The 115,343-nt window shown below is 38.4% G+C and carries 129 protein-coding genes, 1 riboswitch and 2 other annotated features; of the genes, 13 read left to right on the top strand and 116 right to left on the bottom strand.

Annotation, left to right across the window (positions count from 1 at the left end):
• Nucleotides 1-77 precede the first annotated feature (77 nt).
• The 85 genes from rpsI to BLR36_RS14360 form a co-directional block, all read right to left on the bottom strand.
• Nucleotides 78-470 (bottom strand): 30S ribosomal protein S9, encoded by a 393-nt coding sequence (rpsI, locus tag BLR36_RS14780; RefSeq protein ID WP_093062506.1) that lies wholly within the window; start codon nucleotides 468-470, stop codon nucleotides 78-80.
• A 22-nt stretch (nucleotides 471-492) separates the two neighbouring features.
• Nucleotides 493-930, bottom strand: coding sequence for a 50S ribosomal protein L13 (rplM, locus tag BLR36_RS14775; protein WP_090567905.1), 438 nt, complete (start codon nucleotides 928-930; stop codon nucleotides 493-495).
• A gap of 166 nt (nucleotides 931-1,096) precedes the next feature.
• On the bottom strand, nucleotides 1,097-1,846 hold the full coding sequence (truA, locus tag BLR36_RS14770; RefSeq protein WP_371326732.1) for a tRNA pseudouridine(38-40) synthase TruA: 750 nt from the start codon (nucleotides 1,844-1,846) through the stop codon (nucleotides 1,097-1,099).
• Nucleotides 1,847-1,862: 16 nt separating this feature from the next.
• Nucleotides 1,863-2,660 carry an energy-coupling factor transporter transmembrane component T family protein gene (locus BLR36_RS14765; protein WP_093062505.1) on the bottom strand — a complete coding sequence of 266 codons (798 nt, stop codon included), beginning with the start codon at nucleotides 2,658-2,660 and terminating at the stop codon, nucleotides 1,863-1,865.
• Nucleotides 2,660-3,529, bottom strand: a complete 870-nt coding sequence (locus BLR36_RS14760) for an energy-coupling factor ABC transporter ATP-binding protein (RefSeq protein ID WP_093062504.1) — start codon at nucleotides 3,527-3,529, stop codon at nucleotides 2,660-2,662. Before BLR36_RS14760 ends, BLR36_RS14765 begins: the two co-directional genes overlap by 1 nt.
• Entirely contained in the window at nucleotides 3,505-4,353 is an 849-nt protein-coding gene (locus tag BLR36_RS14755; RefSeq protein ID WP_093062503.1) for an energy-coupling factor ABC transporter ATP-binding protein, read from the bottom strand. Before BLR36_RS14755 ends, BLR36_RS14760 begins: the two co-directional genes overlap by 25 nt.
• A 409-nt stretch (nucleotides 4,354-4,762) precedes the next feature.
• The gene (rplQ, locus tag BLR36_RS14750; protein WP_090567888.1) at nucleotides 4,763-5,143 is read right to left on the bottom strand and encodes a 50S ribosomal protein L17; all 381 of its coding nucleotides are present in this window, start codon (nucleotides 5,141-5,143) and stop codon (nucleotides 4,763-4,765) included.
• A gap of 53 nt (nucleotides 5,144-5,196) precedes the next feature.
• Nucleotides 5,197-6,141, bottom strand: coding sequence for a DNA-directed RNA polymerase subunit alpha (locus BLR36_RS14745; protein ID WP_090567885.1), 945 nt, complete (start codon nucleotides 6,139-6,141; stop codon nucleotides 5,197-5,199).
• A 134-nt stretch (nucleotides 6,142-6,275) separates the two neighbouring features.
• Complete coding sequence (gene rpsK, locus BLR36_RS14740; RefSeq protein WP_090567882.1) at nucleotides 6,276-6,665, bottom strand: 30S ribosomal protein S11; 390 nt, start codon at nucleotides 6,663-6,665, stop codon at nucleotides 6,276-6,278.
• Between the two features lie 25 nt (nucleotides 6,666-6,690).
• On the bottom strand, nucleotides 6,691-7,056 hold the full coding sequence (gene rpsM / locus BLR36_RS14735) for a 30S ribosomal protein S13 (protein WP_090567879.1): 366 nt from the start codon (nucleotides 7,054-7,056) through the stop codon (nucleotides 6,691-6,693).
• 23 nt (nucleotides 7,057-7,079) lie between these two features.
• The gene (rpmJ, locus tag BLR36_RS14730) at nucleotides 7,080-7,193 is read right to left on the bottom strand and encodes a 50S ribosomal protein L36 (RefSeq protein ID WP_003247619.1); all 114 of its coding nucleotides are present in this window, start codon (nucleotides 7,191-7,193) and stop codon (nucleotides 7,080-7,082) included.
• Between the two features lie 40 nt (nucleotides 7,194-7,233).
• Nucleotides 7,234-7,452 carry a translation initiation factor IF-1 gene (gene infA, locus BLR36_RS14725; protein ID WP_016429904.1) on the bottom strand — a complete coding sequence of 73 codons (219 nt, stop codon included), beginning with the start codon at nucleotides 7,450-7,452 and terminating at the stop codon, nucleotides 7,234-7,236.
• Nucleotides 7,453-7,889: 437 nt separating this feature from the next.
• Nucleotides 7,890-8,543 carry an adenylate kinase gene (locus BLR36_RS14720; RefSeq protein WP_093062502.1) on the bottom strand — a complete coding sequence of 218 codons (654 nt, stop codon included), beginning with the start codon at nucleotides 8,541-8,543 and terminating at the stop codon, nucleotides 7,890-7,892.
• 64 nt (nucleotides 8,544-8,607) lie between these two features.
• The gene (gene secY / locus BLR36_RS14715; protein ID WP_093062501.1) at nucleotides 8,608-9,900 is read right to left on the bottom strand and encodes a preprotein translocase subunit SecY; all 1,293 of its coding nucleotides are present in this window, start codon (nucleotides 9,898-9,900) and stop codon (nucleotides 8,608-8,610) included.
• Nucleotides 9,900-10,340, bottom strand: coding sequence for a 50S ribosomal protein L15 (rplO, locus tag BLR36_RS14710; protein WP_093062500.1), 441 nt, complete (start codon nucleotides 10,338-10,340; stop codon nucleotides 9,900-9,902). The genes secY and rplO overlap by 1 nt, the downstream gene beginning before the upstream one ends.
• Nucleotides 10,341-10,372: 32 nt before the next feature.
• On the bottom strand, nucleotides 10,373-10,555 hold the full coding sequence (gene rpmD, locus BLR36_RS14705) for a 50S ribosomal protein L30 (protein ID WP_090567866.1): 183 nt from the start codon (nucleotides 10,553-10,555) through the stop codon (nucleotides 10,373-10,375).
• 14 nt (nucleotides 10,556-10,569) lie between these two features.
• Entirely contained in the window at nucleotides 10,570-11,070 is a 501-nt protein-coding gene (gene rpsE / locus BLR36_RS14700; protein WP_093062499.1) for a 30S ribosomal protein S5, read from the bottom strand.
• Nucleotides 11,071-11,091: 21 nt separating this feature from the next.
• Complete coding sequence (gene rplR, locus BLR36_RS14695; protein WP_090567859.1) at nucleotides 11,092-11,451, bottom strand: 50S ribosomal protein L18; 360 nt, start codon at nucleotides 11,449-11,451, stop codon at nucleotides 11,092-11,094.
• A 30-nt stretch (nucleotides 11,452-11,481) separates the two neighbouring features.
• Nucleotides 11,482-12,021, bottom strand: coding sequence for a 50S ribosomal protein L6 (gene rplF / locus BLR36_RS14690; RefSeq protein ID WP_093062498.1), 540 nt, complete (start codon nucleotides 12,019-12,021; stop codon nucleotides 11,482-11,484).
• Between the two features lie 30 nt (nucleotides 12,022-12,051).
• Nucleotides 12,052-12,450 (bottom strand): 30S ribosomal protein S8, encoded by a 399-nt coding sequence (gene rpsH / locus BLR36_RS14685; protein ID WP_090567854.1) that lies wholly within the window; start codon nucleotides 12,448-12,450, stop codon nucleotides 12,052-12,054.
• Nucleotides 12,451-12,480: 30 nt separating this feature from the next.
• On the bottom strand, nucleotides 12,481-12,666 hold the full coding sequence (locus BLR36_RS14680; protein ID WP_093062497.1) for a type Z 30S ribosomal protein S14: 186 nt from the start codon (nucleotides 12,664-12,666) through the stop codon (nucleotides 12,481-12,483).
• An 18-nt stretch (nucleotides 12,667-12,684) separates the two neighbouring features.
• Nucleotides 12,685-13,224 carry a 50S ribosomal protein L5 gene (gene rplE / locus BLR36_RS14675; protein ID WP_090567848.1) on the bottom strand — a complete coding sequence of 180 codons (540 nt, stop codon included), beginning with the start codon at nucleotides 13,222-13,224 and terminating at the stop codon, nucleotides 12,685-12,687.
• Nucleotides 13,225-13,247: 23 nt separating this feature from the next.
• On the bottom strand, nucleotides 13,248-13,556 hold the full coding sequence (gene rplX, locus BLR36_RS14670; RefSeq protein WP_093062496.1) for a 50S ribosomal protein L24: 309 nt from the start codon (nucleotides 13,554-13,556) through the stop codon (nucleotides 13,248-13,250).
• A 36-nt stretch (nucleotides 13,557-13,592) separates the two neighbouring features.
• Nucleotides 13,593-13,961 (bottom strand): 50S ribosomal protein L14, encoded by a 369-nt coding sequence (gene rplN / locus BLR36_RS14665; protein ID WP_053591327.1) that lies wholly within the window; start codon nucleotides 13,959-13,961, stop codon nucleotides 13,593-13,595.
• A gap of 43 nt (nucleotides 13,962-14,004) precedes the next feature.
• On the bottom strand, nucleotides 14,005-14,268 hold the full coding sequence (gene rpsQ, locus BLR36_RS14660) for a 30S ribosomal protein S17 (RefSeq protein ID WP_093062495.1): 264 nt from the start codon (nucleotides 14,266-14,268) through the stop codon (nucleotides 14,005-14,007).
• An 18-nt stretch (nucleotides 14,269-14,286) separates the two neighbouring features.
• Nucleotides 14,287-14,487 (bottom strand): 50S ribosomal protein L29, encoded by a 201-nt coding sequence (gene rpmC, locus BLR36_RS14655; protein WP_090567840.1) that lies wholly within the window; start codon nucleotides 14,485-14,487, stop codon nucleotides 14,287-14,289.
• A complete protein-coding gene (rplP, locus tag BLR36_RS14650) occupies nucleotides 14,477-14,911 on the bottom strand; it encodes a 50S ribosomal protein L16 (RefSeq protein WP_093062494.1) in 435 nt (144 codons plus the stop codon). The genes rpmC and rplP overlap by 11 nt, the downstream gene beginning before the upstream one ends.
• A gap of 1 nt (nucleotide 14,912) precedes the next feature.
• Complete coding sequence (gene rpsC / locus BLR36_RS14645; protein WP_093062493.1) at nucleotides 14,913-15,569, bottom strand: 30S ribosomal protein S3; 657 nt, start codon at nucleotides 15,567-15,569, stop codon at nucleotides 14,913-14,915.
• Nucleotides 15,570-15,572: 3 nt separating this feature from the next.
• Nucleotides 15,573-15,917, bottom strand: coding sequence for a 50S ribosomal protein L22 (gene rplV / locus BLR36_RS14640; RefSeq protein WP_093062492.1), 345 nt, complete (start codon nucleotides 15,915-15,917; stop codon nucleotides 15,573-15,575).
• Nucleotides 15,918-15,937: 20 nt separating this feature from the next.
• Nucleotides 15,938-16,216 carry a 30S ribosomal protein S19 gene (gene rpsS, locus BLR36_RS14635; RefSeq protein WP_090567829.1) on the bottom strand — a complete coding sequence of 93 codons (279 nt, stop codon included), beginning with the start codon at nucleotides 16,214-16,216 and terminating at the stop codon, nucleotides 15,938-15,940.
• Between the two features lie 60 nt (nucleotides 16,217-16,276).
• Nucleotides 16,277-17,107, bottom strand: a complete 831-nt coding sequence (rplB, locus tag BLR36_RS14630; protein WP_093062491.1) for a 50S ribosomal protein L2 — start codon at nucleotides 17,105-17,107, stop codon at nucleotides 16,277-16,279.
• A 41-nt stretch (nucleotides 17,108-17,148) separates the two neighbouring features.
• Nucleotides 17,149-17,433 carry a 50S ribosomal protein L23 gene (rplW, locus tag BLR36_RS14625; RefSeq protein WP_093062490.1) on the bottom strand — a complete coding sequence of 95 codons (285 nt, stop codon included), beginning with the start codon at nucleotides 17,431-17,433 and terminating at the stop codon, nucleotides 17,149-17,151.
• Nucleotides 17,433-18,056 carry a 50S ribosomal protein L4 gene (rplD, locus tag BLR36_RS14620; RefSeq protein WP_093062489.1) on the bottom strand — a complete coding sequence of 208 codons (624 nt, stop codon included), beginning with the start codon at nucleotides 18,054-18,056 and terminating at the stop codon, nucleotides 17,433-17,435. Before rplD ends, rplW begins: the two co-directional genes overlap by 1 nt.
• Before the next feature lie 26 nt (nucleotides 18,057-18,082).
• On the bottom strand, nucleotides 18,083-18,712 hold the full coding sequence (gene rplC / locus BLR36_RS14615) for a 50S ribosomal protein L3 (protein ID WP_093062488.1): 630 nt from the start codon (nucleotides 18,710-18,712) through the stop codon (nucleotides 18,083-18,085).
• A 44-nt stretch (nucleotides 18,713-18,756) separates the two neighbouring features.
• The gene (gene rpsJ / locus BLR36_RS14610; RefSeq protein WP_042478628.1) at nucleotides 18,757-19,065 is read right to left on the bottom strand and encodes a 30S ribosomal protein S10; all 309 of its coding nucleotides are present in this window, start codon (nucleotides 19,063-19,065) and stop codon (nucleotides 18,757-18,759) included.
• Nucleotides 19,066-19,431: 366 nt separating this feature from the next.
• Entirely contained in the window at nucleotides 19,432-20,748 is a 1,317-nt protein-coding gene (locus tag BLR36_RS14605) for a Na+/H+ antiporter family protein (protein ID WP_093062487.1), read from the bottom strand.
• A gap of 114 nt (nucleotides 20,749-20,862) precedes the next feature.
• Nucleotides 20,863-22,851 carry an ABC transporter permease gene (locus tag BLR36_RS14600; RefSeq protein ID WP_093062486.1) on the bottom strand — a complete coding sequence of 663 codons (1,989 nt, stop codon included), beginning with the start codon at nucleotides 22,849-22,851 and terminating at the stop codon, nucleotides 20,863-20,865.
• Nucleotides 22,841-23,602 (bottom strand): ABC transporter ATP-binding protein, encoded by a 762-nt coding sequence (locus BLR36_RS14595; protein ID WP_093062485.1) that lies wholly within the window; start codon nucleotides 23,600-23,602, stop codon nucleotides 22,841-22,843. The genes BLR36_RS14600 and BLR36_RS14595 overlap by 11 nt, the downstream gene beginning before the upstream one ends.
• 99 nt (nucleotides 23,603-23,701) lie before the next feature.
• A complete protein-coding gene (locus BLR36_RS14590; RefSeq protein WP_093062484.1) occupies nucleotides 23,702-24,727 on the bottom strand; it encodes a sensor histidine kinase in 1,026 nt (341 codons plus the stop codon).
• Between the two features lie 5 nt (nucleotides 24,728-24,732).
• Nucleotides 24,733-25,422, bottom strand: coding sequence for a response regulator transcription factor (locus tag BLR36_RS14585; protein WP_175454089.1), 690 nt, complete (start codon nucleotides 25,420-25,422; stop codon nucleotides 24,733-24,735).
• A gap of 97 nt (nucleotides 25,423-25,519) precedes the next feature.
• Nucleotides 25,520-26,707, bottom strand: a complete 1,188-nt coding sequence (tuf, locus tag BLR36_RS14580) for an elongation factor Tu (RefSeq protein ID WP_093062483.1) — start codon at nucleotides 26,705-26,707, stop codon at nucleotides 25,520-25,522.
• A gap of 116 nt (nucleotides 26,708-26,823) precedes the next feature.
• Complete coding sequence (fusA, locus tag BLR36_RS14575) at nucleotides 26,824-28,902, bottom strand: elongation factor G (RefSeq protein WP_093062482.1); 2,079 nt, start codon at nucleotides 28,900-28,902, stop codon at nucleotides 26,824-26,826.
• Between the two features lie 62 nt (nucleotides 28,903-28,964).
• On the bottom strand, nucleotides 28,965-29,435 hold the full coding sequence (gene rpsG, locus BLR36_RS14570; protein ID WP_093062481.1) for a 30S ribosomal protein S7: 471 nt from the start codon (nucleotides 29,433-29,435) through the stop codon (nucleotides 28,965-28,967).
• A 41-nt stretch (nucleotides 29,436-29,476) separates the two neighbouring features.
• A complete protein-coding gene (gene rpsL, locus BLR36_RS14565; RefSeq protein WP_090567780.1) occupies nucleotides 29,477-29,896 on the bottom strand; it encodes a 30S ribosomal protein S12 in 420 nt (139 codons plus the stop codon).
• 98 nt (nucleotides 29,897-29,994) lie between these two features.
• A complete protein-coding gene (locus BLR36_RS14560) occupies nucleotides 29,995-30,243 on the bottom strand; it encodes a ribosomal L7Ae/L30e/S12e/Gadd45 family protein (protein ID WP_093062480.1) in 249 nt (82 codons plus the stop codon).
• Between the two features lie 135 nt (nucleotides 30,244-30,378).
• The gene (rpoC, locus tag BLR36_RS14555; RefSeq protein WP_093062479.1) at nucleotides 30,379-33,981 is read right to left on the bottom strand and encodes a DNA-directed RNA polymerase subunit beta'; all 3,603 of its coding nucleotides are present in this window, start codon (nucleotides 33,979-33,981) and stop codon (nucleotides 30,379-30,381) included.
• Nucleotides 33,982-34,124: 143 nt separating this feature from the next.
• Nucleotides 34,125-37,679, bottom strand: a complete 3,555-nt coding sequence (gene rpoB / locus BLR36_RS14550; protein WP_093062478.1) for a DNA-directed RNA polymerase subunit beta — start codon at nucleotides 37,677-37,679, stop codon at nucleotides 34,125-34,127.
• A gap of 209 nt (nucleotides 37,680-37,888) precedes the next feature.
• A complete protein-coding gene (locus BLR36_RS14545) occupies nucleotides 37,889-38,509 on the bottom strand; it encodes a class I SAM-dependent methyltransferase (protein WP_093062477.1) in 621 nt (206 codons plus the stop codon).
• A gap of 77 nt (nucleotides 38,510-38,586) precedes the next feature.
• Nucleotides 38,587-38,949 carry a 50S ribosomal protein L7/L12 gene (gene rplL, locus BLR36_RS14540; protein ID WP_093062476.1) on the bottom strand — a complete coding sequence of 121 codons (363 nt, stop codon included), beginning with the start codon at nucleotides 38,947-38,949 and terminating at the stop codon, nucleotides 38,587-38,589.
• 70 nt (nucleotides 38,950-39,019) lie between these two features.
• Nucleotides 39,020-39,520, bottom strand: a complete 501-nt coding sequence (gene rplJ / locus BLR36_RS14535) for a 50S ribosomal protein L10 (RefSeq protein ID WP_093062475.1) — start codon at nucleotides 39,518-39,520, stop codon at nucleotides 39,020-39,022.
• Between the two features lie 32 nt (nucleotides 39,521-39,552).
• Nucleotides 39,553-39,696: a sequence feature (ribosomal protein L10 leader region), on the bottom strand.
• A 42-nt stretch (nucleotides 39,697-39,738) separates the two neighbouring features.
• Nucleotides 39,739-40,431 carry a 50S ribosomal protein L1 gene (gene rplA, locus BLR36_RS14530; RefSeq protein ID WP_093062474.1) on the bottom strand — a complete coding sequence of 231 codons (693 nt, stop codon included), beginning with the start codon at nucleotides 40,429-40,431 and terminating at the stop codon, nucleotides 39,739-39,741.
• 128 nt (nucleotides 40,432-40,559) lie between these two features.
• Nucleotides 40,560-40,985 carry a 50S ribosomal protein L11 gene (rplK, locus tag BLR36_RS14525; protein ID WP_139176005.1) on the bottom strand — a complete coding sequence of 142 codons (426 nt, stop codon included), beginning with the start codon at nucleotides 40,983-40,985 and terminating at the stop codon, nucleotides 40,560-40,562.
• A gap of 171 nt (nucleotides 40,986-41,156) precedes the next feature.
• Nucleotides 41,157-41,690, bottom strand: a complete 534-nt coding sequence (gene nusG, locus BLR36_RS14520; protein WP_093062473.1) for a transcription termination/antitermination protein NusG — start codon at nucleotides 41,688-41,690, stop codon at nucleotides 41,157-41,159.
• 102 nt (nucleotides 41,691-41,792) lie between these two features.
• Complete coding sequence (gene secE, locus BLR36_RS14515; protein ID WP_093062472.1) at nucleotides 41,793-41,978, bottom strand: preprotein translocase subunit SecE; 186 nt, start codon at nucleotides 41,976-41,978, stop codon at nucleotides 41,793-41,795.
• A gap of 42 nt (nucleotides 41,979-42,020) precedes the next feature.
• The gene (gene rpmG, locus BLR36_RS14510; RefSeq protein ID WP_371326731.1) at nucleotides 42,021-42,206 is read right to left on the bottom strand and encodes a 50S ribosomal protein L33; all 186 of its coding nucleotides are present in this window, start codon (nucleotides 42,204-42,206) and stop codon (nucleotides 42,021-42,023) included.
• 39 nt (nucleotides 42,207-42,245) lie between these two features.
• Nucleotides 42,246-42,887 carry an RNA polymerase sporulation sigma factor SigH gene (gene sigH, locus BLR36_RS14505; protein ID WP_371326730.1) on the bottom strand — a complete coding sequence of 214 codons (642 nt, stop codon included), beginning with the start codon at nucleotides 42,885-42,887 and terminating at the stop codon, nucleotides 42,246-42,248.
• Nucleotides 42,888-42,956: 69 nt separating this feature from the next.
• Nucleotides 42,957-43,466, bottom strand: a complete 510-nt coding sequence (locus BLR36_RS14500) for an NYN domain-containing protein (protein WP_093062470.1) — start codon at nucleotides 43,464-43,466, stop codon at nucleotides 42,957-42,959.
• Nucleotides 43,467-43,470: 4 nt separating this feature from the next.
• Nucleotides 43,471-44,241 carry a 23S rRNA (guanosine(2251)-2'-O)-methyltransferase RlmB gene (rlmB, locus tag BLR36_RS14495; protein ID WP_093062469.1) on the bottom strand — a complete coding sequence of 257 codons (771 nt, stop codon included), beginning with the start codon at nucleotides 44,239-44,241 and terminating at the stop codon, nucleotides 43,471-43,473.
• Nucleotides 44,242-44,661 (bottom strand): Mini-ribonuclease 3, encoded by a 420-nt coding sequence (locus BLR36_RS14490; protein WP_093062468.1) that lies wholly within the window; start codon nucleotides 44,659-44,661, stop codon nucleotides 44,242-44,244.
• A gap of 4 nt (nucleotides 44,662-44,665) precedes the next feature.
• Nucleotides 44,666-46,066, bottom strand: coding sequence for a cysteine--tRNA ligase (cysS, locus tag BLR36_RS14485; protein ID WP_093062467.1), 1,401 nt, complete (start codon nucleotides 46,064-46,066; stop codon nucleotides 44,666-44,668).
• Entirely contained in the window at nucleotides 46,063-46,719 is a 657-nt protein-coding gene (gene cysE, locus BLR36_RS14480; protein WP_093062466.1) for a serine O-acetyltransferase, read from the bottom strand. The genes cysS and cysE overlap by 4 nt, the downstream gene beginning before the upstream one ends.
• Nucleotides 46,720-46,775: 56 nt before the next feature.
• Nucleotides 46,776-46,994 (bottom strand) — a binding site (T-box leader).
• A 60-nt stretch (nucleotides 46,995-47,054) separates the two neighbouring features.
• A complete protein-coding gene (gene gltX, locus BLR36_RS14475; RefSeq protein WP_093062465.1) occupies nucleotides 47,055-48,518 on the bottom strand; it encodes a glutamate--tRNA ligase in 1,464 nt (487 codons plus the stop codon).
• Between the two features lie 203 nt (nucleotides 48,519-48,721).
• Nucleotides 48,722-49,201 (bottom strand): 2-C-methyl-D-erythritol 2,4-cyclodiphosphate synthase, encoded by a 480-nt coding sequence (ispF, locus tag BLR36_RS14470; protein ID WP_093062464.1) that lies wholly within the window; start codon nucleotides 49,199-49,201, stop codon nucleotides 48,722-48,724.
• On the bottom strand, nucleotides 49,202-49,894 hold the full coding sequence (gene ispD / locus BLR36_RS14465; protein ID WP_093062463.1) for a 2-C-methyl-D-erythritol 4-phosphate cytidylyltransferase: 693 nt from the start codon (nucleotides 49,892-49,894) through the stop codon (nucleotides 49,202-49,204).
• Nucleotides 49,895-49,960: 66 nt separating this feature from the next.
• A complete protein-coding gene (locus BLR36_RS14460) occupies nucleotides 49,961-51,043 on the bottom strand; it encodes a PIN/TRAM domain-containing protein (protein WP_093062462.1) in 1,083 nt (360 codons plus the stop codon).
• A 258-nt stretch (nucleotides 51,044-51,301) separates the two neighbouring features.
• Nucleotides 51,302-52,672 carry a DNA repair protein RadA gene (gene radA, locus BLR36_RS14455; protein ID WP_093062461.1) on the bottom strand — a complete coding sequence of 457 codons (1,371 nt, stop codon included), beginning with the start codon at nucleotides 52,670-52,672 and terminating at the stop codon, nucleotides 51,302-51,304.
• A 186-nt stretch (nucleotides 52,673-52,858) separates the two neighbouring features.
• Nucleotides 52,859-55,306, bottom strand: a complete 2,448-nt coding sequence (locus tag BLR36_RS14450) for an ATP-dependent Clp protease ATP-binding subunit (protein ID WP_093062460.1) — start codon at nucleotides 55,304-55,306, stop codon at nucleotides 52,859-52,861.
• Nucleotides 55,303-56,397: a protein arginine kinase gene (locus BLR36_RS14445; protein WP_093062459.1), complete on the bottom strand. Its 1,095-nt coding sequence runs from the start codon at nucleotides 56,395-56,397 to the stop codon at nucleotides 55,303-55,305. The genes BLR36_RS14450 and BLR36_RS14445 overlap by 4 nt, the downstream gene beginning before the upstream one ends.
• On the bottom strand, nucleotides 56,387-56,932 hold the full coding sequence (locus BLR36_RS14440; RefSeq protein ID WP_093062458.1) for a UvrB/UvrC motif-containing protein: 546 nt from the start codon (nucleotides 56,930-56,932) through the stop codon (nucleotides 56,387-56,389). Before BLR36_RS14440 ends, BLR36_RS14445 begins: the two co-directional genes overlap by 11 nt.
• 17 nt (nucleotides 56,933-56,949) lie before the next feature.
• Nucleotides 56,950-57,423, bottom strand: a complete 474-nt coding sequence (locus tag BLR36_RS14435; RefSeq protein WP_090567701.1) for a CtsR family transcriptional regulator — start codon at nucleotides 57,421-57,423, stop codon at nucleotides 56,950-56,952.
• 128 nt (nucleotides 57,424-57,551) lie between these two features.
• On the bottom strand, nucleotides 57,552-58,061 hold the full coding sequence (locus tag BLR36_RS14430) for a GNAT family N-acetyltransferase (protein WP_093062457.1): 510 nt from the start codon (nucleotides 58,059-58,061) through the stop codon (nucleotides 57,552-57,554).
• Nucleotides 58,062-58,081: 20 nt separating this feature from the next.
• Complete coding sequence (gene rsgA / locus BLR36_RS14425; protein ID WP_139185103.1) at nucleotides 58,082-59,089, bottom strand: ribosome small subunit-dependent GTPase A; 1,008 nt, start codon at nucleotides 59,087-59,089, stop codon at nucleotides 58,082-58,084.
• A gap of 309 nt (nucleotides 59,090-59,398) precedes the next feature.
• Nucleotides 59,399-60,358, bottom strand: a complete 960-nt coding sequence (locus tag BLR36_RS14420; RefSeq protein WP_093062455.1) for an ABC transporter ATP-binding protein — start codon at nucleotides 60,356-60,358, stop codon at nucleotides 59,399-59,401.
• Between the two features lie 12 nt (nucleotides 60,359-60,370).
• Complete coding sequence (locus tag BLR36_RS14415) at nucleotides 60,371-61,297, bottom strand: C40 family peptidase (protein WP_093062454.1); 927 nt, start codon at nucleotides 61,295-61,297, stop codon at nucleotides 60,371-60,373.
• 11 nt (nucleotides 61,298-61,308) lie between these two features.
• Nucleotides 61,309-62,391 (bottom strand): dipeptide epimerase, encoded by a 1,083-nt coding sequence (locus BLR36_RS14410; RefSeq protein WP_093062453.1) that lies wholly within the window; start codon nucleotides 62,389-62,391, stop codon nucleotides 61,309-61,311.
• 12 nt (nucleotides 62,392-62,403) lie between these two features.
• Complete coding sequence (locus BLR36_RS14405) at nucleotides 62,404-63,327, bottom strand: S66 peptidase family protein (protein WP_093062452.1); 924 nt, start codon at nucleotides 63,325-63,327, stop codon at nucleotides 62,404-62,406.
• Nucleotides 63,328-63,545: 218 nt separating this feature from the next.
• On the bottom strand, nucleotides 63,546-65,198 hold the full coding sequence (locus BLR36_RS14400) for a peptide ABC transporter substrate-binding protein (protein ID WP_093062451.1): 1,653 nt from the start codon (nucleotides 65,196-65,198) through the stop codon (nucleotides 63,546-63,548).
• Between the two features lie 55 nt (nucleotides 65,199-65,253).
• The gene (locus tag BLR36_RS14395; protein WP_093062450.1) at nucleotides 65,254-66,282 is read right to left on the bottom strand and encodes an ABC transporter ATP-binding protein; all 1,029 of its coding nucleotides are present in this window, start codon (nucleotides 66,280-66,282) and stop codon (nucleotides 65,254-65,256) included.
• A 5-nt stretch (nucleotides 66,283-66,287) separates the two neighbouring features.
• Entirely contained in the window at nucleotides 66,288-67,235 is a 948-nt protein-coding gene (locus tag BLR36_RS14390) for an ABC transporter permease (RefSeq protein WP_093062449.1), read from the bottom strand.
• The gene (locus BLR36_RS14385) at nucleotides 67,235-68,170 is read right to left on the bottom strand and encodes an ABC transporter permease (RefSeq protein WP_093062448.1); all 936 of its coding nucleotides are present in this window, start codon (nucleotides 68,168-68,170) and stop codon (nucleotides 67,235-67,237) included. Before BLR36_RS14385 ends, BLR36_RS14390 begins: the two co-directional genes overlap by 1 nt.
• 12 nt (nucleotides 68,171-68,182) lie before the next feature.
• Nucleotides 68,183-69,007, bottom strand: coding sequence for a M55 family metallopeptidase (locus BLR36_RS14380; protein ID WP_093062447.1), 825 nt, complete (start codon nucleotides 69,005-69,007; stop codon nucleotides 68,183-68,185).
• Between the two features lie 209 nt (nucleotides 69,008-69,216).
• A complete protein-coding gene (locus BLR36_RS14375) occupies nucleotides 69,217-69,570 on the bottom strand; it encodes a hypothetical protein (protein ID WP_217631740.1) in 354 nt (117 codons plus the stop codon).
• 324 nt (nucleotides 69,571-69,894) lie between these two features.
• Nucleotides 69,895-70,923: a 4-hydroxy-2-oxovalerate aldolase gene (gene dmpG, locus BLR36_RS14370; RefSeq protein WP_093062446.1), complete on the bottom strand. Its 1,029-nt coding sequence runs from the start codon at nucleotides 70,921-70,923 to the stop codon at nucleotides 69,895-69,897.
• Entirely contained in the window at nucleotides 70,916-71,821 is a 906-nt protein-coding gene (locus BLR36_RS14365) for an acetaldehyde dehydrogenase (acetylating) (protein ID WP_093062445.1), read from the bottom strand. The genes dmpG and BLR36_RS14365 overlap by 8 nt, the downstream gene beginning before the upstream one ends.
• 2 nt (nucleotides 71,822-71,823) lie before the next feature.
• Nucleotides 71,824-72,486 carry a GntR family transcriptional regulator gene (locus BLR36_RS14360; protein ID WP_093062444.1) on the bottom strand — a complete coding sequence of 221 codons (663 nt, stop codon included), beginning with the start codon at nucleotides 72,484-72,486 and terminating at the stop codon, nucleotides 71,824-71,826.
• Nucleotides 72,487-72,880: 394 nt separating this feature from the next.
• On the opposite strand from BLR36_RS14360, the gene BLR36_RS14355 reads away from it, so the two are divergent.
• Together BLR36_RS14355 and corA are read left to right on the top strand one after the other, a co-directional pair.
• Nucleotides 72,881-74,374 (top strand): glycine betaine uptake BCCT transporter, encoded by a 1,494-nt coding sequence (locus BLR36_RS14355; protein ID WP_093062443.1) that lies wholly within the window; start codon nucleotides 72,881-72,883, stop codon nucleotides 74,372-74,374.
• 245 nt (nucleotides 74,375-74,619) lie between these two features.
• Nucleotides 74,620-74,718, bottom strand: a riboswitch (SAM riboswitch).
• A 177-nt stretch (nucleotides 74,719-74,895) separates the two neighbouring features.
• On the top strand, nucleotides 74,896-75,858 hold the full coding sequence (gene corA, locus BLR36_RS14350; protein ID WP_093062442.1) for a magnesium/cobalt transporter CorA: 963 nt from the start codon (nucleotides 74,896-74,898) through the stop codon (nucleotides 75,856-75,858).
• 38 nt (nucleotides 75,859-75,896) lie between these two features.
• Here the strand turns inward: corA and BLR36_RS14345 are convergent, their stop codons facing one another.
• The 19 genes from BLR36_RS14345 to BLR36_RS14255 all read right to left on the bottom strand — a co-directional run bounded on the left by BLR36_RS14345 (nucleotide 75,897) and on the right by BLR36_RS14255 (nucleotide 92,135).
• Nucleotides 75,897-76,703: a hypothetical protein gene (locus tag BLR36_RS14345; RefSeq protein ID WP_093062441.1), complete on the bottom strand. Its 807-nt coding sequence runs from the start codon at nucleotides 76,701-76,703 to the stop codon at nucleotides 75,897-75,899.
• Between the two features lie 83 nt (nucleotides 76,704-76,786).
• The gene (gene mdh, locus BLR36_RS14340) at nucleotides 76,787-77,728 is read right to left on the bottom strand and encodes a malate dehydrogenase (protein WP_093062440.1); all 942 of its coding nucleotides are present in this window, start codon (nucleotides 77,726-77,728) and stop codon (nucleotides 76,787-76,789) included.
• A gap of 22 nt (nucleotides 77,729-77,750) precedes the next feature.
• Nucleotides 77,751-78,113 carry a BMC domain-containing protein gene (locus BLR36_RS14335; protein ID WP_093062439.1) on the bottom strand — a complete coding sequence of 121 codons (363 nt, stop codon included), beginning with the start codon at nucleotides 78,111-78,113 and terminating at the stop codon, nucleotides 77,751-77,753.
• The gene (locus BLR36_RS14330) at nucleotides 78,088-78,390 is read right to left on the bottom strand and encodes a EutN/CcmL family microcompartment protein (protein WP_093062438.1); all 303 of its coding nucleotides are present in this window, start codon (nucleotides 78,388-78,390) and stop codon (nucleotides 78,088-78,090) included. The genes BLR36_RS14335 and BLR36_RS14330 overlap by 26 nt, the downstream gene beginning before the upstream one ends.
• Nucleotides 78,391-78,406: 16 nt before the next feature.
• Nucleotides 78,407-79,264: a phosphate propanoyltransferase gene (gene pduL, locus BLR36_RS14325; RefSeq protein ID WP_093062437.1), complete on the bottom strand. Its 858-nt coding sequence runs from the start codon at nucleotides 79,262-79,264 to the stop codon at nucleotides 78,407-78,409.
• Between the two features lie 30 nt (nucleotides 79,265-79,294).
• Nucleotides 79,295-79,582 carry a BMC domain-containing protein gene (locus tag BLR36_RS14320; protein ID WP_093062436.1) on the bottom strand — a complete coding sequence of 96 codons (288 nt, stop codon included), beginning with the start codon at nucleotides 79,580-79,582 and terminating at the stop codon, nucleotides 79,295-79,297.
• 20 nt (nucleotides 79,583-79,602) lie between these two features.
• Nucleotides 79,603-81,129, bottom strand: coding sequence for an aldehyde dehydrogenase family protein (locus BLR36_RS14315; protein ID WP_093062435.1), 1,527 nt, complete (start codon nucleotides 81,127-81,129; stop codon nucleotides 79,603-79,605).
• Nucleotides 81,130-81,145: 16 nt separating this feature from the next.
• On the bottom strand, nucleotides 81,146-81,793 hold the full coding sequence (eutL, locus tag BLR36_RS14310; RefSeq protein WP_256371036.1) for an ethanolamine utilization microcompartment protein EutL: 648 nt from the start codon (nucleotides 81,791-81,793) through the stop codon (nucleotides 81,146-81,148).
• A gap of 16 nt (nucleotides 81,794-81,809) precedes the next feature.
• Nucleotides 81,810-82,760 carry an ethanolamine ammonia-lyase subunit EutC gene (gene eutC / locus BLR36_RS14305; RefSeq protein ID WP_093062434.1) on the bottom strand — a complete coding sequence of 317 codons (951 nt, stop codon included), beginning with the start codon at nucleotides 82,758-82,760 and terminating at the stop codon, nucleotides 81,810-81,812.
• Between the two features lie 12 nt (nucleotides 82,761-82,772).
• Nucleotides 82,773-84,137, bottom strand: a complete 1,365-nt coding sequence (locus BLR36_RS14300; protein ID WP_093062433.1) for an ethanolamine ammonia-lyase subunit EutB — start codon at nucleotides 84,135-84,137, stop codon at nucleotides 82,773-82,775.
• A gap of 16 nt (nucleotides 84,138-84,153) precedes the next feature.
• Nucleotides 84,154-85,602, bottom strand: a complete 1,449-nt coding sequence (locus BLR36_RS14295) for an ethanolamine ammonia-lyase reactivating factor EutA (protein WP_093062432.1) — start codon at nucleotides 85,600-85,602, stop codon at nucleotides 84,154-84,156.
• Between the two features lie 168 nt (nucleotides 85,603-85,770).
• Nucleotides 85,771-86,280 (bottom strand): EutP/PduV family microcompartment system protein, encoded by a 510-nt coding sequence (locus BLR36_RS14290; protein ID WP_093062431.1) that lies wholly within the window; start codon nucleotides 86,278-86,280, stop codon nucleotides 85,771-85,773.
• A 15-nt stretch (nucleotides 86,281-86,295) separates the two neighbouring features.
• The gene (gene eutS, locus BLR36_RS14285) at nucleotides 86,296-86,637 is read right to left on the bottom strand and encodes an ethanolamine utilization microcompartment protein EutS (protein ID WP_093062430.1); all 342 of its coding nucleotides are present in this window, start codon (nucleotides 86,635-86,637) and stop codon (nucleotides 86,296-86,298) included.
• A gap of 36 nt (nucleotides 86,638-86,673) precedes the next feature.
• Complete coding sequence (gene eutH, locus BLR36_RS14280) at nucleotides 86,674-87,945, bottom strand: ethanolamine utilization protein EutH (protein WP_093062429.1); 1,272 nt, start codon at nucleotides 87,943-87,945, stop codon at nucleotides 86,674-86,676.
• 141 nt (nucleotides 87,946-88,086) lie between these two features.
• Nucleotides 88,087-88,656 (bottom strand): ANTAR domain-containing response regulator, encoded by a 570-nt coding sequence (locus tag BLR36_RS14275; protein ID WP_093062428.1) that lies wholly within the window; start codon nucleotides 88,654-88,656, stop codon nucleotides 88,087-88,089.
• Nucleotides 88,631-90,088: a sensor histidine kinase gene (locus BLR36_RS14270; protein ID WP_093062427.1), complete on the bottom strand. Its 1,458-nt coding sequence runs from the start codon at nucleotides 90,086-90,088 to the stop codon at nucleotides 88,631-88,633. The genes BLR36_RS14275 and BLR36_RS14270 overlap by 26 nt, the downstream gene beginning before the upstream one ends.
• A 157-nt stretch (nucleotides 90,089-90,245) precedes the next feature.
• Nucleotides 90,246-90,623 (bottom strand): hypothetical protein, encoded by a 378-nt coding sequence (locus BLR36_RS14265; RefSeq protein WP_093062426.1) that lies wholly within the window; start codon nucleotides 90,621-90,623, stop codon nucleotides 90,246-90,248.
• Nucleotides 90,624-90,642: 19 nt separating this feature from the next.
• Complete coding sequence (locus tag BLR36_RS14260; protein WP_093062425.1) at nucleotides 90,643-91,116, bottom strand: acyl-CoA thioesterase; 474 nt, start codon at nucleotides 91,114-91,116, stop codon at nucleotides 90,643-90,645.
• A 50-nt stretch (nucleotides 91,117-91,166) separates the two neighbouring features.
• A complete protein-coding gene (locus BLR36_RS14255) occupies nucleotides 91,167-92,135 on the bottom strand; it encodes a DUF4003 family protein (protein WP_093062424.1) in 969 nt (322 codons plus the stop codon).
• A gap of 91 nt (nucleotides 92,136-92,226) precedes the next feature.
• Here BLR36_RS14255 and rluF point away from each other — a divergent pair, with 91 nt between their 5' ends.
• Nucleotides 92,227-92,931: a 23S rRNA pseudouridine(2604) synthase RluF gene (gene rluF, locus BLR36_RS14250; protein WP_093062423.1), complete on the top strand. Its 705-nt coding sequence runs from the start codon at nucleotides 92,227-92,229 to the stop codon at nucleotides 92,929-92,931.
• Nucleotides 92,932-92,953: 22 nt separating this feature from the next.
• Complete coding sequence (locus BLR36_RS14245; RefSeq protein ID WP_093062422.1) at nucleotides 92,954-93,673, top strand: DUF6904 family protein; 720 nt, start codon at nucleotides 92,954-92,956, stop codon at nucleotides 93,671-93,673.
• Nucleotides 93,674-94,018: 345 nt separating this feature from the next.
• On the opposite strand, the gene BLR36_RS14240 is transcribed toward BLR36_RS14245, so the two are convergent.
• From BLR36_RS14240 to BLR36_RS14220, 5 genes are all read right to left on the bottom strand, one after another.
• Nucleotides 94,019-95,560 (bottom strand): Mur ligase family protein, encoded by a 1,542-nt coding sequence (locus BLR36_RS14240; RefSeq protein ID WP_093062421.1) that lies wholly within the window; start codon nucleotides 95,558-95,560, stop codon nucleotides 94,019-94,021.
• Nucleotides 95,561-95,668: 108 nt separating this feature from the next.
• Entirely contained in the window at nucleotides 95,669-95,971 is a 303-nt protein-coding gene (locus BLR36_RS14235) for a DUF6509 family protein (RefSeq protein WP_371326729.1), read from the bottom strand.
• Between the two features lie 229 nt (nucleotides 95,972-96,200).
• Nucleotides 96,201-97,145 (bottom strand): serine hydrolase domain-containing protein, encoded by a 945-nt coding sequence (locus BLR36_RS14230; protein WP_371326735.1) that lies wholly within the window; start codon nucleotides 97,143-97,145, stop codon nucleotides 96,201-96,203.
• Between the two features lie 71 nt (nucleotides 97,146-97,216).
• Nucleotides 97,217-97,735 (bottom strand): DUF4825 domain-containing protein, encoded by a 519-nt coding sequence (locus BLR36_RS14225; RefSeq protein WP_093062418.1) that lies wholly within the window; start codon nucleotides 97,733-97,735, stop codon nucleotides 97,217-97,219.
• The gene (locus BLR36_RS14220) at nucleotides 97,736-100,369 is read right to left on the bottom strand and encodes a cation-translocating P-type ATPase (RefSeq protein ID WP_093062417.1); all 2,634 of its coding nucleotides are present in this window, start codon (nucleotides 100,367-100,369) and stop codon (nucleotides 97,736-97,738) included.
• A 139-nt stretch (nucleotides 100,370-100,508) separates the two neighbouring features.
• Between BLR36_RS14220 and BLR36_RS14215 the strand changes: the two genes are divergently transcribed.
• A complete protein-coding gene (locus BLR36_RS14215; RefSeq protein ID WP_093062416.1) occupies nucleotides 100,509-101,333 on the top strand; it encodes an STAS domain-containing protein in 825 nt (274 codons plus the stop codon).
• 128 nt (nucleotides 101,334-101,461) lie between these two features.
• On the opposite strand, the gene BLR36_RS14210 is transcribed toward BLR36_RS14215, so the two are convergent.
• A complete protein-coding gene (locus BLR36_RS14210) occupies nucleotides 101,462-102,115 on the bottom strand; it encodes a hypothetical protein (protein ID WP_093062415.1) in 654 nt (217 codons plus the stop codon).
• 13 nt (nucleotides 102,116-102,128) lie between these two features.
• On the bottom strand, nucleotides 102,129-102,572 hold the full coding sequence (locus tag BLR36_RS14205) for an ASCH domain-containing protein (RefSeq protein ID WP_093062414.1): 444 nt from the start codon (nucleotides 102,570-102,572) through the stop codon (nucleotides 102,129-102,131).
• 150 nt (nucleotides 102,573-102,722) lie between these two features.
• Here BLR36_RS14205 and BLR36_RS14200 point away from each other — a divergent pair, with 150 nt between their 5' ends.
• From BLR36_RS14200 to BLR36_RS14165, 8 genes are all read left to right on the top strand, one after another.
• A complete protein-coding gene (locus BLR36_RS14200; protein WP_093062413.1) occupies nucleotides 102,723-103,052 on the top strand; it encodes an ArsR/SmtB family transcription factor in 330 nt (109 codons plus the stop codon).
• Between the two features lie 19 nt (nucleotides 103,053-103,071).
• Entirely contained in the window at nucleotides 103,072-104,823 is a 1,752-nt protein-coding gene (locus BLR36_RS14195; RefSeq protein WP_093062412.1) for a SulP family inorganic anion transporter, read from the top strand.
• Entirely contained in the window at nucleotides 104,801-105,973 is a 1,173-nt protein-coding gene (locus BLR36_RS14190) for an alanyl-tRNA editing protein (RefSeq protein WP_093062411.1), read from the top strand. Before BLR36_RS14195 ends, BLR36_RS14190 begins: the two co-directional genes overlap by 23 nt.
• A gap of 67 nt (nucleotides 105,974-106,040) precedes the next feature.
• Entirely contained in the window at nucleotides 106,041-106,538 is a 498-nt protein-coding gene (locus BLR36_RS14185) for a hypothetical protein (RefSeq protein WP_093062410.1), read from the top strand.
• Between the two features lie 147 nt (nucleotides 106,539-106,685).
• Nucleotides 106,686-107,081 (top strand): MarR family winged helix-turn-helix transcriptional regulator, encoded by a 396-nt coding sequence (locus BLR36_RS14180; RefSeq protein ID WP_093062409.1) that lies wholly within the window; start codon nucleotides 106,686-106,688, stop codon nucleotides 107,079-107,081.
• A 17-nt stretch (nucleotides 107,082-107,098) separates the two neighbouring features.
• Nucleotides 107,099-108,268 (top strand): MFS transporter, encoded by a 1,170-nt coding sequence (locus BLR36_RS14175; protein WP_371326728.1) that lies wholly within the window; start codon nucleotides 107,099-107,101, stop codon nucleotides 108,266-108,268.
• Between the two features lie 106 nt (nucleotides 108,269-108,374).
• On the top strand, nucleotides 108,375-108,911 hold the full coding sequence (locus BLR36_RS14170; RefSeq protein WP_093062407.1) for a superoxide dismutase family protein: 537 nt from the start codon (nucleotides 108,375-108,377) through the stop codon (nucleotides 108,909-108,911).
• A 14-nt stretch (nucleotides 108,912-108,925) separates the two neighbouring features.
• Nucleotides 108,926-110,008 (top strand): CAP domain-containing protein, encoded by a 1,083-nt coding sequence (locus BLR36_RS14165; protein ID WP_093062406.1) that lies wholly within the window; start codon nucleotides 108,926-108,928, stop codon nucleotides 110,006-110,008.
• A 523-nt stretch (nucleotides 110,009-110,531) separates the two neighbouring features.
• Here the strand turns inward: BLR36_RS14165 and BLR36_RS14160 are convergent.
• The 5 genes from BLR36_RS14160 to BLR36_RS14140 all read right to left on the bottom strand — a co-directional run bounded on the left by BLR36_RS14160 (nucleotide 110,532) and on the right by BLR36_RS14140 (nucleotide 115,315).
• Nucleotides 110,532-111,206, bottom strand: a complete 675-nt coding sequence (locus BLR36_RS14160) for a DNA alkylation repair protein (RefSeq protein ID WP_093062405.1) — start codon at nucleotides 111,204-111,206, stop codon at nucleotides 110,532-110,534.
• Nucleotides 111,203-111,934: an oxygen-insensitive NADPH nitroreductase gene (gene nfsA, locus BLR36_RS14155; protein ID WP_093062404.1), complete on the bottom strand. Its 732-nt coding sequence runs from the start codon at nucleotides 111,932-111,934 to the stop codon at nucleotides 111,203-111,205. Before nfsA ends, BLR36_RS14160 begins: the two co-directional genes overlap by 4 nt.
• 88 nt (nucleotides 111,935-112,022) lie before the next feature.
• Complete coding sequence (locus BLR36_RS14150; protein WP_093062403.1) at nucleotides 112,023-112,379, bottom strand: DUF779 domain-containing protein; 357 nt, start codon at nucleotides 112,377-112,379, stop codon at nucleotides 112,023-112,025.
• Between the two features lie 169 nt (nucleotides 112,380-112,548).
• Nucleotides 112,549-114,069, bottom strand: coding sequence for an aldehyde dehydrogenase (gene adh / locus BLR36_RS14145; RefSeq protein WP_093062402.1), 1,521 nt, complete (start codon nucleotides 114,067-114,069; stop codon nucleotides 112,549-112,551).
• A 208-nt stretch (nucleotides 114,070-114,277) separates the two neighbouring features.
• Nucleotides 114,278-115,315, bottom strand: coding sequence for an LLM class flavin-dependent oxidoreductase (locus BLR36_RS14140; RefSeq protein ID WP_254771421.1), 1,038 nt, complete (start codon nucleotides 115,313-115,315; stop codon nucleotides 114,278-114,280).
• Nucleotides 115,316-115,343 lie beyond the last annotated feature (28 nt).

The raw sequence follows: 115,343 nt of genomic DNA, 5'->3' as shown, positions 1-115,343 counted from the left end.
TCTAGCTTTTTCAGAAAAAAATAAAAAAAGCACTCCCCGAGTAATCTCGGGAAATGCTTTGAACTGATAATATAATATTAACGTTTTGAGAACTGAGGTGCACGACGAGCGCCTTTAAGTCCTGGTTTTTTACGTTCTTTCATACGTGGGTCACGTGTTAAGAATCCTGCTGATTTCAATGCTGGACGGAAATCAGGATCTACTGTAAGTAGCGCACGTGCAATACCGTGACGGATTGCTCCTGCTTGTCCTGTGAATCCACCACCATTAACGTTTACGTGTACATCGTAGCTACCTAAAGTTTGAGTAGTTACTAATGGTTGTTTAATGATTTCACGTAAAGTTTCGTATGGTACGTAATCTTCTACGTCACGTTTGTTGATAATGATTTTACCTTCGCCCGGTACTAAACGTACACGTGCTACTGAACTTTTACGGCGACCAGTGCCGATATATTGAACTTGTGCCAAGTGAATGTCCTCCTCTTAATTATTATCCGCGAAGCTCGTATGCTTCTGGTTTCTGTGCTGCATGTGGGTGTTCTGCTCCAGTGTATACATGAAGCTTGCTGAACATTTGACGACCTAAAGAGTTTTTAGGAAGCATTCCTTTAATAGCTAACTCAAGCATTTTCGTAGGGTACTTAGTACGCATTTCTAAAGCTGTGCGTTGTTTAAGTCCACCAGAGAATTGAGTGTGACGGTAGTAAATTTTATCATTTAGCTTGTTCCCAGTTAAATGAATTTTTTCTGCATTAAGAATGATCACATGATCACCTGTGTCAACGTTCGGTGTGAATGTTGGTTTGTTTTTACCACGTAAAATAGCTGCAACTTCTGAAGCTAGACGACCAAGAGTTTGGCCTTCAGCGTCTACTACTAACCATTTACGTTCTACTTCGTGACCTTTAGCCATGAATGTTGTACGCATGTATTTTGTCCTCCTAATTCAATCATAATCGATCTAAAATTTTCTATATCCTCATACCAATAAGTTTCGGGGCTTATATTGTGGGGTTAAGAAATACCATACATCATCATACCTCGAAAGGAACAATTAGTCAAGTATTTTTCGAAAAACACCTGGTGAGGTTGTTTCATACCTCATAAACCACTTTTTCGAGGTATAAACCGTGCGCTGGAGCGGTTTTCCCCGCTTCCTTCCGAGCACAGGCTAAGAGGATATCTGGAATACTCTCCACAGTTTTTTTTCGAATACCAACTTCCCATAATGTACCCGCAATAATACGAACCATATTATATAAAAAGCCACTTCCACTAATAATCATATGAAGCTGTTGCGTTTCTTTCTTCACTTCAAAGTTAATAGAATAAATAGTTCTCACAAAATCATTTACATTTGTATTAGCTGCACAAAAACTTGAGAAATCATGTGTCCCTTGTAAATGCTGAGCTGCTTTTTGCATAGATGCGATATCTGGTTTATATCGTTCTGCATGTACAGAAAAATCACGTTCAAATGGACTATGTATTTCACTAAGTGACCAAATATAACGATATGTTTTTCCAACTGCATGGTATCTAGCATGAAAGTCATCAGATACCTGCTCTACCGATAGTATACGAATATCTCTAGGCAGTTGAACATTTAAGGCGGTGATCCAACGATCTATTGGAAATGTTAGCGGACTATCAAAATGAATAACCTGTCCTGTTGCATGAACACCTGCATCCGTTCTTCCACTTGCGACTATTTTCACAACTTCGCCTTTATGAATTATTTCTAAGACACGCTCAATTTCTAATTGAACAGTTCGTTTTCCCGGTTGTACCTGATAACCGGAAAACTGACTGCCATCATAGCTAATAATTGCTCGAAGTCTCACGCCAATCAACTCCTAATCATTGTCTAAAGTAAACGAGTATTGCGGCTAATACTACAAGACATAGGATAATGAGCGTGTCTCTCGTAGCCCACTCTAGCTTTCGATATCTAGTACGACCTTCTCCGCCTTTATAGCCTCTTACTTCCATTGCAGTTGCTAAATCCTCTGCACGTTTAAATGCGCTAACAAACAAAGGTATTAGAAGTGGAACTATCGCATTCATCCTCTCCTTCATACTACCTGTTGTCATATCAGAGCCTCTCGCCATCTGTGCTTTCATAATCTTATCTGTCTCATCCATCAAAGTCGGAATAAATCTCAATGATATAGACATCATAAGCGCCAACTCATGCACAGGAAGCCTCCATTTTTTTAATGGATTCAGCAAAATTTCTAAAGCATCTGTAATCGAAATAGGAGTCGTAGTTAACGTAAGAATTGATGTCAAAACAACGAGTACAGTAAAGCGAATAGATATAAAAATACCTTGCTTCAAACCTTCCTCGTATATCGTGATGAACTTCCAGTCAAATATAATTGGACCCTCTCGAGTAAAGAACAGATGTAATAAAAAAGTAAATATGATTAAAAAAACAACCGGTTTTAATCCATTAATCAAAAAGTATAGCCTAATTTTGGATAAACGGATAATTAATAAAGTAAAAAGAAGTAATATTCCATACGTAATCCAGTTATTCGCAATGAAAACAACCATGATAAATAAGAATACAAATATCAGTTTTGCACGAGCATCCAAACGATGTATAAAAGAATCTCCGGGAATATAACGCCCAAATATCATTTTTTCAAGCATTAGATTTCACGCTCCTTTTTCATCAGGCGTGCTAGTTCTTCTGCTAAAACCTCTTCTGTTAAACAAAGTGTCGGGAGCTTTTCGCCTATCATCTCTTCTATTTTCTTTTGAAACTTAATAGATTGAGGTAACTCTAATCGATAATCCATTAAACGGTCTTCATCAGAGAATATATCCTGCGGAATACCTTGCAGTACACATTTCCCATTATGCATAAGAGCAATTCGATCAGCATACCTTGCTGCATCTTCCATGCTATGTGTTACAAGTACGGTCGTTAAGCCTTTTTCTTCATGAAGCCGCTTAAACAGCTCCATTATTTCTTTGCGACCTCTCGGATCAAGCCCAGCAGTTGGTTCATCCAATACCAGTACCTCTGGATTCATCGCTAGCACACCGGCTATGGCAACTCTTCTCATTTGGCCTCCAGATAAATCGAAGGGCGACTTTTCCATAACCTCATCTGGTAAACCAAGTAACTTTACTAATTCTATGGCACGTTGCCTTGCTTCTTCTTCGGGCACACCAAAATTCATAGGTCCAAACATAATATCCTTCAGCACTGTTTCATCGAACAATTGATGTTCAGGAAATTGAAAAACAATCCCTACTTTTTGTCTAATCTCTCGTAATTTTTTATTCTTTTTATCTGCTACAACTTCCGTACTACCTATTCGTATGACACCCTCTGTAGGCTTTAGCAACGCATTTAAATGCTGAAGCACCGTAGACTTCCCAGAACCCGTATGACCAATAATCGCTTGATAAGAACCGGAGGGAATAAGTAAATCTACATCATATAAAGCCCTTTTTTCAAATGGAGTATCCTTTGCATATGCGTAGCTTACTTGTTGAAGTGAGATGTCCATAAATCATTCACCAACTCTTCTTCTGACATGTGATCTGCTACAATTGGCACACCCTGTGCTCGTAGCAATCTAGACATATTCATCGCAAAAGGAAGGTCTAATCCTAAATCGATTAACTCTTGTCCTCGCTCAAATATTTCTTTTGGTGTTCCTTCTGCATATTTCTCTCCCCGGTTCATAACAACCACGCGATCTGCAAGAAGAGCTTCTTCTAAATCATGAGTAATAGAGATAACTGTTAAGTCTGTTTCAACTCTCAGCTGGCGCACTGTTTGTAATACCTCATCCCTACCCTGTGGATCTAACATGGAAGTTGCTTCATCTAATAATAAAATTCTTGGCTGAAGTGCTATGGCCCCCGCTATGGCAACTCTTTGTTTCTGTCCACCAGATAGATGATGGGGCTCACTATTCATAAAGTCGCTCATTTTCACTTTTACTAAAGAGGCTTGTACTCGTTCTACCATTTCCTCAAAAGGGATTCCGTTATTTTCTAATGCAAATGCTACATCATCCTGTACGGTTGCTCCGACAAATTGGTTATCTGGATTTTGAAAAACCATCCCCATTTTAGAGCGAGTGTCCCATAAATTATGTTCATTGAGTGGTTCTCCAAAAATTTGTACCGTTCCCGTCTGAGGAAATAGAAGACCATTCATTAATCGTGCTAATGTAGATTTACCAGAACCATTATGGCCAACAATCGCCACCCATTCACCTTCATTAATCGTGTAGGACACATTTTGTATCGCTGGTCGTATACTTGGATCTTCCTCAGTATATGTAAATGTAACTTCCTGTAAAGAAATAATTTCGCGTTTCATCCTTTACCTCCTCTGCTCAACTCAGCTGTGCTAATATTCTACATCATTTTACGACAAAGTAAAACTTCCTGTTGCCCGGAACCATTCGGACTTTACGGAAAAATTAAAAAAGCGCGCACCTCATTTTGAGAAATGCGCTCTTCTATAACTTATTTCCAGATTGGTTGCTCAAGACCAATCAGAAAAATGAGGTGCGTAGAGCTAGACGAGTCGCCACTTCTCGGGATTTGAAACCCTGAGGAGTCCGCTCATCGTAACACTCTGCTTTTATAATGTCGTATAAATCTGTTTGAAAAAAAGAGGGCGGTAGTATCCCACCAAATACCCTCTTCAATTTGGCAGACGAATAAACGCCTGTTAAATTGTTAAATCAAATTTATTTGCAGACGCAAAACGTCATAAAAATAAATTAAACTAATTCGATTACTACTACTGGTGCTCCGTCTCCGCGACGAGGTCCAGCTTTCATAATACGAGTGTAACCGCCTTGACGATCAGCATAGCGTGGTGCTACATCATCAAACAATTTTTGTAAAGCATAGATTGTAGATTCGTTACCTTCTTCATCAGTAGAAGCAACTACCTCACGACGAATGTAAGCCGCAGCTTGACGACGAGCGTGTAAATCTCCGCGTTTACCTAAAGTGATCATTTTTTCAACAACAGAACGTAATTCTTTTGCACGTGCTTCAGTAGTTTGAATACGTTCATTAATAATTAGGTCCGTTGTTAAGTCACGTAACATCGCTTTACGTTGAGAACTTGTACGTCCAAGTTTTCTGTAACCCATGGATGTTTCCCTCCTTTGGTGAATAATTCAAGTCTTGCTATATCAAAACCCGTTTAGTCTTCTTTACGTAATCCTAAACCAAGCTCATCTAACTTCGCTCTTACTTCTTCTAAAGATTTACGTCCAAGGTTTCTTACTTTCATCATATCGTCTTCTGATTTGCTTGCAAGCTCAAGTACTGTATTAATACCAGCGCGTTTTAAGCAATTATAAGAACGAACAGAAAGATCAAGTTCTTCAATAGTCATCTCTAAAACTTTTTCTTTTTGATCTTCTTCTTTTTCGACCATGATTTCAGCAGTTTGTGCCTCATCCGTCATCCCTACAAAAATATTCAAGTGCTCTGTTAAGATTTTTGCTCCAAGAGAAATCGCCTCTTTAGGACCTGTGCTGCCATCTGTCCACACATCAAGTGTTAGTTTATCGAAGTTAGACAATTGTCCAACACGAGTATTTTCCACTTGGAAATTCACGCGTGAAACTGGAGTATAAATAGAGTCGATCGGGATTACGCCGATAGGAAGATCCTCACGTTTGTTTTGAACAGCAGGAGTGTAGCCACGGCCTCGACCTGCGTACATACGCATACGGAAATGACCATTTTTGCCGATTGTAGCAATATAGAGTTCCGGGTTTAAAATTTCTACGTCACTGTCATGTGTAATGTCAGCAGCAGTAATCGTTCCCTCACCTTTAACATCAATCTCAATGACCTTTTCCTCGTCAGAGTAGATTTTCAAAGCTAGTTTTTTCACATTCATAATAATAGATGCTACATCTTCCACTACGCCTTCAATAGTTGAAAACTCGTGTAAAACGCCATCAATTTGAATAGAAGTAACTGCAGCTCCTGGTAAAGATGACAGAAGGATGCGTCGTAAAGAATTACCCAAAGTATTTCCATAGCCACGTTCTAGCGGTTCTACAACAAATTTACCAAACTTGGTATTTTCGCTGATTTCTACACTTTCAATCTTTGGTTTTTCGATTTCGATCATTCCAATTTACCCTCCCTCAAAACATCGAATGTATAGGTTCTTTCCATCATGAATTCGATCGTTAACTGATTGCTGTTAATACATCCTCAGTCTGTACAATAAATGATGTTCTCAAACAAGTCGAGTATCACCTATTAAACGCGACGACGTTTTGGTGGACGGCAACCATTATGTGGTACTGGTGTTACGTCTTTAATTGCTGTAACTTCTAGACCTGCAGCTTGAAGTGCGCGGATTGCCGCTTCACGACCAGCACCTGGTCCTTTAACAGTTACTTCTAAAGTTTTAATACCATGTTCCATTGAAGTTTTTGCAGCTGTTTCTGCAGCCATTTGTGCAGCAAATGGAGTAGATTTACGAGAACCTCTAAATCCAAGAGCTCCAGCACTTGACCAAGAAAGTGCATTTCCTTGCATGTCTGTGATAGTCACAATTGTGTTGTTAAATGTTGAGCGAATGTGAGCAATACCGGATTCGATATTCTTTTTCACACGACGCTTACGTGTTTGTTGTTTACGTGCCATGTTAAGAAGAAACCTCCTTTACCGATTATTTTTTCTTGTTAGCTACTGTCTTACGTGGACCTTTACGAGTACGTGCATTGTTCTTCGTATTTTGTCCGCGTACTGGTAAGCCTCTACGGTGACGGATACCACGGAATGAACCGATTTCCATCAAACGTTTAATGTTTAGTGATACTTCACGACGAAGGTCACCTTCTACTTTATATACACCGATTTGTTCACGGATTTTGTTTAGTTCGTCTTCCGTAAGATCACGTACACGTGTTTCTTCTGAAATACCAGCTTCTGCTAGTACTTTTTGAGAAGTCGTTTTACCAATTCCGAAAATGTATGTTAATGCAATAACAACGCGTTTATCGCGTGGAATGTCAACACCAGCAATACGTGCCATATGTGTCGTGCACCTCCTTCTTATTATCCTTGTCTTTGTTTGTGTTTAGGATTTTCACAGATTACCATTACTTTACCGCGTCGGCGAATTACCTTACATTTTTCGCAGATCGGTTTCACAGATGGTCTCACTTTCATCTAACCTAACCTCCTTAGTAGTCCGGAGTGCAAAAGATTATTATTTAAAACGGTACGTAATACGACCGCGAGTTAAATCGTAAGGAGAAAGTTCAATTGTGACTTTATCTCCAGGTAAAATACGAATGAAATGCATACGAATTTTACCCGATACATGCGCAAGTATCGTATGACCGTTTTCTAATTCTACCTTAAACATCGCGTTTGGCAAAGTCTCAACAACTGTTCCTTCGACTTCAATTACATCATCTTTCGCCATCAACCCTGTCTCCCTTCTATATACAAATCAGGTTCTCATCAAACTCAAACGTAATTTGCTGTTAGTATAGCCTCGAGTAGAACGAAACTATTCGTTCAAGCATATGTTTGGAAATCATGAGAGATGTTCGAAAGACACTCGTAAGGTTTCGCTTATAGCAATCCACGGAGTATACGTCTCCCTCATGTCAACATGTTCGTACGAATGTGTTGGTTGAGTTCCATAGTACCCGTTCGTTACACAGATGCTTCCACGAAACCCATTATACCTCGTAAGTATCATAAATGCACGTGGACAAGGGAGTCCCCGCTTTTGATGCATTCTTTTTCCTCCGAACGTATACCGGGCGCAATATGCTTTTGCAGCTCTCGAAAAAAACATTTTCGTTCTTTGCACACTACCCGGGTATTCAGTCGTCTGCGACGGGCACCGGGCAATTATATGCGGTTGCCCTGTAACAGAGCATCAAGATCAGCGAATACTAATTTAATATCCTGCTGTCCATTTATATTAGATAAAACACCTTTGTCTTCATAAAAATCAAGCAAAGGCTGTGTTTGCTTCATATTTACTTCCAGACGGTTAGTTACCGTTTCCGGATTATCATCAGCACGTTGATAAAGCTCGCCACCATCTTTGTCACATACTCCATCTTTAGCAGGTGGATTAAAGACTAAATGATAAGCAGTTCCACATTCTTTACAAATGCGGCGACCTGTTAGACGCTTGATCAATTCTTCTTGTTCTACTTGAATATTAAGCACATGCTCAATAGATTTATCAAGTTCCGAAAGTAAAGCATCAAGTGCTTCTGCTTGTGGAACTGTACGAGGGAAACCATCAAGTAGGAATCCTTTTTCACAGTCTGGTTTGCTTAATCTTTCGCGGACAATACCAATCGTAACTTCATCAGGTACCAAAGCACCTTGATCCATAAACGATTTTGCTTTCAAACCTAGTTCCGTACCATCTTTAATTGCTGCACGAAACATATCGCCTGTAGAAATATGAGGGATTGCGTACTTCTCAACAATTTTATCTGCCTGAGTACCTTTACCAGCACCAGGTAAACCCATTAAAACGATATTCATACGAAAATGCCCCCCAGGACTATATAGTTGATTTTTAGGAACTCAAAGTCCCTAAAAACCTACCTTATTTCATAAAGCCTTTATAATGACGTTTAACTAATTGGGATTCTAACTGCTTCATCGTTTCGAGTGCAACCCCAACCACGATTAACAAACTTGTTCCGCCAATTTGTGCAGACTGCGGAAGATCCGCATATTTCACAAACAGCATCGGCATGATTGAAATAACAGCTAAGAATATAGCTCCTACAAAAGTTAAACGATACAATACGCTAGTTAAATAATTTTGTGTATTGATTCCTGGACGAATCCCTGGAATATACGCACCTTGCTTTTTCAAATTGTCCGCTACGTTCTCTGGGTTCACTTGAATGAACGCATAGAAGTAAGTAAACGCAATGATTAAAGCAATATAAATCGTCATACCAATAGGTTGTGTATAATCTAATGCTCTCGTAATACTATCGGTAACATTGTTTTGTCCGAAGAATAATACGATTGATTGAGGCGCCATAAGAAACGCCGATGCAAAGATTACCGGAATTACTCCTGCAGCATTAACTTTTAAAGGCAAGTGAGTTTGTTGACCACCCGTTTGGGCAGTACCAGAAACACGCTTCGCATATTGAATTGGAATTTTACGCAACGCTTGTTGAACGTAAATTACTCCAACTGTTACTGCGATAATCGCCAATAAAAGTAAAAGTACTATTACAATATTGATAAACAGTGCATCGCCTGCACCTTCAATTTGTTGCGCATACACTTGGTTAACTGCGTTTGGAATGGCAGCAACAATACCAGCGAAGATAATAATAGAAATACCATTACCAACACCTTTAGCGGTAATTTGTTCTCCTAACCACATTAAAAATGCAGTCCCGGCTGTCAAAACAACTGCAATAACTAAGTATGTCAATATACCGTCTTCCTTTATCAAAGAACCACTATACATGCGGTTAAAACCGTATGACATAGCAATTGCTTGGATAAAAGCTAACACAATTGTGAAGTAACGAGTGAATTGTGCAAGTTTCCGTCTTCCGACTTCTCCTTGTTTAGCCCACTCCGTAAACTTCGGAACAACATCCATTTGTAGTAATTGTACAATGATGGATGCGGTGATGTAAGGCATGATACCCATCGCTAAAATAGAGAAGTTAGCAAGGGCCCCACCACCAAATGTATTTAGGAAACCGATCAAACCTAATTGATCTGTTTGCTTTAGTACATCGGCATCGACATAAGGCACTGGAACGAATGTCCCAATACGGAAGACGATTAACATCAACAATGTAAAAATGATTTTATTTCGAATATCTCTCACACGCATAAAGTTGGAGATTGTTTGAAACATTAAACCACCTCTGTTGATCCGCCAGCGTTCTCAATTGCTTCTTTTGCTGATGCAGAGAATTTATGAGCTCTTACAGTTAACTTCTTGTCAAGTGTTCCGTTACCCAGAATCTTAATACCTGATTTTTCACTGCTCACAACACCTGTTTCGATTAATAAAGCAGGTGTAACTTCTGTGCCTTCTTCGAAACGATTTAATGTGTCAAGGTTCACAATTGCGAATTCTTTACGATTAATATTCGTAAATCCACGTTTTGGTAAACGACGGAATAACGGGTTTTGACCGCCCTCAAATCCTGGACGAACGCCTCCGCCTGAACGAGCGTTTTGACCTTTATGACCTTTACCTGATGTTTTACCAGTTCCAGAACCGATACCACGTCCAATACGCTTACGCGATGAACGAGAACCTTCTGATGGTTTTAACTCATGAAGTTTCATATGGTGGCACCTCCTTATTCTTTAAATAAAGCTTAAATTTCTTTTGTTGTTACTAAGTGAGCTACTTTGCCAACCATCCCGCGGATAGCTGCATTGTCTTGATGCTCAACAGTTTGATGCATTTTACGTAATCCAAGAGCTTCTACTGTTTTGCGTTGAGCTGGTTTAGTACCGATCAAGCTTCTAGTAAGGGTAATTTCTAATTTAGTTGCCATTGTAATTTCCCCCCTTATCCTAACAGTTCTTCTACTGATTTACCACGTAATTTAGCAACGTCCTCAGCACGTTTTAATTGAGTTAAACCTTGTACTGTAGCACGTACCATATTGATAGGTGTGTTAGATCCAAGTGATTTAGAAAGAATATCTGTAATTCCAGCTAATTCAAGTACCGCACGAACCGGTCCACCAGCAATAACTCCTGTACCAGGTGCAGCAGGTTTAACTAGAATAGAACCAGCACCAAATTGTCCAACTACAAGGTGAGGAGTTGTTCCTTTAACTCTTGGTACTTCTATTAAGTTTTTCTTCGCGTCTTCAACTGCCTTACGGATAGCATCTGGAACTTCTTGTGCTTTACCAGTACCAAATCCTACATGACCGTTTTTATCACCAACAACTACTAATGCTGTAAAACGGAAACGACGTCCACCTTTTACAACTTTAGCAACACGGTTGATCGTTACTACGCGTTCTTCAAGTTCAAGTTTGTTTGGGTCAATACCACGCATGAAATATGTCCCTCCTTCTTCTTAAAATTCTAAGCCGTTTTCACGTGCAGCTTCAGCTAACGCTTTAACACGTCCATGATATAAGTAACCGCCACGGTCAAATACAACAGATTTGATGTTTTTTTCTGTAGCGCGTTTTGCGATTGTTTCACCGATCAATTTAGCAGCTTCTACATTTCCAGCTGTTCCATTGAAATCTTTATCCATAGTGGATGCACTTGCGATTGTAACACCTTGAGTATCATCAATCAGTTGTGCGTATAAATGTTTGTTTGAACGGAATACATTTAAACGTGGACGTTCAGTAGTACCCGTGATTTTTGTACGAACACGTGCATGACGTTTCTTACGAACTTGATTTTTGTCTTGTTTCGTAATCACAGTGGTCACTCCTTTCTAATGCGAGATGCATTATTTACCTGTTTTACCTTCTTTGCGGCGTACAACTTCGCCTTCATAACGAATACCTTTACCTTTATACGGCTCTGGTGGACGAACTTGGCGAATGTTAGATGCTAAAGCACCAACGCGTTCTTTATCAATACCGCGAACGATAATTTTTGTATTAGAAGGAACTTCAACTAAAACTCCATCTTCAGGTGTGAACTCAACTGGATGTGAGTACCCTACATTAAGTACAAGTTTAGAACCTTGTAATTGTGCACGGTAACCTACCCCAACTAATTCTAGTCCACGTTCGAATCCAGCAGATACTCCCGTGATCATGTTAGCTAGCAAAGCGCGAGTTGTTCCATGAATCGTACGGTGTTCTTTTGAATCTGAAGGACGCACTAAAGTTATTACAGTACCTTCTTGCTCAATTTTAATATCTTGGTTAAAAGTTTTTGTTAATTCACCTTTTGGTCCTTTTACAACTACTGTATTTTCAGCGTTAACTGTTACAGTAACTTCTGCAGGAACCTCTATTGGTTTTTTACCTACTCGAGACATTTTGTTGCACCTCCATTCGTTTGTTGATTATTACCAAACGTAAGCTACGATTTCTCCGCCAACTTGTTTAGCGCGAGCTTCTTTATCTGTTAATAAACCATTTGAAGTAGAAACTAAAGCAATTCCTAAACCGTTCAATACTTTAGGTACTTCGTTTGTTTTAGCGTAAACGCGTAGACCAGGTTTTGAAATACGTTTCAAACCAGTGATAACACGCTCGTCGTTTTGACCATATTTTAAGAAGATACGGATGATACCTTGTTTGCTATCTTCTACATATTCAACATCACGGATGAAACCTTCGCGTTTTAAAATCTCCGCGATTTCCTTTTTCAGGTTTGAAGCAGGAACTTCTAATTTCTCGTGACGAACCATGTTAGCATTACGAATGCGTGTAAGCATATCTGCAATTGGATCTGACATTGTCATTACATTTACCTCCTTCCCAGTTATAGGGGATTACCAGCTTGCTTTTTTAACGCCAGGAATTTGTCCCTTGTATGCAAGTTCACGGAAACAAATACGGCAAAGCTTAAATTTACGATATACAGAGTGCGGACGTCCACAACGCTCACAGCGTGTGTATGCTTGCACTTGGAACTTTGGCGTACGTTGTTGTTTAACGACCATTGATTTTTTAGCCACGTTTTCGCCTCCCTTTTTTTACTTTTGGAATGGCATACCGAATTGTGTTAATAACTCACGAGCTTCTTCGTCAGAGTTCGCAGTTGTTACAATTACGATGTCCATACCGCGTACTTTCGAAACTTTATCATAATCGATTTCAGGGAAGATTAATTGTTCTTTAACTCCAAGAGTGTAGTTACCGCGACCGTCGAATGCTTTTTTAGAAACACCACGGAAGTCACGTACACGCGGAAGAGAAATAGCAATTAATTTGTCCAAGAAGTCATACATACGTTCTCCACGTAGAGTGACTTTCGCACCGATTGGCATACCTTCACGAAGACGGAAACCAGCGATCGATTTTTTAGCTTTCGTAACTACAGGTTTTTGACCTGAGATGATTTGTAATTCTTCTACAGCAGCATCAAGAGCTTTTGTATTAGATACAGCATCACCAACACCCATATTGATAACAATTTTATCAACTTTAGGTACTTGCATTACTGAGTTATATTCAAACTTGCTCATTAGAGCAGGAGAAACTTCCTTAAGATACTTTTCTTTTAGGCGGTTCATGTGTGTACCTCCCTTCTCTTTACTTATTTAATAATTTCACCGGATTTTTTCGCAACACGAACTTTTTTGCCATCTTCCACTTTGTAACCTACGCGAGTCGGCTCGCCAGTTTTCGGGTCGATTAACATAACATTCGATACGTGGATTGCAGCCTCTTGGCTTACAATTCCACCTTGCGGATTAGCTTGGTTTGGCTTCATATGTTTTTTGATGATGTTTACACCTTCAACTAACACACGGTCTTTCTTAGGGAAAGAAGTAAGAACAACACCTGTTTTACCTTTGTCTTTACCTGAGATTACCATTACTTTGTCGCCTTTTTTAACATGCATTCTATCGCACCTCCTTGATTGGCACTTTCATGTAAATTAAAGAACTTCTGGAGCTAAAGATACGATTTTCATGAAATTGCTGTCGCGTAATTCACGAGCAACAGGTCCGAAAATACGAGTTCCACGCGGTCCTTTATCGTCTTTGATAATAACGCAAGCATTTTCATCAAATTTGATATAAGTTCCGTCTTTACGGCGTACGCCGCTCTTAGTGCGAACGATTACAGCTTTAACGACGTCACCTTTCTTGACAACGCCACCTGGTGTTGCTTTCTTAACTGTACATACGACGATATCGCCGATATTAGCAGTTTTACGTCCAGTACCACCAAGTACTTTAATAGTTAAAACTTCACGTGCACCTGAGTTGTCAGCAACTTTCATACGAGTTTCTTGTTGGATCACTTAGGTAACCTCCCTTCGGAATTTAATAGTTCCGAACTTATTATTAGATAATAACCGCTTTTTCTACAACTTCCAATAGGCGGAAGCGTTTAGTAGCTGATAACGGACGAGTTTCCATGATACGGACGATATCTCCGATTTGGGCTTCGTTTTGCTCATCATGAGCTTTAAATTTCTTAGAATACTTAACACGTTTGCCATATAACTTGTGTTTTTTATGAGTTTCAACTAAAACAGAAATTGTTTTATCCATTTTATCTGATACAACACGGCCAGTGTATACTTTGCGTTGATTACGCTCAGTCATGCCAGAAAACCTCCTTTATCAGTTGTTTGCACTGATTTCTCTTTCACGTACCACAGTTTTCATACGCGCGATAGCTTTACGAACTTCGCGGATACGAGCTGTGTTTTCTAATTGACCAGTCGCCAATTGGAAGCGAAGGTTGAAAAGCTCTTCTTTCAGTGATTTTACCTTTTGTTCGATTTCTGCAGTAGTAAGTTCACGGATGTCATTAGCTTTCATTAGATTCACCACCAATTTCTTGACGTTTGATTATTTTACATTTGATCGGAAGCTTATGTGATGCTAAACGTAATGCTTCACGTGCAACCTCTTCAGAAACGCCAGCTATTTCAAACATGATTTTTCCAGGTTTTACAACTGCTACCCATCCTTCAGGAGCACCTTTACCTGAACCCATACGTACCTCAAGAGGCTTTTTCGTATATGGTTTATGAGGGAATATTTTGATCCAAACTTTACCGCCACGTTTCATGTAACGTGTCATTGCAATACGAGCTGATTCAATTTGACGACTTGTGATCCAGCTTGCTTCAGTAGCTTGTAAGCCGTATTCACCGAATGCTATTTCTTTGCCGCCTTTTGCTTCACCACGCATTTTACCACGGTGTTCACGACGATATTTAACGCGTTTAGGCATTAACATATTATTTGCCTCCTTCCTCAGAGTTCTTCTTAACTGGAAGGACTTCACCACGATAGATCCATACTTTAACGCCTAGCTTACCATAAGTTGTGTCAGCTTCAGCATGTGCATAATCGATGTCAGCACGTAATGTATGAAGTGGTACAGTTCCTTCACTGTAATGTTCAGCACGAGCGATATCAGCGCCACCTAAACGTCCAGATACTTGAGTTTTAATACCTTTAGCTCCAGAACGAATTGTGCGTTGAATTGCTTGTTTTTGAGCACGACGGAAAGATACGCGGCCTTCTAATTGGCGTGCAATACTTTCTGCTACTAATTTAGCATCTAAGTCAGCTCTTTTAATTTCTACGATATTTATGTGTACACGTTTACCAGTTAAATCGTTTAAGTGCTTGCGAAGTGCTTCCACTTCCGTACCACCTTTACCGATTACCATACCTGGTTTAGCAGTGTGAATTGTAACGTTAACACGTTTAGCAGCGCGTTCGATTTCTACAGTAGAAACAGAAGCTTCTTTCAAACGAGTTTCGATGTACTTACGGATTTTCAAGTCTTCGTGTAGTAGAGTTGCATAGTCTTTACCAGCGTACCATTTTGACTCCCAGTCACGAATGATGCCTACTCGTAATCCTATAGGATGTACTTTTTGACCCACGAATTATCCCTCCTTCTTCTCTGATACCACGATTGTGATGTGGCTAGTACGTTTGTTAATTGCACTTGCACGTCCCATAGCACGTGGACGGAAACGTTTTAATGTTGGACCTTCGTCAACGAAGACTTCAGAAACAACAAGATTATTAACATCTAAATCATAATTGTGCTCAGCGTTTGCAACAGCAGATTTTAATACTTTCTCAACAACAGGAGATGCTGCTTTTGGAGTAAGTTGTAAAATCGCAACTGCTTCACCGATTTGCTTACCTCTGATTAAATCAACGACTAATCTTACTTTACGAGGGGCAATGCGCACTGTTTTAGCAATAGCTTTTGCTTGTGACATTTGAATGACCTCCTCTCAAATTAGCGTCTTGTTTTCTTATCATCTGCACCATGGCTTTTATAAGCGCGTGTTGGTGCGAACTCGCCTAGTTTATGACCTACCATATCCTCAGTCACGTATACAGGAACATGTTTACGTCCGTCATATACCGCGATAGTTAAACCGATAAAAGTAGGGAAAATTGTTGAACGGCGAGACCAAGTCTTAATTACTTGTTTTTTCTCAGAGTCCTTTTGTGCATCGACCTTTTTCAATAAATGATCGTCTGCGAAAGGTCCTTTTTTCAAGCTACGACCCATGCTGAAACCTCCCTCTGTGATAACACCACGGCTCTATCAATGAACCGTAGTAAAACCACTTTATTTTTTACGACGACGAATGATAAGTTTGTCGGATTTGTTTTTCTTGTTACGAGTTTTGTATCCAAGAGTTGGTTTACCCCATGGAGACATAGGTGACTTACGACCGATTGGAGTTTTACCTTCACCACCACCGTGTGGGTGATCGTTCGGGTTCATTACTGATCCACGTACAGTTGGGCGTTTACCTAACCAACGAGAGCGACCAGCTTTACCAATGTTCACAAGTTCATGTTGTTCGTTTCCTACTTCACCGATAGTAGCACGGCAAACACCTAGGATCATACGAACTTCACCAGACTGTAAACGTACGATTACGTACTTACCTTCTTTACCAAGTAATTGAGCAGATGTACCAGCAGAGCGAACTAACTGACCACCTTTACCAGGTTTCATTTCAATGTTATGGATAGTAGAACCCATTGGAATATTTATTAATGGAAGAGCGTTCCCAACTTTAATATCAGCTTCTGGTCCTGACACGATTGTCATTCCCACTTCTAAGCCTTTAGGAGCTAGGATGTAACGTTTTTCCCCATCCGCATAATTAATTAATGCGATATTCGCAGATCGGTTTGGATCATATTCAATAGTAGCAACGCGTCCTGGTATACCATCTTTATTTCGTTTGAAATCAATGATACGGTATTGACGTTTGTGTCCACCACCATGATGACGAACAGTAATTTTACCTTGATTGTTACGGCCGCCTTTACGTTTCACAGGAGCAAGTAGTGATTTCTCTGGCTTGTCAGTTGTGATTTCAGCGTAATCTAATGATGTCATGTTACGACGTCCGTTTGTCGTTGGTTTATACTTTCTAATCGCCATGTTATTCCCTCCTTCTTGAGTATTAATTCCTTTTTACAGGATTAGATTTCGAATAACTCGATTTCTTTGCTGTCTAGAGTTAACGTAACAATTGCTTTACGGCGTTTGTTCGTATACCCACCAAATTTACCTACACGTTTGTATTTACCTTTGTAGTTCATGATGTTTACTTTTTCAACATCTACTCCAAAGATTTCTTCAACCGCATATTTAACTTGAGTTTTGTTAGCGCGAGTGTCCACTTCGAAAGTGTACTTTTTATCTGCCATTACTTCAGAAGAACGCTCGGTAATGACCGGACGTTTAATAATATCACGTGCTTCCATTATCCAAGCACCTCCTCTACTTTTTCTACTGCAGCTTTAGTCATTACAAGTTTGTTATGACCGATTAAATCTAAAACGTTAATGCCTGTTGCAGACACAACTGTGATTCCAGGGATGTTACGAGCAGCTAATGCTACTGTTTCATCTAAATCAGCAGTTACGAATAACGCTTTTTTATCGATTGAAAGGTTAGATAACACTTTCACGAATTCTTTTGTTTTTGGTGCGTCAAATGCTAAACCTTCTAGTACTACGATGCTTTCTTCACGAACTTTTGTTGAAAGAGCCGAAAGAAGAGCTAAGCGACGTACTTTTTTAGGTAATTTAAAGCTATAACTACGTGGAGTTGGTCCGAAAACAACACCACCGCCACGCCATTGTGGAGAGCGGATAGAACCTTGACGAGCACGTCCAGTTCCTTTTTGTTTCCATGGTTTACGTCCACCACCAGCAACTTCAGAACGGTTTTTCACTTTGTGATTACCTTGACGAAGTGAAGCACGTTGAGAAATGATAGCTTCAAATAAGACAGATTCATTTGGTTCAATACCGAAAACTTTATCGTTTAACTCGATTTCACCAACTGAAGATCCTGCTTGATTGAATAATGATACTTTTGCCATTCCTGTTTCCTCCTTTCTTTAGAGAATTATTTCGATTTAATAGCAGCTTTAACAACTACTAATGATTTACGAGAACCAGGAACATTACCTTTTACTAATAATAGGTTACGTTCAGCATCCACTCTTACGATTTCTAAGTTTTGGATAGTTACTGTATGTCCACCCATTTGACCAGGTAATTTCTTTTGTTTGAATACACGGTTCGGAGCAACTGGCCCCATTGAACCTGGACGACGATGGTAACGAGATCCGTGAGCCATTGGTCCACGAGATTGTCCGTGGCGTTTAATAACACCTTGGAAACCTTTACCTTTAGTAGTACCTGTTACATCAATTACATCGCCTTCTGCAAAACTTTCTACCTTGACTTCTTGACCAACTTCGTAATTAGCTGTATCCAAGCCGCGGAATTCGCGGATGAAGCGCTTAGGAGCAGTGCTTGCTTTAGCTACGTGCCCTTTCGCAGGTTTGTTAGAAAGCTTTTCGCGCTTGTCTTCAAAACCTAACTGAATAGCTTCGTAACCGTCTGTTTCAGCTGTTTTCTTTTGAAGTACTACGTTTGGAGTAGCTTCAATAACAGTTACAGGGATTAAGTCACCGTTCTCAGCAAATACTTGCGTCATACCGATTTTTCTACCTAAGATTCCTTTGGTCATCCGTCACACCTCCTACAATAATTTGTGTTTTTTATTTTTTACCATTAAAGTTTGATTTCAATATCAACGCCAGATGGTAAATCAAGCTTCATTAACGCATCAACAGTTTGTGGTGTTGGGTTAACGATATCGATAAGACGTTTATGCGTACGCATTTCGAATTGTTCACGAGAATCTTTATACTTATGAACAGCACGAAGAATCGTATAAACAGATCTCTCAGTCGGAAGTGGAATCGGACCCGATACACTTGCACCTGAACGTTTAGCAGTTTCCACAATTTTCTCAGCAGATTGATCCAGAATTCTGTGATCATACGCTTTTAAACGGATACGAATTTTTTGTTTTGCCATTACTTTCCCTCCTTTTCGCCTATTTTCTAGACATTCTCCACGAAAATTTTCCGTACACTCGCCATGGCAAAGCGGCCGGGTGTGTCGGTAACCTCTCGCTTCATCGCAGTCAAAGACCAACTACAATATTATAAACAATTAAAAAAGATTTCGCAAGTCTTTTTACGAAATTCTTTTTAATATTATAACCGCATTACTTTTTCTATAATACTTTTGTTTTTCTAAGCCGTTGACTAGTATATAAAATTCCATTGAAAATAGCAACTGATAAGGGTATTTATATTTTAGGTATACATAATCTTTATATAAAATAACTTAAACAAAAAAAGAACACCTCTTTAATTGAGATATCCTTTCTTTCTATTTCTATAGAACAAACACTACTGCGATCCATCCGAAAAGCACGAGCGGAATATTATAAGCCATAAAAGTCGGAACGCATGTATCCCAGATATGGTTATGCTGTCCGTCTACATTTAATCCCGCTGTTGGTCCGAGCGTAGAGTCGGAAGCTGGTGAGCCTGCGTCACCTAAAGCACCTGCCGTCCCTATTAAAGCAATTGTCGCTAATGGACTTAATCCTAGCTCCATAGCAAGCGGAACAAAAATTGCTGCGATAATAGGAATAGTGGCAAAGGACGACCCTATTCCCATAGTCACGATTAACCCGATAATCAACATAATCAGTACTGCCACACTCACATTACCCGCTAAAAGCTCAGACGATGCTTCCACTAGGCTTTTCACATGTCCCGTAGCATTAATGACCGCAGCAAATCCGTTAGCTGTAATCATAACGAAACCAACAAAAGCCATCATGCGCATGCCTTCTGTTAGAAGTACGTCTGCCTCTTTCCTCTTTAATGCTCCACTAACATAGAGAACAACTATACCAGCAAGTGCTCCCGCGATCATAGAATCTGTTTGAACCTGAACAACCAATGCAGCTATTAAAGAAACGATAGTAAAGATTATACTACTCTTCTTCACTTCCACATTTAAATCACTTATTTCTACTACTTCCTGTTTATAGTTTCTTGGCTTTCTATATAAAACAAACGCCATTATCAGTCCAAATACCATTCCAAGAGCTGGAACCGCCATTGCCTTTGGAATATCACTTAATGCTATCTCTAAACCAGATAACCCCATCTGCGTAGCAACGATGTCCTGATAAATTGCACCAAACCCGTACGGTAGAAACATATACGGTGTAATTAATCCAAAAGCTAAAATACAAGCAATTAATCTTCTATCCACTTGTAACATGTTTAACACTTTTAAGATTGGAGGTACTAACAATGGAATAAAGGCGATATGAATTGGTATTAAATTTTGAGAAAACACGGCCATCATCAGTAACAATAAAAAGACTAAAGCTTTCACTAGCCCAGTTTTATTGGAATCTCCTTTACTCTTTACTATCTTTAGAATTGCCAGTACTAATACCTCTGGAATACCAGTTTTAGAGATAGCAACGGCAAAGCCTCCAAGCAATGCATAACTTAAGGCTATGGTCGCTCCAGCGCCTAACCCACCAGTAAATGCTTCAATCGTCTCTGCGACTGACAGACCTGCTGTAAGGCCTCCTACTAGAGCTCCTATAATTAACGAGAATACTACGTTGATACGAAGTAAACTCAACACTAACATGACTATTACTGCAATTAATACTGCATTCATATAAAACACTCACTTTCACACACTAGATTACTAACATGATAAAGTTTATAACCATTTGGTTGATCTGTCAACAAAAAATACCTCTTCGCATAAAACAAAGAGGTATGGTGCTAATTATAGGGAATCATTCACTACTCTACGGTAGTATCCAATAGTTAAAAAAGCAAAGATGGAATACAAAATTACATAAATGCTCATTGTAATTAGTAATGGCATTACTAATTCGGTCCCGAAAAGCATCCAACCAGATTTAACAGCGAAATAACTATGCAGTAAGCCAATTACTAATGGGACCCCAAAGCTAAACAATTGCTTTATATATATTCCTTTCATTAATTCATTTGCGGTGAAGCCAATTTTTCTAAGTACCGTATAGGAAGCTTTCTCTTCTTCCGCCTCCGTCATTTGTTTAAAGTATAGAATGCTGCCAGTAGTCATTAAAAATGCTAAGCCTAAAAATCCTGTTACAAATATAATTAGTCCATATACATCTAGCATCGACAATCTGAATTCTTCTTGTGATGCCATGTTCACGGAATCCACTACACCGTCTTCTTTTGTAACTTCAAAACGACCATTATTTGTTGTATCCTCATATATCGTTTGAACCTCTTTTAGTTGAGATCTATCTACTAAATTGATACCAACCTGTTTGCTCCAAAGAGTCTGTTCTTGAATTCTACTATCTGTTGCCAGTTTTTCGAACTGTTCATCCGTTACAACTAAAGCTTCTCCTGCGCCTGTTAGAGAATAACTAAGTACTGATTCTGGTATAAGTTCCTTAACAGTAAGTCTCTCTTCTCCTGCTTGTGTAGTGAGTTGTACCGGATTATTAGCTTCCCACTTTATAATAGTAGACATCATATCGCTGTAACCAATAATATAGCCTTCCCCTTCTTTTAAGGTAAGCTCTGGCATCACTTTCTGAACATCGCTTAACTTAGTGATTGGGATAAGTCCCTTAGTTGCCGCAACGAGCTCAGCAGGCAAATCACTTGTAAAAAGCTCTTTCTTTTCAACCTCTACATTTAATAATTCAATATCTGTTTGTAAAAATTCTATATTTTTCTCATTTAATTGCTCTAAAAATACTTCACCTTGGTCATTCACAACAATATAATCAAACGGAATACTCTGTTTTGCCGACGAACCTGCTGAATAATAGGAGATATACGATAAACATAGAATTCCTAAAGCAGTGGCTGATATAATCGTAATCGTCGTTAGTGACATTGCATTCGATTTCATTCGATGCATTATTGGTGATAGAGATAACACATCCTGAATAGACAAATGTCCTCTTTTTCGCTTTCGTATTAATTCTAATACAAATGCTACAGAAAATCGGAAGATAAAATATGTTCCACCAATTGTCGATCCTAAAATAGCAATCATCTTATACAACAGCATATTGACATTATCACTATCTATTTCAAACAAAGTGGTCGATAAATAATACCCATAACCTATCAAAATAATCCCGATGAAACCAAGTAACATTTGCATCCCACTAAATCTCTTCACATTCACCTCTGATGTTGCGTTTGCTGTAAACAATGTAAGTAATGAAACGCGTCGAATACCTATCGCTGTCTGGATTAAGACAATAATCAGTAAAGCTAGAAAGACAAAGATCGTCATTTGTAAAGCTTCTACAGAAAATATCAATTGTACGAGCACATCTTTTTCTAAAATGTGCAGCAAAATCATTGCAAAAATTCTAGAAGATAAAAAACCTAATCCTACACCTATCGCGAGCGCACTAACCCATAGGAACGCGTTCTCAAGCACTAATAACCTTGTCACAAGTCCTTTGGACATTCCTATTAGCTGATAAAGACCTATCTCCTTACTTCTTCTTTTCATAAATAGACGATTGGCATATAAAACGAAAAAAATAACAACAAATAACAATAAATACGATGCTGCCTTTAAACCGGCCGAAATTTTAATATTATCCGAAACCTCTACTACAGTTGGATTATATTGCAATGTTACAAAAGAAAAGTACAGTGTTACGCTGAAAATCAATGCAAAGAAATACAAATAATAATGTCTAATGTTTTTCTTCATACTACGGAAAACTAATTGACTAAGCGTCATAACCGTCACCGCCAAGCACACCTTGTGTATTGATAATCTCCTGGAAAAACTGTTTACGGTTCTTCTCACCTTTATATAACTCTGTATATAACTGGCCATCTTTTAAGAATAAGACCCTAGAACAGAAACTAGCTGCTGCGGCATCATGTGTTACCATCATAATAGTTACTCGTTTATCTTTATTAATCTTTTCTAAATTACTTAATAGAGCGGTAGCCGATTTAGAGTCAAGCGCTCCAGTTGGTTCATCTGCAAAAACAATCGTAGGATTACTGATTAGCGCCCTTGCAGCGGAGGTCCTTTGCTTTTGCCCTCCCGATATTTCATTTGGGTATTTGTTTGCATGTTCATGGATGTCTAGCGTTCTAGTAATTTCTTGAAAACGTTGTTCCGCATCCCTTTTAGGGATTTTACTAATAGAAAGTGGGAGTAAGATATTTTCTTTTACAGTCAATGTATCTAACAAATTGTAATCCTGAAAGATAAAGCCCAATTGCTCTCTTCGGAAATTGGATAGCTCTTTTTCCTTCATCGTACGTAGATTATGCCCACTTATTTCGATAACCCCTTCTGTTGCTTTATCTATAGAAGCAAGTACATTCAATAGAGTTGTCTTTCCAGATCCAGAGGGACCCATTATCCCTACAAATTCTCCTTCATCTACCTTTAGATCAATCCCTTTCAACACTTCCTGCGCCATAGCTTTTTTACCATATATTTTCTTTATTTTGCGACCGCTCAAAATAGTCATGAATGTTCCTCCTATAACTTAGTAACTTTATTTTACGGTTTTTCTTTCCATTAATCGTTTGATTAACGTTACAAACAAATAAAGTAGATGACAATTTTGTCACCTACCTAAAATCTTCACTATTTCATTTTTTAAAGGAAATTGTAGGGATAATGTCGAACCTTCTCCAATAGTAGAAGAAACTGATATGTGGATACCTAACTGCTCAGCGACGTTTTTAGCCAAGTAAAGTCCCATCCCAGTAGATGCAGTAGTTTGTCGACCAACTTTTCCGGTAAAAGCTTTTTCAAAAATTCTAGGTAATTCAGCTCGAGAAATCCCTATTCCTGAGTCTCTAATCATTAAAATGACATGATCTGTGTCATCGATATAGGTTCGAATATGAATTTCGCTGTCTGCATAGCTATACTTAATTGCATTTGATAATATTTGTCTTACAATAAAAGCTAACCATTTTTGGTCGGACATCACTTTCACTTCTAAATTTCCTAAGTCAAATCCAATGTTTTTCTGAATACACCATGCTTGAAACTCTTTTATTTCCATATGTAATATCTTCTGAATGTCTACCCCCTCTATTATATAATCTTTTTCTATAGTAGAGAGTCTTGTGTTATGTAATTGTTGGTCTAATAATAGGTGGATTCGGAGCCATTCTACTTCTAGCTTTTTTTGAGCACTTCTATCATCTAACGAATCTATCATCAGCTTCATACTAGTAAGTGGAGTTTTCACTTCATGAATCCATGAAAGTGTGAGGTCATTTTCTTCTAAATGCTCTACTTTCAACCCATTAAGCTCTTCCTTTGCTACTAGAATAAGATCATCTATCGTAGTAGATAGCATCTTCTCAAAGCTAGAATATCCACCTGGAAAAGATTCTAGTATGAAGTCTAAACTTTTTTCATTAGACAAACTATTCTCTAACGCTTTAATATACTTAGTTTCTTGATAATATCGCCACATAAAAAATACAACAAATGCAGTTATATTGATAAAGTTTATATATAGTAAAGAGATTCCGCCAAAAGCTACATCCAAAGTAAGTATGAAATTCAACCAAATCTGAAGAGTGATAAAAAAGATAAGCCAAGCCTTTCTTTCTTTGATGTACAAAATGAACAAAACTACTATCCCTCCCTAGAAATGGCCATATACCCTAAACCTTTTTTAGTTACGATTACATCCATAAGCCCAACTTCCTCTAATTTTGAACGAAGACGATTAACATTTACCGACAGAGTATTATCATTAACAAAACGCTCGTCATCCCAAAGTTTTCTCATTAAATCATCCCTCGACACTATTTTCCCTACAAATTGTAGTAGTACCCTCAATATAAATAACTCATTTTTTGTTAGTTCTATCGTTTTATCCATATATGTAATTTCACTTTTAGCAAAATCTATAATAGCTTCATTCCAATTACTAATATCCATAGACTCTTCTTGGTAATCGTTAGTTCTTCTTAGAAGCGCTTGGACTTTGGCAACTAATACATCAAGGTGAAACGGCTTTTGCACAAAATCATCTGCACCCATCTGCATTGCCATGATCATATCCAACGGGTGATCCCGTGACGATAAGAAAATAATAGGAACCTTTGATATACGACGTATTTCTCTACACCAATGAAATCCGTCAAATGCCGGTAGCTGAATATCAATCAGAACAAACTGTGGTTCTTCTTCTATAAACGTAGACATTACTTTTTGAAAATCATTTGGTCTAGTAACATCAAATGACCATTGTGCAAATCTCTCTTTAATCATTTCATAGATTGCTTGGTCGTCTTCTATTACTAATACTTTTATAGTCATTAACTAAATCACCTCTTTAAACTAGTTTACACTATTTTTTCATACAAAAAAAACCACCTCGTCGTCACGAGATGGTTTTATATTAAAGAATTATAGATTACTTAGTGATAGTAGCAACTACACCAGCGCCTACAGTACGTCCACCCTCACGGATAGAGAATTTAGTACCTTCTTCAAGAGCGATTGGTGAGATTAGAGATACAGTCATTTCGATGTTGTCTCCAGGCATAACCATTTCTACACCTTCAGGTAAGTTACAAACACCAGTTACGTCAGTTGTACGGAAGTAGAACTGAGGACGGTAGTTTGAGAAGAATGGAGTATGACGTCCACCCTCTTCTTTTGAAAGAACATAAACTTCAGCTTTGAAGTCTGTGTGTGGTGTAATTGAACCTGGTTTAGCTAATACTTGACCACGTTGGATCTCTTCACGAGAAACCCCACGAAGAAGAGCACCAATGTTATCTCCAGCTTCAGCATAATCAAGAAGTTTACGGAACATTTCAACACCAGTTACAGTAGTTGATTTTGCTTCTTCAGTAATACCGATAATGTCTACAACGTCACCGATTTTAACTTGTCCACGCTCAACACGTCCAGTAGCAACTGTACCACGACCAGTGATTGAGAATACATCCTCAACTGGCATCATGAATGGTTTGTCAGTTTGACGTTCTGGAGTTGGGATATAGCTATCTACAGCGTCCATTAATTCAACGATTTTTTCTTCCCATTCTGGTTCACCTTCAAGAGCTTTAAGAGCAGAACCTTTAATTACAGGAATGTCGTCGCCTGGGAAGTCGTATTCAGAAAGAAGGTCACGAATTTCCATTTCAACTAATTCAAGAAGTTCTTCGTCATCAACCATATCACATTTATTCATGAATACAACTAGGTATGGAACACCTACTTGACGTGAAAGAAGGATATGCTCACGAGTTTGTGGCATTGGGCCATCAGCAGCAGATACTACTAGGATCCCGCCGTCCATTTGTGCTGCACCTGTGATCATGTTTTTAACATAGTCAGCATGTCCTGGGCAGTCTACGTGTGCGTAGTGACGAGAAGCTGTTTCATACTCAACGTGTGAAGTATTGATTGTGATACCGCGTTCTTTTTCTTCAGGTGCGTTATCGATATCAGCGTATGATCTAGCTGTACCACCCATTTTTTTAGAAAGAACTGTTGCGATAGCAGCAGTTAGAGTTGTTTTACCATGGTCAACGTGTCCGATTGTACCAATGTTAGCATGTGTTTTGGAGCGATCAAATTTTTCTTTAGCCATTAGAGAAGTCCTCCTCAGTAATTGTATGATTTTTTATTATAAAAGTAAGGGACTAAAAGCCCCTTGCCTTTCATAGACTACAAATTAGTTATACTTTAATTTAGGTGAAAATTCAATTATTCACCTTTATTTTTTTTGATAATCTCTTCAGAGATTGATTTTGGAACATCTTCATAATGATCAAATGTCATTGAGAAGACTCCGCGTCCTTGCGTATTAGAACGTAAAGACGTTGCATATCCGAACATTTCAGCAAGTGGAACCATTGCACGTACAACTTGTGCGTTACCGCGAGCGTCCATACCTTCAACGCGTCCACGACGTGAAGTGATATCACCCATGATGTCTCCTAAATATTCTTCAGGAATAACAACTTCAACTTTCATGATTGGCTCAAGAATTACTGGGTTTACTTTAGATACAGCATTTTTCAATGCCATAGAAGCAGCAACTTTGAAGGCCATCTCATTGGAGTCAACATCATGATATGATCCGTCGTATAATTTCGCTTTAATATCGATTAACGGATACCCAGCAAGTACACCATTGTTTAGTGAGTCACGAAGACCCGCCTCAACAGCTGGAATGTATTCACGTGGAACTACCCCACCGACAACAGCATTTTCAAACTCAAAGCCTTTTCCTTCTTCGTTTGGAGAGAATTCAATCCAAACGTGTCCGAATTGACCACGTCCACCTGATTGACGTACGAATTTACCTTCAACTTGTGCTGAAGAGCGGAAAGTTTCACGGTAAGATACTTGAGGAGCACCTACGTTAGCTTCTACTTTAAATTCGCGACGCATACGGTCAACTAAGATATCAAGGTGAAGTTCACCCATACCTGCGATAATAACTTGACCAGTTTCTTGGTCTGTATGAACGCGGAATGTTGGATCTTCTTCTGCTAATTTTACAAGAGCAGCACCCATTTTATCTTGGTCAGCTTTAGATTTTGGTTCAACTGATAAAGAAATAACTGGTTCTGGGAATTCCATAGACTCTAGAATTACTAGAGCTTTTTCATCACACAGTGTATCACCAGTTGTAGTATCTTTAAGACCTACAGCTGCAGCGATATCTCCAGCATGTACTTCTGAAATCTCTTCACGAGAGTTAGCATGCATTTGTAGAATACGTCCTACGCGTTCACGCTTACCTTTAGTAGAGTTTTGAACATAAGAACCAGCTTGTAGTGTACCAGAATATACACGGAAGAATGTTAATTTACCAACGTAAGGGTCAGTCATAACTTTAAACGCTAATGCTGAGAATGGCTCTGAATCGTCAGAATGACGTTCGATTTCTTCGTCAGTATTAGGGTCGATTCCTTTCATTGCTGGAATATCAAGTGGTGATGGTAGGTATGCAACAACTGCGTCAAGAACTTTTTGAACACCTTTGTTTTTAAATGCAGTACCACATACTACTGGATAGAATTCAACGTTTAGAGTACCTTTACGGATACCTTGTACTAATTCTTCGTTCGTAATTTCTTCTCCACCAAGATATTTTTCCATTAAATCTTCGTCAAGTTCAGCTACCGCTTCAATTAACTTTTCACGGTATTCTTCAGCTTGTGCTTTGTATTCTTCTGGAATTTCTTCTTCAGTTACGTCAGTACCTAAATCATTTCCGTACAACGTAGCTTTCATCGTGATTAAGTCAATAATTCCGTTGAACTGATCTTCAGCACCAATCGGTAATTGAATTGGATGAGCATTAGCTTGTAAACGATCGTGTAGAGTTCCTACAGAATATAAGAAATCTGCACCCGTTTTATCCATTTTGTTGATGAAAACAATACGTGGTACGCCATAAGTAGTAGCTTGACGCCATACTGTTTCTGTTTGTGGTTCAACACCAGATTGAGCATCTAGTACTGTAACCGCACCATCAAGTACACGAAGTGAACGTTCAACTTCAACAGTGAAGTCTACGTGTCCTGGTGTATCGATGATATTTACACGGTGATTATCCCAAGCAGCTGTTGTTGCAGCTGAAGTGATTGTGATTCCACGTTCTTGTTCTTGCTCCATCCAGTCCATCTGTGATGCACCTTCATGAGTTTCCCCGATTTTGTGGATTTTACCAGTGTAATAAAGAATACGCTCCGTAGTAGTCGTTTTACCAGCATCGATGTGAGCCATGATCCCGATATTACGCGTTCTTTCTAAGGAGAACTCTCTAGCCATATTGTATTTCTCCTTCCATAGTCGGATTAGAGTACGATTTTATCATAAGTTTTAAAAAGATTTTACCAACGATAGTGAGCAAATGCTTTGTTAGCTTCCGCCATTTTGTGCATATCTTCACGTTTCTTAACTGAAGCACCAGTGTTGTTAGATGCATCAAGAATTTCGTTAGCTAGACGTTCTTCCATCGTTTTTTCTCCACGAAGACGTGAATAGTTTACTAAGTAACGAAGACCTAGTGTTGAACGACGATCTGGACGTACTTCAACCGGTACTTGGTAGTTAGCACCACCAACACGACGAGCACGTACTTCAAGAACTGGCATTACATTGTTTAGGGCAGCTTCGAATACTTCTAAAGCATCTTTACCAGAACGTTCTTGAACAAGTGAAAACGCTCCGTATAGAATTTTTTGAGAAGTACCTCTTTTACCGTCAACCATCATTTTATTGATTAAACGAGTTACTAGTTTAGAATTATAAATTGGATCTGGTAACACGTCACGTTTGGAAACAGGACCTTTACGAGGCATGTGTTTTCCTCCTTTCGACGAATGTCAAATTATTAATTAAATTATTTCTTTTCTTTAGGGCGTTTTGCACCGTAAAGAGAACGACTTTGCATACGACCAGTAACACCAGCTGTATCAAGAGCACCACGTACGATATGATAACGTACCCCTGGTAAATCTTTTACTTTTCCTCCGCGGATAAGTACAACACTATGTTCTTGTAGGTTGTGTCCTTCTCCTGGAATATAAGCAGTAACCTCTAACGTATTTGTTAAACGTACACGCGCATATTTACGAAGTGCTGAGTTTGGTTTTTTCGGCGTCATAGTACCAACACGAGTACAAACCCCACGTTTTTGTGGAGAGTTCAGGTTAGTACCAGCCTTTTTGAAGCTGTTATAACCTTTTCCTAGTGCAGGAGACTTAGATTTCGTACTTTTGGATTGACGAGGCTTACGTACCAATTGGTTAATTGTAGGCATCGATTATTCCTCCCTTCATTTGTTCTTGTTAATACCACACATCCAGGTGGTTCATTTTTTGGGTAAAAACAAAGTCTTTGTGCATTACACAAAAACTGTTACACAGTAATAGCTACAACTGACGCCGCTAAGCGCAGTCCACAAGCCTTACCAAGATCTACTTTAGACTCAACGTAGTTAATCGAAACATTGTTTTCTTCGGCTGTTTGCCGTGCTAGCTCAATGATTCTCTCTTCTACATCTAGTGCAATATAAACTTCTTTGACAAGCCCTTTTTTCATTGCTTTTACTGCTTGCTTTGTACCTATGATTGCTTCTTTCGCTTGTTTCACTTTTTCATAAGACATTTGCATATCCTCCAAAGGTACAAGTCAGATAACTATCAACCTTAAATATATTATCATTCATTGAAAAAGGTGTCAACAATAATCATGAAAATATTAGAGAGAAATATTATTACCTCTCTCTAATATTCAGTTGTATTATTCTGCGTTAACTAACTCTTTTTCACTGTCTGCTTCGTTGTCTGTTATTTTAATCTGACGATAACGTTGCATACCAGTACCAGCCGGAACTAGTTTACCAATAATTACGTTTTCTTTCAGTCCTAATAACTCATCACGTTTTCCTTTGATCGCTGCGTCTGTTAATACGCGAGTCGTTTCTTGGAAGGATGCAGCAGATAAGAACGATTCTGTTTCAAGAGAAGCTTTTGTAATACCAAGGATAACTGGGCGACATGTTGCAGGAATTTTACCTTGTAAAACGGCTTCCTTGTTCGCTTCAGCAAATTGGTGGATATCTAGTAGTGAGCCTGGAAGTAGGTCAGTTTCTCCCGCTTCAATCACACGTACTTTACGAAGCATTTGGCGTACCATTACCTCGATATGTTTATCCCCGATTTCTACCCCTTGCATACGGTAAACTTTTTGTACTTCTTTTAGTAAGTACTCTTGAACAGTTGAAACATCTTTAACTCTCAACAATTCCTTCGGATCCACAGAACCCTCAGTTAATACTTGACCACGGTGCATTGTATCGTTAAGTTGAACTTTTAAACGTGCATTGTATGGTGCCAAATATTTACGAGTTTCTACATTACCTTGAATTGTAATTTCTTTTTGGCCTTCTCTAATTTCTTCAATTTCAGTAACAGTCCCTGAAATTTCAGAGATAACAGCTTGCCCTTTTGGATTACGAGCTTCGAAAATTTCTTGGATACGCGGAAGACCTTGGGTAATATCATCTCCAGCAACCCCACCTGTATGGAATGTACGCATTGTTAACTGTGTACCTGGTTCACCAATAGATTGAGCGGCGATGATACCAACTGCTTCTCCAACTTCTACTTTGTCTCCAGTAGCTAAGTTCAAGCCGTAACATTTTTTACAAACACCGTGTTTTGTATTACAAGTAAATGCAGAACGAATTGTTAACTCCGTGATACCCGCTTCTTCAATAACACGAGCAGCGTCTTGTGTAATTAACCCGTCTTTTTCTAAAATCACTTCATTTGTAGTTGGATGGAAGATTGTTTTCTTCGTATGACGACCAACAATACGTTCGCCAAACTCTTCAATAACTTCCGTTCCTTCCATTAGTGAACCAATTAGTAATCCACGGTCTGTTCCACAATCATCTTCGCGTACGATTACATCTTGCGCAACGTCTACTAGACGGCGAGTTAAGTAACCTGAATCGGCAGTTTTAAGAGCTGTATCGGCAAGACCTTTACGCGCACCATGTGTAGAGATAAAGTATTCAAGTACTGTTAACCCTTCACGGAACGATGACTTGATCGGAAGTTCGATGATTCGACCAGCCGGATTGGCCATTAGTCCACGCATACCTGCAAGTTGAGTAAAGTTAGATGCATTACCACGGGCACCTGAGTCACTCATCATGAAGATTGGGTTCATGTTATCTAGTGATCTCATCAGTTTATCTTGAATAACTTCTTTCGCTTTACTCCAGTGTCCAATAACACTAGCGTAACGTTCTTCCTCCGTAATTAGACCACGACGGAATTGTTTAATAACTTTATCCACTTTACCTTGTGCTTCTTCAAGAATTTCGCCTTTGTCTGGCAATACGACGATATCGGAGATACCAATTGTAATACCAGCTTTAGTAGAGTATTTAAATCCAAGTGCTTTCATACGGTCAAGCATTTTCGACGTTTCTGTAATATGGAAACGTTTAAATACTTCCGCAATGATATTTCCAAGGATTTTCTTCTTGAATGGCTGTACAAGATCCATAGTCTCGAAATGTTTTTTCACATCTGTAGTCATTGGAACGAAATATTTCTCCGGAGTTTCAGTTTGTAAATTGAAATCTGTCGGTTCATTGATGTATGGGAACGATTCTGGAAGTATTTCATTGAAAATAACTTTACCTACAGTCGTTAGCAATAGCATCTTGTTTTGCTCTTCTGTAAATGTTTGATTGTTTACAGAGGAAGCAGGTATTCCAATACGAGAATGCAAATGTACGTGACCAGTGTTATAAGCAATTAGCACTTCTTCTGGACCATAGAATGTTGAACCTTCGCCCATTGCACCTTTACGCTCAAGTGTTAAGTAATAGTTTCCTAATACCATATCTTGAGATGGTGTAACTACTGGTTTTCCATCTTTCGGGTTCAAAATGTTTTGTGCTGCAAGCATTAGTAAACGAGCTTCCGCTTGTGCTTCTGCTGATAAAGGCACGTGAACAGCCATTTGGTCACCATCGAAGTCAGCATTATATGCTGTACATACTAGAGGGTGAAGACGAATTGCGCGACCTTCTACTAATGTTGGTTCGAACGCTTGAATACCAAGACGGTGAAGAGTTGGTGCACGGTTAAGTAAAACCGGATGCTCTCTAATTACATCTTCCAATACATCCCATACTTCAGCATGCATACGTTCAATTTTACGTTTAGCACTCTTAATGTTGTGAGCTAAACCACGTTCAACAAGTTCTTTCATCACAAATGGCTTGAATAGTTCAATAGCCATTTCTTTTGGAAGTCCACATTGATACATCTTCAAGTTTGGTCCTACTACGATAACCGAACGACCAGAGTAGTCTACACGTTTACCAAGTAGATTTTGACGGAAACGACCTTGTTTCCCTTTTAACATATGTGAAAGTGATTTCAACGGACGGTTACCTGGTCCTGTTACCGGACGACCACGACGACCATTGTCGATCAATGCATCAACAGCTTCTTGTAACATACGTTTTTCGTTTTGAACGATGATACTTGGAGCACCAAGATCCAATAGACGTTTTAAACGGTTATTACGGTTAATGACACGACGGTATAAATCATTTAAATCAGATGTAGCAAAGCGTCCACCATCTAATTGAACCATTGGGCGTAATTCTGGAGGAATTACTGGTAGAACGTCTAAAATCATCCAGTCAGGTTTGTTGCCTGAATTACGGAAAGATTCCACTACTTCTAAACGTTTAATTGCACGTGTACGACGTTGACCTTGAGCTGTTTTCAACTCTTCTTTCAAATGTTCTGTTTCACTTTCTAGGTCAATTTCTGAAAGTAGACGTTTAATAGCCTCTGCACCCATAGCAGCTTGGAATTTTGTTCCAAACTTATCGCGATATGCACGGTACTCTTTTTCAGAAAGCAATTGTTTCTTTTCAAGAGGTGTGTCTGCTGGCTCTATTACTACGTAAGAAGCAAAGTAAATTACTTCTTCTAGTGACCTTGGAGACATATCCAAAATCAGACCCATACGACTTGGGATACCTTTGAAATACCAAATATGTGATACAGGAGCAGCTAGTTCGATGTGACCCATACGTTCACGACGTACTTTAGAACGTGTTACTTCTACTCCACAACGATCGCATACAACACCTTTATAACGAACGCGTTTATATTTTCCGCAATGACATTCCCAGTCTTTTGTAGGACCAAAAATACGTTCACAGAATAAACCATCTTTTTCAGGTTTTAATGTACGATAGTTAATTGTTTCAGGTTTTTTTACTTCCCCATAAGACCATGAACGGATTTTATCAGGTGAAGCTAAACCAATTTTCATATACTCAAAATTATTAACGTCTATCAAGGAGCCTACCTCCCTTTAGTCTTGTGTCTTTTAAAAAGACTTTTCCAAGTAGCTCTGCATTATGCAATTTTATACGGAAACACGGACAGGCATCACCTGTCCGATTTTTATTGTGTAATCTAAGCGCAATTACGCTTTTCTTATTATTCTAGTGTACTAACTGGTTCTTCCTCTGTTGCGATTGGCAAAATACCAAGTGCATCAGCCGCCGGAATATCATCATCTTCATCTAAATCGCGAAGCTCAATTTCTTCTTCGTCGATTGTAAGCATCTTAACATCCATACCTAAACTTTGTAGCTCTTTAATCAATACTTTGAATGATTCAGGAACTCCTGGTTCTGGTACACTTTCACCTTTAACAATTGCTTCATATGTTTTCACACGTCCAACAACGTCATCGGATTTTACTGTTAAAATTTCTTGTAACGTATAAGCAGCACCATAAGCTTCTAGTGCCCATACTTCCATTTCCCCGAAACGTTGTCCACCAAATTGCGCTTTCCCTCCTAGAGGTTGTTGCGTAACTAGTGAATAAGGTCCAGTAGAACGAGCATGTAACTTATCATCTACCATGTGCGCAAGTTTAATCATATACATAACCCCTACAGATACACGGTTATCAAATGGTTCGCCTGAACGTCCATCATAAAGGATAGTTTTACCGTCACGATTAAGTCCTGCTTCTTCCATTGTGTTCCAAACGTCTTCTTCGTTGGCACCATCAAATACTGGTGACGCCATATGAACACCAAGAATTCTTGAAGCCATACCTAAGTGAAGCTCCAATACTTGCCCAATGTTCATACGAGAAGGTACCCCAAGTGGATTTAACATGATATCTACTGGTGTGCCGTCTGGAAGGAATGGCATATCTTCCTCAGGAAGAATACGCGAGATAACCCCTTTGTTACCATGTCGTCCGGCCATTTTATCTCCAACGGAGATTTTACGTTTTTGAACGATATAAGCACGAACTAATTGGTTAACACCCGGAGATAACTCATCGCCATCTTCACGATTAAATACTTTTACGTCTAATACAATCCCACCTGCACCATGAGGCACACGTAGAGAAGTATCACGAACTTCACGAGCTTTTTCACCGAAAATTGCGTGTAGTAATCTTTCTTCAGCTGTTAGTTCTGTAACTCCTTTTGGTGTTACTTTCCCAACAAGGATGTCTCCATCACGAACTTCTGCCCCAACACGGATAATTCCACGGTCGTCCAAGTTGCGTAATGCATCTTCACCGACATTAGGGATATCTCTCGTAATTTCCTCTGGCCCAAGTTTTGTATCACGTGATTCTGACTCATATTCTTCAATGTGAACAGAAGTATATACATCGTCTTTCACTAGACGTTCACTCATAATAACGGCATCTTCATAGTTGTATCCATCCCACGTCATGAAAGCTACTAGTACATTACGTCCTAAAGCAAGCTCTCCTTGTTCCATAGAAGGACCATCTGCAAGGATATCCAGAGGTTTAACACGATCTCCAATTTTTACGATTGGACGTTGGTTTATAGATGTACCATGATTCGAACGCTCGAATTTATGAACTTTATAAGATGTTAAATCTCCTTTAACTTCTTTACCATCCACTTCTTCAATACGTCTAACACGAATTTCTTTTGCTTCAACATGCTCAACAATACCGTGGTATTTTGCAATAACCGCAGCACCTGAGTCACGAGCGTTCACATGTTCCATACCAGTTCCAACGAATGGAGCTTCTGGGTTTAATAATGGAACTGCTTGACGTTGCATGTTCGCTCCCATAAGCGCACGGTTGGAGTCATCGTTTTCCAAGAACGGAATACATGCAGTTGCGGCAGAAACAACTTGTTTCGGCGAAACGTCCATATAGTCAATTTGTTCTTTTTTAAACACAGTGTTATCTCCACGGAAACGACCAACTACTTCATCCTTCAGGAATTCTCCTTCATCAGATAATGGCGAGTTAGCTTGTGCAACCACATAGTTATCCTCTTCATCAGCAGTTAAATAGTCGATACGTGATGTAACTAACCCTGTCTCGGGGTCAACACGACGATATGGTGTTTCAATAAATCCAAATTTATTCACTTTCGCAAAACTAGAAAGCGAGTTAATAAGTCCAATGTTTGGTCCCTCAGGCGTTTCGATTGGACACATACGACCGTAGTGAGAGTAGTGAACGTCACGTACTTCAAAACCTGCGCGCTCACGCGTTAAACCACCGGGTCCAAGCGCCGATAGACGGCGTTTGTGTGTCAACTCAGCAAGTGGGTTCGTTTGGTCCATGAACTGAGATAACTGCGAGCTACCAAAGAACTCTTTGATAGATGCAATAACTGGACGTATATTGATCAATTGTTGCGGCACGATGGATTGTGTATCGTTTATAGACATACGCTCACGTACAACACGTTCCATACGTGAAAGACCGATACGGAACTGATTTTGTAGTAACTCACCTACAGAACGTAAACGACGGTTACCTAGATGATCGATATCATCTGTGTTCCCAACGTTGAACAATAGGTTAAAGAAGTAACCAATAGATGCAACGATATCAGCAGGCGTAATGTTTTTTACTTCTGTTTCTACATACGCGTTACTTATAACATTAACTTCTTTTTGTTCTTCATCGTTTGGAGCATAAATTTTAATCGATTGGATAGTAATATCGTCTTCTAAAACACCACCTACTTGAGATAATGTTTTGAAGCCAATGCCATTTTCAAGATGAGGAATTAGACGATCTAGTACACGACGATCTATCAACGTACCAGCTTCTACTAAAATCTCTCCTGTTTCCGGATCCACTAGCGTTTCTGCTATTGTTTGGTTAAACAAACGATTTTTAATATGCAATTTTTTGTTCATTTTGTAACGACCAACATTCGCTAAGTCATAGCGTTTTGGGTCAAAGAAACGAGAGTATAGCAGGCTCTTTGCACTTTCCACTGTTGGTGGTTCACCAGGACGTAGACGCTCATAGATTTCCAGTAACGCTTTTTCAGACGTTTCTGTATTATCTTTTTCTAGCGTGTTACGTAAATATTCATTGTCACCGATTAAATCGATAATTTCTTGATCTGATCCAAAGCCTAATGCGCGAAGTAAAACAGTAACTGGTAATTTACGTGTGCGATCGATACGAACGTAAACTACGTCTTTTGCATCGATTTCATATTCTAACCATGCACCACGGTTTGGAATAACAGTTGATCCAAAACCTTTTTTACCGTTTTTGTCTGTTTTATCATGGAAGTAAACACTTGGTGAGCGGACTAACTGAGATACGATTACGCGCTCAGCTCCGTTAATAACGAAAGTTCCGGTTTCAGTCATTAATGGGAAATCACCCATGAAGACATCTTGTTCCTTCACTTCGTCCGTTTCTTTGTTGTGGAGACGTACTTTTACGCGTAGTGGTGCTGCGTATGTTGCGTCACGTTCTTTCGATTCGTCGACTGAATACTTCGGTTCGTTTAAACTATAGTCGACAAATTCAAGTGATAGATTGCCTGTAAAGTCCTCGATTGGTGAAATATCCTTGAACATTTCACGTAAACCTTCTTCAAGGAACCATTCATAAGATGCCGTCTGAATTTCGATTAGATTCGGTAGTTCCAGCACCTCACTAATACGCGCAAAACTTCTGCGTTGGCGGTGTTGTCCGTATTGAACTAGTTGACCTGTCAACTCATTCACCCCTCAATAAAGCGATATTAGGTCTTTTCGATATGAACATTTTGGTGTATGATATCGAAAGACAAAAAGAAAACGAGTTCTTAATAAGAGCTCATTTTCGATTAACCAAACTTTTTCTCGGCAAGTATACCCATTTCTACTTCTATTTATTCAAAAGGGCATACGTCCTCAAAATAATAATTTTGCATTTTCTTATAATATCATAGCGATTTTGTCAAGTCAATCTTTGTAGCTTTGATAATCCAATAACCTCTAGACTTTTCTACAACGTCAACTTGACCAAAAACCTCTTCTAAATAACTAAAAGTTGATGGTGCCCCTTGTTTCTTTTGAATCACAACCCACAATTCTCCCTTTGAAACTAACTTTTCATAAGATTCATCATAGAAACGAAAAATAGTTTCTTTTCCAGCGCGAATCGGTGGATTAGTTATAATAGCCGCAAAGTTTGCAGTGTCAACCGCTGACAATCCATCACTTTCATAGATTCGTACATTTTGTATCCCGTTAGCAGCAGCATTTTTTTCTGCAAGTTGGATTGCACGTGTGTTAACATCTACCAAATGAACTGTTTTTCCCTCATTTGCTTTTGCAATAGAAAGACCTATTGGCCCATATCCACAGCCTATATCTAAAATTGGACCTTCTAGATCCGGCAATTCAAAAGCATCGATTAATACACGGGAGCCAAAATCTACTTCGCTTTTACTAAATACACCAGCATCTGTTTCAAATCGGAAGTTATACCCTAGTAATGTAAAATTCCATTGTCTTGGTTTACTTTCTGTTTGAGGTTTCCTAGAGTAATAATGATCAGACACCAAATCACCCTCCATAATACATACGAAGAAAAGCCCGTCGTTTACTGACGAGCTTTTTTCTTCGAATTGTACAAAAATTACTTAACTTCTACGCCTGCGCCAACTTCTTCAAGTTGTGCTTTGAAAGCTTCTGCTTCGTCTTTAGAAATACCTTCTTTAAGTGGTTTTGGAGCATTGTCAACTAATTCTTTAGCTTCTTTTAATCCAAGACCAGTGATTTCACGAACCACTTTGATTACTTTGATTTTTTGATCTCCAGCAGATGCAAGGATTACGTCAAAATCAGTTTTTTCTTCAGCAGCAGCAGCTCCGCCACCAGCAGCCATTGCCATTGGAGCAGCAGCAGTAACACCGAATTCTTCTTCAATTGCTTTTACTAAGTCGTTTAATTCAAGAACTGTCATTGATTTGATAGCTTCTAAGATTTGTTCGTTATTCATTTTGTTTTCCTCCTATTATGGATAATTTTAGGCTATAAGCCGTTTGGTAGTATTTAAGCCGCGTAATAAATTATGCGCCTTGTTCTTCTTTTTGTTCTGCAACAGCTTTTGTTGCAAGCGCAAAGTTGCGCATTGGAGCTTGAAGTACTGAAAGAAGCATAGAAAGTAGTCCATCGCGTGATGGAAGTTCTGCTAATGCTTTCACATCTTCAGCAGATGCTACAGTTCCTTCGATTACACCAACTTTAATTTCAAGTTGTTCATTCTTTTTAGCGAAATCATTAATGATTTTAGCTGGCGCAATTACGTCTTCGTTAGAAAATGCTACTGCGTTTGGACCAACAAGGCTTTCGTTAATACCTTCAAGACCAGCAACTTCAGTCGCACGACGTGTAAGTGAGTTTTTGTAAACTTTGAACTCCACACCAGCTTCACGAAGTTGTTTACGTAATTCTGTTACTTGCGCAACATTCAAACCGCGATAGTCAACAACTACTACGGAAGCAGCAGCTTTAAACTTTTCAGCAATTTCTTGAACTTGCACTTTTTTTGTTTCGATTGCTTTGTTCATCTTGGCACCTCCTATAAGAATTGGCCATTTATACCGACAAAAGAAAAGCCTCTGTTCTACGAATAGACACAGAGGCAGAAAGTCATCATCTTAAAAGAATCTGAATTTACTTGTCCTCGGTAGGAAATTAAGCGATGAATCGCCCCTACTGTCTTCGGTACAAATGTATATTTAACAACAAAAGTCATCTTAACAGATATACTTTTAACTGTCAACTATTATTTAATTGATTGCGCGTCAACTTTTACAGCTGGTCCCATAGTAGTCGTGATATTCACAGACTTCATGTAAACACCTTTAGATGCTGCAGGCTTAGCTTTTTGAACTACATCAAATACAGCTAAGAAGTTTTCTACTAATTTGTCGTCCTCGAAAGAAACTTTACCGATAGGAGCGTGAATAATCCCTGCTTTGTCAGCACGGTATTCTACTTTACCAGCTTTAATCTCTTCGATTGCTTTTGTTACATCAAATGTAACTGTACCAGTTTTAGGGTTTGGCATTAAACCTTTTGGTCCAAGTACACGACCGATTTTACCAACTTCACCCATCATGTCAGGTGTTGCAACGATTACGTCGAAGTCAAACCATCCTTGTTGGATTTTGTTAATATATTCAGTATCGCCTACATAGTCTGCACCAGCAGCTTCTGCTTCTTTTAACTTTTCACCTTTAGCAAATACTAATACACGTTGTGTTTTACCAGTTCCGTTCGGAAGTACTACTGCTCCACGGATTTGTTGGTCATTTTTACGAGTATCGATCCCTAAACGGAAAGCAACTTCTACAGTTGCATCGAAGTTAACTGTGCTTGTTTTTTTAGCAAGCTCAATAGCTTCTTTAGCTGAGTATAATTTTGAAGCTTCTACCAATTTAGCTGCTTCTTGTAACTTTTTACCTTTGTTAGCCATTATAAATGTCCTCCTTGATAGTGGTTTTAGCGGAATAAACCTCCCACGTGTAAAGGTTGCAGTTATCCTATATGAACAACTACAACCTCCCAAAAAACAATGCGTCATATCAAAATGCACATTAAGTATTAGTCTTCGATCGTAATACCCATGCTGCGTGCAGTACCTTCAACCATCAACATAGCTGCTTCAACAGATGCTGCGTTTAAATCTGGCATTTTTTGTTCTGCGATTTCGCGAACTTTTTCACGTTTCACTGTCGCCACTTTTACGCGGTTCGGTTCACCTGATCCAGATTGAATACCTGCTGCTACTTTAAGTAACACTGCTGCCGGCGGAGTTTTTGTAATGAAAGTAAATGAACGATCTTCAAATACAGAAATTTCAACCGGAATGATTAGACCTGCTTGATCTGCAGTACGTGCGTTGAACTCCTTACAGAATCCCATGATGTTAACACCTGCTTGACCCAATGCTGGACCAACCGGCGGCGCTGGATTTGCTTTACCAGCAGGAATTTGTAATTTAACAACTTTAATCACTTTTTTAGCCACGAGACACACCTCCTTAAGTCCGTGATGTGGTAATTGGGTTGCCCCTCCCACTCAAATATCTGTCTCTCAGCTCTGCGCTGATAACATTAGAAAAATTAATACAGACCTATTTTAAGTCTGACCTTTGAAATGATATCACTATTTCCCAGCTTTAGCAAGTGGAAACGGAAATTATATTTTAATAACTTGATCGAAATCTAATTCCATATTCGTTTCGCGGCCAAACATATCTACAGAAACAGTTACTTTACCTTTATCTATATCAATCAATTCTACTTTACCTTGGAAGTGCGCAAAAGGTCCTTCTAATACTTCAACCAATTCTCCGACAGTAAAGTCCACCTCTACTACGCGTTCACCATCACCCATTTGTTTCAACATAGATTGTACTTCTTCTGGAGCTAAAGGAGTTGGTTTTGTTCCTCCACCAGAAGAACCAAGGAATCCAGTTACACCCGGTGTATTTCTAACTACGTACCAAGCGTCGTCTGTCATAATAAGCTCCACAAAAACATATCCAGGAAACGTTTTTCTAACAACGACACGTTTTTTGCCGTCTTTAAAATCCGTCTCTTCTTGTTCAGGGATGTATACACGGAATATTTTATCCGACATACCCATTGTTTCTACTCGTTTTTCTAAGTTTGCTTTTACTTTGTTTTCATACCCAGAGTACGTATGAACAACATACCAATTTTTTTCCATAGTGTCAGGACTAATCGTCCGTCCCCTCCTTTTCTCAAGACAAATGAAAAAACCCGTTCGTTTAATAAGACGGGCTATTTTCAAATATTTACATTCTACTTATTATAATGCCAAATACCAACGGAACAATTCAGAGATACCTAAATCAACCACAGCAAAAAATACAGCCATTATTACTACAGTAGCAAGCACAATTACTGTGTACTTAGTAAGCTCTTTACGTCTAGGCCAGCTTACTTTTCTCATTTCACTCATTACATTTTTGAAAAACCCACTAACATTAGCCATTTAGCTAAACCCCCACACAAAAAATCTATCTTATTTTTATTATCATAACGTTTGTTTATGAAGTGTATGCATATTGCAGTGTGCACAATACTTTTTACGTTCTATTCGAATTGCAACATTTTCTTTGGATGCAGGAACCGTATAATTACGATTGCCACATTGGACACAGCTTAAGACAGTCTTCTTTACCATAATATCACCTTTTGTAACCATATAAGTCTTTTTCAAGATTATCATCTTACATAAACGATGTCAACAAAATCCCAGTTATGCGTAGTTACTACCAATCTCCATATAACGTTCTAGTTTACGCTTCACTCGTTGCAAGGCGTTGTCGATAGATTTTACATGACGGTTCAATTCTTCAGAAATTTCTTGGTAAGTTTGACCATCTAAGTATAAGGCGAGTACTTGTTGTTCAAGCTCACTTAGTATTTCAGCCATCTTCCCTTCCATATAATCGTAATCCTCCCGATTGATGATTAATTCTTCTGGATCATCTATTACCGAACCAGCAATCATATCCATCAATGTTCGATCAGATTCCTCATCGTATATGGGCTTGTCCAATGAAACATAGGAATTTAGCGGAATATGCTTTTGACGAGTAGCTGTTTTAATAGCGGTTATTATTTGTCGAGTGATACATAATTCGGCAAAAGCTCTAAAAGAAGCAAGTTTCTCTTCCTTAAAATCTCGAATCGCCTTATATAATCCGATCATTCCTTCTTGGAGAATATCTTCTTTATCGGCCCCTATTAAAAAGTAGGATCTTCCCTTCATACGGACGAAAGAACGGTATTTTGTTATTAAAAAATCTAGTGCCTCAGTGTTTCCTTGATGAACCAATTCCACAAGCTCTTCATCTAGTAAACTATCCAAATGCAGATTCTGTTCTGTCTTTTCCAATGAAGTCACCTCAGCTAACATGAATAGTTATTCCAAGTATACAGGAAGGAAATTTATAGCGTCAATGAATCATTTCATTCCTCTTCGCCATTTTTCGAAAATTTCTGCAATTTCTTCTGTTAATGGTATGTTAGAAACAGGCTTATCCACTTGAATACTCTTTACTTTTTTGGATATTTTGGAGGAGATCGACAACATTTCAATTTCTAATTCTCTTGCTGATTTTCGCAGTGCCCCTTGTCCAAATATAATTCGTTGCTCGATCTGATCAGATGTTGCTACGTAAATTTGAACTCTTCTACCACTCAATTCTTTCGTTAACTTTTCAATACGTTCGTCTGCTATTTCGTTTTTTCTTGTATAAATAACTTCTACGTCATATTGTTTCTTCTTGTTTTCGATACCAGGCACTAAGTGCGCATCAAATACTACAATCACTCGAACGCCTGTATATGCTTTATATTCTGCCATTAGCTCGATCAAGCGGTCTCTAGCGTCTAATAATTTTATTTCTTTTAACTTTCTTAACTCGCTCCATGCGCCGATGATATTATATCCATCGACAAGTAGAATTTGCATCTTCTTATCCTTTTAGCGGATTTCTAACGCGCCATATTTCATATAACAAGACAGAGGCTGCTACCGATGCATTAAGACTTGTTACATGACCGACCATAGGCAAATAGTAAAGAAAATCACATTTATCTCTTAACAGTCGACTCATTCCTTTTCCTTCGCTACCTATAATAAGGGCAAGAGGAAGTGTCGCATCCATATTTCGATAATCAGTAGATTTTGCAGCATCTGTTCCAGCAATCCATACACCGCGCTCTTTTAGCTCATCCACTGTTTGGGCCAAGTTACCTGCACGATAGACAGGAATATGTTCGATCGCTCCTGTAGATGCTTTTGCAACTACCGCTGTTAGTCCGACCGCTCTTCTTTTCGGAATAATAATTCCATGGGCTCCTACCGCATCTGCTGTTCGCATGATAGAACCAAGATTATGAGGATCTTCAATTTCATCTAAAATAATGAAAAGAGGATCCTCTTGTTTACTAGCTGCCAGCTCAAATAGATCGTCTAATTCTGCATAACGATAGGCAGCAACCGATGCCACTATTCCTTGATGGTTTGCATCGGTTAAGTTATCCAATTTCTTTTTAGGCACGAACTGCACGATTATCCCAGCATCTTTGGCTAGTTGAATAATTTCCGATACGCCACTTTTTTGAATACCTTCCGCTAGCCAAACCTTGTTCATATCTCTACCGGCACGAAGAGCTTCAACTACCGGGTTTTTCCCAGCAATAAGTTCTCCAGTTTGCTCCGTTTGATCATTTTTTTCCGCCATTTATTTTTTCGCCCCTTTCTGTTCATCTATAAAGTTAATCGAAAAATTCAGCACTTCTTGCAAACGTTCCGTTTGTTCACTTAAGTATAGACTCCCAATGACTGCTTCAAACGCTGTACTATGGTGATAAGTAATAACGTCAGTATTTTTTGGAACTGATCCTGATTTTGCATTACGTCCTCTTCGAAGTACTGCCTGTTCATCCTCTGTTAGAAACTCTTTATCTAGCATTTCTTTTACAATCATCGCTTGTGCTTTTGCGGATACATAAGTAGTAGCTTCTTTGTGTAAAATATTTGGTCGAACCCGCCCAGAGCGGATGAGATGTTCTCGCACAACTTGTTCGAAAACAGCATCACCCATATAGGCAAGCGCTAAAGAATTTAATTGTTTGACATCCGAAAGCTTTAAATTTCCCACAAGTTTATCCTCTTTTCCATCGGATACCCTGTGCAGTATCTTCTAAAATAATATTTAGCTCTTTTAATTGATCTCTAATTTCATCTGCACGAGCGAAGTTACGATCCTTTCTTGCCTGATTGCGTTCCTCGATCAATGCATCGATTTCTTCATCCAATACTTCTTTTTCCTTGGCAAATGAAAGTCCCAGGACAGCCGTTAATAAATCCATAACGGATATAAATTGTTTTAATACGTCTTCACTGGTTTGTTTTTCTTGTAAATACGTATTCGCGAGTTTCGACAATTCAAAAATAGCTGCTATTCCATTTGCTGTATTGAAGTCATCATCCATTGCTATCTCAAATTGCACTTTCACATCGGCAATTTTTTGGAACCAAATATCCTTATAATCCCCTAAATTTGCAGTGGTACTTAAGCGATGAACTAAATTGTCGTACGCTGTGTGAATACGGTCCAAACCAGCCTCCGCTTGCTCGACCAATTCTTTTGAATAGTTAATAGGATTTCGATAATGAACACTTAACATAAATAGACGTAAAACTTGCGGGTCAATTTGCTGGCGAATATCATTCACTAATACAAAATTACCGAGTGATTTCGACATTTTTTCGTTGTCTATATTTATATACCCATTATGCATCCAGTATCTCGCGAATGTTTTACCAGTTCTAGCTTCTGACTGTGCAATCTCATTTTCATGGTGAGGGAAGGTTAAATCCTGGCCTCCAGCATGAATATCAATTGTATCTCCTAGAATTTCACGTGCCATTACAGAGCACTCAATATGCCATCCCGGACGCCCCTGCCCCCAAGGGCTCTCCCAGAAGATTTCTCCAGGTTTTGCGGCTTTCCAAAGGGCGAAGTCTAATGCATCTTCTTTTTTTACGCCAGTTTCAATTCTAGCTCCGACCTTTAAATCATCTACAGACTGATGAGAAAGCTTACCGTATCCATCAAATTTTCTCGTGCGGTAATAAACATCTCCCTGCGATTCGTATGCGTAGCCTTTTTCCTCTAATACTTTGATGAATTCAATGATTTGATCCATGTGATCTGTTACACGAGGATGTGAATCTGCTCGATTGCAGCCAAGTGCTTCCACGTCTGCAAAGTAAGCGTTGATAAAACGTTCTGTAAGCTCTGATACATCTTCTCCGAGTTCATTTGCCGCTTTAATAATTTTATCATCCACGTCTGTGAAGTTAGAAACGTACGTCACGTCATATCCGCGATATTGTAGATACTTTCTTACCGTATCGTAGACAATTACAGGTCTAGCATTACCGATATGGATATAATTGTAAACAGTTGGACCACATACATACATTTTGACCTTGCCTTCTTCGAGTGGGATAAACGGTTCTTTCTCGCGCTTTAATGTATTGAAAATTTGGATTGTCATGACCAGTTTCTCTCCTTTTCTTTCGTTAGACGGTCAACTTCTTTATGAAGCTCCTCTATTTTGGCTTCCATTTGTTTACATCGGTCAGCAAACGGATCGGGAAGGTCTTGATGATCTAGGTTTCGCTTCACTTTTACACCATCTTGAATGACGACAACACCCGGAATACCAACGACAGTTGAATTAGTAGGCACATCCTTTAATACAACCGAGCCAGCCCCAACTTTACTATTTTCCCCAATTGTTATCGATCCTAATACTTTTGCTCCTGTCGCAACTAGAACATTATTATGAAGTGTTGGATGTCTCTTTCCTTTTTCTTTCCCGGTACCACCTAGTGTGACACCTTGATAAATCGTGCAATCATCTCCGATTTCACACGTTTCTCCAATTACTACACCCGAGCCATGGTCGATAAAAAAACGTCTCCCAATTGTTGCTCCTGGGTGAATTTCTACACCTGTAAAAAATCTACTAATTTGCGAAATGACACGCGCTAAGAAAAAGAATTTCTTTTTAAATAATGCGTGCGCAATGCGATGACTCCAAATGGCATGTAAACCTGCATATGTTAATACAACCTCTAGCTTGCTATTAGCAGCTGGATCTTGTTCAAATACTACTGCAATATCTTCTTTCATTCGTTCAAACACAAGATTGCCCTCCTTTCATTTTTCCCCATAAAAAAAGTCTCTGTCTATAAAATATAGACAGAGACGCAAGTTGCGTGGTTCCACTCTGATTGGAAAATATAAAAACTTTTCCCACTCGGCATCTTTAACGCAGATGATACGTTCAGCCTACTTAAAAGTTCGGCATGACGCTCGAAGGTGCATTTCAGTAACTCATAGGCTCAGACCACTTTCAGCCGGTGATGGTCCTCTCTAAAGAGTATGCTTTACTTACTTCTCCTCGTCTTCGCTTTACTATTTGTTTTGCTTTCCAATTTGTAACACCATTTTCACATCTTGTTAACGGAAAGTCAATCTTATTGTTTTGCGAATTTGGCAACGCGAGCAATTACTTTATCTTTTCCAATTAAACTAATGGCATCAGCTAATTCTGGACCATGCATTTGACCAGTCGTTACTACACGGATTGGCATGAAAAGGTTTTTTCCTTTATGACCAGTTTCTTTTTGCACCGCTTTAATTGCAGCTTTAATCTCTGCAGCTTCAAACGCATCTAAGTTTTCAAGCTGTGATTTGAAGGCAGCCATAACTTCAGGAACCTGCTCCCCAGCTAACACTTCTGTTGCTTCTTCAGTATATGCAATTTCGTGATCAAAGAATAATGAAGATAATTCAACTATTTCAGCACCAAAACTCATTTGCTCATGGTAAAGAGCAATAAGCTTTGTTGCCCACGTAAGTTCTTCTTCCGATAATTCAGCTGGAAGTAGATCTGCTTTTTGAAGATGTGGTAGTGCAAGCTCTACTACTTTTTCAAGCGGCAGTTGTTTAATATATTGGTTATTCATCCATGTAAGCTTTTGTTTGTCAAACATCGATGGTGATTTTGAAAGACGTGACACATCGAAGTTTTTGATGAATTCCTCTTTCGTGAAAATTTCATCTTCTCCTTCAGGTGACCACCCTAATAATGCAAAGAAGTTAAACATTGCTTCCGGTAAATATCCAAGATCTTTGTACTGAGTAACAAATTGAATAATCGACTCATCGCGTTTGGAAAGCTTTTTACGATTTTCATTGATGATTAATGTCATGTGACCATACTTAGGGTATGCCCATCCAAATGCATCGAAAACCATTAATTGTTTTGGTGTGTTCGATAAATGCTCTTCCCCACGGAAAACATGAGAGATTTCCATAAAGTGATCATCTAATACTACGGCATAGTTATATGTTGGAATCCCATTAGCTTTCACTAATACCCAGTCACCTACGTCCTTAGATTCAAAAGTAACGGATCCACGAACTAAATCTTCAAATGTATAAGTTATATTTTCTGGCACTCGCATACGAATCGTGTAGGCTTGGCCCGCATGTTCTTTTGCTTGTACCTCTTCTTTTGATAAATGACGGCATTTACCATTGTACATAGGAGCTGCAATACCTTTTTCTTTTTGTACTTCACGTTCTGCTTCTAATTCCTCAGAAGTACAGAAACATTTGTAGGCATGTCCTGTTTCTAACATTTCTTCTGCGTGCTTTGTATATATATCTAGACGCTCCATTTGACGATATGGCGCATAAGGTCCACCTATATCTACAGATTCATCATAGTCTATTCCTAACCACTTTAAGTTTTCAAGCTGCGATAACTCGCCACCTTCTACATTACGTTCTATATCTGTATCTTCAATACGAACAATAAATTTACCGTTATGGTGACGTGCAAATAGGTAGTTAAATAATGCTGTACGTGCTCCTCCAATATGCAAAAATCCTGTTGGACTTGGCGCGTAGCGTACGCGAACTTCTTGTGTCATAAGTGTATCCTCCTAGTTTTCGTTCAAATCAAATCCACCTTGGCGTTTTTGTGTCCAGATTTTGAATTGAGCTTGCTCAATTCACTCTCTACAAAATCTATGACATTCGCCGGAGGCATCACTTAATTCAGTAAGATTTCGGTCTTTTGCTGAATTAAGTGTAAACTTCATTCATTCTACCATTGCTTATATGTTTTTTAAAGTTAGTCCTTCTTAAGAAGCAATATTGTAGCCATCGATGCTATTCCTTCTTCGCGCCCTGTAAATCCAAGTTTTTCAGTTGTGGTAGCCTTCACATTTACCTGAGAAACATCCGCTTGAAGTAACTCCGCCACACGCTCACGAATCGTTTCAATATATGGTGCCATTTTTGGTTTTTGTGCAATAATGGTACAATCTATATTCCCTAACTTATATCCACGAGCATCTACTAGCTTCCAAATATGCTCTAATAGCTTCGCCGAATCCGCATCCTTGAATTCAGGGTCTGTGTCTGGGAAGTGTCTACCAATATCGCCTTCTCCAATCGCACCTAAAGCGGCATCTGTAACAGTATGTAGTAATACATCTGCATCTGAGTGACCAATTAGCCCTCTTTCATAAGGAATTTCAATCCCACCTATTATTAACGGACGATTATCCGCAAATTCATGTACATCAAAACCTTGTCCAATTCGCATCATTTATTGTTCCTCCTGCTCCCGCTTATTTAAAATAGCCTCTCCATATAGAAGATCTTCACTCGTTGTCATTTTTACATTATCATAGGTACTATCAACAATATGAACACGCTCTCCTAGTCTTTCTACGAGCATTGCTTCATCTGTCCCAAGAAACTTTTCTGCTTCTGCTAGTCTTTCTGCTTTTTCTAATAATGCATATTGAAATGCTTGAGGCGTTTGAATAATCCATAAGCTTTCTCGATCGACTGTTTCTTGAATTATACCATCTTCTACTTTTTTCATTGTATCTTTTGCCCGAACTGCTGCAACTGCTGCCCCAGAAGCACCTGCTGCTTTTACTAATTGTTCTATTACTTCCTGATGAATAAATGGTCTTGCTGCATCATGAACGAGAATTACTTCTTTAGATGTAACTACTTTTAAAGCAGCATATACACTATGCTGCCGTTCTTCACCGCCCTCTACAATGGCAGAAACCTTCGTAATGCGATAATCCATTAATAGCTGTTCAATGAATAGTTGTTCCGTCTTTTTCACAGCTAATACAATTTGTTCACAATTAGGATCTTTGTCAAAAACTCTTAAAGTATGTACCAAAATAGGAATATTCCGTAGCTCCAAAAATAATTTATTTTTATCGGCACCCATTCGCTTCCCACTACCTGCAGCTGGTATTAAAACAGTATACAACATGTTAATGATCCTCCATCACACAGAAAAAGGGCGTATTCCTTTTAAAAAGGAAACAACCCTTCTTCGTTATTTCGAGTCTTGTGGTTTTGCAAATATCATCCGACCCGCCGATGTTTGAAGCACACTTGTCACTTCTACATTTATAGCCTGTCCTATATATGCTTTACCACCTTCCACTACAATCATCGTCCCATCATCTAGATATGCAACACCTTGATTGTGCTCTTTACCATCTTTAATGACAACAACATGCATTATTTCCCCGGGAATAACGACCGGCTTTACGGCATTTGCTAAATCATTAATATTCAAAACCCGTACTTGGTGCAGGTCACAAACCTTGTTTAAATTGAAATCATTTGTAACAACGATTCCATTCATCTTTTTAGCGAGACGAACTAATTTTAAATCTACCTCTTGGATATCCTCAAAGTCTTCTTCCACGATTAACACGGCGGAAGCTCGTTCTGTTTGTAGTTTTTTCAGTACATCTAAACCCCGACGACCTCTAGTTCGTTTAAGCGTATCCGAAGAATCTGCAATATGCTGTAGCTCAGTTAAAACGAATTGTGGAACAACAAAAACTCCTTCGATAAATCCCGTTGTCGAAATATCAGCAATACGTCCATCAATAATAACACTTGTATCCAACAATTTATAAGTTCCTAGACTCAATTCTTGGTTATCATCTTCCACTGTTTTCTTTTTGCTACTATTTTGTTTAGAGGGAGTAAAAACCTGTAGAAGCTCATCACGCTTTTTAAACCCAACTTGAAATCCTAAGTATCCCAAAACAATTGACAATAATACGGGCACAACCGAGCCTAGTATCGCGATATTATTAAGCGCAGAACCTAGGAAAAAGGCAACGATTAATCCTATTACTAGACCAAGCGTTCCGAATAACAAATCTCCAATAGGGGCTTTTAATAACCGCTCCTCCATCCACTTGATAAAGTTAATTAAGTAATCGGTCATAAATAATGCGGCCACGTATAACAAAAATGCTCCAACTAAAACAGAAATATACGGATTGTGAATCCAAGGGTTGTCAGATAAATTAAAAAGCTCGTATAAGTGCGGTAAGAATAGTAAACCCAATGTTCCACCAATTAAAACAAACGCAATTTGAATAATCCATTTTAACAAATATGCCACCTCCATTTATTTCATTATACTTCCAACTTTCACAATAAGTCTAATCAGAAAAGCGCAGGTGCCCACTCAAGCCCCGACAAGCGTTGGAAGAATGACGATAAAGGCGTCCTTTGCCTTTATTCGACATTCTGAAACGACTCGAGGGGCTGGGCGCCGGAGCTAGACCGAACAGAAAACCAAGACGCCACCCTGTAGCAAGTGCACGGATAGCGTCTATAGCTAGCTAGTTAGCATTTACTCGTGTACTAATTATGAAAATGCTATTTTCATCGCCTCGTTAACTGTCTCAATCCCTATAATTTGTATGCCTTCTGGATAATCCCAACCTCCTAGATTTGAGGCTGGAACAATCGCTCTGTTAAAGCCAAGCTTGGCAGCCTCTAGCACACGCTGTTCAATTCTAGACACCCTTCTTACTTCTCCAGTTAATCCGATTTCCCCGATAAAACAATCTGTCGGTGTGACCCCTGTATCTCGGAAACTAGAGACGATACTTACTAGGACGGCTAAATCGATTGCAGGTTCGTCTAATTTTACTCCTCCAGCAACTTTTATATAAGCATCTTGCGTTTGAAGTAATAATCCCATTCTCTTTTCCAGGACCGCCATTAGTAGAGAAACACGATTTTGATCAATACCAGTAGCCATACGTTTCGGATAATTAAAGCTAGATTGAGTCACTAACGCTTGAATTTCTACTAATATAGGTCTAGTACCTTCCATAGAGGCAACAATGGCAGAACCCGCTGCCCCGTGAGATCGCTCCTGCAAAAACAATTCAGAAGGATTAAGTACTTCTTTTAAACCAGATTGAACCATTTCAAAAATGGCAATTTCATTCGTAGAGCCAAAACGGTTTTTCTGAGATCTTAAAATACGATACGTATGGTGACGTTCTCCTTCAAAGTACAAAACGGTGTCTACCATATGTTCCAATATGCGTGGACCTGCAATTTGACCTTCTTTTGTTACATGTCCCACTAAAAAGATTGCTACATTTTTGGTTTTGGCTATTCGCATAAGCTCTGCTGTACATTCTCGAACTTGCGATACACTACCAGGTGCACTAGTCACTTCAGGATGATGAACAGTTTGAATAGAATCCACAATGACAAATTTAGGCTCTACACTCTCAATAGTTTCATTGATTAACTCCAGGTTGGTTTCAGAGTAGATATAAAGCTCAGCTGATGTCACTCCTAAGCGTTCTGCACGGAGCTTTGTCTGACGGATGGATTCCTCACCCGAAATATACAGCACTCGCTCTCCTTTATTGGCAAGTAAAGCTGAAACCTGTAACAGAAGTGTGGACTTCCCTATACCCGGATCTCCACCTATTAAAACGAGCGCCCCCGGTACAATCCCTCCACCTAGCACACGATTCAATTCAGCAAAGTCTGTTGTCACCCGTGGTTCTTCTTGTGTGATTACTGAAATAATCGGAGTAGCCTTTTGCGCTGTGCCTTCTGAGTGCTGAAAGGAACGTTTTGGACCTTTGGAAACTATTTCAGTTTCTTCTACCATCGTGTTCCAATCACCACATCCGGGACATCTCCCCATCCATTTTGCAGATTCATAACCACATGAGTTACACATAAATTTCGTTTTCTTTTTAGCCATAATACCTCCTAATATGTATAACGAAAAGCGCAAGCGCCTATCCAAGCCCCACAAGCGCTGGAAGAATTGCAATAAAGGCGTTCTTTGCCTTTATTCGCAAGTCTGAAGCGACTCGAGGGGCTAGGCGCTGGAGCTAGACACTTATAAAAAAGGGCATTCCGGAATTTTTTCGGAATGCCCGCAATATTAACCCTCTGTGACTAAAGCTTTCGTGCGAACAACAAACTCGTTGTCTTCTACATCAAATATTACATGCTGTCCATTCAATACTTCTCCTTTTAAAAGCTCTTCGGATAGTCGATCTTCAACATGTTTTTGAATCGCACGGCGTAAAGGACGCGCACCATATTCAGGTTCATAGCCTTCAGTTGTAATTTTTTCTTGTGCTGCTTCTGTAATTTCTAACTCAATACCTTGTTCTTTCAAGCGTTTTGATAATTGTTCTGTCATTAGTGAAACAATTTGTTTTAAATGCTCTTTTTCAAGAGAATGGAACACAATCATTTCATCTAGACGGTTTAAGAATTCTGGGCGGAATGCTTTTTTCAATTCTTCTAGCATTTTGCCTTTCATATCTTTATAGTCTGTCTTACCGCCTTCCGTTAAGTTAAATCCAACGTATTTGTTGAATTTAAGTGCATCTGCACCGACATTGGATGTCATGATGACTACCGTATTACGGAAATCTACTGTGCGACCCTTAGAGTCAGTCAATCGTCCATCCTCTAACACTTGAAGAAGAATATTAAAGACATCTGGGTGTGCTTTTTCAATCTCATCTAATAGGATAACAGAGTATGGTTTACGACGTACTTTTTCTGTCAATTGTCCACCATCGTCAAACCCGACATATCCTGGAGGAGAACCAACTAGACGGGAAGTGGAATGCTTCTCCATATACTCAGACATATCTACTCGAATCATCGCATCCTCGTCTCCAAACATCACTTCTGCTAACGCACGAGCAAGCTCTGTTTTACCTACACCAGTAGGACCTAAGAAAATAAATGAGCCAATAGGACGTTTTGGATCTTTCAAGCCTGCACGTGCACGACGAATAGCTCTTGAAATTGCGTCCACTGCTTCACTTTGACCAATAACTCTTTCATGTAATTTATCTTCTAGTTTTAATAACTTTTCAGATTCAGTTTGTGCCAGCTTAGAAACCGGTACTCCAGTCCACATAGACACAACTGCAGCAATATCATCTATTGTTACTTCAGACTCTTCTTTTCCTTGCTTCTCTTTCCAGTTGTTTTTCATTTTTTCTAGTTCATCTTTAAGCTTTTGTTCTTTATCACGGAATGATGCGGCTTTTTCAAATTCCTGACTTTGCACTGCTGCATTTTTCTCAGATCGGATAGCTTCTAGTTTAGTTTCTAATTCTTTTAAATTTGGAGGTGTTGTATACGAGCGTAAACGAACTTTAGACCCCGCTTCATCTATTAAATCGATGGCTTTGTCAGGTAAGAAACGATCAGAAATATAACGATCTGACATTTTCACAGCAGCTTCTACCGCTGCATCTGTAATTTTCACACGATGATGCGCTTCATAACGATCACGTAAACCGTAAATAATTTGGATAGCTTCCTCAACAGAAGGCTCATCTACTTGAATTGGTTGGAAACGACGCTCAAGCGCTGCATCCTTTTCAATATATTTTCTATATTCATCTAGCGTTGTCGCACCGATACATTGAATTTCTCCACGAGCAAGAGCTGGTTTCAAAATATTCGAAGCATCAATAGCACCCTCTGCTCCACCTGCACCAATTAACGTATGAAGTTCATCTATGAATAAGATAACATTGCCCGCTTGGCGAATTTCATCCATCACTTTTTTCAAACGATCTTCAAATTCCCCACGATATTTTGTACCAGCAACAACCGTACCCATATCAAGTGTCATCACTCGTTTATCGCGTAGGATTTCAGGCACTTCATTTTGTACAATTTGCTGTGCTAGCCCTTCAGCAATAGCTGTTTTACCAACACCTGGTTCTCCAATTAGAACTGGGTTGTTTTTTGTACGACGAGCTAAGATTTCAATTACTCTTGTAATTTCTTTACTACGACCAATTACAGGGTCCAGTGTGCCTTCTCTTGCAATTTGCGTTAAGTCACGAGCTAAACCATCTAGTGTTGGTGTACTTGCTGGAGCAGCCCCATTGTTTCCATTACTATGAGCTTGCTCTGTGCTTCCTAATAATTGAAGCACTTGTTGACGAGCTTTGTTTAAACTTACTCCTGCATTGTTTAGAACACGAGCGGCTACACCTTCTCCTTCACGGATAAGTGCAAGCAATAGATGCTCAGTTCCAATATACGAATGCCCTAATTTTCGAGACTCATCTACTGAAAGTTCAATCACTTTTTTCGCACGAGGTGTGTAGTTAACGATAGGTCCAACTTCTTCTTTACCCGCTCCTACTAGTTCCTCGATTCCCGCTTCGATTACTTTCAAGTCTACTTCTATTGCTTCTAATGCTTTAGCAGCAATTCCACTACCTTCTCGGATAAGACCAAGTAATATATGTTCCGTCCCTATAGATTCATGCTTTAAGCGAATAGCCTCTTCTTGTGCTAGTTGTAATACTTTTTGAGATCTTTGTGTAAAACGATTAAACATCATTCAGATTCCTCTCCTTTTGTTTTCTGTTTTTCTTCTTTTTGCAATCGTTCCCTTAACAGCTTCGCGCGAAACATATCCCGCTCGGAGGTATTCAATGAAGTTCCTGCATATTTTTGTAGGAATCCTGGTTGCATAAACACCATACATTCATTCAAGATAGATACATCCACATCTTCTATGAGTCCCATATCAATCCCTAATCGTACATCTGATAGGCATCTTGCTGCTTCATCGGTTGCCATAATACGAGCAAATGATAAAGTTCCTAAAGATCGATATAGTCGGTCTTCTAGTGTATTGGCTGAATGCTTTATAAGTGCATCTCGTGCTTCTCTTTCTTTTTGAATAATTTGTTCGGTAATACTCTGAAGATCAGCAAGTATGTCTTCTTCTGACTTACCAAGTGTGGTTTGGTTGGACACTTGATATACATTACCGAGCGCTTCACTACCTTCTCCGTAAATTCCTCTAACGACCATTCCTAGTCTTGATATAATCGTTACAATTCTATTCATTTGCTTTGTCATCGTTAATGCTGGTAAATGCATCATGACAGATGCACGTAGACCAGTACCAGTATTGGTAGGACAGCTTGTTAAATAACCAAACTGCTCGTCGAACGCATACGGTAATTCCTTATCTAATACACGATCTAATTCATCTGCCTGTGCGTAGGCTTCTTGAATTTGTAGGCCTGGAAAAAGGCATTGTATCCGTATATGATCTTCTTCGTTGACCATCACACTAACAGATTCATCATCCGACAACAAAACCGAGCCAGTCATCGGGGAGTTCGCAAGCTTTGGACTAATCAAATGTTTTTCTACTAATACTTGACGACTTAGTTCTGATACATCCTTTATATGAATGGAAGAAAATTGCATCTGCAATTCGTCACTTGCATCTAGCAAGGTGGCAGAAACAGATTGGTCAATTTTATGCGCCTCATCTTCTGTAAATGCTAAAGGAAAACGATAGCCATTCAGATTTCGAGCTAACCGTATTCTTGTACTCATCACAATATCTGAATGCTTTCCTTCTCCAGCCATCCAACTAGAAATGGAGTTATCTAAAAAGTGATCAATTGACATCAGTTTGGTCACCTCCTGTAGAAAGTTGACTTTCCAAGTCCCTAGCTTCATCTCTCAGCTTTGCGGCTTCCTCAAAGCTTTCACTATCAATCGCTTCTTTCATTTGTGAGCGAATTATTTCTATACGTTTTTTTATAGCAATTTTTTCCCCTAGCGCACCTGGAGCCTTTCCAATATGCGTCGTATTGCCATTATGAAGTCTTTTAAATACATTTGGTAACTGGGGACGGAAGCTGTGGTAGCAATTTGCACAACCAAATTTTCCTTCGTCTAAAAACCGCTGAATTGACCAACCACATTCATCGCAAACAATCATGTTTTTTTGTTGTTTTTGTTGCATTGGTTGTTGTTCTGTTTGACTAAACCAGTTCGATAATAGTTGATGTAGAGATAATGGATCTTGTTTGTACTCTACATAAAACGGGTGGAGGCTATTTGCACAGACCTCACAATAATGTCTTTCAAAGTGTTCACCATTATGCACTTGCGTAACCGTTACTTTCGCTGGTCTTTGCTTACAATTTTCACAAATCACCTTTCAACACACCCCGTTCATTTTTCACTTTTTTCGTATTTTAGTGTTAATAACATGGCACATAAAATACGTGACCGTAGTTCATCTCTTGCTGGTAGCGGAATAGCAAGAGTTGTTCGATTTAAAGCTGCTAAAATGAGTTTTGCTTCGCGCTTAGAAATAACATCCTCATCGATTAACCGAAAAACGATATCTTCCGTCACAGATTCAGAAGCCCCATTTTCTAGTGTTTGTATAATATGCTCTATTAAATCAGCTTTTGTATGAGCTCGAACGCGGAGGATTCGAATATATCCCCCTCCACCTCGTTTACTTTCTACTAAGTATCCGCGGTCTTGGGTAAATCGTGTATTGATTACATAATTTATTTGAGATGGGACACACTGAAATTTTTCTGCAATTTCACTTCGCTTAATTTCAATTTGTTCCTTACTTCCTTCTTCTATAATTGCCTTCAAATACCCTTCAATTATGTCAGATATATTTTTCATCTTCTCACCTCTTCTCACAAACTGACTTTGACTAACTTTGACTATATTATAACGAGAATTTTTCGCATGTGCAATTGATACGATTTGCCCTTAAAAAGAAGAAAAAACTACAAACAGTCGTTTGTAGTTTAGGATATATCAAAATGAATATTCATATTCAATAAATCTTTTTTTCCCTCATATACCAGTTGTGTGATATAGAAATCCGGTTCTACTTCAATTTCCGCAAATTTTTTAAAATTATATCTCTCATATAACATGATTGCAGGTACATTTTTTGCACCAGTTGATACAACTACCTTTTTATCATTAGCTATGACTGTTAATAGATAGTTCAATAATTCCGATGCAATCCCTTTCCGAAAATGATTAGGGTCCACTACAAGTCTACATATATCAATCAATTCACTTGTATCTTCATAAGAAATAAAACCTACAGAAATAAAACCTACCAATTTCGAGCCCTCTAACTTTCCAAGAAATAGTTCGTTGGAATTTTTTATATCCTCTACAGTGTCCAAAAGCCTTGGGATCCCATCAAATTCGATTAAATCAGCTTCTACTTTATACGCTGGTAATTGAATGGACAGAATACATTCAGCGACCTTTTCTTCATAGTGATTGATTAACTGAATCATCCGTTACCTCACATCTAAAACTAGATTTTCTTTTTATAATTATTTCGTTGAGACTTCGTAATTTGCTTCCATTTATTCGTTTCTGCTTTTTTAGCTACTGCATCGTTTTTTCGATCGATATGCGCAAGTTCTCTCATTAGTTTTACATAGCTTTTATAGCGTTCTTGTTTAAGCACACCGCTGTAAATAGCCTCCTGAATCGCACAGCCCGGCTCTTTTACATGCTGACAATCACGAAAACGACATGTTAAAGCGAGCTCTTCAATATCCTGGAAGCTAGCACTAACTCCATCACTCGTATCCCAAAGCTGAAATTCTCTCATACCAGGCGTATCGATCAGTAAACCACCTTCTGGCAATAAAGTCAGTTCCCTATGCGTGGTCGTATGACGTCCTTTACTATCATCTTCTCTAATATCATTCACAGTCATTACTTCAACACCTGACAATGCGTTTATTAAAGATGATTTCCCTACTCCGGAGGATCCTAGTAATGCACCTGTTTTATGAGCAGCCAACAGATTTCCTAGTTGTTCAATACCCTCTCCTGTAACACTACTCACTGCATATATGTCAACACCAAATGCAATAGCTTCTACTTCTTTTATATAATACTCTAAGTCATCGCAGGCATCTTTTTTCGTTAACACTACAACTGGTGTCGCCCCAGAATCCCATGCCGCCAATAAGTATCTCTCTAATCTACGGACATTGAAATCATGATTGAGCGACATCACTAGGAATACAAAATCAACGTTAACCGCAATTAATTGTATTTCGGTCGTCAATCCTGCCATTTTCCTCGAAAATTGGGAGCTACGAGGAAGTACTTCATGAATAATTCCTTTTTCTTCGCCTGGCATTTGTTCAAGCACTACCCAGTCTCCAACTGCCGGAAATGCTTCTCTTCCATGCTCGAACTTAAATTTACCGGAAAGTGAGCAGAGTAGCTCCCCTTCATTTGTTATCACTCTATATAAATTCTTATGCTCTAGCAGCACGCGACCAGCAATTCCACTACCTGTCATTTTTTCTTCCCAATTACTATTCCAACCATATTGTTCGATTAAATTCAATTTAACTTCCTCCTAATTTTATATAAAAAAACCATGACTGCACGAATCAGCAGCCATGGTTTCCCGATCATTAGTAAAGAAGCGTATATCTGTTTAGAGAAATACGGAGTGGGATATCATGAACTTACTGATTCGTGGATACGTATATACATTTGCCATAATTCCTCACTCCTTCCTTTAAGTTATTTTCAGAATACTACAAGTATTAATACTTCGTCAATCTAAATTATGCAAAATATTATTTATGACATGGGCACTTTTTTAATTATAAAGATGACAGGCCACGAAATGACCAGGCTCTTGTTCCTTCCAAGCGGGTCTTTTTTCCGCACATATGGACATAGCATGTGCACATCTTGTGCGGAACACACAACCCGAAGGTGGATTTATCGGGCTCGGAAGTTCTCCATGCAATAAAATACGTTCTCGTGCTTCCTCTATATCCGGGTCTGGAATCGGAATCGCAGATAACAAAGCCTGTGTATAAGGATGTAGCGGATTTTCATATAATTGATGACTCGTGGTGAGTTCTACCATATGCCCCAAGTACATGACCCCTATTCGATCCGAGATATACTTGACCATCGATAAATCATGCGCGATAAACAAATAAGTAAGATTTTTTTCTTTTTGTAGTCGTTGAAGCAACTTTACTACTTGCGCTTGTACGGATACATCCAACGCAGAAATGGGCTCATCTGCAATGATAAACTCAGGATCTAACGCCAAAGCCCGTGCAATGCCGATTCGTTGACGTTGACCTCCCGAAAATTCATGAGGGTACCGATTTGCGTGGTCTTTGTTAAGCCCAACATCCTCTAGTAATTCATACACTCTAGATTTTAATTCTTCTTTTTTATATAGTTTATGTATTTCCATCGGTTCTGCAATAATTTCAAATACAGTGGAACGCGGATTTAAAGAAGCATATGGATCCTGAAAGATCATTTGCATCTTTTTCAAATACCCTGTTCTTTCCTTGTCACTCATCTCATGCACATTTTTATCTTCAAACAGTACTTTTCCCTCTGTTCTATTGTACAATCCTAAAATAGTCCGGCCTGCGGTGGATTTACCACAACCCGATTCTCCCACTAGACCAAATGTTTCTCCTTTGACGATATCAAAGCTTATCCCATCAACAGCCTTTAAGGTCTCCCCGTGCCCAATGTCAAAATGGCGTTTCAAATCTTGAACAGATAATAGAACCTTTTCCGTCATGTAAATCCCCCCTTAAACGGCATATCTTCTAACTGCACAAATTTCCTTTTCTAACTTAGATCCTGCTAACACTAAAATTTCTACTGTTTTCCCAGTTGAATGCGAGTGCAAAAGCAGTCCATTCCCATAATAAAACCCAACATGCCTAACTGGTCCAGTCCCTTCATCATTTGCAAAAAACAGTAAGTCCCCAACTTTCCAAAGAGAAGAGTCATGTATAGATATTTCTTCTCCCATTTTGGCTTGGTCACTTGCATCTCGAGGTATGATAGACCCACAAGCCTTCAGCATATTATACGTAAAACCTGAACAATCATAGCCATAAGGAGACATGCCACCCCACAGGTAAGGCAAGTCTAAATAATTTTCCCCTAAAACTACCGCCTCTTCTGCGGTCCTTTTTGGAATCTGCTCCACAGAAGGTGCAAATTGAGCATGTACTTTGGATAGTAACGCTTTGCCGTTTGGTGTGTGGACGGTATAAAATACTTCATCCTCTGACACTATGGGTAGAATAGTATTAAATGGTAAAACTAGTAGCGGCTTATTTTGCAAATCCCATAGTTGAGCTTTTCCAGACGAAACTCTTGCGATACCTTTAGAATCTACTTGTTCGGCAGGCTGTATTTGTGCTAGCGGAATCCACCCTGGGTAACCCCGACTATCTTTTTTAGATGGCTGCCAAAGAGCAATAACTTTTGCCCATTCCCCTTCTATCACTTCCACAAGCACTGGCTCTGCGTAAAGAAGCTGTGTTTGCACACGATTTTCATTACATAACGCTAGCCTTTCTTTGTATGGTAATGCCTCAAGCCATTCCCCTAATAACACAGGATTTGAGATTCCTGGATTATCTATGTCTCTAGCAGAATTAGGTTCAGTCCAAATAGTTCCTACCTTTACAGCGCAAACCCACTCTTTCGTTTTATCAAATGGCATCTTTTTGCCTCCTAATCCAAATTCACATGTGCAATCCCTAAACCTGGTTCGTTGGAAAATGTCATAATACTTTTTTCATAGATTACACCACCGACTATTAAATCATTTGCCAGCATTAATGGTGCATCAAAGTCGAAATAGCGAATATTTGCCTTACTTGCTGCAAAATGTGCAGCGACCGTGATACCTAATTTTGTTTCAATCATACTGCCAACCATACATTTCACGCCATTTGCCTCTGCAAACGTATTAATTTTTTGAGCGTTATAAATACCTGCTGACTTCATTAGTTTTATATTGATCAAATCAGCAGCTCGCATGTTCAGAACTCGTATAGCATCGTGTACTGAAAAAACACTTTCATCTGCCATAATTGGAGTATGCGTACGATCCGTAACATATTTTAATCCTTCTAGATCCCAAGCAGATACTGGCTGCTCTACAAATTCGATGGATAGACCTGCATCCTCCATTAAACCAATTGCTTTTACCGCCTCTTTTGCATTCCACCCCTGGTTAGCATCTAGTCTGAGCTTTGGTGTCATTCCCACACGTTCTCGAATAGCGCGGATACGTTCGATATCATCCTTTATAGCACCAATCCCTACCTTGACCTTTAAAACATTAAATCCATTCTTTATGTACCGTTCCGCATCATCCGCCATCTCAGTAGGGTCATTCACGCTAACGGTGAAATCGGTTTCTAGTGCATCCCGGTAACCTCCTAGAAATTGGTATAAAGGAACACCAGCATACTTAGCAAGTATGTCATGAATAGCCATGTCTACAGCCGCTTTAGCACTCGTATTTCTTACTAAGACCGTGTTTAGTTTCTGAAACACCTGCTCACTTTGTAAAATATTCATACCGATTAACTGAGGAGCAATTATTTCGTTAATGGCGTAGCGTATACTATCCATCGACTCTCCAGTAATTACATGGGTTGGTGGCGCTTCTCCATAACCAACTATTCCATTACTTGTCGTAATAGTCACATACACCGAGTAAGCCGTTGTTACCGTTCGCAAAGCAGTTTTAAATGGTTTAGTCAGTGGAATCGCCACATCAACAGTTTCAATCGATTTTATATACAAGCTTCGCTCCCCCTATTCCACTCCAGGTAATATGGTTAAAGACAAGTTATTCGCATCTAGTTCTGCTTCTATCCCAAGTGGTACTGCAAAGTGAGGCTCACAATGCCCGATTTTAAATCCTTTCACCGCAGGTTTTCCTAATTTACCAATATAGTGATCAAACACTTCATCTAAAGACAAAGTAACTGGTCTTTTTTTCGGTTCAGCGTCACTAAAATCTCCGATCACAAAACCAGCTGCCGCATCTAAAATACCAGCTTGACGTAGTTGGTTAAGCATACCGTCGACTTTATAAGGCTCCTCTCCCACATCTTCTATGAAAAGTAGTTTTCCTTTCGTGTCTACCTCGTACTTCGTACCTACACCATTAGCAAGAAGGGATAGATTACCTCCTGTAAGTTCTCCTCTTACAATGCCTGGAGAGACTTGGGTCAATGGAGATATTGCTTCGGTATAATATAGCTCCATCGGATTAAACAACTGTTGAAACATTTTTTTAGATAGCTCGGAAAACGTATCTTTACCCACATCCGAGGCTAACATTGGTCCATGGAAGGTAACGATGTCCGAGTATAAGTTCATCCCGGTATGCAGAAAGGTTATATCCGAGTAGCCCCAAAAAACTTTTGGATTTTCATGCATTAATTGAAAATCGATTTGATCTGTATAACGCGCAGAACCATAACCACCACCTGCACAAATAATTCCTGCGATATTGGGATTAGCGAACATCTCGTGTAAATCTTCTAAACGTTCCTCATCAGTACCAGCTAAATAACCATGTACATTTTCTACACTTTTTCCAAGCTGATAAGATAAACCCAACTCCTCTAAGAAGGCAAACGAACGCTTTAAGTTATCTAAATTTGGTGGACTGGAGGGAGCAATAATTCCAATAGTATCTCCTTTTTGCAATCGTTTCGGGCGAATTTTCATCTGTTATTTCTCCTTTGTATTCTATGTAAGAAAAGGGCGGCACCAAAGGAGGCACCGCGACCTTTCTATAATCACTTACTTAGGCGCTTGCGCTTTTATTCTTATCCAGCTTCAGCGCCTAGCCCCTCGAGTCGCTTCAGTATTTCAGCAAAGGCAAAAGACGCCTTTACGTGAAATACTTCCAGCGCTTGTCGGGGCTTACTTAGGCGCTTGCGCTTTTATTCAATATTAGCCCATTTTAAGTCCATGTAGCCAACTGGATGTCTTACGATTCCTGAGACTGTTGGTTTTTCAAGTGTTACTTGGTTGTAATAGTGAACTGGGAAAATTGGCATTTCATCCATTAATAATGCGTCTGCTTGGATAAGCATTTGCCAACGTTTTACTTCGTCCGTTTCCTTCTTAATATCGGCAATTAGCTTATCAAACTCTGCATTAGACCATGTTGTACGGTTCATGGAAGAACCTGTGATAAAGCTTTCTAATGCATTCACTGGATCTGCGTAGTCAAATAAGAAGGAAGAACGAGACAATTGATACTTAAACTCTTTTTGCTCGGTCGCAAACACACTTGCTTCCACATTTTGTAGTGTTACGTCTACTCCTAATACTTCTTTAAATTTGCTTTGCAGTGCTTCCGCGATTTTCTTATGAGTATCGCTTGTTGAATAAGTTAATGTTACTTCAGGTAACTCCGTATAACCCTCTTCAGCCATACCTTCAGCCAAAAGTGTTTTTGCTTTTTCTGCATCGAACTCTACAAGTTTGCCTGCAGTTTCTCTAAATTCTTTTCCATCCGGCCCTACAAATCCGTAAGGCACAAAGCCTTCTGCTGGTTTTTCACCATTCTTCGTTACAAATTCTACTATTTCTTGTTGATCAACCGCTATACCAAAGGCTTGGCGTATTTTTTTATTTGTGAAAGGCTCTTGTGAAACATTGAAACGATAGAAATATAATCCTGCTTGGTCTTCATTTTTTAGTTCTGGAGAGTCCATTAACTGATCAGCCAACTCCGATGGTACTCCTGATACATCTAGCTCCCCTGTTTCGTACATTTGGTATTCGGTATTCGAATCGTCTACCATAGCCCATTCTACTTTATCTAGCCCTACAGTGTCTGCATCCCAATAATTTTCATTTTTCTCAAATGTAAAGCTTACATCATGTTCCCATGCAGCTAACTTAAACGGACCATTCCCTACAAATGTATCTGCTTCTGTATACCAAGTCGCATTTTCTGTTGCTACTTTCTCATTGACTGGGAAGAAACTTGGATTTGTAATGATATTCAAGAATGCTTCTGTAGGAGTATTCAACTTCACTTCGAATACTTTTTCCTCCAATGCCTTAATAGCAACATCCTCAGCTGCGCCTTCTCCACTGTTATAGGCTTCTGCTCCATCTATGAAGTACGCTAAAAATGCAGCAGGAGAAGCTGTTTCTGGATTTAACATATGCAACCATCCATAAACAAAATCACTCGCTAATACTGGTTCCCCATTAGACCATTTTGCATCGTCGCGAATGGTAAATGTATACGTTAGACCATCTTCTGATACATCAATTTTTTCAGCTGTTGCAGGTTCTGCCAAATGATCCTTTGAAAGTCTCACTAGTCCTTCCATTAGGTTGTTCAAGGCATTCCAAGAAACCGCATCGAAGCCAACAGATGGATCAAATGATGTTGGTTCATTTCCATTGTTTAGTTTTAGTACTTTTTCTGTTTCCGGTTCTGCTGCTGTTTCCTTTTCTTCCCCTTCGTTACCTGTATTAGTTACTGGTTTTTCACCAGCATCCTTCGTGGCTGTACAAGCACTTAACACAAGGACAAATAACGCTACTACAAATAATGATAACCATTTCTTCATCTTAGTTCCCCCTTTGTAATATATATGTGAATGCACTTACGCGCGCTCATCCTATTCAAGATTGTTCTTGTAATACCTTTGCACGTTTATCTTGAAGCCAACAGTCAACCGAATGCGATTCAGATATTGTAGTCGTGAAAGGATATACATGATCACATACTTCCATCGCATACGGACATCTCGCTGTGAAAGGACATCCTTTCGGAGGCGAAAATAAATCGGGTGGTGTTCCATCAATTGGTTGTAACTCTTCCTCTACTAAATCTAGACGAGGAACTGAATTTAACAGCCCTTTCGTATATGGATGCTCTGGTGTGTAAAAAATGGCACGCTTATCTCCGATTTCTACAATTTTGCCGGCATACATGACCGCTATTCGATCAGCAATTTTTGCAACTACTCCTAAATCATGAGTAATCAATATAATCGATATATCGGTTTTCTGCTGAATCTCCTCAAAGAGCTCTAAAATTTGTGCTTGAATCGTTACATCGAGCGCTGTGGTCGGTTCATCTGCGATCAATAGTTCAGGTTCACAAATGAGCGCAATGGCAATCACAATCCGTTGTCGCATTCCTCCAGAAAATTGGTGCGGAAATTGCTTTAAACGCTCTGTAGGGTTTGGTATTCCTACAAGTGCTAACATCTCTATCGCTTTTTGCTTCGCTTCTTGTTTGCTTACTTTTTTATGTGTTCTTAGTCCTTCCGTTAATTGCTCCCCAATCGTGAGCGTAGGGTTTAGAGCGGTCATCGGATCTTGGAAAATCATTGATATGTCGACACCTTGAATTTTCCGCAGTTGCGGCTTCGTCATACCCGTCAACTCTTTCCCTTTAAAAACAACACTACCATTCTTAATAATGCCGGCAGGCTGTGGTATTAAACCCATAATGGCATTAGATGTAACGCTTTTTCCACACCCTGATTCACCTACTATTGCAAGAGTTTCCCCTTGATATAAATCGAAACTAACACCTCTAACAGCTTCAACCTCTCCACCATACGTCCGAAAAGAAACTTGAAGATTATCTACCTGTAGCACTTTTACATGTGAACTGACCTTCTTTTGTTTCCTGCCATTCATCCTATCTACCTCCTAAGCTTCGGATCTAGCGCATCCTGCAGTCCATCCCCTAGCACATTAAACGCAAACATCGTTAAAGATATAAACAATGCAGGGAAGAATAAGCGCCACCAATGACCTGATAAAATAACAGGAAGCGCATCATTTGCCATTACACCCCAGCTTGCAAATGGAGCTGCTATCCCTAATCCCAAAAAGCTTAGAAATGCTTCAGCAAAAATAGCACTTGGAACTGTTAGCGTCATTTGTACTATAATAGGTCCCATCGTATTAGGTAATAAATTCTTTCGAATAATTCTAGAGCTTTTGGCACCAAACGACTTGGAGGCTGTTACGAACTCATAGTTTTTAATCTGTAATACCTGTCCCCGAACAATTCGAGCCATCCCTACCCATCCAGTCACTGTAAGTGCTACGATGATGGTCGTTAAACTTGCTCCCATAATTACCATTAACAAAATCACTACTAACAAGTGGGGTAATCCGTAAAGTACTTCTACTATACGCATCATGATGGAATCTGTGCGCCCACCTTTGTAACCACTTATTCCGCCGTAAATAATTCCAATAAAGAAATCAATAAGCGCGGCCATTACTCCAACAAATATGGAAATACGGGCACCATACCACGTTCTTGTAAATACGTCTCTTCCTGCCTCATCTGTACCAAACCAGTGAGTAGCGGATGGTGGCTGGTTTTGACTAGGGTAATCGGTAGCCGTAACAGAATAAGGAGAAAAAATAGGTCCAAATATAGCGAAGAGCATCAATAAAATAAGAAAGATCAATCCGCCCATGGCCAATTTATTTTTTCGTAAACGACGCCAAGCGTCTTTCCAATAAGACAAAGAAGGTCTTACAACAGCCTCTGCCTTTCCCTGTTCTTTCGGAAGAGGTCTAAACCATTCATCTTTTACATGCTGCGGGGATACTACTTCTTGTGAATTTGTCATTATGCATCCCCCTCCTTACGATGTAATTTTATACGTGGGTCTAGTAGTCCGTAGACGATATCTACAATGAAAAGCATGAACACTAGGAATGAACTATAAAACACAGTTGTCCCCATAATTACTGGATAATCTCGATTATTAATACTCTCTACGAAATATTTTCCCATGCCTGGAATCGCGAAAATCCGCTCGATTACAAATGTTCCTGTTAGAATTCCAGCAAGCATTGTTCCTAGAATTGTCACTACTGGCATAAGCGCATTTCTTAATGCATGGCGAACAATTATTCTTACAGGGGATAATCCTTTTGCTCGAGCCATTTTAATATAATCTTGGGTTAGAACCTCTAGCATACTAGATCTAGTTAAACGAGCAATTATAGCGGTAGGTCCCGTCGCAAGGGCTATTATTGGCAATATCATATGTAACGGACTAGACCACGTTGCCGCCGGAAGCAAGTCCCAGGTCACAGCAAGTTGTTGAATAAGTAATGTCGCCAACACAAAGTTTGGAACAGATATACCAATAACCGCAAATGTCATTGCAAAATAATCGACTAGACCATTGTGCCTAAGTGCAGCAATAGTTCCTAAAATAATTCCTGATAGCAAAGCTACTAAAATAGTAAGCATCCCAAGTTCAAACGAAATCGGGAATCCCCTTGCCAACAGTTCATTTACAGATTCATTTGGCTTCTTAATCGATGGTCCAAAATCAAATGTCACGATAGATTTTAAATAACTTAAGTACTGAACATGAAGGGGTTCGTCTAATTTATAAAACTTTTCTAAGTTTGCCTGAATAGTAGGATTAGTCGTTCGTTCACCTTCAAATGGAGAGCCTGGTATTAAGTGCATCAACACGAAAGTTAAAGTAGCGATGATTAGAATCGTGGCAATCATCATGATAAAACGCTTTACAATATATTTCCCCACTCAAAAGCCCCCTTAACAGAATTTAGCTTGTAACGCTAATTCCACCATAACAAGCATCGCTCGATACGCCTCTAAAATATCTTTCGCTTTAAATTCAACCATTGTAGTTCCTTCAATAATTTCACAACCCGGCATTAAAGCTGCCCACTCTGCTTGACCATAGTTCACAAATTCAATTCGTAATACCGGCTTATCAGGTGGTGTCAGAGGCTTAATTTGATCCCTTTTTTCGATTGCCTCGACTACTTTCTCTTTAAGCAAAGCCTGTGATTTTAGAGGATGTAACGTTTTTACAGCTGATCGAGAAATAGATTCTTTCACCACTGCAGTAACCACACCCGGTAGCAGAGCTTCTGCTTCTCTACAAGCACCGTCATCTCCTGCCACCATAATTACAGGCACGCCATAATGTCCAGCTACAAAAGCATTTAAACCGAGCTCTCCTATCTCCACATCGTTTATGTACATATTACGAACCCCAAAAATCATCGAGTGACTCATCACACCCGGTTGTCCAGCGCGGGAATGATACCCAGCAAATACTGCTCCTAAATACGTTTCATCTAATGCATGCACCATAGAATAGGGCTTAAAATCCCCTGTGATTAAAGAAGCATCTGGATGCAATTCTTCTACGAGTAGATTATTCATCTTAGAATGGCTGTCGTTGACCAATACTTCATTTACTCCTTTTGATAAAGCACCTTCTACAATAGCATTAGCTTCTTGCGTCATTATACGTCTCGCCCGTTCATAATTATGCTTGTTCGACTCTACAAACGTATAATCTGGTAACCCGGTAATACCTTCCATATCGACCGATAAAAATAGTTTCATCTTACTCCCCCATGTTCATCTATCATTATATTTTGAATATCGAAATAAAATAGATTTTATCAAAATATACTGAAAATTACAATATGTATAAATACTTAGATGAATCCGTTTTTTTAAAAATAAATTATAATAAAAAAGCAAATGCTCTTTTTATGTGAAAGGCATTTGCTCATGTTTTCTATATTACGCAAAACTACAATATCGATGAATTATCTGTTCATACCTGGAAAAAACTGTTGCTGTCCGTATGGTTGTTGCCCAAACTGTTGTCCAAATGGTTGACCAAATGATTGTTGTGGAAACATTCCTTGCTGCATAGGAAATGCCTGCTGACTTCCGGGTGCCATTACATTTTGGTTTGTCACCGTGTAAAAGTGCTGAGGGACATTTACGATATGTTCTCTATTCACGTTTACAATTGGATGGATAACAGGCTGCATTCTTGGTAGGAATGAATCACGCACTCGGTATTGCGGGGGACAAACAATTGGTTGAGCAGCTGGTTGTTGCCACTGCGTTTTTTGACAGGAATGACAGGAACTAGGTTGATGATGTGGATTCATGGTTAATTCACCTCCTTCTTGCACTACTATTAGTAAATGCAAAAGGACTGTAAACAAACTAGACAAACATCACCATGACTACAAATAAAAACTGAAAAATAATTCCTTATATAAAGTATATGAAGGTTCTTAAAAAAGAAAAACCCGGTAAAAAAACATTCGTTTCTTTAAGTTCAGTAGGCTTTGAACAGAAGCATTGCTATAGTTTTACCGATTGATCTTTAAGAGGTTGGTCGTGACATCTCGACCAACCTCTCTTTTCTCGATAATTCAATGACGTTTTTCTGTCCCCTTGGATTTCTTCATCATTTTTAGTTCGCGAGACTAAATCTCAATACCCCTTTTAGTTTGTTTTTCCTTTGCTAAATCTTGCGCTACCCCAATAATCCAATCCTCTTGTCCACCAACTGCATTCATTTCGGCAATTTTGACTAAAATATCTCGTGCATCTACCCCATACTCTTTACCTGCTCGTTCTGCAAATAATAAGAAGCTAGAGTAAACTCCGGTATAACCAAGCATTAAGCTCAAGCGATCGATTTGCACTGGACGAACCATCATTGGCTTCATCACATTTTCTGCTGCGTCCATAACTTTGTATAAATCAACATTATGTGAAATTCCCATTCTATTCATTACTGCTACTAACTGCTCTAGTGCAGCATTTCCTGCACCCGCACCCATGCCTGCCAGACTTGCATCAATTCTATCTACACCTTCTTGAATAGCAACTATTGAGTTAGCAACTCCTAGCGAAAGGTTATTATGTGCATGGAATCCAATTTTTGTTGAAAGATGTTGTTTAAATAGTGATACTCGGCTCCTAACATCATCCATCGTTAAAGCACCTGCTGAATCGACAACATAAATTGTTTGCGCTCCATAAGATTCCATTTTTTTAGCTTCTTCGAGTAAGTTTTCTGGTGATGTTCGATGTGACATCATCAAGAATCCTACTGTATCCATCCCTAGTCTTACTCCCGCTTTAATATGTTGTTCTGAGACATCTGCCTCTGTACAATGGGTTGCCACACGCACAACCTGAGCACCCAACTGGTGAGCATTTTCTAAGTGTTCAATCGTACCAACACCTGGTAATAATAAGACACCTACTTTAGCATTCTTAGCATTTTCAACTGCTGTACGTATGATGTCATCTTCTGTTTCTTTAGAGATGCCATACTGAATGGAACTACCTCCCAAGCCATCGCCATGTGTTGCTTCAATAATATCTACGCCTGAATCATCTAGTAATCTTGTTAACTCTGCAATTTGCTCTTTGGAGTATTGATGACTAATAGCATGCATACCATCTCTGAGAGTCACATCATTTATAACTAGTTGCTTACCCATTTATTTCCACCTCTTTATTCATAGCTTCTGCCATAATTTCAGCAGTTCGAACTGCAGCAGATGTAATTATATCCAGATTTCCAGAGTATTTAGGTAAGAAGTCACCCATACCCTCTACTTCAACTTGCACAGTAACTAAATCACCTTTAAAAACTGGTTCGGATTTATAGCGATATCCCGGAACGTATTCCTGTAACACTTCCACCATTTGATCTAATGATTCTCTTATTTTTATATATAGTTCTTCTGAATGTTCATCAATTTTTACGAAAATGGTATTTCTCATAAGAACAGGTGGTTCCGCAGGATTCAATACAATTAATGTTTTAGATTCTTTGGCTCCTCCTACTTCTTTTAAGGCTTTGGCCGTCGTTACCGTAAACTCATCTATATTTTGTCGAGTTCCTGGCCCTGCACTCTTACTGGAAATAGCTGCAACAACTTCAGCGTATGAAACATTCACAACATTCGAGATGGCTTTAACAATTGGCACTGTTGCCTGACCGCCGCAAGTAACCATATTTACGTTATCTAAATTAGTAACATCAGAGGTTTCTAAATTTACAGATGGAATAATAAATGGTCCAACAGCTGCGGGAGTTAAGTCAATCGCTTTTTTACCAAGTTCTTTCAATATTTTTGCATTCGTAAGATGAGCTTTAGCAGAAGTTGCTTCAAATACGATATCTGCTTCTTCATGAATTGCTTTAAATCCTTCAATCCCGTTGTATACAGGAGTCAAGCCATATTCTTTAGCCAAAGCTAATCCTTTTGATGTTTGATCGATTCCTACCATTACGGATGGTTCTAGTAAATCGCTACGAAGCAATTTGTACATTAAATCTGTTCCGATATTTCCAGAACCGATAATTGCGCATTTCACTTTTCTTTGTGTCATTTTCATTCTCCTTCTCCCTGTAATTCAAATACTGCCTTGCTATAATAATCTGAAGCCCCTTCTAGATGAGTTCTTAAAAGTGATTGAGCTTGTTCAATATTATTTGCATGTAGTGCATCTGCAATGACCTTATGCTCTAAAACAATTTCATTTTGCCTTTCTGCTGTAAATTCAGATGTAACTTCAATAAGTGTTTTAATAATTTCATTCAATGAATTCCATAGACGTATAAGAGTACGATTATCCGTCATTTTTAATAGTTGATAGTGGAAATTTAAATCAGCTTCTACATTTTGCATGCCCCCAGTCAAGGATTCTTCCATCTCCTGAATATATTGATAGAGTAACTTCCCTTCACTTTCCAACAATTCACAATCTTGAATTGTCAATGCATAAGTTTCTAGTAGAATTCTACTTTCATACAAATTTCTTATATCTCTTTCTCCAAATTTTTGCACTATAGTACGCCCATTCGAGGGTGTTATTACTAGTCCTTCTGTTTCTAACTTAGAAATAGCTTCACGAATCGGACCTCTACTGATTGAAAGTTCTTGAGATAACTCAGATTCTTTTAAATGGTCTCCTTCTTTTAACTCCTGGAGCATTATTTTTTTTCGTAAATAAATTAAAACTTGCTCACTAATATGTCGTTTTTCAAATTTCAACAAAGAACCACCTTAAATTTTCTGAAAATTCTATTTTGTTAACAGTTAACCGTAAACAGTTAACTAAGTATAATGTAAACGTTTCCAACGATGTTTGTCAATGTGTTTTTCAGAATATTTACATTTGACATACTAGTAAATCAATTAAACGAAATCCTCGTGATTAAAGAAGCCCAACTGCAAGGATTTTGTCTTTAAACGAAGTCGCTTATTTAGACAAGTTGAGAATTGCAGCTCTATAAAATTTTTATTTTTAGTTGGTTTATCCATTAGGAAGTTTCAATATCATCTAAAATGGAAATACTTAAAGGAACTATGTATAAGTGTATTGGTTGATTCAATAATATTTTATTAGTATAGTTAACGGTTTAACTTTAAATATATAGGGGGAAACATGAGAAATTTATCTAAGGTATTTTATATTACAATGGGTTTAATCGTTTTAGCTGTCGGTTACGGGGCTCTGGCACCGAAAAGTTTTGAAGCTATTACTACAAATATTAAAACTTTTGTTGCTTCGTCATTTGGTTGGTATTACATGTTACTAATGACGTTTATGTTAGCTTTAAGCATCTTCTTCATCTTTAGTCCATACGGGAAAATCCGACTTGGAAAAGATTCAGATCGTCCTCAGTTTTCAACTGTTACTTGGATAGCTATGCTATTTTCTGCTGGTATGGGAATTGGACTTGTATTTTATGGCGCCGCTGAACCTTTATCCCACTATGCCATTGATCCTGCGACAGCAGAGCCAAATACTAGTGCAGCTTTTAAGGAATCACTCCGTCAAGCTTTCTTCCACTGGGGATTCCACGTTTGGGCTATGTATGGGGTTGTTGCGTTATCTCTTGCATTCTTCCAATTCCGTAAAGGAGAACCTGGCTTAATCTCCTCGACATTAAAGCCGATTTTCGGCAAAAAGATGGAAGGTCCATGGGGTACTCTCGTGGATGTACTCGCTGTATTTGCTACAGCATTTGGTGTAGCTACTTCTCTTGGCTTTGGTGCTGTTCAAATTAACGCAGGATTAAATTACTTATTTGGCTTTACAATTGGGATTACATCTCAAATCATCATTGTTGCAGTTGTGACTGTCCTATTCGTAGCATCTGCTTGGTCAGGACTTAGCAAAGGGATAAAATATTTGTCCAATACCAATTTAATATTAGCTCTTGCTTTGCTTGGATTTGTCATTATTGCTGGGCCTACGTTACTAATTCTTGATATGTTCACAGATTCATTTGGTGGCTATTTAGGAAATATTGTACAGATGAGTTTTCGCACTTCTCCATTAAATAACCACAATCGAGAATGGCTCGACAATTGGACTATCTTCTATTGGGCTTGGTGGATTTCTTGGGCACCATTTGTCAGCATGTTTATAGCCCGAGTATCTAAAGGTCGCACTATTCGCGAGTTTGTTACTGGCGTTCTTATAGCACCAACATTATTAGGAGCACTTTGGTTTTCAGCTTTTGGCACGACAGCTATAGACTTTCAAAAAAGAGGAATTGCAGACCTAGCACAAACCTCTACTGAATTGACTATTTTTGAAATGTTCAATTTGATGCCAATCCCTACAATTATTTCTGTTTTTGCTGTTATATTAATCGCATGCTTTTTCATCACTTCTGCTGATTCTGCCACGTTCGTTCTTGGTATGCAGTCGACACATGGGTCACTTACACCACCGAACAAAGTGAAACTTGCTTGGGGAATCGCACTATCAGTAATCGCAGTAATTTTGTTATCGGTTAATGGATTAAATGCATTACAAAATACAATTATTATTGCCGCCTTACCATTTTCATTTGTCATGCTACTTATGATTTTTTCACTTTTGAAGGTATTAAAAGCAGAAGCAAAAATAATGAAAATAAAAAAATAAATCAAATGCCAAGGGTAGAACAAACCCTTGGCATTTGATTTATACAATTAAATACTTTCTTTCCTATTGTCAAATGAGACGCGAGAAAGAAAGTTATATTTTTACTCGACTACCGCCTTCTACAAATGAGTATGGAGGGTAGACGACTTGTTACACGGATTTAACCCCAATTTCCTTTAGAAATAAATTAAATAAAACCCCTTCTTAGACAAGAAGAGGTTTACACGTCAAAAGTGATTATGCTCTTCTTATCTTCAAGCTAACGCTTCTGGAATTAGCACAGTACAAAATTGCCTGTTGCTGAGGTATCGTAGGGCCAGTCCCTCCACCTCTCTTGATAAGAAAGTTGTTTATTTAATTAATACCTAGTATACATATAGAAATTGTATAAGTCAACATTAATTATCAATTTATTTAGAAAACATTCTTTTTATGTGTTCGTTACTTAGTTTTAGATTCATTAAAACAAGGAGATTATGAGATAATAAGAAAAGAGGTTTTGATGAAAGTGAGGGATATCTATGATTCGCACGATTGGTATAACGAGCGATCATGAAATAGTAGTTGACTTTCCTTTAGAGAATATAAAGCAAAAAAAGTTTGAATGGTATTGGATTGATATAGGAGAGCCCACAAAGCAAGAGGAACTTTTACTTAGTTCGTTTTTTCATTTTCATCCGCTCGCTATCGAGGATTGTTTACAAAGGCTGCAGCGTCCTAAGGTGGACTATTACGATGGATATAACTTCTTTGTTTTACATACGTTTAATGAGGAAACGTTAGAGGCAGAAGAGTTAGATATATTTGTTGGTCAAGACTATATAGTGTCCTTTCATTTCCACCCTATGCATGAAATGGAACAGGCCCGAGAGCGTATTAGACAAAATCCACAGGGTTGGGGGAGAGGTGCTATTCATGCGACTTATCATATTATCGATAAAGTGGTGGACGCGTATTTCCCGATTGTCTATAAAATTGAAGATTATTTAAATGCGGTAGAAGACAAGCTGACCTATGATATGCGTCATTTTTCTATGGATTCTGTTTTCGATCTTCGTGGAGATTTATTGCGTTTAAGACGTACCGTTATTCCCATGAGAGATTTACTTTATCGAATTTTAAATTCAGAACGGTTAAATTTACAACAAACGGAGCATACATACTTTGCAGACATTTATGATCATTTAATCCGACTGACAGAAATGATTGAATCGAACCGGGAGCTTACGGCAGATATTCGTGATAGCCATATGTCGATAAACTCCAGTAGAATGAACCGTATTATGATGATTTTAACGATTGTATCGACCGTTTTCATACCATTAACGTTCATCGTTGGAGTATATGGGATGAACTTTAAGAATATGCCAGAGCTTGAATGGAAATATAGTTATTTTGTCGTGCTCGGTGCTATGGTTCTCATTGCTTTTTCTATGCTTGGATGGTTCAAATACAAAGGTTGGTTTAATCTGTTTAAAGATTAACAATAAACGAGCAAATTCTTTATGAATCTGCTCGTTTTTTATTGATTGGCTGTCCAATAGTAAAACAATGCTGTAAAAGTAAGTTTTTCTGTATGCGTAAGATGATGTGCAAGAGATACATGGACATTCATATATTGCACTTCAAAGGCTGGATGAGCAGCATATGGAAATATCCCAAACCGATACGTTGCTAATCTATGACCATCAAAGTTATTGACGTCAATGTCTCCATACATACTTTTCGCTTCCATTTGAAGCAGTTTTTCATTATTGGCATCAAATATAATAGCTCTATTTTTTAAAGACATTGGTGGCATAACAATAGTAGTTAAATGAAGATGACTATGATCATACACCTTTATTTGCATAAATTTAAACTTGTTCTCAATGCTAAATGTAGAAACTAATTTCTCGTCCATCGTTTTTAATTGATAGGTCATTGGAAAGAACATTCCCAATCTGAAAATATTCAATACGGATAATTTTCGTCGTAAAGGCTGTTCTATAGTAGGATTGATTTTATATAAACGTTCACCTGAGCCGGATACTAAATAAGTTTGAGGGATTAGTGAGACATCTCGTTGAAAATTCAGTTCCTGAATGGGAAACTCAGCTGAGTAATAGTTACTATCTACTTTTTTTTCTTCAGGTAATTTTTCCGCAGCATGTTGAAAGAAAAAAGAAGAGCTATACAAAATGATTACTGTGAAACCAACAGCAAAATGACTTTCAAAGTCTTTCCACATAACTTCCCTAAAAACTATAAGTAAAATTATGTATATTCCTACTAAAAGTATCGATCCAAGCTTTGTATACTTAGCTGTATTTTCGTAAATATGCTTCATCTTGAACCTCCTTTCTATAAACTTTACGATTGAAAAGAAGAATGGTTCCAAAAAAGCATTCCCACGAATAGCGGGAATGCTTTTTAGACATTACAAATTTTAAGAACAGATTGTACAGATTTTACTGATTTATCTAGAGCAAGCTTTTCATCAGATGTTAAAGGAAGCTCAATAACACTTTCTATGCCATTCCCTCCGATTACTGTTGGAACACCCAAATACAAATCATTGTAGCCGTATTCACCTTCTAAGTAAGCAATAGATGGAAGTATTCGTTTTTTGTCACGAATAATCGACTCAGCCATTTCGACGAGTGATGCTGCTGGGGCATAATAGGCACTTCCATTACCGAGAAGAGAGACTATTTCGCCTCCTCCTTTTCTGGTCCTTTCTACTATTGCATCTAGTCTATCTTTAGAAATAATCTTTTCTAAAGGAATTCCTCCTGCATAGGAATAACGAACAAGCGGTACCATGTCGTCACCATGGCCACCCAGTACAAATCCAGAGATGTCTTCGACTGAAATATTTAGTTCCTCCGCGACAAACGTATTAAAACGTGCGGTATCTAACACTCCAGATTGACCAATTACTCTATTTTTTGGAAATCCAGTGGTCTTATAACAAACGTATGTCATAGCATCTACTGGATTACTTAAGATGAGAATATAGCTATTTGGTGCATATTTCTTTACTTGTTCGGAAACAGCTTGCATAATTTTTGCATTTGTAGTGACGAGATCATCTCTACTCATCCCTGGTTTCCTTGCAATCCCAGCTGTAATAATGACCATGTCAGCATCTTTAATATCCTCATAATTCGAAGTACCACTAATCTTCGCATTAAAACGCTGAACAGGTCCTGTTTCTAATATATCAAGCGCTTTTCCTTTGGCGGGTTTTTCTAGATCAGGAATATCTACTAGTACGATATCTCCTAACTCTTTTTGTGCTGCCATAAGTGCTACCGTTGCTCCTGTATATCCAGCGCCTATTATAGCAATTTTGTTTCTTCGAAAAGCCAAGAATTTTCACCCTTTCTAATGCTTACGAATCTGTTGATGGAGGTTCTATAGGTTTTACTGCTTTTGTACGTAAGGGTTTTGGTGGTGTTTCTGATTCTACCTGTTTGTTGTAATCAAGAGGCTCGATCATATCATAAACACTATGGTCAGGACGCGGAATAACATGGGCCCCTAGTAATTGACCTACGCGTTTTGCGGCATCCTGCCCAGCTTCCACCGCTGCTTGAACAGCTCCAACATCGCCCTGAACAATTACCGTGACAATACCACCATCTATCATCTCTTGTTTAATCAATGTTACATTGGCAGACTTAATCATGGCATCTGCGGCTTCAATTGAACCGACTAATCCAATTGTTTCAATCATCCCTATTGCTTGACTCAATGCTTTCACCTCTTTCTACTTCTGTCGAATCGATAATACCTATGATTACCGCATCAATCGGTATTGGATTCTCTCGCATTATATAGCGAGATGACCCCCCACTCGTAACAAGAACGTCATCTCCAATACCTGCTCCGATTCTGTCTGCTGCAACAAACTGAGTTCTCACAGGTTTTCCATGTATATCTACCGGTTGGACAATGAGTAACTTTAATCCTTGTAGCCCTTCTTCTTTACGAGTCGCCCATACGTTTCCTATAACTTTACAAAGTTGCATGAATCATCACCTATTTCTATTTTCTGAATGAAACAGATATTCCAAGCTCTCTTGCTGTGTCACGTGCAAGTGCAGTTATAATTGTTCCTTTTTCAAGTATTATTTCTTTCATATTTAATTCTTTCACATCATCTCTCGAGAGCAATTTTTTCGGATAGATGTAAGGAATATCTACCTTGCTTTTTGTTACGCTTGCTGAAGTTTCCTGTTGGACATTTAGATTGCCTTGAAACTTCACCAAATGTCCAAATGCTCCTTTAGTTATAAGACTTGCATTAGCCTCATCCGTATCAATATGCATTTCTAATCGGTATCTTTCGGAGACACGGATCTTAACTTGTCGGTATGCGATTGGTCGAATCCCATCTGTTTCTACCGTTACGTATTCACCATTTTGAACACCAAAACGAGCTGCATCCTTAGGCGACATATGAATATGTGCTTGTGCAATAATGAGACCCTGCTCTAGAAAAAGACTTCCTTTAGGTCCAATTATCGTAATAGCTTCCGATCCTTCAATATCTCCAGATTCACGAATTGGGGGATTTACTCCCAACTTCATTGCATCTGTCCAACTTATCTCTGCTTGCGTCATGGAACGAGCAGGACCGAGAATTCGAACTCGTTCGATGCTTCCTTTAGGTCCTGCAATAACAACTGTTTCATTGGAGGCAAATTGACCTGGTTGAGATAGTTCTGTTCTTACGGTAAGCTCATATCCTTTACCGAACAATGCTTCCACATGGTTCAGAGACAAATGAACGTGACGGGCAGAAACAGCGATTGGGATTAAATCGTTTGGCGGTAGTGCTTCAGCTTTTTCAAGCTGTCCTAAAACTTCTCCGACAATTTTTTCAATCAACTGCTGATTCATGTTGGAACCGCCTTTCCTGTAAACCTCTTATTAGTTTTCTGATTTAGGTAGAATCATTTCTAATTCGTTATGAGGTCTTGGGATAACATGCACAGATAGTAATTCTCCAACTCGTTGCGCCGCTGCAGCTCCTGCATCCGTCGCAGCTTTTACCGCTCCTACATCTCCTCTAACTAGTACTGTCACGATACCTCCTCCAACATGTACTTTTCCTACTAAATTTACGCTAGCAGCCTTTACCATTGCATCTGCCGCTTCAATTGCTCCTACTAAACCTTTTGTTTCTACCATTCCTAAAGCTGTACCTTCTCTTGACATATCTGTTTCCTCCTAATGGGTTATTTTGATAATTTACTTACTATTTCACTGACTAAGTCTTTCACGACTTGCGGATCGACTTTATCACTAGTGCCTAATGACTGTAATACACTTTCTACTACTTGATCTGTGACATCCTCTGAACTTTCGCTTCGTACATCAGCCGGAACTTGAGATGAGTTAAGATTTACTTCTTTAATGCCATAAGCCATCCTTTTAATATTCAAAAGGTGTTTGGCAGTTACATTATCAGAAGTTATATTCCCACCAAACGTACCGCATCCCAAGGTCATCGATGGCATTAACCCTGTAGTACCACCTACAGCGCCTACCGAGGACATTGTATTGACTAAAATTCTGGAAACTGGCATTTCTATCGCAAACTCACGAGCTACTGCATCTGTTTCGGTATGAAGTGAAAGACTATGTCCCATACCTCCAAGCTCTAGAAGAGATAAACAAAGTTCCTTTGCATGCGTAATATCTGAAGCGATATACATTGCAAAAATCGGTGATAATTTTTCCAGTGCAAATGGTACGTCTTTCCCTACCTTCGTCTCTAGACCAACAATTATGCGGGTATCTGATGGCAAAGAAATACCTGCAAGCTTGGCGATTGTTTGCGGGCTTTTGCCAACAATTTTAGGATTCACTTTTCCTGGCACTGGAGAGATTACCTTTTCCATCGCTTTCTTTTCCTCATCAGATAAAATATAAGCCCCGTTTTTCTTAAGTGCCCTTGTTACTAGTTCGGAAACATTTCTATCCACTACAATAGCTTGTTCTGTTGCACAAATAGTACCAAAGTCGAAGGACTTACTATTAACGATATTCTCAACAGCTTTTTCAATCTTTGCCGTGCGTTCGATGTATACTGGAACATTCCCAGGTCCTACACCGTAAGCAGGCTTTCCAGAGCTATAAGCTGCTTTTACTAAAGCTCCACCACCTGTTGCTAAAATAAGGTTAATATCAGGATGTTTCATAAGTTCCTGTGTAGCTTCCATAGAAGACATTGTTAAGCACTGAACAAGTCCTCTTGGAGCACCGGCTGCTACAGCTGCCTCCCCACACACTCTCAAAGCTTCTTTCGTACAATTAACCGCATAGGGATGGGGACTAACAACGATTGCATTTCTCGTTTTCAACGCAATAAGCGTTTTAAAAAAAGCAGTGGATGTTGGATTGGTCGTCGGAATAATTCCGGCTATAGTTCCAAATGGAGCCGCAATTTCAATTACCTTATTCTCTTTATCCTCTCCAACAATACCAACAGTTTTTAAATCTTTAATACTTTCATACACATCACGAGAGCCGACTTCGTTTTTTATCTTTTTATGTTCTGCAACGCCCATTCCCGTTTCTTCTACTGCCATTTCCCCAAGTCTTGCAGACTGCTCAAAAGCAGCAGCTGCCACGGCTTTTACTACTGCGTCGACTTGCTCTTGCGAAAATTTCATATATACCTGCTGGGCTGCTTTTGCAGTTTTTACGGCCGTTCTCATTTCCTGTAACGCAAGTAAGTCCGTATCAATTACGCTAACCATAGAATTCACTCCTTCCCTAATAGTCTAGTGGTCGTTTAGCCATATTCGTAATGGCCTCTCGAAAAGCATCAGCAGCAGCCTGACAGGAAGACTGACTTCCTTCAAGTAGCGCACCACCAAAGTTGGTTTCGGAAGGGGGTGCAAAAAGCTCGCACACCTGAACATCGGCAGCCTTCATTGCAGCATCCAGCCCTATAATTGCCTCTAAAGGAGGTGCTATTAAATAAGCAAGTGATCTCCCTTCCTGCACGCCAGCCACTTGAGCTAAATAGCTTCCACAGCTAGAAATAACCTTTGCATATAAAGCATGATTTTCATTTTCATTTATCGCTTCAAAAAATGCATCATTTTCAATGGTGATTCGGATAGAGTCTAGACCACTTTTCACTTCCTCAGGAGATGGACCAGCAATAATACCGATAAACTCTCCTGAAAGAGGACCAGATGCATGTGCCGATCCGGCATAGAAGCTTTTAGCATAAACGACTTCGACATCTGACTTTTTCGTCGCTTCATCTGCAGCTGTATATCCAACATCATCAATTGTTGTAGTAAACAAGCCTAAACTTCGTTGATGAGGCTTTAAACTTAGTTTTTCAGCTAAGCCTGTATCTATATTCGGAATAACTTGCATGGATAAAATATCAGCAAATATTTTTTTCACCTTTAATAGATACCTCCTATCCTTCTTTTCTCACTAATGACACTCCACTTGCTTCATACTTCAATATTTTTTGAATGAGCGTTCCTAGATATGCTCCTGCCTCCACAGATGGAATTCCACCTTTATGGATATTGGAAACAACCATGCGATCGGCTTCAATGGTTCCGATTCTTGGCTTGTAACAAATATAGGCACTTAATGACTCTGCAGACACAAGCCCCGGTCTTTCTCCGATCAATATAACGACAATGTCAGGTTGGAGAAGTTCTCCAATTTCATCCATCAAAGCTACTCGACCTTTGTCTACATAAAAGGTTGTACCCATTTCAATATTTAAGTTTTTTAAGGACTGCTCTAGACTTAGATAAACGTCTTCTAAATTTTCCTCTAACGCCTTGGCACTTAAACCATTCGATGCGACTACTTGGACCTTTGGAGTTCTTTTGCATTTATCCAAAACAACCTGTTTTGAGTCATCAGAAAGTCTTCTACCAAGATCTGGTCGACGAATATATTCCTCTTTATCTAATACTCTTGTATTTACTTGAAAGAAATTTAAACGGTCTAATATTTCCTTTGGCACCTCTCCATAAACGGCATCCACAGCAGCTGCATGATCATAGCGAAATTGAAGCCATGTTTTGGTTTTAGGTCTAGTACCAGCTCTCCCTACTGCAATTCTTGCAGGTGTTTTGCTGCGTAACTCAGTAAAATATTTTTCTTTATCATCTTCCTTAGATGCTTTTTCACTTTGCGTTTGCAGATTTACATTTTCTCGCTTTCGAGTTGTCACGTTTGAAGGATAAAATTTCACTTCTCCAACAGGGCTACTCGCAATACTTGTTTCCGTTAAAGCTCCACTTGGATCCTTGGGATATAAACTTATATTTTGCTGATCCTGATCATTATTCATCTGAAGTTTTTCCACAACCATTTTGGTAATATCTTTGATCAATTGTTCATTCACATAAGTCATCTCCTAACGTGTGAATAGACTAGGGTCTCCTGCTCGATTACTTAATCGACCATTCTCATAGATCCCCATCTTCTCAAGCCATTTTAAAAATTCAGGAGCGGGTGTTTTGCCAAAAGTTTGTAGTAATGTAGCAACATCGTGAAAGCTCATCGATTGATAATTCAACATACAATCATCTCCCATTGGAGTCGCAATGATGAAGTTCACACCAGCTGCTGTTAAAAGAACACCTAAATCCTCAATATCATTCTGATCTGCTTTAATATGATTGGTATAACAAATATCTACGCCCATTGGTATGCCATGCATTTTACCCATAAAATGATCCTCTAGACCAGCTCGGATTACTTGCTTACTGTTATACAAATACTCCGGTCCTATAAATCCTACAACTGTGTTCACGATAAATGGATCGAAATGGCGGGCAAAACCATAATTACGAGATTCTAACGTCATTTGATCAATACCAAAATGGGCTTCTGCTGAAAGCTCTGACCCTTGACCAGTTTCAAAATACATCACCTGTGGACCAGTGCCAGTTCCTTGCTTTAAAGCTAAATGACGCGCTTCTTTAATAAGCTCTGCAGATATACCGAATGATCGATTGGCAACTTCTGTCCCCGCTATACTTTGGAAAATCATATCTGCAGGAGCACCTTGTTCTATTGCTTTCATTTGCGTAGTGATATGTGCTAGAACACAGTTTTGCGTTGGAATTTTCCAGTTTTCAATGAAATCATGTGTGGCATGAAGCAATCGTTTTACACTTTCAACTGAATCGTCTACAGGGTTTATCCCAATTACCGCATCTCCAATTCCATAAGAGAGACCGTCCTTTAGAGAAGCAATCATGCCGTCTACACTGTCTGTTGGATGATTCGGCTGTAAACGAGATGAGATTGTTCCTTTTTGACCAATGGTTATATTGCAAGTTGATAAAATCTCAATCTTATTGGCAGCGTGTACTAAGTCGAGATTGGACATTAGTTTAGCTACTGCTGCAATCATTTCAGAGGTTAGTCCTTTACTAATTCTTTTAAGTTCCCGGTCTCCTACTTCATTGCTTAATATATATTCTCTTAACTCTGCGACACTCCAGTTTTTTAGGTCACTATAAATCTTTTCGTTTATATCTCCTTCAATTATTTGAGATACTTCGTCCTGTTCTATAGGTATTAAAGGATTGTTTCGTATGTCGCTTAGTAAAATATCACTAAGTACCGTTTTCGCAGCAATCCGTTCCTGCACTGTTTCTGCAGCTAAACCTGCTAGGCGGTCACCGGATTTTTCTTCGTTTGCTTTTGCCATTACTTCCTTCAAGTCTTGAAAGATATAGCTAATACCACCTAATGCTGTCTTGAAATTCACTTTCGAAAAACCTCCTTTATGACGAGTGGAATGTTAAAGTTTTCACTACGACTGGAACTACTCCCGAGTCGAGTGCTTTTCCAATATCCATATAGTCACCATGATCGACTTTTACTTGATCAATACATATAACACTTTGACGAACACCCATAGCTAGCAGCGTTTGACCGATTACCTTCGCGTGGTCTGTCTGTAATACAAGCACAATTGGTAGCAACGGATTCGGACGTTTTTCCATTACCTGTATAATGGATTCGGAAAGCTTTTGAATATCTCGGAATCCCATATAGGGCAAATTGGATATATATAACGCAAAGTTTTGTCCCTCTCTCGAAGCATCATACATATTAATCGCCTTTCTGATTTCCTCATCAAATTTTTCTAAACCTGTTTGCAAATCCGATTGGAAATTGAAATTGTACACAGGGACATTTTTTATCGGTAAATCATTAGGAGATACTTGAATCGTAGCTCCACTAATTTCGGTCGTTTGAGTTCCAGCTCCTAGTACCGTTGCACGTACCGTCTCAATGGGCTCGTGCCAGCCAAAGCTTTGAAGCCGTTCATTTCTCTGCAATTCTTTTGCTAACTGTTGACCAATATCGTCATACCCAGCTATTGCTTGTTTATCCTGCTCATGGTTATAGATACACTCCGCTATTCCTCCAGAAAACACGATAGTATCGACTTCTTCTTTCCAGTTAGGAGTGTGTCCAAGTATAAGTAATTGATCTATCTCGTTTACTTCATTTTTTAATACTCTACTAAGCGATTCCACCATAAGTTGTACTACTAGTTGAATCCCAGGCGATGTCTTTGAGTCTCCTATATTTAAAGATATTCCCTGTGATTCCAGTAACCTCTGTACAGGAGCTGAAATAGACCTTATCCTATCGCCTTCAAATTCTATTAACCTTCCACCAATATGCATTGTACAAGTTCCCAGGAGTTCGCTATCTTTGTAGATGGCAATATTCGCAGTGCCGCCACCTATATCAATATTCGCAATTATCTTTTGGGAGCGAGCAGAATATTCATAAGCACCTGAACCTTTTGCTGCTATAATACCCTCTAAATCAGGACCTGCAGTTGCTACTAAAAAGTCTCCGACTTCATCTGAAAGATAATGCAGCATTTCTTTTGCATTTTGTTTGGTTGCTGTCTCACCTGTGATAATTACAGCACCTGTTTGAATTTGATTTGATGTTATGCCTGCATTTGTATATTCTTTGTGAATAATTTTCTCTATTTCAGAGACATGAATGGTGGAAGAGTCCTTTAACGGAGTCCGATAGATAGGACTTTTATAAATAACTTCCTTCTCTACAATCTCAATTCTCGGTACATGTGTCGTCCCAGCAGTATTCATTAAAGAAAAGCGACTAATAATTAGCTTAGTTGTACTTGTACCTATATCAATTCCAGCACTAATGATCGTTTCTTTTTTTGGAGTGAAATTGATCAAAATCGCACCTCATTTCATACAAAAGCTCATGCTAAAACGTAAAAGGTTAGTAGTGTTCAACAAAAAAACGCCTCTACTAAGCACATGGGTAATCCATGTGAAAGTAAAGGCGTCATTGCCAGTTTATAAACTTTTATTTCGATATCTATGAATATATCAAAGATTCCGTCAACTGTAAAGCTGATTTGTAAACAAGAGATTTTCATCTTGTTCTTTTTCTACATAGCTTTTCATAGATGCCATATCATCCATGTCCACTAATGCCTTTAAATGCTCCACGCCTGTTCCATTGACCGCAGAAGCGATAACAATTGGACCAACCGAAATGACGGATTCAATCATTTTAATGGAGCGTTCTAAATTTGCCTCTTTATGGTCACTTTTAGTAATTACACCAATAGGAAGTTTAGAAAATCCCGTGCTGAATCCTGGTGGAAAGATCATCTTCCCGTTTGTTGCATCCTGCAAATAAAATATATGTGTTACCTCTAAAGCAGTTGCCATAATATTTTTATAAAAAAATGGGTTTTCTGTGTATTCTCCGGGTGTATCAACAATCCAATCATAATAGATCAATGTTTGTGTTTTAATAGCAGGAACAATTTTTCCTAGCAAAGAGTTAGTCAGTGTTGATTTCCCTGCCCCAATGGCACCAATGAGCATCACTCTATTTTTCATGGTCTTTACACATCCTTAAGACTTCGTTATTTCTGCTGGCGTATACCCGAGTCTTTCAGAAAGAAATCTATTTATCTCAATCATGGCCATATCTACTTCAGAAACACTTCCCACAATTACTAGACTTCCTGTAAATCTATCTAAAAATCCAATTTGGACATTTGCTGCTTTTGTTGCTAAATCGCCTGCAATTATAACCGTCTCACTCGGAGTACAAGTCATTATTCCTAATGCTCCCGCCTCTTGAATACCCAATTTCACAAACATATCAGGATCTGGGTTAGCGATTAGATGACTTAATGTAATTTGTTTTCCAGGTACAAATTCTTGTATGAATCTTTTTTTCTCCTCACTCATTCAGACGCTCCTTTCATGCGTATTATAGAATTATATTTACGCTTGTACTGGAACTGACTCTTTGCCAATATCCTCTTCTTCTAAATATTCACCCTTTTTTATAATACCAGCCGCTCGATCCTGTTCTTCTAATCTCAAAGCAGTAGGTACAGATAACCAATAAGCAAAGGCAATCGCACAAATACCAGCAAGTAGCTTTCCTAAAATAACTGGTAAAATAATAGTGGGTTGGAAATTAGCCGTAAAAGATAAGTGATCTCCCAAAAGGAACGCTGCACATACTCCAAAAGAGATATTCAATACTTTATCTTTCGGTCTCATGTAGCGAACTAAAGAGAACATAGCTAAAATATTCGCAATAGTAGCTAATATACCAGCACTTCCGACAGAAGTAAGACCAATTTTACGACCTCCAGCCTCTAAAGGTCCTGATGCATATTTGCGCAATAAATATACCATCGGGAAAGCACCCGCTAACATGATACCAATATATCCAGCTGTTTCAAGTGCTCTAAATTGGTCTGCTTCGTCCGCCATAATTGGATCAAAGCCCCAACCACCGAAGATTGTGGAGAATATTCCTGTAAAAATTTCTACGATGGAGAAAACTAATACTAATTTTATACCTGCATCCATCACTCGCCCAAATATCATAAAGCCCCTTATCATTCCATTTGGGAAAAATTTAAGTCCCGCTGCGATCAAGATCACAAAAATGAGCAAAGGTGTTAAATTGATTAGTATTTGACCATAGCTTATGACGAACTCATAGGTGGAATCTGTGGTAGTACTAATAACATCACGGATCTTAGTATCAAATAGTACAACTAAAACCGAAGCAATGAATGCTCCAATCGGAATCGTCAGAACTCCTGACATAATACCAAGTGCCATATACTTATGATCTCGTTTATCTAGCATTGCTAGTCCCATTGGAATAGAGAATACAATCGTTGCTCCTGCCATGTAGCCTACAATAAGTGCCATTATCCATCCTTCATAGGAATCTTTTAGTGCATTAGCTAACTGATAGCCTCCCATATCTGATGCTAGTATCGCAGTCGCCGCAATTGCAGGATCTGCTCCTATGGAATCGAAAATTGGTCCAACAAATTTGTCGATAAACCATGTTAAATACGGAATCGATGCCATAATCCCAGCAGCCGGAACAAAAATATGACCGACTGCATGTAAACCAGACATAAATTCTTTCCCTAAACCATTATCTGGATCCTTTATTGCAGCAAAAGCTCCTAGTACTGCACATATCATAATTATGTACACTACCACTGTTCCTATCATTGCCATTTCTTTTCCCCCTTAAGAAATAATATATAGTGCCCCATTTACTTCGTATATTGTTACTAGCTGAACAGATAACACCCCCTTAAAGAAATACAAAAAGGCGCTCAAAGAATAGTTTCTTTAAGCGCCATTGCTTTTTTATATTCACTTGTTAGTTAAAATAATCTCTTTTGCAACTGACTCCATTGTCATCTGCCTAGACATGCTAGATTCTCTGATTCTCTTAAAAGCTTCCGATTCGGTCATATCTTCGGTTTGCATTAACAACCCTTTAGCACGTTCGATTAGCTTTCTTTTCTCTACTTCTTGTTTGGCAGCTTTTATCTCTTGTTTTAACCTTTTTGCCTTTTCTGATTGGTGTAAGGCTATTTCCACTGCCGGCAGTAAATTAGCTTCAGAAATAGGTTTCACTAAATAACCGACTATATTGTCTTGTTGTGCTTTTTCTACAAATTCCTTTTGACTATAAGCAGTAATAATTAGAATCGGTAAATCTAGTTGGTTGGCAATTATATTACTAGCTTGTAGCCCATTAATCTTTGGCATCTTAATATCCATGAGTGTCAAATCTGGCTTATGTAAAAAAGCTAACTCAATTGCTTTGTCTCCATCCCCTGCTTCTCCGACTACTTCATAACCTTGATCTTGAAGCATAAGTTTTATATCCATTCTTATGATAGATTCATCTTCAGCTATTAATATTCTCTTTTTCATGGTAGATAATAACCTCCGAACTTATTGGGAATGTTACTACTGCATGCGTCCCTTGCTCTACCGGCACGTATCTAAACTCTCCATTTAAATCATTTAAAACAAGATTATGAACTATTTCTAATCCTAAAGACGATTTTGGCTCCTGCATTCCAACCCCGTTGTCGAAAATATGAAGCTCCAAAAAATCTTTGTTTGAATAAAAACTTACAATTATATCTCCTTCAACATCCTCTGGAAATGCATGCTTTAAAGAGTTTTGTACAAGTTCGTTGATAATTAATGCAATTGAAACGGCTTTTCTAGATGTTGTTAAAATTTTATTGCCATTTGACTCAATAATCAAGTTAACTTTTTTTAAATATTCATTTAACACTAAAGTGGAGGATACTTTTTTTGTTAACTCTATAATATTCACATCTTCATCATCCGCATTAGAGTTTGATAGAATCAGTTCATAAACAGAAGAAATACTATATATTCTATTTAATGTATCTTCAAAATATACCTTACTTTCTTCTGGAAATCCTTTTCTCATTTGAAGTCTCAACAAGCTAGCTACCGTCTGTAAATTATTTTTTACTCGATGATGAATTTCTTGAATTACTACCGATTTCATCATTAACTCTTTTTCTTTTGTACGAAGCTCTGTTACATCCTGAATAATGAGAAGTGTTCCTTTAAGTTGTTCTTTCTCTTTTACTCTAATTTTTTTTACAATTAAATTTTTTCTATCTACCGTTAAATCAAATACGAAGACGTCTTCTTTAAAATCATAAATAGATTGGAGAAAAGGGAGTAATTCTAAAATATTTTGATTTTGAATTTTATCTAGTTGAGTCATTTCTGATATAAAATTAACGCCTGCAGGATTAGAATAGGTCAACCGGTCTTCCTTATCTGTAAGAAGGAAAATTTCCATTAAAAGATCTGATACCAATGGCACTTCCCTTGAGTGTCCTCCGAGGACTTCCTTTAGTTCTTCTTGACCAAATGATACATTTTTATAGCTGCTGCTAATGGGCATATGCTTATAAATCTCTTCCTCAGAAATTAGCACCGCAATCACTTGATGTTTGTTGTTTTTTATCGGTATAACACTTTGCTCTACCGTTTTCCCTTCTTGTGTAACCGCCTGATTAGTAAGTGACTTTTTACCGGTTCGATAACTATAAAAAACACCTGGTTCAAATGATTCAAAAACAATTTTCCCTACTACGGAATTTTCATAAATAGCTTCAGATGTTCTAGGAAAGGCTTCGGCAACTACTATTGCCTGGTCTGAATCCTTCATCATGCAATCTATGAACATATATGCATTATTCAAGTCTGCATATAATTGCAATGTAGAAGCAACGTCTTCCAAGACTTTTATTTCATCAAAGGTTAGCTCCGTATAGATTTGACATAGCTGATGTAAGGTAGTTTCACTCAAGTAATTATTCCCGCCTCCATTTATTAGAATTATTTGAATTCATTATACGAAGAAATATACGTTTGGTCAATTATTGCTTTCGAACGTGATTTGTTTTATGTAAAAGACAAAAAGACCTGTAAATGCACTGCATGGGAGCAGAACTTTTACAGGCATATTATTGTTTCTCTAAAGCTTTTCCAAATAGCTTACCGATAAAATACCACAGAATATATATACCTAATACGATACATACAAAGAACAGGGCACTTTCCATTTTTTCCGGTAAATTGATAGGTTCCAAGAATATTTGAATCGTTACTAATAGATAAATGATAGCTGCGATACCTGCTAGTAATACGATGCCAATAATGGATAGCTGAGAATAGGTTAGTTGCTTAATATGGTGACGGTGCTTCGTTATTTCTAAAAGAACGACGAGCACTATTGCTGTGAAAGTAATAGTAACTTCTTGAAGGTAAATCGAATTGATTAAATATATGACCAGCAGCGTAATCATCAGATATTTGTATAGTTCATCAATTTGTTTTAGCACTTAGCCACTTCCTACCCTCTTAGTATTTCATTTCTAAGCGTTGCTTCCGATGAGCACGTCTAGCTGGTCCTGTTTCATAAAGGCGTTTTTCTTGCTCCGTTTCTGGATGTATCCCAGGTACAGGTACAGGTTTTCCATTTTCATCTACTGCAACCATCGTGACATATGATTCCGTCGTTAGTTTTTCTTCTCCAGTAAGTAGGTTTGTTGATGTTACTCGAACATAAACCTCCATGGAAGAACGACCTGCATTAGAAACAACTGCCTCTAGCTCCAGTACGTCACCCACCTTTGCAGAAGATAGAAAGTCTACTGAGTCTATTGAAGCTGTAACAACAGCACCTTGTGCATGTTTCATGGAGGAAATAGCTGCAATCTCATCAATAAATGCAAGCACTCTTCCACCAAAGATCGTTTCATGATGATTAGTATCCGGTGGCAATATTAAATGCGTTTGAATAGTTCTAGATTGACTCATTGGATTAGTATTCATTATTCTTACCCCTCTTATATAAATAATCTATGTTTAGTATAGCATGTTCATTAATACGAGCCAGAATTTGATGTTGTTGCTATACTAGTTGCTGCAATAGTAGAAATCATAATCGCTTGTTGTGCTTGTAATATAAGCTCAAGCGAAGTTGCCATGGATATCGCGGCAGCTGCATAAGCTTCTTTAGAGGATCTTAAGGACAATCCAAAAGCAATAGGGAGCGCTGAGTCTTTATACCATGAAAATAACTTCATACTTGCAATGAGTTCATAAGATGCTACAACTTCGTTTAATTGTTCTTCATCCAAGTTTAAAGCAGCCATAAATCCTATAATGGGATATTGTGCTTGAGATGTTTTTATTTTGAGGCTTTTTAATCCATTGCGAATAATTACTGCTCTACTCACCATATTTTCTTCATATGCTGGATTAGAATACGTAAGAACCTGAGACATCCATTGTAGTTCATTCCCGGAATAGAATTTATGTTGCTTTAGTTCTTTATAATAGCGATTCATCGTTTCCGCTCGAACAGCTGTATCACCTTCCAATTTGCCAAGAAACATTGCATATGGATAGTCGTCAGTAGAGGTTAAAAAGCGATGATATGCCTTCATATCATCCATTAGTTTTTGTGCCATTTTCATTTCAATTGGCCATTGATCTTTTTCATCGGACATCATAAGGGCAGTCAAATACGTATAGCTATTCATTTTAAACCCAAACTGTTTTAAAGCATCAGCTTTTTCTATTAAAAGATTTACTGCTTGTTCTGGTTCAGCACCGGAAACGTCTAAAGTTGCAACAAATAAAGGATTTAAGTGAGAGCGTAAAGCAGAGAAGATGCCTGCTCTTTTTTTCAAATGGCTAGCCACTTCTTGATATCTAGTTTCATCAAATTCCCGCTCTAAAGTTACATAATAACCCGCAAGTGACAAAGTTATTCGTTTATCTACGGTCCAACCTAATGTTTTTTTCAGTGCATTAAATGTTTGTTCTAACTTTTGTTCAACGGTCATGTAAATCACTCCTTTCCTAATTTACGCTATTACTCTAATTTAGTTTCAACATTTGTTATAATTAAATTAACAAAAAAAGTAGGTGTCTATAATGCGGATAAATAAATTTTTAAGTGAAGCTGGGATCATCTCAAGACGCGGTGCAGACAAATGGATCACGGATGGAAGAGTAATGATAAACGGAAAAACTGCAGAACTCGGCAGTAAAGTAGAAGCTGGGGACGATGTTCGCGTAGATGGTGAGCAAATTGTTGTTGAACAACCACTTGTTTATTTAGTATTAAATAAACCTGTTGGTATTACTAGTACGACAGAATCTCATATTAAAGGAAATATCGTTGATTTTGTTAACCATCCTCTGCGTATTTTCCATATTGGACGTTTAGATAAAGACTCTGATGGTTTAATACTTTTGACGAATGACGGCGATATTGTAAATGAAATACTACGTGCAGAAAACAGTCATGAGAAAGAGTATATTGTAACAGTGAATGAGAAGATTACCGATTCGTTTATTGAGAAGATGGGTGCTGGCGTTAACATTCTAGGTACTAAAACACTGCCGTGTAAAGTGAAAAAAATTGGGCCAAAAACATTCAACATTATCTTAACACAGGGATTAAATCGTCAAATCCGAAGAATGTGTTCAGCATTAGGATTTACAGTGAAAAGATTACAACGAATCCGAATCATGAACGTATCTATTGAAGGCCTTCCTATTGGGGAATGGAGAGATCTTACACCTACTGAAAAAGCAGATTTATTTAAGACGCTTAACTATTCACCAAAACGGTAATAGTACATCAGGAGGTGAAAATATGTTAGCTCTCAAAAATACTGAGAACTTAACTGGAGCACTTATAAGCGGAGATTATTGGGATTTAGACGAGCTTTGCACAGCACTTCATCGGTTAACTGGAAACGAATCTCGCTATCTTGATTGGCAGGGTGCTCGTATGCGTTTATTGCGTATTATCCATGACTTAAGAAAGGCATACCAAGGAACTAAGAATGTTGAAAGCGTTGGCAATGGATTGAAAAAAGATACGATGAAAAATCACGATTTTATCGCTTCGCAGCATAATATTTACTTTTCTACAGAAATCTTATGGCCAGATCTTATCTTTGCATTAGTTGCGATCAATGATTTTATCCAACTTCATAAAAAATATGAACATGCTACAGATTTAGATATTCATATAGTTAATGTACGTAAATTTCAATCACTTATCGCAGAAGGTCTGAAAGAGAATATGTCAGAAGAAACGTATACCTCTGTCATACAATATGTGCTAACATCCAATGCATATGTAGAAGAATATGCTGTTCAATACATCGACTTACTTAATCTATCTTATATCGAAATGTCTAGAGACCAACGTATAAAAACTTTTGACTCAATCGCACACAAAATCATCATCCAATCGAAAGACTATAATAATTTTAAAAATAAAATTCTAACAGAGTTAAATAAAACTAAAAGTACTATCCATGATTTCCAAATGAATATAGAATACCCAGAGAATATTGAGTGGTAATCGTTAAGAAAAATCTATATACACCGTTGATCTCCGCTCCGTTCGGAAGCTTCCGTGGGCACAGTTCGAGCCTGTAGTCTCTCCCTCGTGCTGTCCCACTGGAGTCGCCGACCTGCGCTACAATCAACAATAAACATTTCAAATTAGGTAAGCTTTGTACAAAATTACATAAATAAACTATCTTTGTCTATCCTCCTTGTATAAATTAATTTCTACTTCCTTCATTCAGTGGATAGCATTAATAATCAAAAAAAGATAACAAAGATACACCAAATCTTTTGGTGTATTACTAAACTTCCTTTTAAAAAAAGCAGCTCCATTTACATGGAACTGCTTTTTCATATATTAGGAGTTTCCAGCAACTCGTTTTTCAAGTGGTTGGAATAATTTCTTTTTATCGACATTTGGTCGAATTGTTTCTAGCTGCTCTAGCGCTAGCTTTGCACCATAGTCCATTCCTTGGCAACCGGCTAACAATAGTAAATCTCCTTCTGCAACATCATTAAGACTACACTTAATAGCTTCTGGCAATTCCTCGTACAGTTGTACATCAATACCTGAACTTTCCATAACCTCCTGGAAAACAGCAAGCTCACTTTCAGAAACTACATCTTTTTGCGTGACATGAGAGCGACTTAAAGTAGCAATAACTTCATGTATACCAAGTTTTGGCGCCCATTTAGCAATGGTCTCTGCATTTTCTCTGTTAACCGTCACGCCACGATCTCCACGGATTGCATAAACAAGCTTGATACGGTTAAAGTCCATCTTTTGTAACGTACCGAGGGTAATATCTATATTCCCACTGTTAGCAAAGTGGTCATCAATAATTTTAAAATCATCCTCAAAGATAATTTCAAAACGACGCTCTACCCCTACAAACTCCGCTAAACTCTTTTGAATTGTAACTACCGGCACTTCACATAATAGTCCAATCACTATGCTGACCATTGAATTGTATACCGAGTGAAAACCTGGGGTAGAAAGTTCCACTGTAAAACTTTGCTGAGGGATAACAAGATCCTGTGTCACTAAATCTTGTTGAATTTCTACAGTGAACTTTGCTCTACCAGTTGATAGGTCCAAATTGGTACAAATAACATCTGCAGATTGCTCTTCCACACCTATGGTAATAACCTTTGCTTGTGTTTTATCTACAAGTGAGGCTGAATACGAATCATCTAAGTTTAAAATAGCAACCTTGTCCGCACCAGCATTGCGAATAAGGCTAGATTTATGATAAAAATAATTTTCAAAAGAAGAATGCAAGTCAATATGCTCACGACTAATATTATTTAACGTGACAATATCAAAGTCCACACAACCTACGCGATTTAACTCTAAAGCAGAGGAGGATACTTCCATCGTTGCATGGCTTACATGTTCATCGACCATTTGCGCATAAAAACGTTGTAAATCTAGAGATTCTGGTGTTGTTAGTTCTGAAGGCTCTGCATAATCTCCTATTTTCACAACAACCGTTCCCATAAGCCCCGTTTTCAAGCCATGGTTTTCTAATATAGCATTTGTCATAAACGAGGTAGAAGTCTTACCATTCGTCGCGGTAATTCCAATCGTTTTCAACTTCCGAGTTGGATGATTATAGTAAGCATCTGCAAGTGTTGCAAGCGCAATTCTTCCATTTTCTACTTTATATTGCGGTACCTCAATTCCATCGATAAAGTCTTCTACTACTAAAGCAACTGCACCATTTTCAACTGCTTGTCCTGCAAATTGATGCCCATCTACTTTAAATCCTTTTATACATACAAATATCTGCCCTTTTTCCACTTTACGTGAATTATAGGCAAGTCCCGTTATTTCTAGCGGTCCAGCATTTTTAGTTTCTAAAACAGATATATGCTTCGTTAAATTTGTAATGTCCATCAAACAAGCCACCTTTTGTTGTAAATCTTCTCCATCAGTTTACCTTAATTACGATAAGAATTAAACAATAACAAAAACCAAGAAGCAGATGTCTTCTCGGTTTTCACTTTATATAATGTCATTATAATGTTCTTTACAAAAAGCAAGAACGATTGCTTCCTCTTCCTCTTCTAAACCAAAATCCAGCACTTTCCCATTGCTTCGGTTTATAAAATGGTACTGTACAATGCGCGCTTCTGAATCTTCAATAACCAGAATCACTCGTAAATCTAACGAATTGGTTTCATCAAAAAGTTCATCGTCTTCAGGAACTTCTATTCCAAGTAAAAATTCATAGCGATCGCCTGTTATAATTCCTGTTGGATCGTTTAACTTATCAACCTCGTAGGATGTTATTTTCAAAATGTCCACCTCCGTACCTACAGTTTATCATTTTTTATAGAAAATAATCCATTTACATTATTATTAGTATAATATGGTTAACATCTTCAAGTGAAAGAATGCTTCTCCATTTTATAAAAGCATATTACAAAGTGAACTCTGAACAACTCTGATTTCCGCTGGAGGCGTTGCCTGCCACCCCAATCTATAGGATCAACTTTTTAACAAGTTTAATTAAGTAATAATGATATTGACTCATTTAGAAAGACTTTTCCAATTCTAGCATCATTGCATATGCTCCTTTAGATTTGTTAGAGCATATAGATAGGATAACTGTATTATGTGGATAATATGCTGAGTGAAAACTCACTCCAGGATCATATCCCATTACATGATATTTATAGATTTGGTTTTCTTTTTTCTCAATCCAAACCCCATACCCGTAATAACTTTCATCCACCTCATGAACATATGGAGTCATTAGTATTGTTTTATCATTTAATAATTTATCTTGTATCAGCGCTTCCCAAAATAATACCATATCATCTGCAGTGACAAATGCTCCACCATCTGACCCTCCTTGTATAGGAAGAGAATACACATTTGTTTTCCATGTGCCGTCTTCGTTGTCTATATAACCAATCGCTGTATTAGAAGGTAGTGCATCTAATGCAAAATAACCAGAGTTCTTCATCCCTGCTTTGTCCATAATATTTTGTTGAACATAGTCTATGAAAGCCATGCCAGTCACTTTTTCTACAATCAAACCTAGGACTATATATCCTGCATTATTATAATAAAACTTTTCACCTGGAATAAATTTCTGCTGCTCCTTTTGAAATAATGGTAAAAAATCGTGCAGTCGGCGAATATGGTACATCGGAATCTTTATCCATAACTCTTCAAAGTCGTCCATTATTTCCTCATCAAAATAATCTGGAATTCCCGAAGTATGCGTTAAAAGATGATGGATCGTTACACCTTCGTGAAAATATGGAAAAGAAATGTCTAAGACATCTCTTAAAAGGCTATCAAAACTTAGTTTCTCCGCTTCTACTAGTTGTGCAATTGCAACTGCAGTAAATAATTTACACCCCGAAGCAATACCAAAGCGTGTTTGCTTCTCATTCAGTACCCCATCAGCACGATTAGCATATCCAAAACTAGCTTGAAGTTTTACTGAATCACTCTGTTTCACAAAAATAGATCCTGAAAATTGATTTTCAGTTTGAATCTTTTCTATTTGTTTCGTTAAGTTATTCAGAACTAACGCCCCTATTTTGTATATTGATTAATCCAATCAGTCGTTGTACTTTCTAACAGCGGATTTTGAACTTTCTCTTTAAATATCGCCGGGCCAATTAATCTATCAAAATCATCACCAAACCATCGCTCCACATTCTTTCTTGTTATCACATAGGATTGGTCTGAGAAACGCATATTAACTACTTCTAAATTTTTTATTAAAACAAAGGCAGCTGTCGCGTTATATATAACAGTTTTTTCATCACCACTCGTATTGTAATTTATAACAAATGTGCGTGTATTGGGATCCAACTCGACTAAATCTCTATGATTAGAAAAAGGTAGATTATTAAATAGATTCGTGATGTTGGAGTTATTTCCCGTATAGTCATTTTCATATGCTAATACTCTTTGAAAGTCATGTGTCTCTACTGTCAGTTGTTTTTCATCTTCTTGAGCTACTTGTTTTTGATTGTTACTTAGTACATAAACTACTCCAAGTAATAATACTAATGATATTCCCACTACCAGTCCGATTGTTTTCTGCAATTATTTCCCCCCTGACACTTTAACCAGCTTAACCAACTCATTGATCATTAAAGGCAGCAAGCTAAGTCCAGCTACAATTATCCAATCCTTCGCTCCTAAAGATTGAACGCTAAACATTTTGGCTATTGGTCCAACAGAAACTATTAATACTTGTATAATAACCCCAACCAGGATAGAAGCTAGCAAAAATTTATTTTTGAATATACCTACTTTAAATACTGATTGGTTCATCGATCTAAAATTCAACGAATGGATTAACTGAGAAAAGCTAAGTGTAATAAATGCCATTGTCTGTGCGTGCATTAGTACATTCTCCGGAACATCTGATGTTACTCCATTTAAACCTATGACAAAAGCTGCTAGCGTAATTAATCCGATTAACAACCCGTTCAACACTAAAAATGGTAGCATTCCATGAAAAAGTCCCTCTTTTTGTCTTCGAGGTTTCTCTTTCATAACACCTGGTTCCTCTGGGTCTACACCAAGTGCCAAAGCAGGGAACGTATCTGTCACTAAGTTCACCCAAAGAATATGGATAGAACGGAGCGGAGTTGGCCATCCAGCAACAATTGCAAAAAACAGTGCAATAATTTCGCCTAAATTACAGGAAATCAAAAAGATAACCGATTTTTTTATATTTTTATATATATTTCTACCTTCCTCCACTGCTTTGACAATAGAAGCAAAGTTATCATCGGTCAATACCATATCTGACGCACCTTTTGCTACATCAGTTCCTGTAATTCCCATTGCAACTCCAATATCAGCTTCTTTGAGTGATGGCGCATCATTCACCCCATCACCTGTCATCGAAACAGTATGACCAGCAGCCTTTAATGCTTGAACAATTTTTACCTTATGTTCAGGAGAAACTCGTGCAAAAACGTTTGTCACGTTACATGCATTTTTTATTTCATCGTCTGTTAAGCTATCGAGTTCAATGCCTTCCATCACTTCCGTCTCTTGCTTTGCAATACCTAACTCATGAGCAATGGCATAGGCTGTATCTCTATGATCTCCTGTTATCATCACGGTTCGAATACCAGCTGCTTTACATACTTCAATCGATTCCTTCACTTCTAATCTTGGTGGGTCCATCATCCCAACAAACCCCACAAATATTAAATCTTCCTCTGCACCTTCTATTCCTTCATGACCCTCTACTTGGTAGGCAGCAGCTAATACACGAAGAGCTGATTGCGACATAGTATGAGAAGCTCCAATGATTTCAGCCCGTAATTTCTCTGTTAATGGAATGACACCTTCTTTCGTCATGATACGGTTACAGCGAATTAGTAATCGATCTATTGCGCCCTTTGTCATGCGGTAATATACATTTTTATGTATATGAACTGTGGTCATTAATTTCCGGTCTGAATCGAACGGAATCTCTTGGAGACGTTGATACTCTTTCTCTAGCTCTAGTTTGTTCAATCGATTTTGAGCTGCTGCAGCCACTAATGCTATTTCAGTAGGGTCACCAGTTTCAGCATCTTTTGTATACGTAGCATCATTACACAAGACAAAGATTTTCATCAATAGATTTTGTATTTCGTTTTTTAACTGAAAATCTTTTATATCCTGTATTTGTCCGTCTGCATAGAATTGTGTTACTGTCATTTTGTTTTGGGTGAGTGTTCCCGTTTTATCCGAACAAATAACATTTACCGAACCTAATGCTTCAACAGCTGGAAGTTTTCGAATAATTACATGCTGTTTTATCATTCTCTGAACACCGATTGCTAGAACAATGGATACAATAGCCGGCATCCCTTCTGGAATTGCAGCAACCGCTAGACTTATAGCAATCATGAACATCTCCAGAAAATCTCGACCTTGTAAAATTCCTATTAAAAACATGACAAGCGAAATGATCAAAGCTGCTATTCCTAAATATTTACCGACCTGCGCTAGGCTTTTTTGTAATGGTGTTTGCTCATCTACTGTCGTATTTAACATACCCGCTATTTTACCAATTTGAGTATCCATTCCTGTTGCTACAGCTATTCCTGTCCCCCGTCCCACTGTTACAAGTGTAGACATAAATAACATGTTTTTCTGATCCCCAAGTGGAATATCCTGATTGTCCTTTTCTAAAAGAGCTAAAGCGTCTTTATCAACCGGAACTGACTCTCCAGTAAGAGCTGCTTCTTCTACCTTCAGATTGGCAGACTCAATTAGACGAATATCACATGGAATATAAGACCCTGCGCCCACCACAACGAAGTCTCCTGGCACTACTTCTGCTGAGTCAATTTCTTTCGTTTCTCCATCTCTTTGCACGATCGCTTTAGGGGTGGCCATGTTTTTAAGTGCCTCAAGTGCATCCTCTGCTTTAGACTCTTGAATAACTCCCACAACTGCGTTAATTATTACAACTAGTCCGATAATAAACGCATCCGCAATCTCCCCAACAAAAGCTGAAACAACAGCTGCAATTATTAGTACATAAATGAGAACATTATTAACCTGGGCAAATATTTTCTCTACCCAGGTTTTCTTGCGATTAGTAGCCAACCGATTTGGACCGTATTTTTGCAATCGTTTTTGTGCTTCTGCCTCAGTAATTCCTTTTTCACTTTTAACATGAAGCTCCTGGAACACTTCTTCTGTAGACTTTTTATACCAACCCATCGGTTTCACCCAGCCTTTCCAGCATCGGTTTTTGATTTGTTAAGAAATCTAAAATACTTTTATTCTACCCAAGTGGAATAATTTGTCCTGTACCCTTACAATAATAGTAATAATAGAACGATTGAAGGAGATAGACGAAATGAGTCATCTAAACAAAGAATTATTTGATTATATTATGATGAATAAATCAGCTATAACAGATGCATGGTTAGCTCAGCAATCTAAAGATGACCCAAGCTACTCTTTACCACAAAACAATACATATTTAAGAGAAGAAAATGGAGCTCTAATAGAAGCTATCTCTTCTGTTTATATTCAGGATCAATTTGAATATCTAGAATATATCAACAACCGTTCCGCTGATGTGGCAGAGAAACGAGCAAAAGAAAAATTTCCTTTGTTTGAAAGCATCCGTAGTTTCCGCAATGTCCGGATCGCCTATTGGACTTTTGTTCAAAAGTTTATACAGCAGTCTCCAACTCCTATAGCTGGAGATCTAGTAGCTGAATGGTCAAATCTGATGAATACGGCATTTGACTACATTATCGAAAACTTTGCGAAATACTATCACCAATATACTGAAAATATACTTGCTACCCAAAAAGCTCTTATTACGGAGTTAAGTAGTTCAGTTATTCCTATTAAAGAAGGGATAGGAGTTTTACCTTTAGTCGGGAACATCGATACAGAACGTGCAACAATTATTTTAGAATCCGCGTTGGAGCAGAGTTCAGCTAAAAAGCTGAATACTATTTTTATAGATTTATCCGCAGTACCAGTGTTAGACACGATGGTTGCTCAAAAATTATATCAACTGCATTCTGCTCTAAAGCTCATTGGTGTAAATGCCATTTTCTCAGGAATTCGACCTGAACTTGCTCAAACGGCCGTTGCTCTTGGTATAAATTTTGCAGATATACAATCCTATTCCACATTAATGAACGCACTAAAAGCTAATTCTTAAGTTACTCACAATGCATCCACAGCATTAATACAATAGAAATGTTTTCAGAGAGTTATTCACATGTGGATAACTTTCTGAAAGTAAAAGCGACTATTACTCCCCTGTGGATACAATTTGTCGCTTTTCTTTTATTGAATCGTTATCTTTCCTTCTCTGTTCACTAGAATTACTTTTCCATCTTCTAGCACTATTTCTATTGGAGAAGTCTCACTCATTTTTTTAGAAAAATACCAACGCCGCTTTGGAGGAACCAATAAAATAAACGTATCTTTTTTCCCTAGAAAATTTAACTCATCAGGTTCAATTTGGAGATGACCGGAAATAGGAATACCAATCTCTTGTAACTTCTCTCCTGTTTCTTCTACAAATGGGGTTGTGATACTTACTTCACTTAGATTTAAAAATGACTCAATGCTGAAGTCACTCCATTTATCTACATTTCTCCTCGCAATTAGTTCAATTACATTACCTGCTGGATCTTCAAAGTAAAATGCATCTGCTTCAAATCGAGCATAATATATTTCATCTACAGAAGCTTCTCTATTAAGTAATACTCTTTCTTTTGCCCAATGCTTAGCAAGTGTAAATTGATTGCCTGGTATATTAATGGCAAAGTGATAGGAAGTCTGTAGTTCGGAAAGTCGAAAAATAAGCGTAGAAGTTCCAATAGATATTTGAAAATATTCATCAGTTGATTCCTCAATGGGAATTTCTAAGACATTGCCATAGAAGCCTCGCAACTGTTTTAATTGATTCGTATATAGAGTTACTCTGTTAAACATATTCTCTCCTCCATTACTTAACGTCTATCAATTCAAAGCGCTCACAAACAAGTAGCATTTCTTCTGAAAACTCTCTCCCTACTCCCTTTAACTCGTTTGTAAAAAAATCGATATGTACCTTGCGCCAATGATCATAAGAGCGATCTCCCTCACCTTCCGCATAAGCAAATTGGGGAGACACTTCCTTCATAGGCATTATTTTCACATCGGAGGTACGAATCATACAAACAGGATCATCCTTACTATTAAGTACAATACTATAATCATTCACCTTTGGAAGTGGCTCTTTCTCTAGTTCATATAGTAGATGTAACGAACATGTAGCAGTTTTTACTCCCTCTGCAACTAGCTGAGCCAATTCATCAGGAGTTCCACCAAACTGCCATGATGTAACAGATTGTGGTTTTTCTTTTCCTTCCCAGTAAGTATCCCAATACTTTTGTGCTAATTCATTCATCTGTAAAACCTCATTCATTATATTTTTTCGTTAAATTCAGTATATTAAACAATTTCTTTAATTACTATTGCAATTTGGTGGATATGCTCCTACAATACATATACTAACATATTCAAATATTTGAATATGTATATAAATGGAGTGATAATAATGTGGAGTGATTTACAGCAATTCAAAGCAGACTTTTTTAAAGCATTAGCACACCCCCTACGTATTCGAATACTTGAAGTACTCACAGAGGGAGAGAAAAGTGTTAATGATATCCAACAGATTCTTAACAGTGAAGGGTCTACAGTTTCTCAACAATTAAGTGTACTAAGAGCTAAAAATATTGTAGTTAGTCGTAAGGATGGAAAAAAAGTTTTATATTCTCTGAGAGATCCGGCTATTGTCGATTTATTAAAAGTAGCCCGTGATCTTTTCAATAATCATCTTATCGATACAATTTCGATGTACGAGGAATTAGAAGAACAAAAATAAGGAAGAAGAAGGGATTTTAGTGAAAATTCCATTTCAATGGAATAAGTTAAATTACTCCATACAGCATTTTCAAAAGGACTTACTTTCTGGATTAATCGTTGGAGTCATTGCTATTCCTTTAGCAATGGCTTTTGCAATTGCTTCGGGAGTTAAACCCGAATATGGTATTTATACGACCATTATCGCTGGAATCATTATATCGATTTTTGGAGGATCTAAGTTTCAAATAGGCGGTCCTACAGGAGCTTTTGTGCCTATTTTACTAGGAATTGTGATTACGTATGGCTATGAGGATTTACTATTAGCAGGCTTGCTTGCAGGAATCATGTTAGTAGTAATGGGTATATTCAAAATTGGAACGCTCATAAAGTTTATCCCACGACCTGTTACAATAGGTTTTACTTCTGGCATAGCTGTTATCATTTTTACTGGTCAAATTGCAAATTTACTCGGTCTAGCGAATATTGAAAAACACGAGAGTTTTATAGATAATATGTCGGAGATCGGCATTCACTTAGATACATTCAATATTTATAGCTTGATTGTCGGTATTATTTGTTTGTTCTTTATAATTGCGACTCCTAAAGTATTGCCAAAAGTTCCAGGACCGATTATCGGACTGGTTACTTCCACTATCGCTGCGAGCTTCCTCTTTAACGGAGAAGTTGCAACCATCGGCTCTGCGTATGGTGGAATTACTAGCTCCCTTCCCGTACTACAATTTCCAGAAATAACTTGGGAACGTGTAGAACGGCTCATCGCTCCCGCATTAGCCATTGCCATTTTAGGGGGAATTGAATCTTTACTATCCGCAGTTGTTGCAGATTCCATGACAGGCACTAAACATAATAGTAATAAGGAATTGGTCGGTCAGGGGCTTGCTAACATTATAACGCCTATGTTTGGAGGGATACCGGCTACAGGAGCAATTGCTCGTACCGCAACAAATATTCGATCCGGGGCGAGTTCTAGAATGTCAGGAGTTATTCACGGTCTTTTTGTCTTGCTTACGCTTCTTCTGTTTGCGCCGTTTGCTTCTCAAATCCCACTTGCAAGTATGGCACCAGTACTGATGATGGTTGCGGTTAATATGAGTGAACGAAAACCTTTTTATAAAATTTTGAAGCTCAAAAACGGTGAATCTCTTGTTTTATTGTTAACCTTTGTGTTTACTGTATTTACGAGTATCACCATGGCTGTTGTCGTTGGCCTAGCACTATCCATTATCTTATTCTTACAAAGAATGGTTAATACTGAAATTGTGTCGAAGGTTTTACCTGATCATTCTAGTCCAAGACAAACTGTCCACCCAGGCGAAGTTCACTCGGGACAAGATTGCCCGCAAATCGATGTGTTTACGATTAATGGTCCACTATTTTTTGGAACTGCCGAGTTGTTTGAAACACGCATCATGGAAACTATTCATTCCGAAGCTACTGTACTAATCCTTAGAATGGGAGATGTTCCTTTTATCGATGCGACAGCGGAGGAAAATTTACTTCATGTGATGAAACACTTTCAAAGCAAAGATGGAGTTATTTTAGTATCTGAGGCTTCACCTAATTTACTAAATTCTCTCCAAAAGACTGACATTTATGATTTCATCGGTGAACATCACTTTTTTTCAAGAACTGGTGAAGCAATAGACTTCGCACTGCAGCTCATTAATCATGATTCCTGTATCGATTGTACGCATCTTTCCTTTAAAGAATACTCGAAACTATCTAATCCTAAAGGAGACCATTCCTATGACGAACAAACTCTATTATGAACAGCCGACCATCCAAACCTTTCAAGCAAAAGTAACAGAACAGCAACCTGATTATGTTGTACTTTCCGAGACTGCCTTCTACCCTACTGGAGGTGGTCAACCGCATGATCTTGGACTAATAAACGATATAGAAGTGACAAATGTAGAGGTAATCGATGGACAAATAAGACACTTCCTTGCTATTCCTCTTCCTGAAAATACGACGGAGGTAAATGGTCAGATCGACTGGGATAGACGATTCGATCATATGCAGCAGCATGCAGGTCAGCACATTCTATCCGCAGCCTTCGAACAATTATTCGGTTTCCAAACAATTAGCTTTCATTTAGGAAAAGATACAGTGACGATCGACTTAAATATTGCTGACGTTTCTGAAATGCAATTAGCTGAAGTCGAGCAGCTTGCAAACGAAATAATTATGGACAATCGGCCAATCGAAACAAAATGGGTAACGGAGCAGGAACTATCGAATTATAAGCTCCGAAAAGCTACATCTTTAAAAGAAAATATTAGACTCGTCATAATCCCTGACTTCGATTACAATGCATGTGGCGGAACTCATCCATTGTCTACTGGACAGGTAAGAGGCATTAAAATTCTTCAAACAGAAAGACAAAAAAAACTTGTGCGAGTGGAATTCATTTGTGGGGAAAGGATTCTTACACATTTACAAAGAAAGCACCAAGTACTAAAAAGTCTAATCAGCACATTAAGTACTCCTGAAAACAAAATAATAGAGGCAACGAAAAGTATTTTAATGCAAAATTCCGTACTAGAAAAACAAATAGCAAATTTATCAAATTCACTTTTAGCATATGAAGCAAAAGAGTTAAAAGAAAACGCTGAAGGAGCCATGATTACTTGCATACTTGAAAACAGATCTATGCAGGAGCTGCAAAAACTTGCTAAATTAGTAATTCACGAAAACCCAAAATCCATCTGTATTTTAGTATCCAGTAATGAAGATAGGCTACAAGTCGTTGCTGCAAAAGCAAATGATGTTGAACAAAGTATGAAAGAACTAATAGCCCATGTCCTACCGTATATAGATGGTAAAGGCGGCGGTAATGACCAAATGGCTCAAGGTGGTGGAGATAAAATTTTATCCAGTGAGCAATTAATACAAATGGCAATATCCTATATCTCATAAGCACCGTTCCACAAATAACCTCCTGACATATACTAAGTTGATTACTTTATGAAAGGAGGATTTGATAATGAACAATCAATTTCCTTTTCCACAAAACCCAGAGGGCTCTCAAGGATTTCCCTCCATTGAAGGTCAACAATTTGGAGGACAACAGTTTCCGGGAAGTATGATGCCCCCTTTTGGACAACAACAGTTTCCTGGTAATATGTTCCCCCCATTTGGAAATTCACAATTCCCAGGGTTTCCTCCATTCGGTCAACAACAGGGTCCATCATTCCCTCCAAGTTTTCCGTCTGGTGGGCAACAACAAGGAGGAGCTCCAACTAGTCCCCCGCCATCCTTTGTTCCACAAAGACAGAATGCCAGTGTATTTGCTGTAGATCCGGGCTCTATTCGTGGATGCTTGTTCCGCTTTACGTATGTATGGCTGAATAACGGCAATGCTTTTTGGCTATACCCGACACATGTCGGAAGAAGATCTGTTTCTGGTTTTAGATGGAACGGATTCCGATGGACATATTACGGAACCGATTTAGAAAGAATTTCCTCTTTTCAATGTTTTTAATGGAACGAATCTACCGAGCAACTTGCTCGGTTTTTTTGTTTGTCTGTCTGTGGCAAAACTAAATTCTTTACAAAAGCTATGTTGAAAAGTATTATATACTTAACTAGGTAAATAATAAAAATGCTAATTTAAAGAGGTGTTTCATTTATGAATCCACTTATTCATGAGCTTTTCCAAAAATCCCGTTTTTTATCTCAGGAAGCTAATAATACATTAAAGAAACATAATTTATTCGCTTCACAGTGGTCAGTTCTCTACTGTATACAGCGTCATAAAGAAATGACATTGACACAGATTTGGAGATACCTAAATGTGGAGGCTCCCACTATTACTAGAACTGTAAATAGATTAGCTGAACTTGGCTGGATTGAAATATGCTCTGGAAAAGATAGACGCGAGAAAGTTGTGAAGCTATCTCAACAGGCGTTAGAACAGTTTCCAGTTATCAATTCTGCGATGATGGAATTTGAAGATCGAATGGTCGTTGGCTTAACCGATGAAGAGGAAAAGCAACTGCTTAAACTCTTACAAAAAATTAGATAAACAGGAGGATTATTAGTTTGAAGAACAAGGAGCCTATATGGACGAAAGCTTTTATAAGTTTGTTCACAACAAACTTTTCTATTTTTATTATTTTTTACGGTCTCGTATCCGCACTTCCTCTCTACGCTACCGATGTTTTATCGCGTTCAGATGAAGATGCAGGTTTATTAATGACTATCTTTTTAGTTTCTGCAATTGTTACGCGACCTTTTTCTGGTAAAATTCTAGATCTTTTTGGAAAACGAAAGGTATTATGGCTTACTTTGTTTCTGTACTTAGTATGTACAGGACTATATTATTTTATCGAACCTTTTGAAGCATTATTGGTACTGCGATTTGTACAAGGTATATTCTTTAGTATTGCTACCACTGCAAGTGGCTCCTTGGCAGCCGATAATATTCCTCCGTCTAGACGTGGTGCGGGGCTTGGTTATTTTACAATGTCTACGAATTTAGCTGTAGTTGTTGGTCCATTAGTCGCATTAACGTTATTGCAAAGCTTCTCTTACGATGTCATGTTTATTTCATTAACTGTTTTACTTATCTTAGGTGCAGCTTCCGCATTGATGATACCTTCAGATATAAAAGCGGAAACAACTGTTCCAAGATCAAAATTAACATGGAACGATCTATTGGAGAAAAATGCATTACCTGTCGCATTAATCGCTAGTTTAGTTGCTTTTTCTTATGCGAGTGTGCTGTCATACTTATCAATTTACTCTCAAGAAAAAGGAGTACTTCACTTAACGAGTAGCTTTTTCGCCGTATTTGCTATCGTTATGCTTGCGACACGTCCATTTACTGGTCGTATTTTCGATGAAAAAGGTCCTAAATATATCGTAATTCCCGGTCTTGCCTCATTTATGATTGGTCTTTTGTTGTTAGCGTTCATGAATTCACCGTTCCTTTTCCTACTTTCTGGTGCGTTTATCGGACTAGGATATGGAGCAGTAGTTCCTAGTTTTCAAGCTCTTGCAATCCAATCTACCAAACATGAACGTAGTGGCTATGCTACTGCTACATTCTTTACATTATTCGATACGGGGTTAGCAATAGGTTCTTATATCCTTGGTATTGTTGCTACTCAGCTCGGCTATCAAAACTTATATCTATTCTCTATTATTTTCCTTGTCATTGCGCTTGTTTTGTTTATATTACGAGTAAAAAAAGTACAACGCCCCGTTTAGTCGAGACGTTGTTTTTTTAATGGAAACTTTTTCATTTATCACGTATATATATGTCCTTAATTTGGTAATACTTGAATTGATAAAGTAAATTAAGGAGGACAATTAAATGAAAAAACAAATCATTATTACATTATTAATAGCTGCCACGGCACTCGGGGGCTGTAATTTCCCTTCTGCAGATGCCGACTTAAAGGATTCAGTGCAGGTTTCATTATTAAACACAGAAGGTAAAGAAGTAGGACAGGCAACTTTGTCAGAGCATCCAAAAGGAGTGCATATATTATTAAAGGCGGAGGGTCTAACACCTGGAGTTAAAGCGATACACTTTCACGAAAAGGCAAGTTGTGAAAAACCAACCTTTGAAACAGCGGGTGCTCACTTTAATCCAACTGGAAAAGAGCATGGCTTTGAAAATCCAAAAGGCTATCATTTAGGTGATTTACCAAACATTGAGGTTGGTGAAGATGGTAAAGTAGAGTTAGAAACAGTATCTCCGGCTGTAGTTTTAGCTGAGGGAAAAAGTAACTCCTTATTAGATGCTGATGGAAGTGCAATTATCATTCATGAAAAAGCAGATGATTATAAAACGGATCCTTCAGGAAATTCTGGAGCAAGAATTGTTTGTGGGGCAATTAGCAAGTAGGTTGGAGGGATGATATGAGAAAAATAGGCTGGTTACTTCTTTTAGTTTTAGTACTTTTCTTTACTAGACCGTTATGGGAAGAGTACACCGCAGAATACGTTGACCTTTCCTTTCTAGATCCGGTGGATGAATGGATTGATACACTGGATCTAGAGCAATATTTGGATGAAGCAAAGGCTTACTGGATGCAAATAAAAGATGAACCAGCCACTCATATTGCATCCGACCAAGAAATTTCACCAGGGACAGGCATTGAGTTAGAACAAATAAAAATAGGCATGAAAAAAAGTGAGATTGAGGAAATTCATGGCAACGCTAAACGAGTTAGTCTAAATGAATATAATTTGGTGTGGCATACGTACCATGAAAACTATCAAAATTTCATGATGGTCTCCTATGATAGTAATAACCGGGTAAACGCAATGTTCACGAATCAGCCTTCTGAATCTTCCTTTCTAGGTTTACAAATGGATAGTACAAGAGAGGAAGTTCTTGCTCAGTTCGATGAACCAATTACGAAACTGAAAAAAGGTAATATCATCTATCTCCTCCCCGATAGTGGTGAATATGATTTATTTTTAATCGATAATAACTACGTAACATTTTTCTATGATCTTCATGAAAATAATACAATTACGGCCATTCAAGTAGTTGAAAAATCTGTTGAGAAAAATCAAGAATCTACTTTCGGACAACCATCCGATGAACTGAAAAAGGGATTTGAATTTCAACTTTTCGATCTCACAAATGCAGCTCGTGTTGCACATGGTCTTTCTGTTCTCTCTTATGATGAGAGTGTCAGTAACACCGCAAGAAAGCATAGCGAGGATATGGCTATTCACAACTATTTTAGTCATGAAAACCTAGAAGGCAAATCTCCTTTTAATCGTTTGGAGGAAGATGGCTTGAGTTTTTCCTATGCCGGAGAAAATCTAGCTTATGGGCAAACTAGTAGCATTTTTGCTCATGAGGGACTGATGAATTCATTGGGACATCGAAAAAATATTTTAAACGTTCATTATGAAAATCTTGGTGTCGGTACAGCTTTTGATGAAAAATCTACTCCTTACTACACAGAAAATTTTTTCACAAAATAAGAGGCATGTCCAAGAATCAGTGATTACTGATTTTTTGTGACAGCCTTTTTTTAAAGAGATGTGTAAGTATCTAAAAATGTCCGTTGAACAATGGGTTCAAGAGACTTATAAGAATGAATAATACTGCTGATTTCCGCTTCAGGCGGACGCTTTCCGCGGGCTTGGCTTCAGCCTCCTCGTTCGCTACTAAAACATTTGCTCCTGCGCGAAGCTCGTCGCAAAGACATTGACCAAACAAAGTTTGACCAATGTCTTTCCTGCGGGGTCTTCAGCTCAAGCTAATCCCGCTGGAGTCGCCGCCTTGCGCTCCAATCAATATAGTGAGTAGTACTCAACTATAAAATTAAGCATAGCCTATCGCTTAGATGATAATAGTAGACAAAGTTAATATAGTGATAAAACCATCTCCTTAATTAGGATGCTATTCTGTCATGAAGGTATATAGTAAAAAGTTGTCCAAAGCCTACAGAAAACGATAGAAACAGATTTTGACATTAAAGGGCGCTTACGCTTTTCTTATAAATCATTTGAAATGCTTTAAAGCCTCTCTCTTACTTAATGCGGCAAGTGTGTGACTTTTTACAAATTCTTGTACTACTTGAGGAGACGTTTTAGCGTATTCTCTCAGCACCCAGCCGATTGACTTTTGAAGAAAGAATTCTTTTGACCCCGCATGACGTTCAATAGTCGCAAATAATAGTTCTTCATTTGTTTTTTCCTTGTATTTTAATTGATGTAAAATAGAGGCTCTATTCGTCCACATATTAGAGGACCTTGCCCACTCGACCATCACGGCTTCCCCTTCTAGTCTGTTAGCTAGAACAATATCTCCTACTATCTTAGGAGCAATAGAATCCACACTATCCCACCAAGACTTTTTTTCTATTAGGCGGCGGCAAAAGGATAAATCCTCTAACGTTAACTGCTTTTTATATTTGCCCAACAACTCTATTGCTATGTAATGATATTCTCTTTCCTCTAACTGGAACAAATCCCAGACTTCTTTTTGCATATCTTCACATGCTGGAAGTTCCATTTCAGACATCATCTTTTTAAAAAGCAATCGCCGTTCAGGAGTTTTAATGCCTAAAAAAGGGAAATGATTTTTCATATATTTGGCCATAGGAATTGCATTTTCTTCGTTTCGATGAGGCTCCATATAGCTTTTAACTTGCTCTACTGTCCATTCTGATTTCATTTGAGATGAAATCCTTTACTCGCTAAAAAGTCAGCCATATGAGTTCTTCTCGGTTTTTCCAGATAATCAGCCATTGTTTTGGTCCAATTTGCCGTTTTTTGATTGGATTCACGATTTGAATAATAGGCTTCCATTGTTTGATCGTACTCGGGTAATAGTACTTCATACTTGGCACTATTATAGCTATTTTCATGTAGTATAGCCGCCACCGGTAAACGAGGTTTCACTTCGTTTTGCTGATCTGGAATACCAAGAGTAATTGCAAATAGTGGGAATACCCCTGTTGGCAATTCAAACAAATCGCTAATTGCAGCTGGTTCGTTACGAACTCCACCTATATAACAAATACCAAAGCCTTTAGCTTCTGCTGCAATGACTAAATTTTGTGCAAAAAGAGCTACATCCACTGCTCCTACTAACACGTTTTCAGTTGAATCTATGTCAATCTCTATGTGCTGTAATTTACCAGCTACCTGTAATCTATTAAAATCTGCACATAATAATAATGCAGCTCCAGCTGTTTCGAATTGCTTTGGATTTTTAGATAATCTCCCTAATTCTTCTTTCTTCTGTTCATCATTTACCCATATAACACTATATGCTTGAACAAAATGAGAGCTAGCAGCGTGTTGTGCAGTTTCCACAAGCTCGGAAATTTCCTCTTTGGTTAATGTATAATCTTTATATTTTCTGACAGACGAATGCTTTCTTAGTAAATCTTGAACCAATTTAAGAACCCTCTTTCATATTAAGATTACAACTAGTATACCCGAAAAAAACGAAGTAAAGAGCTTTGAACTCTTTACTTCGCTTCATTTATACTTGTAATTTGTTGTTTTCTTCTGTTGTAAATGTTCGAGATCTCGTTAAAAATCGTTTTCCCTCCACACCCTCTAAAGAAAACATCCCACCACGACCATCGACTACATCTATGATAAGCTGCGTATGCTTCCAATAGTCGAATTGACTTTTGTGCATATAAAATGGAACATCGCCTATTTTCCCAAGAAGTACGTCTTGATCTCCAACTATTAAATCGCCTTCAGGATAACACATAGGTGAAGAACCATCACAGCAACCTCCTGATTGATGAAACATAAGTGTTCCGTGTTTACCCTTTAATAGTTCAATGAGTTCTAGTGCAGCGTCTGTGGCAATTACACGTTCAACCATCTACACTCACCCTTTCTGCATCCCGTATTAAAGGGCAGTATATGACTCCCACATCAAGGCTTTACTCAAATAACAAAGCATAAGTAGAAGAGAACTGCCCATAAAAACCCGAATGATTCAACTAACAATCAGTGGGTTAAAGCCGTCCACTGAATGAAGTTTCACTTTTTCAGAAGAAGCCTTGCTTATTTTCACTATAGCTTACTAAAAGGTTTTTCGTTTGTTGGTAGTGGTTAAGCATCATCAGGTGATTTTCGCGACCAATACCAGACATTTTATAGCCTCCAAATGCAGCATGTGCTGGGTACTGGTGATAGCAGTTTGTCCATACGCGTCCAGCTTGAATTTTACGTCCGAAACGATATGCAGTATTCATGTTACGCGTCCAAATACCCGAACCTAACCCGTATAACGTATCATTTGCAATTTCAAGTGCTTCTTCTTTTGTTTTAAATGTCGTTACCGAAACGACTGGTCCAAAAATCTCTTCTTGGAAAATACGCATTTGGTTATTTCCTTTAAAGACAGTTGGTTTAATGTAGTAACCTTCTGCTAAATCTCCGTCTAATTTGTTTTGTTCTCCACCGATTAAACATTCTGCTCCTTCTTGCTTTCCGATATCTAAGTAAGAAAGAATTTTTTCCATTTGTTCAGTAGAAGCCTGTGCTCCCATCATGACAGATGGATCTAGTGGATTCCCTATATTAATCGCTTCTACACGCGCAAGTACACGCTCGATGAATTTATCGTAAATAGATTCCTGAATTAGAACACGGGAAGGACAAGTACATACCTCTCCTTGGTTCAAGGCGAACATAACGAAACCTTCTACCGCTTTATCTAAAAATGCATCATCTTCGTCCATAATATCTTCAAAGAAAATATTAGGTGATTTTCCTCCAAGCTCTAATGTTACAGGTATTAGATTTTGAGAAGCATATTGCATGATTAAACGACCAGTTGTTGTTTCACCAGTAAATGCGATTTTACTAATTCGAGGACTAGATGCTAAAGGTTTTCCAGCCTCTAACCCAAAACCATTAACAATATTCACAACGCCAGGAGGCAACAGATCTCCAATCAATTCAATTAGCACCATAATGGATGCCGGAGTTTGCTCTGCTGGCTTCAAGACCACACAGTTCCCTGCAGCAAGTGCTGGTGCCAGCTTCCATACAGCCATTAGAATCGGGAAATTCCAAGGAATGATTTGTCCGACAACCCCTAGTGGTTCATGGAAGTGATAAGCAACTGTTTCGTTGTCAATTTGACTTAAGCCGCCTTCTTGTGCACGAATAGCACCTGCAAAATAGCGGAAATGGTCAATCGCTAACGGAATATCAGCATTTAATGTTTCTCGCACAGCTTTTCCGTTATCCCATGTTTCCGCTACTGCTAGTAGTTCTAAATTTTCTTCAATTCTATTTGCAATCTTATTTAATATATTTGCTCTTTCTGCAACAGAAGTGGAGCCCCATGCATCTTTTGCTGCATGTGCTGCATCTAAAGCAAGTTCGATATCTTCTGAAGTCGAACGGGCAACTTGTGTAAATACTTTACCTGTAACTGGTGTAACGTTTTCAAAATATTGTCCTTTAACCGGGGGTGTCCACTCGCCATTAATATAGTTTTCATACTTGTCCTTAAATGAAACCTTCGAGCCATCTGTATTCGGAAATGCATATACCATTTTTATTTCCTCCCCTTATAATTATTTAGCACATTCCATAACGTATGCTTGTCTCAATATATGTATGCGCTTTCAAAACTATTAAAATAAAAAAATAGTCTTAAATCTATTTTGGCAGACTATACTAAATATTTCAATAAATATAATAAGGAGTAAAATAAAATGGCCTGAATACATATTTTATGTACTCAAGCTATTTTCGTATAAGTTATTTACTTGTCTCTCTTCTTATAACAGGTGCCACTTCAGTCGCAAGAAGCTCCAACCCTTTAACAACAGTGCTAAACGGCTGACCCCCAATATCTAATTGAGCTACGAATCGTTGATGACCATAAAGTTCGTATTGCTTTAGTATTTTTTCAATTATTTGTTGTGGACTTCCTACAAACAGGGCCGTTTCTGGACTTGCCATATGTTCAAAATCAGAGCGAGACATTCTAGTACCCATTCCTCTTTGTCTATTCACATAAGACCAATAATTCGAGTAATATGGATAAAATTCATCCTTTGCCTGCTGGCTATCGTTTGCAATATAAGTATGACCAGTAACTCCAACAGACAACTTCTCTGGAGAATGCCCAGCCTCTCTTCCAGCTTGACGATACAGATCCACAAGGGGTTTAAATCTTATTGGATCTCCGCCCAAAATTGCAAGAGCCATACCAGTTCCCAGTCTTCCTGCCCTAACTGCACTTTCAGGAGTACCTCCCACGCCTATCCAAATAGGTATCTCCTCTTGAACTGGTCTAGGTGCTATCATTGCACTGGAAAGAGATGATCGAAATTGACCTTGCCACGTGACAATTTCTTCTCGATTTAGTTGTTGAAGTAAATTAACTTTTTCTTCAAACAAAGCATCATAGTCATTCAATTCATATCCAAAAAGAGGAAAGGATTCAACGAATGCTCCTCTACCAGCAATAATCTCAGCTCTTCCCTCTGAGATTTGGTCCAATGTAGCAAAGTCTTCAAACAATCTAACCGGATCTAATGTGCTCAATACAGATGTGGCACTAGTTAGTTTAATACGTTTTGTTGCCTGAGCAATTGCAGAAAGGACTACTGCCGGTGAGGAAATAGTATAATCTAATCGATGATGTTCACCAACTCCGAATATATCTAGTCCTGCGTCGTCTGCTATCTTCGCCAGTTCTATTACTTCTTTCAAACGTTGAGAAGCACTGATTGTTTCTCCAGTATGAGGATTTGGGCCCAAATCTCCAAAAGTATAAACACCTATTTCCATCATAATTCCTCCAATAGATTCGTATTGT

The sequence above is a fragment of the Psychrobacillus sp. OK028 genome, from assembly GCF_900103605.1.
Taxonomy (GTDB): domain Bacteria; phylum Bacillota; class Bacilli; order Bacillales_A; family Planococcaceae; genus Psychrobacillus.
The sequence above is the reverse complement of the archived record's forward strand: the minus strand, read 5'-3'. Positions and strand labels throughout refer to the sequence as shown.

Bases quoted from the DNA above. Each gene is read 5' to 3' on its own strand.
- rplM (WP_090567905.1), bottom strand. From the start codon at position 930: ATGCGTACAACATTCATGGCTAAAGGTCACGAAGTAGAACGTAAATGG.
- BLR36_RS14765 (WP_093062505.1), bottom strand. From the start codon at position 2,660: ATGCTTGAAAAAATGATATTTGGGCGTTATATTCCCGGAGATTCTTTT.
- BLR36_RS14760 (WP_093062504.1), bottom strand. From the start codon at position 3,529: ATGGACATCTCACTTCAACAAGTAAGCTACGCATATGCAAAGGATACT.
- BLR36_RS14755 (WP_093062503.1), bottom strand. From the start codon at position 4,353: ATGAAACGCGAAATTATTTCTTTACAGGAAGTTACATTTACATATACT.
- rplQ (WP_090567888.1), bottom strand. From the start codon at position 5,143: ATGGGTTACAGAAAACTTGGACGTACAAGTTCTCAACGTAAAGCGATG.
- BLR36_RS14745 (WP_090567885.1), bottom strand. From the start codon at position 6,141: ATGATCGAAATCGAAAAACCAAAGATTGAAAGTGTAGAAATCAGCGAA.
- rpsK (WP_090567882.1), bottom strand. From the start codon at position 6,665: ATGGCACGTAAACAACAAACACGTAAGCGTCGTGTGAAAAAGAATATC.
- rpsM (WP_090567879.1), bottom strand. From the start codon at position 7,056: ATGGCACGTATTGCTGGTGTTGACATTCCACGCGATAAACGCGTTGTT.
- rpmJ (WP_003247619.1), bottom strand. From the start codon at position 7,193: ATGAAAGTGAGACCATCTGTGAAACCGATCTGCGAAAAATGTAAGGTA.
- infA (WP_016429904.1), bottom strand. From the start codon at position 7,452: ATGGCGAAAGATGATGTAATTGAAGTCGAAGGAACAGTTGTTGAGACT.
- BLR36_RS14720 (WP_093062502.1), bottom strand. From the start codon at position 8,543: ATGAATATCGTTTTAATGGGTTTACCTGGTGCTGGTAAAGGTACTCAG.
- secY (WP_093062501.1), bottom strand. From the start codon at position 9,900: ATGTTTCAAACAATCTCCAACTTTATGCGTGTGAGAGATATTCGAAAT.
- rplO (WP_093062500.1), bottom strand. From the start codon at position 10,340: ATGAAACTTCATGAGTTAAAACCATCAGAAGGTTCTCGTTCATCGCGT.
- rpmD (WP_090567866.1), bottom strand. From the start codon at position 10,555: ATGGCAACTAAATTAGAAATTACCCTTACTAGAAGCTTGATCGGTACT.
- rpsE (WP_093062499.1), bottom strand. From the start codon at position 11,070: ATGCGTGGTATTGACCCAAACAAACTTGAACTTGAAGAACGCGTAGTA.
- rplF (WP_093062498.1), bottom strand. From the start codon at position 12,021: ATGTCTCGAGTAGGTAAAAAACCAATAGAGGTTCCTGCAGAAGTTACT.
- rpsH (WP_090567854.1), bottom strand. From the start codon at position 12,450: ATGACAATGTCAGATCCAATTGCAGATATGCTTACACGCATTCGTAAT.
- rplE (WP_090567848.1), bottom strand. From the start codon at position 13,224: ATGAACCGCCTAAAAGAAAAGTATCTTAAGGAAGTTTCTCCTGCTCTA.
- rplX (WP_093062496.1), bottom strand. From the start codon at position 13,556: ATGCATGTTAAAAAAGGCGACAAAGTAATGGTAATCTCAGGTAAAGAC.
- rpsQ (WP_093062495.1), bottom strand. From the start codon at position 14,268: ATGACTGAGCGTAATCAACGCAAAGTATACACTGGCCGTGTTGTATCA.
- rpmC (WP_090567840.1), bottom strand. From the start codon at position 14,487: ATGAAAGCTAATGACATCCGTGAACTTACTACTGCAGAAATCGAACAA.
- rplP (WP_093062494.1), bottom strand. From the start codon at position 14,911: ATGTTAATGCCTAAACGCGTTAAATATCGTCGTGAACACCGTGGTAAA.
- rplV (WP_093062492.1), bottom strand. From the start codon at position 15,917: ATGTCACAAGCAAAAGCTATTGCTAAAACAGTGCGCATTGCCCCTCGT.
- rpsS (WP_090567829.1), bottom strand. From the start codon at position 16,216: ATGGGTCGTAGCTTGAAAAAAGGACCTTTCGCAGACGATCATTTATTG.
- rplB (WP_093062491.1), bottom strand. From the start codon at position 17,107: ATGGCGATTAGAAAGTATAAACCAACGACAAACGGACGTCGTAACATG.
- rplW (WP_093062490.1), bottom strand. From the start codon at position 17,433: ATGGAAGCACGTGATATTATTAAACGTCCGGTCATTACCGAGCGTTCT.
- rplD (WP_093062489.1), bottom strand. From the start codon at position 18,056: ATGGCAAAAGTATCATTATTCAATCAAGCAGGATCTTCAGTTGGTGAA.
- rplC (WP_093062488.1), bottom strand. From the start codon at position 18,712: ATGACCAAAGGAATCTTAGGTAGAAAAATCGGTATGACGCAAGTATTT.
- rpsJ (WP_042478628.1), bottom strand. From the start codon at position 19,065: ATGGCAAAACAAAAAATTCGTATCCGTTTAAAAGCGTATGATCACAGA.
- BLR36_RS14605 (WP_093062487.1), bottom strand. From the start codon at position 20,748: ATGAATGCAGTATTAATTGCAGTAATAGTCATGTTAGTGTTGAGTTTA.
- BLR36_RS14600 (WP_093062486.1), bottom strand. From the start codon at position 22,851: ATGACGCTTAGTCAATTAGTTTTCCGTAGTATGAAGAAAAACATTAGA.
- BLR36_RS14595 (WP_093062485.1), bottom strand. From the start codon at position 23,602: ATGACTATTTTGAGCGGTCGCAAAATAAAGAAAATATATGGTAAAAAA.
- BLR36_RS14585 (WP_175454089.1), bottom strand. From the start codon at position 25,422: ATGACTATAAAAGTATTAGTAATAGAAGACGACCAAGCAATCTATGAA.
- tuf (WP_093062483.1), bottom strand. From the start codon at position 26,707: ATGGCTAAAGAAAAATTTGATCGCTCCAAAACACATGCTAACATTGGT.
- fusA (WP_093062482.1), bottom strand. From the start codon at position 28,902: ATGGCTAGAGAGTTCTCCTTAGAAAGAACGCGTAATATCGGGATCATG.
- rpsG (WP_093062481.1), bottom strand. From the start codon at position 29,435: ATGCCTCGTAAAGGTCCTGTTTCCAAACGTGACGTGTTACCAGATCCA.
- rpsL (WP_090567780.1), bottom strand. From the start codon at position 29,896: ATGCCTACAATTAACCAATTGGTACGTAAGCCTCGTCAATCCAAAAGT.
- BLR36_RS14560 (WP_093062480.1), bottom strand. From the start codon at position 30,243: ATGTCTTATGAAAAAGTGAAACAAGCGAAAGAAGCAATCATAGGTACA.
- rplL (WP_093062476.1), bottom strand. From the start codon at position 38,949: ATGAATAACGAACAAATCTTAGAAGCTATCAAATCAATGACAGTTCTT.
- rplJ (WP_093062475.1), bottom strand. From the start codon at position 39,520: ATGAACAAAGCAATCGAAACAAAAAAAGTGCAAGTTCAAGAAATTGCT.
- rplA (WP_093062474.1), bottom strand. From the start codon at position 40,431: ATGGCTAACAAAGGTAAAAAGTTACAAGAAGCAGCTAAATTGGTAGAA.
- nusG (WP_093062473.1), bottom strand. From the start codon at position 41,690: ATGGAAAAAAATTGGTATGTTGTTCATACGTACTCTGGGTATGAAAAC.
- secE (WP_093062472.1), bottom strand. From the start codon at position 41,978: ATGGCTAATGTTAGTGGGTTTTTCAAAAATGTAATGAGTGAAATGAGA.
- BLR36_RS14500 (WP_093062470.1), bottom strand. From the start codon at position 43,466: ATGCAAATTCTACTTGTCGATGGATATAATATCATCGGCGCATGGAGC.
- rlmB (WP_093062469.1), bottom strand. From the start codon at position 44,241: ATGGCGGAAAAAAATGATCAAACGGAGCAAACTGGAGAACTTATTGCT.
- cysS (WP_093062467.1), bottom strand. From the start codon at position 46,066: ATGACAATCCAAATTTTCAATACATTAAAGCGCGAGAAAGAACCGTTT.
- gltX (WP_093062465.1), bottom strand. From the start codon at position 48,518: ATGACACAAGAAGTTCGCGTACGCTACGCGCCAAGTCCAACAGGATTT.
- ispF (WP_093062464.1), bottom strand. From the start codon at position 49,201: ATGATGCGAATTGGACAAGGTTTTGATGTACATGAATTTGCGGATAAT.
- ispD (WP_093062463.1), bottom strand. From the start codon at position 49,894: ATGTTGTATACTGTTTTAATACCAGCTGCAGGTAGTGGGAAGCGAATG.
- radA (WP_093062461.1), bottom strand. From the start codon at position 52,672: ATGGCTAAAAAGAAAACGAAATTTATGTGTAACTCATGTGGTTATGAA.
- BLR36_RS14450 (WP_093062460.1), bottom strand. From the start codon at position 55,306: ATGATGTTTAATCGTTTTACACAAAGATCTCAAAAAGTATTACAACTA.
- BLR36_RS14445 (WP_093062459.1), bottom strand. From the start codon at position 56,397: ATGTCAATTGATCACTTTTTAGATAACTCCATTTCTAGTTGGATGGCT.
- BLR36_RS14435 (WP_090567701.1), bottom strand. From the start codon at position 57,423: ATGAAAAATATATCTGACATAATTGAAGGGTATTTGAAGGCAATTATA.
- BLR36_RS14430 (WP_093062457.1), bottom strand. From the start codon at position 58,061: ATGATTCAGTTAATCAATCACTATGAAGAAAAGGTCGCTGAATGTATT.
- rsgA (WP_139185103.1), bottom strand. From the start codon at position 59,089: ATGACAGGTAGTGGAATTGCTGGTCGCGTGCTGCTAGAGCATAAGAAT.
- BLR36_RS14420 (WP_093062455.1), bottom strand. From the start codon at position 60,358: ATGACGGAAAAGGTTCTATTATCTGTTCAAGATTTGAAACGCCATTTT.
- BLR36_RS14415 (WP_093062454.1), bottom strand. From the start codon at position 61,297: ATGCCATTTGATAAAACGAAAGAGTGGGTTTGCGCTGTAAAGGTAGGA.
- BLR36_RS14405 (WP_093062452.1), bottom strand. From the start codon at position 63,327: ATGAAAATTCGCCCGAAACGATTGCAAAAAGGAGATACTATTGGAATT.
- BLR36_RS14400 (WP_093062451.1), bottom strand. From the start codon at position 65,198: ATGAAGAAATGGTTATCATTATTTGTAGTAGCGTTATTTGTCCTTGTG.
- BLR36_RS14395 (WP_093062450.1), bottom strand. From the start codon at position 66,282: ATGAATGGCAGGAAACAAAAGAAGGTCAGTTCACATGTAAAAGTGCTA.
- BLR36_RS14390 (WP_093062449.1), bottom strand. From the start codon at position 67,235: ATGACAAATTCACAAGAAGTAGTATCCCCGCAGCATGTAAAAGATGAA.
- BLR36_RS14380 (WP_093062447.1), bottom strand. From the start codon at position 69,007: ATGAAACTATTTTTATCGGTCGATATGGAAGGTATTACCGGGTTACCA.
- BLR36_RS14375 (WP_217631740.1), bottom strand. From the start codon at position 69,570: ATGAATCCACATCATCAACCTAGTTCCTGTCATTCCTGTCAAAAAACG.
- dmpG (WP_093062446.1), bottom strand. From the start codon at position 70,923: ATGGGTAAGCAACTAGTTATAAATGATGTGACTCTCAGAGATGGTATG.
- BLR36_RS14365 (WP_093062445.1), bottom strand. From the start codon at position 71,821: ATGACACAAAGAAAAGTGAAATGCGCAATTATCGGTTCTGGAAATATC.
- BLR36_RS14355 (WP_093062443.1), top strand. From the start codon at position 72,881: ATGAGAAATTTATCTAAGGTATTTTATATTACAATGGGTTTAATCGTT.
- corA (WP_093062442.1), top strand. From the start codon at position 74,896: ATGATTCGCACGATTGGTATAACGAGCGATCATGAAATAGTAGTTGAC.
- BLR36_RS14345 (WP_093062441.1), bottom strand. From the start codon at position 76,703: ATGAAGCATATTTACGAAAATACAGCTAAGTATACAAAGCTTGGATCG.
- BLR36_RS14330 (WP_093062438.1), bottom strand. From the start codon at position 78,390: ATGCAACTTTGTAAAGTTATAGGAAACGTATGGGCGACTCGTAAAGAA.
- pduL (WP_093062437.1), bottom strand. From the start codon at position 79,264: ATGAATCAGCAGTTGATTGAAAAAATTGTCGGAGAAGTTTTAGGACAG.
- BLR36_RS14320 (WP_093062436.1), bottom strand. From the start codon at position 79,582: ATGTCAAGAGAAGGTACAGCTTTAGGAATGGTAGAAACAAAAGGTTTA.
- BLR36_RS14315 (WP_093062435.1), bottom strand. From the start codon at position 81,129: ATGGTTAGCGTAATTGATACGGACTTACTTGCGTTACAGGAAATGAGA.
- BLR36_RS14290 (WP_093062431.1), bottom strand. From the start codon at position 86,280: ATGAAAAATAGAGTGATGCTCATTGGTGCCATTGGGGCAGGGAAATCA.
- eutS (WP_093062430.1), bottom strand. From the start codon at position 86,637: ATGAGTGAGGAGAAAAAAAGATTCATACAAGAATTTGTACCTGGAAAA.
- eutH (WP_093062429.1), bottom strand. From the start codon at position 87,945: ATGGCAATGATAGGAACAGTGGTAGTGTACATAATTATGATATGTGCA.
- BLR36_RS14275 (WP_093062428.1), bottom strand. From the start codon at position 88,656: ATGAAAAAGAGAATATTAATAGCTGAAGATGAATCTATCATAAGAATG.
- BLR36_RS14260 (WP_093062425.1), bottom strand. From the start codon at position 91,116: ATGAATACTAATCCAATGAGTCAATCTAGAACTATTCAAACGCATTTA.
- BLR36_RS14255 (WP_093062424.1), bottom strand. From the start codon at position 92,135: ATGACCGTTGAACAAAAGTTAGAACAAACATTTAATGCACTGAAAAAA.
- rluF (WP_093062423.1), top strand. From the start codon at position 92,227: ATGCGGATAAATAAATTTTTAAGTGAAGCTGGGATCATCTCAAGACGC.
- BLR36_RS14245 (WP_093062422.1), top strand. From the start codon at position 92,954: ATGTTAGCTCTCAAAAATACTGAGAACTTAACTGGAGCACTTATAAGC.
- BLR36_RS14240 (WP_093062421.1), bottom strand. From the start codon at position 95,560: ATGGACATTACAAATTTAACGAAGCATATATCTGTTTTAGAAACTAAA.
- BLR36_RS14220 (WP_093062417.1), bottom strand. From the start codon at position 100,369: ATGGGTTGGTATAAAAAGTCTACAGAAGAAGTGTTCCAGGAGCTTCAT.
- BLR36_RS14215 (WP_093062416.1), top strand. From the start codon at position 100,509: ATGAGTCATCTAAACAAAGAATTATTTGATTATATTATGATGAATAAA.
- BLR36_RS14210 (WP_093062415.1), bottom strand. From the start codon at position 102,115: ATGTTTAACAGAGTAACTCTATATACGAATCAATTAAAACAGTTGCGA.
- BLR36_RS14205 (WP_093062414.1), bottom strand. From the start codon at position 102,572: ATGAATGAATTAGCACAAAAGTATTGGGATACTTACTGGGAAGGAAAA.
- BLR36_RS14200 (WP_093062413.1), top strand. From the start codon at position 102,723: ATGTGGAGTGATTTACAGCAATTCAAAGCAGACTTTTTTAAAGCATTA.
- BLR36_RS14190 (WP_093062411.1), top strand. From the start codon at position 104,801: ATGACGAACAAACTCTATTATGAACAGCCGACCATCCAAACCTTTCAA.
- BLR36_RS14185 (WP_093062410.1), top strand. From the start codon at position 106,041: ATGAACAATCAATTTCCTTTTCCACAAAACCCAGAGGGCTCTCAAGGA.
- BLR36_RS14180 (WP_093062409.1), top strand. From the start codon at position 106,686: ATGAATCCACTTATTCATGAGCTTTTCCAAAAATCCCGTTTTTTATCT.
- BLR36_RS14170 (WP_093062407.1), top strand. From the start codon at position 108,375: ATGAAAAAACAAATCATTATTACATTATTAATAGCTGCCACGGCACTC.
- BLR36_RS14165 (WP_093062406.1), top strand. From the start codon at position 108,926: ATGAGAAAAATAGGCTGGTTACTTCTTTTAGTTTTAGTACTTTTCTTT.
- BLR36_RS14160 (WP_093062405.1), bottom strand. From the start codon at position 111,206: ATGAAATCAGAATGGACAGTAGAGCAAGTTAAAAGCTATATGGAGCCT.
- BLR36_RS14150 (WP_093062403.1), bottom strand. From the start codon at position 112,379: ATGGTTGAACGTGTAATTGCCACAGACGCTGCACTAGAACTCATTGAA.
- adh (WP_093062402.1), bottom strand. From the start codon at position 114,069: ATGGTATATGCATTTCCGAATACAGATGGCTCGAAGGTTTCATTTAAG.
- BLR36_RS14140 (WP_254771421.1), bottom strand. From the start codon at position 115,315: ATGGAAATAGGTGTTTATACTTTTGGAGATTTGGGCCCAAATCCTCAT.